Source organism: Streptomyces sp. NPDC101110, from assembly GCF_044759525.1.
GTDB lineage: Bacteria > Actinomycetota > Actinomycetes > Streptomycetales > Streptomycetaceae > Streptomyces.
In genome coordinates this window covers 173015-286532 of sequence record NZ_JBIVZM010000006.1, presented here as the reverse complement: position 1 = coordinate 286532, position 113518 = coordinate 173015, and the positions used below count along the sequence as shown (strand labels likewise).

105 protein-coding genes and 1 pseudogene (2 of these 106 cut by a window edge) are annotated in these 113518 nt (G+C 71.5%); 63 read left to right on the top strand and 43 right to left on the bottom strand.

Going from position 1 to position 113518, the window contains the following annotated elements; translation table 11 throughout:
* The 3 genes from ACIQU3_RS16535 to ACIQU3_RS16525 form a co-directional block, all read left to right on the top strand.
* Positions 1-1667, top strand: the final stretch of a protein-coding gene (locus ACIQU3_RS16535; protein ID WP_403925648.1) for an RHS repeat-associated core domain-containing protein. It extends 4888 nt beyond the left edge of the window; only the last 1667 of its 6555 coding nucleotides appear in the window; its start codon lies off the left edge, out of view; the stop codon is at positions 1665-1667.
* On the top strand, positions 1664-2089 hold the full coding sequence (locus tag ACIQU3_RS16530) for a hypothetical protein (protein WP_403733543.1): 426 nt from the start codon (positions 1664-1666) through the stop codon (positions 2087-2089). The genes ACIQU3_RS16535 and ACIQU3_RS16530 overlap by 4 nt, the downstream gene beginning before the upstream one ends.
* A 177-nt stretch (positions 2090-2266) precedes the next feature.
* A complete protein-coding gene (locus ACIQU3_RS16525) occupies positions 2267-2776 on the top strand; it encodes an SUKH-4 family immunity protein (RefSeq protein WP_403733545.1) in 510 nt (169 codons plus the stop codon).
* A gap of 122 nt (positions 2777-2898) precedes the next feature.
* Here the strand turns inward: ACIQU3_RS16525 and ACIQU3_RS16520 are convergent, their stop codons facing one another.
* Complete coding sequence (locus ACIQU3_RS16520; RefSeq protein WP_403925645.1) at positions 2899-3651, bottom strand: winged helix-turn-helix domain-containing protein; 753 nt, start codon at positions 3649-3651, stop codon at positions 2899-2901.
* Between the two features lie 360 nt (positions 3652-4011).
* Positions 4012-4269, bottom strand: coding sequence for a hypothetical protein (locus ACIQU3_RS16515; RefSeq protein ID WP_403733551.1), 258 nt, complete (start codon positions 4267-4269; stop codon positions 4012-4014).
* Positions 4270-4690: 421 nt separating this feature from the next.
* Here ACIQU3_RS16515 and ACIQU3_RS16510 point away from each other — a divergent pair, with 421 nt between their 5' ends.
* From ACIQU3_RS16510 to ACIQU3_RS16495, 4 genes are all read left to right on the top strand, one after another.
* Positions 4691-6604: a gamma-glutamyltransferase family protein gene (locus ACIQU3_RS16510; RefSeq protein ID WP_403925640.1), complete on the top strand. Its 1914-nt coding sequence runs from the start codon at positions 4691-4693 to the stop codon at positions 6602-6604.
* 144 nt (positions 6605-6748) lie between these two features.
* A complete protein-coding gene (locus ACIQU3_RS16505) occupies positions 6749-7594 on the top strand; it encodes an inositol monophosphatase family protein (RefSeq protein ID WP_403925633.1) in 846 nt (281 codons plus the stop codon).
* A gap of 179 nt (positions 7595-7773) precedes the next feature.
* Complete coding sequence (locus ACIQU3_RS16500) at positions 7774-9183, top strand: phytoene desaturase family protein (protein WP_403925630.1); 1410 nt, start codon at positions 7774-7776, stop codon at positions 9181-9183.
* A complete protein-coding gene (locus tag ACIQU3_RS16495) occupies positions 9180-9689 on the top strand; it encodes an O-acetyl-ADP-ribose deacetylase (RefSeq protein WP_403733567.1) in 510 nt (169 codons plus the stop codon). Before ACIQU3_RS16500 ends, ACIQU3_RS16495 begins: the two co-directional genes overlap by 4 nt.
* 13 nt (positions 9690-9702) lie before the next feature.
* Here ACIQU3_RS16495 and ACIQU3_RS16490 read toward each other — a convergent pair whose 3' ends face one another.
* From ACIQU3_RS16490 to ACIQU3_RS16480, 3 genes are all read right to left on the bottom strand, one after another.
* Positions 9703-10536: a class II glutamine amidotransferase gene (locus ACIQU3_RS16490; protein ID WP_403733570.1), complete on the bottom strand. Its 834-nt coding sequence runs from the start codon at positions 10534-10536 to the stop codon at positions 9703-9705.
* A gap of 252 nt (positions 10537-10788) precedes the next feature.
* Positions 10789-12198 carry a DUF2252 domain-containing protein gene (locus tag ACIQU3_RS16485; RefSeq protein ID WP_403733573.1) on the bottom strand — a complete coding sequence of 470 codons (1410 nt, stop codon included), beginning with the start codon at positions 12196-12198 and terminating at the stop codon, positions 10789-10791.
* A 3-nt stretch (positions 12199-12201) separates the two neighbouring features.
* Positions 12202-12780: a potassium channel family protein gene (locus ACIQU3_RS16480; RefSeq protein WP_403925627.1), complete on the bottom strand. Its 579-nt coding sequence runs from the start codon at positions 12778-12780 to the stop codon at positions 12202-12204.
* 313 nt (positions 12781-13093) lie between these two features.
* Here ACIQU3_RS16480 and ACIQU3_RS16475 point away from each other — a divergent pair, with 313 nt between their 5' ends.
* Positions 13094-13510, top strand: coding sequence for a hypothetical protein (locus tag ACIQU3_RS16475; RefSeq protein ID WP_403733581.1), 417 nt, complete (start codon positions 13094-13096; stop codon positions 13508-13510).
* A gap of 12 nt (positions 13511-13522) precedes the next feature.
* Here ACIQU3_RS16475 and ACIQU3_RS16470 read toward each other — a convergent pair whose 3' ends face one another.
* Positions 13523-15568, bottom strand: coding sequence for a SpoIIE family protein phosphatase (locus ACIQU3_RS16470; protein ID WP_403733584.1), 2046 nt, complete (start codon positions 15566-15568; stop codon positions 13523-13525).
* Between the two features lie 198 nt (positions 15569-15766).
* Here ACIQU3_RS16470 and ACIQU3_RS16465 point away from each other — a divergent pair, with 198 nt between their 5' ends.
* Both ACIQU3_RS16465 and ACIQU3_RS16460 read left to right on the top strand, forming a co-directional pair.
* Entirely contained in the window at positions 15767-16444 is a 678-nt protein-coding gene (locus tag ACIQU3_RS16465; RefSeq protein WP_403925624.1) for an alpha/beta fold hydrolase, read from the top strand.
* Positions 16445-16757: 313 nt separating this feature from the next.
* Entirely contained in the window at positions 16758-20651 is a 3894-nt protein-coding gene (locus tag ACIQU3_RS16460; RefSeq protein ID WP_403733587.1) for a glycoside hydrolase family 2 TIM barrel-domain containing protein, read from the top strand.
* Between the two features lie 28 nt (positions 20652-20679).
* Here the strand turns inward: ACIQU3_RS16460 and ACIQU3_RS16455 are convergent, their stop codons facing one another.
* Complete coding sequence (locus ACIQU3_RS16455; RefSeq protein ID WP_403733590.1) at positions 20680-21042, bottom strand: ArsR/SmtB family transcription factor; 363 nt, start codon at positions 21040-21042, stop codon at positions 20680-20682.
* A gap of 130 nt (positions 21043-21172) precedes the next feature.
* On the opposite strand from ACIQU3_RS16455, the gene ACIQU3_RS16450 reads away from it, so the two are divergent.
* Together ACIQU3_RS16450 and ACIQU3_RS16445 are read left to right on the top strand one after the other, a co-directional pair.
* Complete coding sequence (locus tag ACIQU3_RS16450) at positions 21173-22648, top strand: AlkA N-terminal domain-containing protein (protein ID WP_403925622.1); 1476 nt, start codon at positions 21173-21175, stop codon at positions 22646-22648.
* A gap of 9 nt (positions 22649-22657) precedes the next feature.
* Positions 22658-23140 carry a methylated-DNA--[protein]-cysteine S-methyltransferase gene (locus ACIQU3_RS16445; protein ID WP_403925619.1) on the top strand — a complete coding sequence of 161 codons (483 nt, stop codon included), beginning with the start codon at positions 22658-22660 and terminating at the stop codon, positions 23138-23140.
* Between the two features lie 530 nt (positions 23141-23670).
* Here ACIQU3_RS16445 and ACIQU3_RS16440 read toward each other — a convergent pair.
* Positions 23671-24402: an SIR2 family NAD-dependent protein deacylase gene (locus ACIQU3_RS16440; protein ID WP_403733594.1), complete on the bottom strand. Its 732-nt coding sequence runs from the start codon at positions 24400-24402 to the stop codon at positions 23671-23673.
* A 174-nt stretch (positions 24403-24576) separates the two neighbouring features.
* Here ACIQU3_RS16440 and ACIQU3_RS16435 point away from each other — a divergent pair, with 174 nt between their 5' ends.
* The gene (locus ACIQU3_RS16435) at positions 24577-25395 is read left to right on the top strand and encodes a GAF domain-containing protein (protein WP_403733599.1); all 819 of its coding nucleotides are present in this window, start codon (positions 24577-24579) and stop codon (positions 25393-25395) included.
* Positions 25396-25417: 22 nt separating this feature from the next.
* A complete protein-coding gene (locus ACIQU3_RS16430) occupies positions 25418-25798 on the top strand; it encodes a hypothetical protein (protein WP_403733602.1) in 381 nt (126 codons plus the stop codon).
* Between the two features lie 15 nt (positions 25799-25813).
* On the opposite strand, the gene ACIQU3_RS16425 is transcribed toward ACIQU3_RS16430, so the two are convergent.
* Together ACIQU3_RS16425 and ACIQU3_RS16420 are read right to left on the bottom strand one after the other, a co-directional pair.
* Positions 25814-26308 (bottom strand): NUDIX domain-containing protein, encoded by a 495-nt coding sequence (locus ACIQU3_RS16425; RefSeq protein WP_403733606.1) that lies wholly within the window; start codon positions 26306-26308, stop codon positions 25814-25816.
* Positions 26309-26352: 44 nt separating this feature from the next.
* Positions 26353-27426: an ADP-ribosylglycohydrolase family protein gene (locus ACIQU3_RS16420; RefSeq protein WP_403733610.1), complete on the bottom strand. Its 1074-nt coding sequence runs from the start codon at positions 27424-27426 to the stop codon at positions 26353-26355.
* A 284-nt stretch (positions 27427-27710) separates the two neighbouring features.
* On the opposite strand from ACIQU3_RS16420, the gene ACIQU3_RS16415 reads away from it, so the two are divergent.
* Positions 27711-28829 (top strand): glycerate kinase, encoded by a 1119-nt coding sequence (locus tag ACIQU3_RS16415; RefSeq protein WP_403734267.1) that lies wholly within the window; start codon positions 27711-27713, stop codon positions 28827-28829.
* A 76-nt stretch (positions 28830-28905) separates the two neighbouring features.
* On the opposite strand, the gene pssA is transcribed toward ACIQU3_RS16415, so the two are convergent.
* From pssA to ACIQU3_RS16370, 9 genes are all read right to left on the bottom strand, one after another.
* Positions 28906-29688 (bottom strand): CDP-diacylglycerol--serine O-phosphatidyltransferase, encoded by a 783-nt coding sequence (pssA, locus tag ACIQU3_RS16410; protein ID WP_403734270.1) that lies wholly within the window; start codon positions 29686-29688, stop codon positions 28906-28908.
* A gap of 58 nt (positions 29689-29746) precedes the next feature.
* On the bottom strand, positions 29747-30403 hold the full coding sequence (locus ACIQU3_RS16405; RefSeq protein ID WP_033309199.1) for a phosphatidylserine decarboxylase: 657 nt from the start codon (positions 30401-30403) through the stop codon (positions 29747-29749).
* A 170-nt stretch (positions 30404-30573) separates the two neighbouring features.
* A complete protein-coding gene (locus ACIQU3_RS16400; protein WP_103783615.1) occupies positions 30574-31779 on the bottom strand; it encodes an acyl-CoA dehydrogenase family protein in 1206 nt (401 codons plus the stop codon).
* A gap of 2 nt (positions 31780-31781) precedes the next feature.
* A complete protein-coding gene (locus ACIQU3_RS16395; protein ID WP_016431745.1) occupies positions 31782-32294 on the bottom strand; it encodes a MaoC family dehydratase in 513 nt (170 codons plus the stop codon).
* A gap of 5 nt (positions 32295-32299) precedes the next feature.
* Positions 32300-33262, bottom strand: a complete 963-nt coding sequence (locus tag ACIQU3_RS16390) for a CoA ester lyase (RefSeq protein WP_133930709.1) — start codon at positions 33260-33262, stop codon at positions 32300-32302.
* A complete protein-coding gene (locus ACIQU3_RS16385; protein WP_403733618.1) occupies positions 33259-35307 on the bottom strand; it encodes a protein meaA in 2049 nt (682 codons plus the stop codon). The genes ACIQU3_RS16390 and ACIQU3_RS16385 overlap by 4 nt, the downstream gene beginning before the upstream one ends.
* Before the next feature lie 17 nt (positions 35308-35324).
* Positions 35325-36668, bottom strand: coding sequence for a crotonyl-CoA carboxylase/reductase (ccrA, locus tag ACIQU3_RS16380; RefSeq protein ID WP_403925617.1), 1344 nt, complete (start codon positions 36666-36668; stop codon positions 35325-35327).
* Between the two features lie 381 nt (positions 36669-37049).
* The gene (locus ACIQU3_RS16375) at positions 37050-37877 is read right to left on the bottom strand and encodes a TetR family transcriptional regulator (protein WP_403733624.1); all 828 of its coding nucleotides are present in this window, start codon (positions 37875-37877) and stop codon (positions 37050-37052) included.
* A gap of 142 nt (positions 37878-38019) precedes the next feature.
* Entirely contained in the window at positions 38020-39825 is a 1806-nt protein-coding gene (locus tag ACIQU3_RS16370) for a 3-hydroxyacyl-CoA dehydrogenase family protein (RefSeq protein WP_403733627.1), read from the bottom strand.
* A 394-nt stretch (positions 39826-40219) separates the two neighbouring features.
* Here ACIQU3_RS16370 and ACIQU3_RS16365 point away from each other — a divergent pair, with 394 nt between their 5' ends.
* Complete coding sequence (locus ACIQU3_RS16365) at positions 40220-40795, top strand: adenylosuccinate lyase (RefSeq protein ID WP_403733630.1); 576 nt, start codon at positions 40220-40222, stop codon at positions 40793-40795.
* A 2-nt stretch (positions 40796-40797) separates the two neighbouring features.
* Here ACIQU3_RS16365 and ACIQU3_RS16360 read toward each other — a convergent pair whose 3' ends face one another.
* From ACIQU3_RS16360 to ACIQU3_RS16350, 3 genes are all read right to left on the bottom strand, one after another.
* Positions 40798-41322, bottom strand: coding sequence for a GNAT family N-acetyltransferase (locus ACIQU3_RS16360; RefSeq protein WP_403925614.1), 525 nt, complete (start codon positions 41320-41322; stop codon positions 40798-40800).
* A gap of 131 nt (positions 41323-41453) precedes the next feature.
* Complete coding sequence (locus tag ACIQU3_RS16355; RefSeq protein ID WP_403925611.1) at positions 41454-43037, bottom strand: alpha/beta hydrolase; 1584 nt, start codon at positions 43035-43037, stop codon at positions 41454-41456.
* A gap of 175 nt (positions 43038-43212) precedes the next feature.
* On the bottom strand, positions 43213-44253 hold the full coding sequence (locus tag ACIQU3_RS16350) for an Rv2578c family radical SAM protein (RefSeq protein WP_403925609.1): 1041 nt from the start codon (positions 44251-44253) through the stop codon (positions 43213-43215).
* Positions 44254-44424: 171 nt separating this feature from the next.
* On the opposite strand from ACIQU3_RS16350, the gene ACIQU3_RS16345 reads away from it, so the two are divergent.
* The 10 genes from ACIQU3_RS16345 (at position 44425) to ACIQU3_RS16300 (ending at position 57891) form a co-directional block, all read left to right on the top strand.
* The gene (locus ACIQU3_RS16345) at positions 44425-44868 is read left to right on the top strand and encodes an SRPBCC family protein (RefSeq protein ID WP_403925606.1); all 444 of its coding nucleotides are present in this window, start codon (positions 44425-44427) and stop codon (positions 44866-44868) included.
* 156 nt (positions 44869-45024) lie between these two features.
* Positions 45025-47415, top strand: a complete 2391-nt coding sequence (locus tag ACIQU3_RS16340; protein WP_403925604.1) for an MFS transporter — start codon at positions 45025-45027, stop codon at positions 47413-47415.
* Positions 47416-47580: 165 nt separating this feature from the next.
* Positions 47581-50067: a SpoIIE family protein phosphatase gene (locus ACIQU3_RS16335; protein WP_403925601.1), complete on the top strand. Its 2487-nt coding sequence runs from the start codon at positions 47581-47583 to the stop codon at positions 50065-50067.
* Positions 50068-50187: 120 nt separating this feature from the next.
* Positions 50188-50913 carry a class I SAM-dependent methyltransferase gene (locus ACIQU3_RS16330; RefSeq protein ID WP_403733653.1) on the top strand — a complete coding sequence of 242 codons (726 nt, stop codon included), beginning with the start codon at positions 50188-50190 and terminating at the stop codon, positions 50911-50913.
* A 117-nt stretch (positions 50914-51030) separates the two neighbouring features.
* Complete coding sequence (locus tag ACIQU3_RS16325; RefSeq protein WP_403733656.1) at positions 51031-52122, top strand: GDSL-type esterase/lipase family protein; 1092 nt, start codon at positions 51031-51033, stop codon at positions 52120-52122.
* Between the two features lie 74 nt (positions 52123-52196).
* Complete coding sequence (locus tag ACIQU3_RS16320) at positions 52197-53030, top strand: M55 family metallopeptidase (protein WP_403733659.1); 834 nt, start codon at positions 52197-52199, stop codon at positions 53028-53030.
* On the top strand, positions 53023-54336 hold the full coding sequence (locus ACIQU3_RS16315; protein ID WP_403733662.1) for a M20/M25/M40 family metallo-hydrolase: 1314 nt from the start codon (positions 53023-53025) through the stop codon (positions 54334-54336). The genes ACIQU3_RS16320 and ACIQU3_RS16315 overlap by 8 nt, the downstream gene beginning before the upstream one ends.
* A gap of 4 nt (positions 54337-54340) precedes the next feature.
* On the top strand, positions 54341-56305 hold the full coding sequence (locus ACIQU3_RS16310; protein WP_403925598.1) for a prolyl oligopeptidase family serine peptidase: 1965 nt from the start codon (positions 54341-54343) through the stop codon (positions 56303-56305).
* Positions 56302-57234, top strand: a complete 933-nt coding sequence (locus ACIQU3_RS16305) for an LD-carboxypeptidase (protein WP_403925596.1) — start codon at positions 56302-56304, stop codon at positions 57232-57234. The genes ACIQU3_RS16310 and ACIQU3_RS16305 overlap by 4 nt, the downstream gene beginning before the upstream one ends.
* Before the next feature lie 96 nt (positions 57235-57330).
* Positions 57331-57891, top strand: a complete 561-nt coding sequence (locus tag ACIQU3_RS16300) for a GNAT family N-acetyltransferase (RefSeq protein ID WP_403733670.1) — start codon at positions 57331-57333, stop codon at positions 57889-57891.
* A gap of 13 nt (positions 57892-57904) precedes the next feature.
* Here the strand turns inward: ACIQU3_RS16300 and ACIQU3_RS16295 are convergent, their stop codons facing one another.
* Positions 57905-58252 carry a VOC family protein gene (locus tag ACIQU3_RS16295; RefSeq protein ID WP_403733673.1) on the bottom strand — a complete coding sequence of 116 codons (348 nt, stop codon included), beginning with the start codon at positions 58250-58252 and terminating at the stop codon, positions 57905-57907.
* A 48-nt stretch (positions 58253-58300) separates the two neighbouring features.
* On the opposite strand from ACIQU3_RS16295, the gene ACIQU3_RS16290 reads away from it, so the two are divergent.
* The 4 genes from ACIQU3_RS16290 to ACIQU3_RS16275 all read left to right on the top strand — a co-directional run bounded on the left by ACIQU3_RS16290 (position 58301) and on the right by ACIQU3_RS16275 (position 61170).
* Complete coding sequence (locus ACIQU3_RS16290) at positions 58301-58780, top strand: phage holin family protein (RefSeq protein WP_403733676.1); 480 nt, start codon at positions 58301-58303, stop codon at positions 58778-58780.
* A 6-nt stretch (positions 58781-58786) separates the two neighbouring features.
* The gene (locus ACIQU3_RS16285) at positions 58787-59818 is read left to right on the top strand and encodes an SDR family oxidoreductase (protein WP_403925593.1); all 1032 of its coding nucleotides are present in this window, start codon (positions 58787-58789) and stop codon (positions 59816-59818) included.
* Between the two features lie 164 nt (positions 59819-59982).
* Entirely contained in the window at positions 59983-60306 is a 324-nt protein-coding gene (locus tag ACIQU3_RS16280; protein WP_403733683.1) for a WhiB family transcriptional regulator, read from the top strand.
* Between the two features lie 192 nt (positions 60307-60498).
* The gene (locus ACIQU3_RS16275; RefSeq protein WP_403734273.1) at positions 60499-61170 is read left to right on the top strand and encodes a hypothetical protein; all 672 of its coding nucleotides are present in this window, start codon (positions 60499-60501) and stop codon (positions 61168-61170) included.
* A 52-nt stretch (positions 61171-61222) separates the two neighbouring features.
* Here ACIQU3_RS16275 and ACIQU3_RS16270 read toward each other — a convergent pair whose 3' ends face one another.
* Positions 61223-62185, bottom strand: a complete 963-nt coding sequence (locus tag ACIQU3_RS16270) for a TIGR03557 family F420-dependent LLM class oxidoreductase (protein WP_403925591.1) — start codon at positions 62183-62185, stop codon at positions 61223-61225.
* 170 nt (positions 62186-62355) lie between these two features.
* Between ACIQU3_RS16270 and ACIQU3_RS16265 the strand changes: the two genes are divergently transcribed.
* The 13 genes from ACIQU3_RS16265 (at position 62356) to ACIQU3_RS16205 (ending at position 72297) form a co-directional block, all read left to right on the top strand.
* Complete coding sequence (locus ACIQU3_RS16265) at positions 62356-64134, top strand: FAD-dependent oxidoreductase (RefSeq protein WP_403925588.1); 1779 nt, start codon at positions 62356-62358, stop codon at positions 64132-64134.
* Positions 64131-65978, top strand: coding sequence for a transketolase (locus ACIQU3_RS16260; RefSeq protein ID WP_403925584.1), 1848 nt, complete (start codon positions 64131-64133; stop codon positions 65976-65978). Before ACIQU3_RS16265 ends, ACIQU3_RS16260 begins: the two co-directional genes overlap by 4 nt.
* Complete coding sequence (ligD, locus tag ACIQU3_RS16255) at positions 65975-66934, top strand: non-homologous end-joining DNA ligase (RefSeq protein ID WP_403925581.1); 960 nt, start codon at positions 65975-65977, stop codon at positions 66932-66934. Before ACIQU3_RS16260 ends, ligD begins: the two co-directional genes overlap by 4 nt.
* Before the next feature lie 92 nt (positions 66935-67026).
* Complete coding sequence (locus ACIQU3_RS16250) at positions 67027-67398, top strand: gas vesicle protein (RefSeq protein ID WP_403733702.1); 372 nt, start codon at positions 67027-67029, stop codon at positions 67396-67398.
* A 46-nt stretch (positions 67399-67444) separates the two neighbouring features.
* Complete coding sequence (locus ACIQU3_RS16245; protein ID WP_403733705.1) at positions 67445-67867, top strand: gas vesicle structural protein GvpA; 423 nt, start codon at positions 67445-67447, stop codon at positions 67865-67867.
* Positions 67864-68637 (top strand): GvpL/GvpF family gas vesicle protein, encoded by a 774-nt coding sequence (locus ACIQU3_RS16240; protein WP_403733709.1) that lies wholly within the window; start codon positions 67864-67866, stop codon positions 68635-68637. The genes ACIQU3_RS16245 and ACIQU3_RS16240 overlap by 4 nt, the downstream gene beginning before the upstream one ends.
* Positions 68638-68641: 4 nt before the next feature.
* Positions 68642-68905, top strand: coding sequence for a gas vesicle protein GvpG (locus ACIQU3_RS16235; protein ID WP_403733712.1), 264 nt, complete (start codon positions 68642-68644; stop codon positions 68903-68905).
* Complete coding sequence (locus ACIQU3_RS16230; protein ID WP_403733715.1) at positions 68902-69555, top strand: DNA primase; 654 nt, start codon at positions 68902-68904, stop codon at positions 69553-69555. The genes ACIQU3_RS16235 and ACIQU3_RS16230 overlap by 4 nt, the downstream gene beginning before the upstream one ends.
* Positions 69552-70706, top strand: coding sequence for an SRPBCC family protein (locus ACIQU3_RS16225; protein WP_403925578.1), 1155 nt, complete (start codon positions 69552-69554; stop codon positions 70704-70706). Before ACIQU3_RS16230 ends, ACIQU3_RS16225 begins: the two co-directional genes overlap by 4 nt.
* Positions 70703-71041, top strand: coding sequence for a gas vesicle protein (locus ACIQU3_RS16220; RefSeq protein ID WP_403733721.1), 339 nt, complete (start codon positions 70703-70705; stop codon positions 71039-71041). Before ACIQU3_RS16225 ends, ACIQU3_RS16220 begins: the two co-directional genes overlap by 4 nt.
* Positions 71038-71793 carry a GvpL/GvpF family gas vesicle protein gene (locus ACIQU3_RS16215; protein ID WP_403925575.1) on the top strand — a complete coding sequence of 252 codons (756 nt, stop codon included), beginning with the start codon at positions 71038-71040 and terminating at the stop codon, positions 71791-71793. Before ACIQU3_RS16220 ends, ACIQU3_RS16215 begins: the two co-directional genes overlap by 4 nt.
* A gap of 16 nt (positions 71794-71809) precedes the next feature.
* Positions 71810-71998 carry a gas vesicle protein gene (locus ACIQU3_RS16210; RefSeq protein ID WP_103813386.1) on the top strand — a complete coding sequence of 63 codons (189 nt, stop codon included), beginning with the start codon at positions 71810-71812 and terminating at the stop codon, positions 71996-71998.
* Between the two features lie 35 nt (positions 71999-72033).
* Entirely contained in the window at positions 72034-72297 is a 264-nt protein-coding gene (locus ACIQU3_RS16205; RefSeq protein WP_030843810.1) for a gas vesicle protein K, read from the top strand.
* 53 nt (positions 72298-72350) lie between these two features.
* Here the strand turns inward: ACIQU3_RS16205 and ACIQU3_RS16200 are convergent, their stop codons facing one another.
* Together ACIQU3_RS16200 and ACIQU3_RS16195 are read right to left on the bottom strand one after the other, a co-directional pair.
* On the bottom strand, positions 72351-72521 hold the full coding sequence (locus ACIQU3_RS16200; RefSeq protein ID WP_031136400.1) for a hypothetical protein: 171 nt from the start codon (positions 72519-72521) through the stop codon (positions 72351-72353).
* 42 nt (positions 72522-72563) lie between these two features.
* Positions 72564-73385, bottom strand: coding sequence for a methyltransferase domain-containing protein (locus tag ACIQU3_RS16195; protein WP_403925572.1), 822 nt, complete (start codon positions 73383-73385; stop codon positions 72564-72566).
* Between the two features lie 185 nt (positions 73386-73570).
* Here ACIQU3_RS16195 and ACIQU3_RS16190 point away from each other — a divergent pair, with 185 nt between their 5' ends.
* Positions 73571-75190: an ATP-binding cassette domain-containing protein gene (locus ACIQU3_RS16190; protein WP_403733734.1), complete on the top strand. Its 1620-nt coding sequence runs from the start codon at positions 73571-73573 to the stop codon at positions 75188-75190.
* Positions 75191-75299: 109 nt separating this feature from the next.
* Here ACIQU3_RS16190 and ACIQU3_RS16185 read toward each other — a convergent pair whose 3' ends face one another.
* On the bottom strand, positions 75300-76400 hold the full coding sequence (locus ACIQU3_RS16185) for a Vms1/Ankzf1 family peptidyl-tRNA hydrolase (RefSeq protein ID WP_403925569.1): 1101 nt from the start codon (positions 76398-76400) through the stop codon (positions 75300-75302).
* Positions 76401-76464: 64 nt separating this feature from the next.
* Between ACIQU3_RS16185 and ACIQU3_RS16180 the strand changes: the two genes are divergently transcribed.
* A complete protein-coding gene (locus ACIQU3_RS16180; RefSeq protein WP_031118201.1) occupies positions 76465-76752 on the top strand; it encodes a DUF6158 family protein in 288 nt (95 codons plus the stop codon).
* A gap of 65 nt (positions 76753-76817) precedes the next feature.
* Here the strand turns inward: ACIQU3_RS16180 and ACIQU3_RS16175 are convergent, their stop codons facing one another.
* The 4 genes and pseudogenes from ACIQU3_RS16175 to ACIQU3_RS16160 form a co-directional block, all read right to left on the bottom strand.
* Complete coding sequence (locus ACIQU3_RS16175) at positions 76818-77360, bottom strand: type 1 glutamine amidotransferase domain-containing protein (protein WP_403925566.1); 543 nt, start codon at positions 77358-77360, stop codon at positions 76818-76820.
* Between the two features lie 149 nt (positions 77361-77509).
* A pseudogene (locus tag ACIQU3_RS16170) lies at positions 77510-78130 on the bottom strand (diguanylate cyclase); the annotation flags it as partial.
* The gene (locus tag ACIQU3_RS16165; RefSeq protein ID WP_403925563.1) at positions 78127-78558 is read right to left on the bottom strand and encodes a CBS domain-containing protein; all 432 of its coding nucleotides are present in this window, start codon (positions 78556-78558) and stop codon (positions 78127-78129) included. The gene ACIQU3_RS16165 and the pseudogene ACIQU3_RS16170, both read right to left, overlap by 4 nt.
* Before the next feature lie 72 nt (positions 78559-78630).
* Positions 78631-79032 (bottom strand): DUF2795 domain-containing protein, encoded by a 402-nt coding sequence (locus ACIQU3_RS16160; protein ID WP_403925560.1) that lies wholly within the window; start codon positions 79030-79032, stop codon positions 78631-78633.
* A 160-nt stretch (positions 79033-79192) separates the two neighbouring features.
* Between ACIQU3_RS16160 and ACIQU3_RS16155 the strand changes: the two genes are divergently transcribed.
* The 5 genes from ACIQU3_RS16155 (at position 79193) to ACIQU3_RS16135 (ending at position 83992) form a co-directional block, all read left to right on the top strand.
* Positions 79193-79378, top strand: coding sequence for a hypothetical protein (locus ACIQU3_RS16155; RefSeq protein ID WP_403733758.1), 186 nt, complete (start codon positions 79193-79195; stop codon positions 79376-79378).
* Positions 79379-79626: 248 nt separating this feature from the next.
* Positions 79627-80421: an RNA polymerase sigma factor SigF gene (locus tag ACIQU3_RS16150; RefSeq protein ID WP_403925558.1), complete on the top strand. Its 795-nt coding sequence runs from the start codon at positions 79627-79629 to the stop codon at positions 80419-80421.
* A gap of 239 nt (positions 80422-80660) precedes the next feature.
* Positions 80661-81338 carry a hypothetical protein gene (locus tag ACIQU3_RS16145; protein ID WP_403925556.1) on the top strand — a complete coding sequence of 226 codons (678 nt, stop codon included), beginning with the start codon at positions 80661-80663 and terminating at the stop codon, positions 81336-81338.
* A gap of 357 nt (positions 81339-81695) precedes the next feature.
* On the top strand, positions 81696-82943 hold the full coding sequence (locus tag ACIQU3_RS16140; protein WP_403925554.1) for an aminotransferase class I/II-fold pyridoxal phosphate-dependent enzyme: 1248 nt from the start codon (positions 81696-81698) through the stop codon (positions 82941-82943).
* Positions 82940-83992 carry an MBL fold metallo-hydrolase gene (locus ACIQU3_RS16135; protein ID WP_403733769.1) on the top strand — a complete coding sequence of 351 codons (1053 nt, stop codon included), beginning with the start codon at positions 82940-82942 and terminating at the stop codon, positions 83990-83992. Before ACIQU3_RS16140 ends, ACIQU3_RS16135 begins: the two co-directional genes overlap by 4 nt.
* An 81-nt stretch (positions 83993-84073) precedes the next feature.
* Here the strand turns inward: ACIQU3_RS16135 and ACIQU3_RS16130 are convergent, their stop codons facing one another.
* Positions 84074-84685 carry a DedA family protein gene (locus ACIQU3_RS16130; protein ID WP_403926153.1) on the bottom strand — a complete coding sequence of 204 codons (612 nt, stop codon included), beginning with the start codon at positions 84683-84685 and terminating at the stop codon, positions 84074-84076.
* A 32-nt stretch (positions 84686-84717) separates the two neighbouring features.
* The gene (locus ACIQU3_RS16125) at positions 84718-85491 is read right to left on the bottom strand and encodes an MBL fold metallo-hydrolase (protein WP_403733774.1); all 774 of its coding nucleotides are present in this window, start codon (positions 85489-85491) and stop codon (positions 84718-84720) included.
* Positions 85492-85575: 84 nt separating this feature from the next.
* Here ACIQU3_RS16125 and ACIQU3_RS16120 point away from each other — a divergent pair, with 84 nt between their 5' ends.
* The 6 genes from ACIQU3_RS16120 to dnaK all read left to right on the top strand — a co-directional run bounded on the left by ACIQU3_RS16120 (position 85576) and on the right by dnaK (position 92972).
* A complete protein-coding gene (locus tag ACIQU3_RS16120) occupies positions 85576-85977 on the top strand; it encodes a hypothetical protein (RefSeq protein WP_403733777.1) in 402 nt (133 codons plus the stop codon).
* A 113-nt stretch (positions 85978-86090) separates the two neighbouring features.
* The gene (locus ACIQU3_RS16115; protein WP_403733780.1) at positions 86091-88166 is read left to right on the top strand and encodes a phage holin family protein; all 2076 of its coding nucleotides are present in this window, start codon (positions 86091-86093) and stop codon (positions 88164-88166) included.
* A gap of 193 nt (positions 88167-88359) precedes the next feature.
* Positions 88360-88788 (top strand): OsmC family peroxiredoxin, encoded by a 429-nt coding sequence (locus ACIQU3_RS16110; protein WP_062930137.1) that lies wholly within the window; start codon positions 88360-88362, stop codon positions 88786-88788.
* A gap of 122 nt (positions 88789-88910) precedes the next feature.
* Entirely contained in the window at positions 88911-90296 is a 1386-nt protein-coding gene (locus ACIQU3_RS16105; RefSeq protein WP_403733784.1) for a hypothetical protein, read from the top strand.
* Entirely contained in the window at positions 90293-91033 is a 741-nt protein-coding gene (locus ACIQU3_RS16100; protein WP_403733787.1) for a glycerophosphodiester phosphodiesterase family protein, read from the top strand. The genes ACIQU3_RS16105 and ACIQU3_RS16100 overlap by 4 nt, the downstream gene beginning before the upstream one ends.
* A 67-nt stretch (positions 91034-91100) precedes the next feature.
* Positions 91101-92972, top strand: a complete 1872-nt coding sequence (gene dnaK, locus ACIQU3_RS16095; RefSeq protein ID WP_403733789.1) for a molecular chaperone DnaK — start codon at positions 91101-91103, stop codon at positions 92970-92972.
* Positions 92973-93114: 142 nt separating this feature from the next.
* On the opposite strand, the gene ACIQU3_RS16090 is transcribed toward dnaK, so the two are convergent.
* Positions 93115-93960 (bottom strand): NAD(P)H-binding protein, encoded by an 846-nt coding sequence (locus ACIQU3_RS16090; protein WP_403733792.1) that lies wholly within the window; start codon positions 93958-93960, stop codon positions 93115-93117.
* A 104-nt stretch (positions 93961-94064) separates the two neighbouring features.
* Here ACIQU3_RS16090 and ACIQU3_RS16085 point away from each other — a divergent pair, with 104 nt between their 5' ends.
* On the top strand, positions 94065-94451 hold the full coding sequence (locus ACIQU3_RS16085; protein WP_403925551.1) for a winged helix-turn-helix transcriptional regulator: 387 nt from the start codon (positions 94065-94067) through the stop codon (positions 94449-94451).
* On the opposite strand, the gene ACIQU3_RS16080 is transcribed toward ACIQU3_RS16085, so the two are convergent.
* Together ACIQU3_RS16080 and ACIQU3_RS16075 are read right to left on the bottom strand one after the other, a co-directional pair.
* On the bottom strand, positions 94448-94915 hold the full coding sequence (locus ACIQU3_RS16080) for a molecular chaperone TorD family protein (protein ID WP_366714704.1): 468 nt from the start codon (positions 94913-94915) through the stop codon (positions 94448-94450). The genes ACIQU3_RS16085 and ACIQU3_RS16080 overlap by 4 nt on opposite strands.
* A gap of 134 nt (positions 94916-95049) precedes the next feature.
* Complete coding sequence (locus ACIQU3_RS16075) at positions 95050-95913, bottom strand: helix-turn-helix domain-containing protein (RefSeq protein ID WP_403733799.1); 864 nt, start codon at positions 95911-95913, stop codon at positions 95050-95052.
* Positions 95914-96153: 240 nt separating this feature from the next.
* On the opposite strand from ACIQU3_RS16075, the gene ACIQU3_RS16070 reads away from it, so the two are divergent.
* On the top strand, positions 96154-96579 hold the full coding sequence (locus tag ACIQU3_RS16070) for a hypothetical protein (protein ID WP_403733802.1): 426 nt from the start codon (positions 96154-96156) through the stop codon (positions 96577-96579).
* Here ACIQU3_RS16070 and ACIQU3_RS16065 read toward each other — a convergent pair.
* Positions 96561-97367 (bottom strand): helix-turn-helix domain-containing protein, encoded by an 807-nt coding sequence (locus ACIQU3_RS16065; RefSeq protein ID WP_403733805.1) that lies wholly within the window; start codon positions 97365-97367, stop codon positions 96561-96563. The genes ACIQU3_RS16070 and ACIQU3_RS16065 overlap by 19 nt on opposite strands.
* Positions 97368-97494: 127 nt before the next feature.
* Here ACIQU3_RS16065 and ACIQU3_RS16060 point away from each other — a divergent pair, with 127 nt between their 5' ends.
* The gene (locus ACIQU3_RS16060) at positions 97495-97800 is read left to right on the top strand and encodes a 4a-hydroxytetrahydrobiopterin dehydratase (RefSeq protein ID WP_403733808.1); all 306 of its coding nucleotides are present in this window, start codon (positions 97495-97497) and stop codon (positions 97798-97800) included.
* Between the two features lie 4 nt (positions 97801-97804).
* Positions 97805-98548 (top strand): class I SAM-dependent methyltransferase, encoded by a 744-nt coding sequence (locus tag ACIQU3_RS16055; protein WP_403733811.1) that lies wholly within the window; start codon positions 97805-97807, stop codon positions 98546-98548.
* On the opposite strand, the gene ACIQU3_RS16050 is transcribed toward ACIQU3_RS16055, so the two are convergent.
* Complete coding sequence (locus tag ACIQU3_RS16050) at positions 98517-101225, bottom strand: cellulose binding domain-containing protein (protein WP_403925548.1); 2709 nt, start codon at positions 101223-101225, stop codon at positions 98517-98519. The two genes, ACIQU3_RS16055 and ACIQU3_RS16050, sit on opposite strands and share 32 nt — an antisense overlap.
* Before the next feature lie 244 nt (positions 101226-101469).
* Positions 101470-104388, bottom strand: a complete 2919-nt coding sequence (locus ACIQU3_RS16045; protein WP_403925545.1) for a glycoside hydrolase family 48 protein — start codon at positions 104386-104388, stop codon at positions 101470-101472.
* Positions 104389-104842: 454 nt separating this feature from the next.
* On the opposite strand from ACIQU3_RS16045, the gene ACIQU3_RS16040 reads away from it, so the two are divergent.
* Positions 104843-106558, top strand: coding sequence for a glycoside hydrolase family 6 protein (locus ACIQU3_RS16040; protein ID WP_403925542.1), 1716 nt, complete (start codon positions 104843-104845; stop codon positions 106556-106558).
* A 130-nt stretch (positions 106559-106688) separates the two neighbouring features.
* Positions 106689-107588 (top strand): methyltransferase, encoded by a 900-nt coding sequence (locus tag ACIQU3_RS16035; RefSeq protein WP_403733821.1) that lies wholly within the window; start codon positions 106689-106691, stop codon positions 107586-107588.
* Between the two features lie 145 nt (positions 107589-107733).
* Here the strand turns inward: ACIQU3_RS16035 and ACIQU3_RS16030 are convergent, their stop codons facing one another.
* From ACIQU3_RS16030 to ACIQU3_RS16020, 3 genes are all read right to left on the bottom strand, one after another.
* The gene (locus ACIQU3_RS16030; protein WP_403734282.1) at positions 107734-108525 is read right to left on the bottom strand and encodes an aldo/keto reductase; all 792 of its coding nucleotides are present in this window, start codon (positions 108523-108525) and stop codon (positions 107734-107736) included.
* Between the two features lie 156 nt (positions 108526-108681).
* Positions 108682-110508 carry an AMP-dependent synthetase/ligase gene (locus ACIQU3_RS16025; protein WP_403925539.1) on the bottom strand — a complete coding sequence of 609 codons (1827 nt, stop codon included), beginning with the start codon at positions 110506-110508 and terminating at the stop codon, positions 108682-108684.
* Positions 110509-110808: 300 nt separating this feature from the next.
* Complete coding sequence (locus tag ACIQU3_RS16020; RefSeq protein WP_403925536.1) at positions 110809-111687, bottom strand: LysR substrate-binding domain-containing protein; 879 nt, start codon at positions 111685-111687, stop codon at positions 110809-110811.
* Between the two features lie 196 nt (positions 111688-111883).
* Between ACIQU3_RS16020 and ACIQU3_RS16015 the strand changes: the two genes are divergently transcribed.
* Entirely contained in the window at positions 111884-112897 is a 1014-nt protein-coding gene (locus ACIQU3_RS16015; protein WP_403734285.1) for a bile acid:sodium symporter family protein, read from the top strand.
* Here the strand turns inward: ACIQU3_RS16015 and ACIQU3_RS16010 are convergent.
* Positions 112833-113518: the 3' portion of a DUF4185 domain-containing protein gene (locus ACIQU3_RS16010; protein ID WP_403733830.1), read on the bottom strand. The gene runs 550 nt beyond the window's last position; only the last 686 of its 1236 coding nucleotides appear in the window; its start codon lies beyond the right edge, outside the window; it ends in the stop codon at positions 112833-112835. The two genes, ACIQU3_RS16015 and ACIQU3_RS16010, sit on opposite strands and share 65 nt — an antisense overlap.

The window sequence follows — 113518 nt, the reverse complement described above, 5'->3', positions numbered from 1 at the left end:
AGCACACCTCTTCGGGTGACCAGACCACTACCTACACCTACGACGACACGGCGAAGGACACCAAGCCGCACACCCTGGACAAGACCACCGGTGCCCGGACCGGCAACTACTCCTACGACAGCGCCGGCAACACCACCTCTCGCCCCGGTCCGACCGCCCAGCAGACGCTGACCTGGAACCCCGAGGGTGAACTGAGCAAGCTCACCGAGAGCGTTAAAGAGAGCACCTACCTCTACGACGCATCCGGCGAACTGCTGATCCGCCGAGCAAAGGGCGATGGAGACACCGTCCTCTACCTGCCCGGCGTCAACGAGATCCGCCTTACAACCAAGGGCACGACGAAGACCCTCTCTGGAACGCGCTACTACACCGCCAACGGCAAGACCATCGCGGTGCGCACGGCGGTGTCGGGCGTCTCTGGTACGAAGCTGAGTTTCCTGGCCGCTGACCACCATGGCACGTCGAGCGTCGCCCTGGACGCAACCTCCTACGCGGTCACCAAGCGCTACAGCACACCCTTCGGTGACCTGCGGGGGACAAAGGCGAACCTATGGCCCGATGACAAGGCCTTCCTTGGCAAGCCAGCAGATACGTCCACGGGCCTCACTCACGTCGGCGCCCGCGAGTACGACCCATCGATCGGCCAGTTCATCAGCGTCGACCCGCTACTCACACTGGACCAGCACCAGTCTCTCAACGGATATGCCTACGCCAACCAGCATCCAGCCACGAGCAGCGACCCGACCGGTCTGTGCGATGACCCAGTTGGGAACGGACATTGTCGGCCCGGAAAGATCGGCAAAGATGCCGTAGACCCCGCCTACCCGCCCAACCTCACCCCGTCTTACGGCGGCAGTGGGCGCGGCGGCGGCTCAAGTGTCGGCTCTGCCGGCGGGACCGCCAGTGCTGGAAGTTCGGGCAGTTCGGGAAGTGGTGTCGCAGTTGCGGAGGGGCCTGGAGACTCCGGGGGCTGTTCATCTTGGGGATTCGCCGCCAGTTTCTGCTCTGGTGTCGGAGAAGTCTTCTATGGGGTGGTCAGCAATGTTCCCCACACGGCCGAATACTTCGGTTGGCCCTTTGACGGCGACTGCCGCAACGGTGGCGGTCCAGGATCACCTGGGTGTGACTATGGCTCACAGTTCGACAACTGGATAGCCGGCCACGGTTATGACATTTCCAGTGACGCCTACCAAGTTCCTAGCGCCGCCGCAGCAATCTTCGGCAGCGGCAGGAGCGGAGTCTTCGCTGCGAAACCCAAAACCAAGTCGGGCAAGCCTACCTACGGTGATCGGAAGGCAAGGGATCGTGCGGGTACGCTCACTGGCAAGACCACCACGAAAACGCACTGGGCGAGAGCAGAGGTGACACGCGACGGGCAACTGGTCGTCACCTATTCCCTGCGAAGTGGCAGCATGGTTCCCGGGGAGAATCAGCTTTCGAGCCACACCGAAGCTCGCGTCATCCGGATGTCCGGGGCCACCAGCATGGACATCAACGGCGATCCCTACGCAAAGCTGGCACCCATCAACCGGGGTGACACGGTTACCATTCACGGACTGAACCCGCCTTGCCCTCCCTGTCAAGGCAAGATGGAGAAGGCGGCGCAGGAAATGGGAGTGACCTTTGTGTACAAGAACAGCGGTAGGGAATGGAGTTGGAGTGGATGACTAGCCTTTCTCCCTATTGGGAAATCGCGACACTGGTGGTCGGGGAAGAAGTTCCCGGTGTGACCTTCGGCGTCTTCATCGGTGACGGAGAAGATGCGGCGGCGAATGGCTACTACTTCGACCTCCAGCGTTTTCTATCCGAGCACCCGGACGAGCAGAACGTACGGAATGGTACGGATACCTACTGCGTCATGAATGAGAGTGGCGGCGTTCACTATGGCGGCCTTAAGGGGGTGTCTCTGCTGCCTGGTCTTCTGACTCTAAGCTTTGACGATGAAGCCGTTGAGGTGCTGGGTCTCCCTTCCAATGTAATTCCGCTGGAAATTGCATCTACGATTGACCTTGCAGAATTGCGGGCTGGACTCCATCGCGTCCTTACGTATGGAAATCCGCAGAAATTCCCGCGACTGAATCTGGAATGATCGGCTTTCGGGGCGAGGGGATCGATCGGTATCTCCCTCGCCCCTGGTTGCCCTCCGATGCACCTGCAGCGCTTCTGAACTTGAATGCGTGATGTCGGGTCCAGACGCCCAGCGCGAGTCGTCTGTCTTGCGGGCCTGTGGGTGTTGCGGGGCAGTTCGCCGGGAGAGGATCCTCCCGTGAGTCAGCCCCTGCCGCAGTTGCCGAAGCCCGAGTTCCTCTTGATCCCCATCGAGGCGCCACCCGAGGTACCTACCCAGATCGCTGTCGATCTCGGGGAAACGAGCATCCCAGGCGGGTTGATCGGCTACGAGTACGGGCCGCTGAGCGAGCCGGTGCACTTCGAGGGGATCGGTGAGCGGGGGCTGGTCGCCATCGCGACGACTGGCCTGTTCGGACGTATCGCCGTCGACGCGGTCCGTGGTCACGTGGTGCAGATTCATGAGATCGAGTCAGCGACGACCAGTCACGTGAACAGGGACCTCGACTTCTTCAACCGGTGCGTCGCGGCCGTGATCGAACGCTTCCCATTCTATGCGGAGGGCGAAGAGGAGAGGTGTGAGGAGGTCGCGGAAGAGCTGCGCCATCTCGTCTCCGGCATCGACGAGACCGCTCTAGTGCACAACGGGTTTTGGGAGACCTTCTGCGACGACGTGGCGATCGGGGATTATGCGGACTGGCGGGCGTGATCTCGGACCGATTCCGATTTCGGCCAGCCGTCCAGGCTCAGGCCGGTGGCAGCGATGCAGCCATCGACGAGGTGAGGGCGGTACTGGACCCCCTTGAGCCGACGTTTAGGGCTCTGGTGATTTCACCGAGGTCGGCGGTGGCCAAGGTTGCCCAGGTCGCGGAAGTCCTGCCCAGCCGAAGCCCTTCGGCTCGTCCTTGCGGCCCCGATACTCGCGGATTGCATAGACGAGCCGGGACCGCCGACCCGGCTTGAAGCAGGCAATGCCCTCCATCGGCACCCGCCCGGAGCCCCGGCCCCGCAGCCGCACGACCGGGGTCTGACCGATCCGACCCCAGGTCCTGGCACGCGGCGGAGTCGTCGACTGCCCGGCCTCGTCCTCGAAGGCGATCCAGGCATCGCACTCCGATGCGATGCTCTTACCCGCGGCCAGACCTCCTTCTTCCACACCCCGACCGCATTGTCGTCCTGCTCAATGGCCCGCTTAACCGGCTGTTGCCATCTCCACCCGTGCCGCTTCAGCAACCTCCACGTGCCCTCAACGGTGTCGGAAACGTGGAACAGCCGACCGAGTAACGTCTTGATCCGTGTCAGTGTCCACCGTTGGTCCGCCCAGCCGTGGACCAACGGCCCACGCTCCAACTCCCGCTTCAGCCTGGCGATCTGCGTTTCGCTGAGCCGGGACCGTCCTGGAGAGCCCCGCGACAGGACCTCGGCCTCGCCGCGCTCGCGCCAGGCCCTGCACCATCGCTCCACCGACGGCTCGATCACCCGCAGAGCAGTGGCGACCGCGCGGTTCGTCTCCCCGCCCTCAAAGTGAATGACAGCCTGTAACCTGATCCGCTCCCGCGGCTCTCTCGGCGTCGGTCGGCCCACCACCCTGCGCGTATTGCACTCCCCAGGAGCTACCGGAGCCAGCAGGCCGCTGTCAGGCGAACCGTCCCGACACCACCCAATCAAGTTCAGTAGTGGACTTGCTTGGGTGATGTCGGGAGTCTTGCCCGAAATGCATCCCAGGCGGGTTGATCGGATGCGAGTACCGGCCGCTGAGCCAGCCGGTGCACTTCGGGGGATCGATGAGCAGGGGCTGTTCGTCGTCCCCAAGACCCGCTACGGACGGATCGGAACCTTCGACGAAGCCCGCATCCCGAAGCTGGGCGTGTGACCGTCGTTGGCGACTAACGACCTCGTGCACGGTAGGCGGTGAGACGTCGCGACCTTCGGTACGGCCCGGATTTACGTCTGCCGTGGCGGCTTCAGGTCCACGGTCTGCTGGTGGGACAGCAAACCGGTGGCCGGGCGGCGAACCTGGATCTCGGTGCCGTCGACGATGCCGGTCGTTCCGCTCGAGCCGAGATGGTCGACGACCTCGGCCAGAGACTGCAGCCGCACGTCAAGGCTGATGGTGCATCCTTGCTCGGCGGGCAGGGGCCGCACCTCACCGACGGCCCGGGTGATGGTGGAGCGGTCCACCCCGAACCAGCAGGCCAGCACGTCATGGTGACCCGGTGACGAGCGAAGATCATTGCGGGACAGGTCTTAGGCTGATCACACCCAGGCAGGGTGACTGGATCGGCCGCCTGGTTGACGGTCAAGGTACGAGATCCTGGGTAACTTGGCGTCCGAGCTCCTCCGCCTGCGGTACCGGGTTCGACGTGTCCGCGTAACGGAGCGGCAGCGTGCAAGAGGAGATCTTGGTGCCCACCAAGGCACCCATTTCGCCAGGTGAGACGGGTTGCCGCTGATCCGCTGTGCACGTTACTCCGTGAGCGCAGCAGTTTCGGGCCTCAATAGCCAGCCAGGAAAGAGGGGGTAATGGGTCTACCTGGAGGAGATGGCCTCGCGTTCATTATCCCCAGATTCTCCCCACGGGCCAATCTTGGCCGAACGACACACGTAAACACCGAGGTCAGGTATGCAATTCACGACCCGCCCCACCCTGAGGGGCACCTTCGGCATGGTGTCCTCCACCCACTGGCTCGCCTCGCAGTCGGCGATGGCCGTCCTGGAGAGCGGCGGCAACGCCTACGACGCCGCCGTCGCGGGCGCCTTCGTGCTGCACGTCGTCGAGCCGCACCTCAACGGCCCGGCCGGCGAGGTGCCGATCCTGCTGGCCCCCGCCGGCGGCGAGGTACGGGTGCTGTGCGGGCAGGGCGTCGCACCGGCGGGCGCGACCGTCGCCCACTACGCGGGCCTCGGCCTGGACCTCGTCCCCGGCACCGGCCCGCTGGCCGCCGCCGTACCGGGCGCGTTCGACGCCTGGATGCTGTTGCTGCGCGACCACGGCACCAAGTCCCTGGACGACGTCCTCGCGTACGCCATCGGCTACGCCGAGCACGGGCACGCGCCCGTGGAGCGGGTCGGCGAGACCGTCGAGACCGTGCGCGAGCTGTTCGAGACGGAGTGGACCTCGTCGGCCGATGTCTACCTGCCCGGCGGCAAGGCGCCGCGCCCCGGCGAACTCTTCGCCAACCCGGCGCTCGCCGCCACCTGGAAGCGCCTGCTCGCCGAGACCGCCGGGGTGGGGGACAGGGAGGCGCGGATCGACGCCGCGCGGGAGGCGTGGCGCACCGGGTTCATCGCCGAGGCCCTCGTCCGCCAGGCCGCACGCCCCACGAAGGACACCAGCGGCGAACGCCACATCGGCACCCTCACGGCCGCCGACCTCGCCGCATGGTCCGCGACCTACGAGCCGGCGGCGACGCACGACTGGAACGGCTGGACCGTGTGCAAGCCGGGCCCCTGGAGCCAGGGCCCGGTGCTGCTCCAGCAACTCGCCCTGCTCCCGCCCGAACCGCCCCCGTACGGCTCGGCCGACTACGTCCACCTCCTGGTGGAGAACTGCAAGCTCGCCATGGCCGACCGGGAGGCCTGGTACGGGGACGCCGCCGACGTGCCGCTGGACGACCTGCTGTCCGGCGCGTACAACACCGCCCGCCGCGCCCTCGTCGGCGAGCGGGCCGAGAACGGTCTGCGGCCCGGCAGCCCCGGCGGACGCACCCCGCGGCTGTGCGCGCACGCGCGCGTGGCGGCCGCCGCACCGGAAGGCTCCGAGGCCCCGGGCGTCGGCGAACCGACCGTCGCCAGGAGCCCGGCGTTCCCCCTCCCTGGCGAACCGACCGTCACCGAGAGCCCGGTTTCCCCCGTGCCCGGCGAACCGACCGTCGCCGAGAGCCCGGTTTCCCCCGTGCCCGGTGAACCGGAGATCCTCGCCGACGGCACCACCCGCGGGGACACCTGCCACATCGACGTCGTCGACTGCTGGGGCAACATGATCTCGGCCACGCCCAGCGGCGGGTGGCTCCAGTCCAACCCGGTCGTGCCCGAACTCGGCTTCCCGCTCGGCACCCGGCTCCAGATGACCTGGCTGGAGGAGGGGTTGCCGAACTCCCTCACGCCCGGCCGACGCCCCCGCACCACCCTGACACCCTCGATCGCCCTGCGTGACGGCATGCCCGTCATGGCGTTCGGCACGCCCGGCGGGGACCAGCAGGACCAGTGGCAGCTGTACTTCCTCCTCGCGGTCGCCCTGCGCGGCCCCGTACGCGGCGGCCTCGACCTCCAGGGCGCGATCGACGCCCCGAACTGGCACAACGACAGCTTCCCCGGCTCCTTCTACCCGCGCGGCAGGCGCCCGGGCAGTGTGACCGTGGAGGCCCGCACCGACCCGTCCGTCGTCGCCGAACTGCGGCGTCGCGGCCATGACGTGACCGTGGGCGGTCCCTGGTCGGAGGGCCGGCTGTGCGTGGTCGCGCGGGACCCGGGAACGGGCGTGCTGTCGGCGGCGGCGAACCCGCGCGGGATGCAGGGGTACGCGGTGGGCCGGTGAGCCGGCGGTGACCGGTCGGCAGGCGCGTGGGCTGCGCGCGGCGCCGTCCGGCCGTGCCCGGGCGCGCCCGGCTGTTCACCGCGATGCCACCCGGAGTGCACCCGGCGGGCGGGTCCTGTCAGTGGCGCGTGGTGTCATGGAGGGGTGATCGACAGCAACGAAACCATCGAAGAGTTTCTCGCACAGCACTCCTCCGACGTCGAAGAGGCGGTCCGCAAGGCGGCCGCCGCCGAGATCCTGCCGCGCTGGCGCCGGCTCGCCGCGCACGAGGTCGACCAGAAGAGCGGCCCGCACGACCTGGTGACCGACGCCGACCGCAAGGCCGAGCTGTACCTCACCGAGGCCCTGGCAGCCCTGCTGCCCGGCTCGGTCGTGGTCGGCGAGGAGGCGGTGCACGCCCGCCCCGCGACGTACGAGGCGGTACGCGGCGACGCCCCGGTCTGGATCGTCGACCCGGTCGACGGGACACGCCAGTTCGTGCGCGGCGAGGCGGGGTTCTGCACCCTGGTCGCGCTCGCCCACCGCGGCACCGTGCTCGCGTCCTGGACGTACGCGCCCGCCCGCGACCGGTTCGCCACCGCCCGGCGCGGCAAGGGCGCCCACCTCGACGGGGAGCGGCTGTTCGCCGGAGTGCCGGAGCCCGGCCGGGACCTGCGCGTGGCCACCTCCCACCCCGACTACACCACGGACGAGCAGAAGGACGCCCTGCTCGGCCTGCGCGCCGACGGCGTGGCACCGCGCCCGTGCGGTTCGGCCGGGCTGGATTACCTCGCCATCGCCCGCGGCGAGTTGGACGCGGTGGCGTTCAGCTGGGAAGCGGCCTGGGACCACGCGGCCGGTCTGCTCCTGGTCGAGGAGGCGGGCGGCGCCCACCTCACCCTCGCGGGCGAGCCGTTCCGCATCGCGGGCGGCAACACCCTGCCCTTCACCGCCGCCCGCGACGCGGCCACCGCCCGCAGGGTGGTGGGCCTGCTGTCGGGCGGGTCCTGAGCACGGATCAGTCGCGTGCCGCACACGGCCGGCCACCCGGCGTGTGTGCACGGCGGTGCCAGCCGTCCCGAAGCGGCCTTCCTCGGCGGAAATCACCCGCGGCCGGTGACTGTCAGTCTCCGGGCATATCCTGATCCCCAGTGGCCGTCGGCTGACGAAGGGGTCCGAAGGTGCCGTCGATGCTCGATGCCGTCGTAGTGGGTGCGGGACCGAACGGACTGACCGCGGCCGTGGAGCTGGCCCGTCGCGGTTTCTCCGTCGCCGTCTTCGAGGCCCGGAGCACCGTGGGCGGCGGGGCCCGCACCGAGGAGCTCACCCTCCCCGGCTTCCGGCACGACCCGTGCTCAGCGGCCCACCCGCTCGCCGTCAACTCACCGGCGTTCCGCGCCCTGCCGCTCGAGCGGTACGGCCTGGAGTGGCTGCACGCCGAGCTGCCCATGGCGCATCCCTTCCCGGACGGCTCGGCGGCCGTCCTGGCCCGGACGGTCGGTGAGACGGCCGCCTCCTTCGGTCCGCGCGACGCCGGTGCCTACCGCAGGCTCATCGAGCCCTTCCTGCCCAAGTGGGACACCCTCGCCCGGGACTTCATGTCACTGCCGCTGACCGCGCTGCCGCGCGACCCGGTGACCCTCGCCCGCTTCGGCCTGACCGGACTGCCCCCGTCGACGCTGCTGATGCGCCGCTTCCGCGACGAGCCGGCCAAGGCCCTGTTCTCCGGGCTCGTCGCCCACGTCATGGCACCGCTCGGCGGCTTCGCCACCGGCGCCGTCGGCCTGGTCTTCGCCCTCGCGGCACACGCCCGCGGCTGGCCCCTCGCCCGCGGCGGCTCCCAGTCCCTCTCCGACGCCCTCGCCGCCTATCTGCGGGACCTCGGCGGCAGCGTCCACACCGACTACGAGGTCAAGCGCCTCGACGACCTGCCGCCGGCCCGTGCGTACGTCTTCGACACCTCACCCACCGCCCTGGCCCGCATCGCCGGCTTCGGCAACCACTACGCCGGATACCGCTACGGGCCGGGCGTCTTCAAGATCGACTACGCGCTGGACGGCCCGGTGCCCTGGACCGCGAAGGAGGCCCGTGCCGCCGGCACGGTGCAGGTCGGCGCGAGCAGCGCGGAGATCGGCACGGCCCTGCGCGCCGCCTCCCGCGAGGGCCGGGCCCCCGACAAGCCGTTCCTGATCACGGTCCAGCCGAGCGTCGTCGACCCCACCCGCGCTCCGGAGGGAAAGCACGTCTTCTGGGCCTACGGGCACGTCCCGCACGGCTGGACCGGTGATCTCACCGACACCATCGAGCGCCAACTGGAGCGTTTCGCCCCGGGGTTCCGCGACCGCGTCCTGGCCCGGGCCACGGCGGGCCCGCCCGAACTCGCCGCCCGCAACGCCAACTACATCGGCGGGGACATCGCCTCCGGCGCGGCCTCCGGCCTCCAGCTCCTGTTGCGCCCGAGGCCCACACTGTTCCCGTACCGCACCCCGCACCCGGCGGTCTTCATCTGCTCGTCGGCGACCCCGCCGGGCCCCGGGGTGCACGGCATGTCGGGACACAACGCGGCGAAGGCCGTCTGGAAGCGGCTGAGGCGGATATGACGGCCATCGAACTGGTCCGGGGCGACATCACCCGCGAGAGCGTCGACGTGATCGTCAACGCGGCCAACTCCTCCCTGCTGGGCGGGGGAGGGGTCGACGGAGCGATCCACCGCCGCGGCGGACCCGCGATCCTGGAGGACTGCCGCAGGCTGCGCGCGGGCCACCTCGGCAAGGGCCTGCCCACCGGCCGCGCGGTCGCCACCACCGCCGGTGAGCTGGACGCCCGCTGGGTCGTCCACACCGTCGGCCCGGTGTTCAGCACGAGCGAGGACCGCTCCGCTCTGCTCGCCTCCTGCTACCGCGAGTCGCTCCGTGTGGCCGGTGAACTGGGCGCCCGTACCGTGGCGTTCCCCGCGATCTCCACCGGCGTCTACGGCTGGCCGATGGACGACGGCGCCCGCATCGCGGTCGAGACCGTACGGGCGGCGGAGACCACGGTCGAGGAAGTCAGATTCGTCCTCTTCGACGAGCGGGCGTACGAGGCGTTCGCCGCGTGGCTGCGCTGAGCCCCGGCAGGGTTCAGACGGGCTCCGGCTCGAAGTGCTTCAGCAGGTCCCGGCCGGGCTGCACGACGCCGTAGGTGCTCTCCGGCACGGCGTTCCACACGCCCGGCAGGTCGCCCAGGGGCTCCGACACGACCAGCCGGGTCTCGTCGGAGACATGGTTCAGGAACCCGAGGTCGGGGTGGAGGGCACGCACGTCCTCCACCCGGCTGCTGTAGTACAGCGACCGTGACTTGCCCGCGCTGGAGTAGCGGAAGAACCACACCCGCTCCCCGTCGGTCACCGCGACCGTCATCTGCAGCGGCTGCGGCACCCCGTGCTCGCGGCCCAGCCGCTCGATCAGCCCCGTCATCCGGGCCACCGCACCCGGTGGATCGCCGTCCAGCCCGAGGGTGAGCGCCACGTGGAACATCACCTCGGAGTCCGTCGTGCCCTCCATCGACGGGAACAGCCCCGGGTCCACGGCCAGCATGAGGTCCCGGCGCAGTTCGCGGAAGCCGTCGATCGCCCCGTTGTGCATCCACATCCACCGCCCGTGGCGGAACGGATGGCAGTTCGTCTGCTGCACGGCCGACCCGGTGGAGGCACGCACATGGGCGAAGAACAGCGGCGAGCGCACATGGTCGGCGATCTCCCTCAGGTTGCGGTTGCTCCAGGCCGGTCCGGTGTCGCGGATGACCGCGGGGGTGCGCAGGTGCCACGCGTACCAGCCGACGCCGAAGCCGTCGCCGTTGGTGGTCTCGACGCCCATCCGCGCGTGCAGGCTCTGGTCGATCAGCGAGTGCTGCGGCCGGTAGAGGACGTCGTCGAGCAGTACGGGAGTGCCCGAGTAGGCGAGCCAGCGGCACATGGCCGTACCCCTGTTCCGAGCCGCCCGGGCCGGGCCCGCGGCTCCGTAGTGGTGTGCGTGAAACTCAGGGAACCCCGGGGAACGCCGAGGCCGCATCGCCCGCGGCGGGTGAGAGAGTGCCGCTGTGTCCGGGGCAGGCACCGGGACGTGTCCCGGTCCGCACCTGCGCGCACCGGTCCGGGTCCGGCAGTCGCGGTGCGCCGTCGTGGAGCCGTCCTGGGCTCCACCCTCGTGTCCCGCCGGGGCCGGTCGTCACTCCGCCGCCGCCTGCACGCGGCCCGAGCGGACCGCGGCGCCCAGCGCTTCGAAGTCCCGCTCGTTCCGGTCGGCGTACGCCTGGGCGAACACGGTGAGGGCCCGGTCGAAGCGGTCGCCACCGCCCAGATAGGCCGCGATGGCGATGGGGTCGCCGGAGCGGGCGTGGGCCCGTGCCAGGCTCGCCCCGCACAGCCGCCCGAACAGCCGCAGTAGATCGGGATCCATGGTCTCCGGCCGGGCGATGCCCTTCCAGTCCCGCAGTTGCCGCACGTAGAAGTCCCGCTCCTGCCCGTCGAGGCCCACCGCGTGCGTCCAGCCCAGCAGGATGTCGCTGGTCGTCTGGATCAGGCGCTGTCCCGCCACCACGCGCCGTCCCTGGTTGTCGTAGCGGTCGCCGCCGCTGTGCGCCGCGAGCACCGACTCCTGCGCCTCCTTGGCCTGGAGCAGCAGCGGATCGTCGTCGTCCCGGCCGAGCAGCAGCACGATCCAGCAGCGGGTGCCGACACTGCCGACCCCGACCACCTTGCGGGCGATGTCGACCAGGCGGTAGCGGCGCAGCAGGTGCCGGCGCTCGGACGACAGGCTCCTGGCGTAGCCCTCCAGGACCGCCATCAGCTCCTTCTCCCGCCCGTGCCCCGAGGAGTCGTCCACCAGGTCCCGCAACGGGGTGATCAGCGGCGGGTCCGGCGTGATCCGCCGCCCTTGTGCCGTGTCCCGGGTGAGCTTCTCGTAGGCCTGCATGTGGGTGCGGGTCCGGGCGCTGGCCGTGGCCTTCGCGGTGCGGCGCCGGGCTTCCTTGGACAGCGACGCGGCCATCAGCTCCCGCATGTGGTCGGCGTCGTCCTGGGCGTACCAGATGTCCAGGTTGCGCATTCCGGCGAAGTCCCGCATCCGCCGCCGGTAGGCCCGCACACACGTCTCGACCGCGCTGTTCTGCTCGGCCGTCCCGAAGCCGTTGGCGCGGCCCGCGATGACGAAGCTGGCGGCGAGCCGCTTGACGTCCCACTCGAACGGTCCGGCCAGCGTCTCGTCGAAGTCGTTGATGTCGAAGACGAGATGGCGCTCGGGCGACGCCAGCAGCCGGAAGTTCAGCAGGTGGGCGTCCCCGCACAGTTGCACCCGCAGCCCGGTGTCCGTGCCGGACCCCAGGTCCGCCGCCATGATCGCCGCCGCGCCGCGGTAGAAGCGGAACGGGGACTCCAGCATGCGGGCGTAGCGGATCGGCACCAACTCCGTTACACGGGTGGCCGACTGGCGCTCCAGCACATCGACCGGGTCGAACCGGTCCGGCCCCGCCTCGAACCCGGCATGGGACGACCGCGGTACCCGCCGCCGCGCCTCCCGGCCCGCGGTTGCCCGCTCGGCCGGGGACATGAAGGTCGTGAAGGGGCTCGGTACGGTCATCGTTCAGTCCTTCCGCCGCGTGGGGAAGTCGTCCGAGGGCTCCCGGCCCTGCCGGCGCAGTCCCTCCTGCACGGCGCCGGCGAGGATGCGTGCCGCCACGCCCACCAGCATCAGGCCGCCCACCATCTGAATCATCGTCAGCACCCGTCCGGTCTGGGAGCGGGCTGTGATGTCGCCGTATCCGACTGTGGTGAACGTCGTGAGCGTGAAGTACAAGGAGTCCGTCTTGGTCAGCGGCTCGCTGAACGAGCCCGGGGTGGTGTGCTCCAGCAGGTAATAGGAGCCCGCGAAAAGCAGCAGGAAGAGCGCCAGCGTGGTGGCCAGGGTCTCGACGGCCTTCAGCCTGGGGTGGGGCGAGGACATGATGGCCCGCACCTGCCACCAGAACACCACGACCACCAGCAGCAGACCGCAGGCCAGCAGCACGGAGTCGCCGGTCGTGCCACGTCCGTCCAGGGGGAGCAGGTAGTAGACCGTGACGAGTCCGGCCGCGACGAGCACGGCCCGTGCGAGGGCCGAGACCGCCGCACGCCGCCGCTGCCCCGGCCGGCGCCGGTGCGGCTGCTCCACTGGATCGTCCATCGCGTGACTCTCGGTCTCGGTCCTGCCTCCGGCACCGGGGCGCCCCGCGAGGCCTGTCCCACCACCTCAGCGCCCCGGCGCCGCACAGGGATCACCCGCCACGGGTGAGGCGACCCGGACGGGCCCCGGGCAGGCTGGGGTCGAAAGGGGGGCGGCTGCCCGGTGCACCCGGACGGCCGACCGCGATCGGCGCCCCTTCCCCGAGGGCGGGAGGGACCTGCGAAAACGGCACCGGGGCGGCGGGCTCTCCGTCCCCGGTATCCCCGACCTCCGGTCGCTGACCGCGCCGGACCCGGCAGAATCGAGGAGCAGGATGACCGCCACACACCCCCCGCACGGGCGCACGACGGCGAAGCACGGCTGGGCCACCGGCATGACGGCCTTCGCGGCGATCATGCTCATGATCGCCGGGATCCTCGCCGTGATGCGTGGCATCGCGGCCATCGCCGAGGACGAGGTCTTCGTTTCGACCCGCAACTACATCTTCGAGTTCGACCTCACCGGCTGGGGCTGGACCCACCTCGCCCTGGGCGTGGCCGCCGTGCTGGTCAGCATGGGCCTGTTCCAGGAGGCAGGCTGGGCGCGCGTCATCGGCGTGGGCATCGCCGCGCTCGTCATCATCGCCAACTTCCTGTCCCTGCCGGCCTACCCGGTCTGGTCCGTGATCATGATCGCGATGTCCGCGTTCGTCATCTGGGCCCTGTGCACGCCACGCAGGAGGGACGCCTGAGCCCCTCGCGGCTCAGGCTCGCGTGCGGACCAGCAGCAGGGCCACGTCGTCGTCCGGCTCGGGACTCAGCGCGCTGAGCAGACTGTCGCTCGCGCGCTGCAGGCTGGGCCCCGCGTGCTGGAGCAGCCGGGTCAGCGTGCCGAGGCCGGTGTCGATCGGCTCCCCACGGTTCTCGACCAGGCCGTCCGTGTACAGGGCGAGGAGGGACCCCGGGGCGAGTTCCACCTCGACGGTGCCGAACTCCACACCGCCGACCCCGAGCGGGACACCGCCCGGTACGTCGAGGAGTTCCGCGCCGCCGTCCGCCCCGGCGAGCACCGGCGGCAGATGCCCGGCGCTGGACAGCTCGCAGGTGCCGCGCCCCAGGTCGCACACCGCGTACACGCACGTGGCGATCGCGTCCCCGAGCGAGCCGGCGATGTCGTCGAGGTGCCGCAGCAGCTCGGCGGGCGGCAGGTCCAGCCGGGCCAGCGCCCGCGTTGCCGTGCTCAGCTGCCCCATGATCGCGGCGGCCTGGACACCCTTGCCCATGACGTCCCCGACCACCAGCCCGGTGCGCCCGGGGCCCAGCGGCAGGACGTCGTACCAGTCGCCGCCGACCTCGCTGAGGGCCGGGCGGTAGCGGGCGGCGATGTCCAGACCCTCCCGCTCGGCGGGCGTGCTCGGGAGCAGGCTGCGCTGCAGGGTCAGGGCGGTGCCGCGCTCGCGGCCGTAGAGGCGGGCGTTGTCTATGCAGATCGCGGCGCGTGCGGCCAGTTCCGAGGCGAGTACCCGGTCCCGGTCGTCGAAGGGGCGCTCGTTGACCGTGCGGTACAGCGAGAGCGTGCCGAGCACCTTGCCCCGGGCCATCAGCGGCAGCGCCAGGTAGGAGTGGGCCCCGGCCTCGTGCAGGGCCTGGGCGGCCCGCGCGTCCCGGGCGAGGCGTCGCAGCATCCGGCTGTCCACCCGCTCGACCAGGACCGGACGCGCGCTGCGCACGCACTGCGTGATGATCCGCGACGAGCCGTACGTGGCGAGCTCGCCGACCGGGTCGGCGGCGTGGATGGCGTCGGTGGGGTAACCCGCCGCCACGGCCAGCGCCCGGAACTCGGCCGGGGCGCCTCCCGAGACGGGCGTGATGGTGCCCCGGGACACGACCGACTCCAGGACGTCCACGGCGGCCAGGTCCGCCAGATGCGGCACGACCACGTCGGCCAGTTCCCGGGCGGTCTGCTGCAGGTCCAGGGTCGTGCCGATCCGCACCCCCGCGTCGGCGATCACCGACAGGTGCTGGCGTGCCTGCGCGACCTCGGCCGCGGCCTGCTGGCGCTCGGTGACGTCCAGCACGGCCATCGCCAGCCCGAGGACCCGGCCGTCGGTGTCCTCGATGCGATGGTACGACTCCGAGTAGGCGCGGTCCTGGGTGTCCGCCGCCGTACGCCCGACGGTCTGCTGGTCGAGCAGGGGTTTGCCGGTCTCCAGGACGTGCCGCATCCGGGCCTCGATGGCCGCCACGTCCAGATCCGGCAGCACCTCCCCGACCCGGCGCCCCAGCACCGCCTCCTCGGGCACGCCGTTGATCCGCTCCAGCGCGGGATTGACCCCGACCCAGCGCAGGTCGTTGTCGAAGACGGCGATGCCGAGCGGGGTCTGGTTGACGAGGCTGTGGGAGAGGGCGAGATCGCGCTCCACCTGCCGTACGGTCGTCGCGTCCGTGGCCAGTCCCAGCAGGTGCGGCTGCCCCTCGGCGTCGAGGAGGCGCATCGTACGGAACTCCACGGCTCGTTCCGTGCCGTCGCGGTGCCGCAGCGGGAAGACACCGGCCCACCGGGCGCCCGTGCTGACCTGGGCGAACAGCTCCCTGCCCCGGGGGCGGTTCTCGGGGGAGACCAGGAGGGTGTCGGCTCGCTGCCGCAGGGCCTCCTCGGCGGTCCAGCCCAGCAGCTGCTCGATCTCGGGGCTCCACAGCGCGATGTGCCCGCCCGCGTCGAGGACCACGGCCGCGACCTTCAGCAGGTCCAGCAGCCCGCCGGGCGCGGCCGTGACGGCGTCGCGGTCCGAGGTCGCGTAGCCGTTCATGCGGGCCGCTCCTTCCGGCGCGGCAAAGGTACCGCCATGATCTGTTGTGCGGGCTGTCCGATGAGGTCACATTACGGTCGGAGCAGTGGCACTGTCGCGCCGAAATGACAAAAAACCGCGGGTCACCACCGCACGAGGAGGAAGCGGCGTCGTGGAGGGCCGGAGGCTGCGGAGAGCCTGCCCACCCCGGCGGGGACGGTGCGCCGGGACCGGCTCGGCGAGCCCGGGGACGAGCCGGTCGTGCTGCTGCACGGGACGCCGTTCTCGTCGTACGTGTGGCACGAGATCGCACCCGCCCTCGCCGCCGTCGGCCACCACGTCCACGTCTGGGACATGGCGGGCTACGGCACCTCCGGCATGCACTCCGGCCAGGATGTCTCACTAGCCGCCCAGGGCCGTGTCTTCACCGAGCTGCTGGCCCACTGGGGCCTGCGGGAGCCGTCGGTGATCGCGCACGACTTCGGCGGCTGCGTGGCCCTGCGCGCCCACCTGCTGCACGGCGCCCACTGCCGGCGGCTCGCCCTGGTCGACCCGGTGGCCCTGGAGCCCTGCGGGTCCCCCTTCTTCCACCTGTCGGGGAGCACAGCCGGGTGTTCGAGCAGCTCCCGGCGGCGCTGCACGAGGCCCTGGTGCGCCAGTACGGCTCCTCCGCCAGCCACGTCGGCCTGCGCCCCGCCGCGCTCGACGCGCTGGTGCGGCCCTGGACGGGGGAGGTGGGGCAGGCGGCGTTCCACCGGCAGATCGCGCAGGCCGACCAGCGCTGCACCGACGAGATCCAGCCTCTCTACCCGACGATCGACCTGCCCGTCACCGTCTGCTGGGGCACCGAGGACACCTGGATCCCCTTCGCCAAGGGGGAGGAGCTCGCGGCCCTGATCCCGGGGGCGCGGCTGGTGCCCGTCCCGGAGGCGGGTCATCCGGTCCCGTTGGACGCGCCCGCCCGGCTGACGAGCGAGCTGTTCGCCTTTCTCACGGGCCTGAACCATCAGGACCGCACAAAGTCCGACGCAGTCATTGCTTCGTTTGTGTGCGGGTCCTAGGGTATGCCTGCTCAGAAGTTGCTTCCTTACCGTCAGTTGTCACGCGACTCAACAGAAACACCCATCCAGGGTGCGCAGTTGAAGATCGCATCTGACGTGCCCTCAGTCCGTGCAGCACCGCACCTGTCGAACCGAGGAAGGCCACGTTCATGCCGCACCCCCCGCACCCGTCCCCCGCCGACCGGCCCGTCGTCAGCCGCCGTCGTCTGCTGGAAGGGGGTGCCGCCGTGCTCGGCGCGCTCGCCCTTGCGGCGTCGCCCACCGCGTCGCACGCGGCCGCCCGGCGCCCGGCGGCCGACGGGCCCCCGGAGTGGAACGACTCCCTGGGTGTGTACCGGGTGGGGACCGAGCCGCCGCACAGCACCCTGATGCCCTACGCAGACCTCGGACAGGCCCTGAAGGGTGATCGCGAGCGCTCGCCCTACCGGCTGAGCCTCGACGGCACCTGGAAGTTCGCCTACGCGGACCGCCCCGAGGACCGGGACAAGGACTTCCACGGCACCGACGTCGACGACTCCGGCTGGGACACCGTCCCCGTGCCCTCGGCCTGGCAGATGCACGGCTACGACTTCCCGATCTACGTCAACATCACCTACCCCTGGTGGGGCCCCAACGGCGGCGGCGAGGACGCCCAGCCGCCCGCCGCGCCGACCCGCTACAACCCCGTCGGCCAGTACCGCCGCACCTTCACCGTGCCCCGCAACTGGCAGGGCCGGCGCACCTTCCTGCACTTCGAGGGCGTCAAGTCCGCCCACTACGTGTGGATCAACGGCGAACTGGTGGGCTACCACGAGGACTCCTACACCTCCGCCGAGTACGACATCACCCCCCACCTCAGGCCGGGCACCAACCAGATCGCCGTCGAGGTGTACCGCTACTCCGACGCGGAGTGGCTGGAGGACCAGGACATGATCCGGCTGAGCGGCATCTTCCGCTCGGTCCACCTGTTCTCCACGCCCAGCGTGCACCTGCGTGACTTCCGCCTGGACACCCCGCTGGGCGACGACTACACCTCCGCCGAGCTCAAGGTCACCGCACACGTCCGCGACTACGGCGGCACGGGCGCGGGCCGCTACACCGTCGAGACCCAGCTCTACGACGCGCGCGGCCACGCCGTCTGGTCCCGCCCCCTGAACGGGTCCGTCGACCTCCCCGACGGCCAGGAGGCCACCGCCGAGGCGGCCAGAGCCGTCCCCGCGCCGAAGCTGTGGTCGGCCGAGCACCCGAACCTCTACACCGCCGTGCTCCGCCTGCGCGACCCGGCCGGCAAGGTGATCGAGACCCTCTCGCACCGGGTGGGCTTCCGCGAGTTCGCGCTGAAGGACGGCCTGATGCGCATCAACGGCAAGCCGGTATCCTTCCGCGGCACCAACCGGCACGAGATGCACCCCGTCACCGGCTCGGCGCTCACCCGCGCGCAGATGGTCGAGGACATCCGGATCATCAAGCGCCTCAACATCAACAGCGTCCGCACCTCGCACTACCCCAACAATCCGCTGTGGCTCGAACTCGCCGACGAATACGGCCTGTACCTCGTCGACGAGACCAACCTGGAGACCCACGGCATCCGCGACAGGTTCCCCGGCGGCGGGCACCCGGAGTGGACCGAGGCGTGTGTGGTCCGCGCACAGAACATGGTCCACCGGGACAAGAACCACGCCTCGGTGGTCATCTGGTCCCTCGGCAACGAGGCCGGCGGCGGCACCACCTTCAACGCCATGCACGACTGGATCCGCTCCTACGACTCCACCCGCGTCATCCAGTACGAGGGCGACGACCGCCCGGGCATCAGCGACATCCGCTCCGAGATGTACGACAGCCCGCAGCGGGTCGAGCAGCGTGCCAAGGACACGGGCGACACCCGGCCGTACGTGATGATCGAGTACTCCCACGCGATGGGGAACTCCACCGGCAACCTCAAGAAGTACTGGGACATCGTGCGCCGCTACGACGTCCTCCAGGGCGGCTGGATCTGGGACTTCGCCGACCAGGCCCTGCGCTGGCCCACCCCGTCGCGCAAGCTGCTGACCGAGTCCGGCCCGGGCGCGCTGCGCGGCGAGATCATGGCGCCCGCCGGCACCTTCGACCGGGCCAAGGGTGTCTCCGGCGGCACCGTCTTCCCGCGCGACCCCCGTCTCGACCTCACCGGCTCCCTCACGCTGGAGGCCTGGATCACCCCGCACGTGACCGGCTTCCACCAGCCGATCATCGCCAAGGGCGACACCCAGTACGCCCTCAAGCAGACCGACGGGAACCTGGAGTTCTTCATCCACGGCGGCGGCCAGTGGATCACCGCGAGCTGGGCGCTGCCCGACGGCTGGACCGGCAAGGAGCACCACGTCGCCGGCGTCTTCGACGCGGAGGCGGGCACGCTGACCCTCTGGGTCGACGGTCAGGTGCGCGGCACCAGGACCACCACCCGGCGCCCCACGGACAACACCGCGTCCCTGTCGCTCGCCACCGACGTCGACAACCCGACCCGGGGGTTCAGCGGCACCATCCGCCGGGCTCGTGTGTACGCCCGTGCGCTGACCGCCACCGAGCTGGCCTCGGACGCCCGCAAGCCCGGCGACGAGGACGTGCGCTTCTGGTTCGACGCCGCCACCGCAGGCCTCACCGAGAAGCGCCCCCGCGCCAGGACGTTCTACGCCTACGGCGGTGACTGGGGGGACAACCCCAACGACGGCGCCTTCTCCGGCGACGGCATCGTCACCGCCGACCGCGGCCTCACCGGCAAGTCCGCGGAGGTCAAGCAGATCTACCAGGCCGTCAACGCCACGTCGGCCTCCGACGGCCCCGGCGCCGTCACGCTCACCAACGAGTACCTGTTCACCAACCTCCGTGAGTTCGAAGGCCGTTGGTCCCTCGTCGCCGACGGCGAAGTCGTCCAGCGCGGCCGGCTGACCCGCGACCAGCTGGACGTGGCACCACTGAGCAGCAAGGACGTCAAGGTCCCGGTGCGGCTCCCGGCCAGGCCCGAGCCCGGCACGGAGTACTTCCTCCAGCTCTCCTTCACCACCAGGGAAGCCACCCCCTGGGCGAAGGCCGGCTTCGAGGTGGCCAGCCGGCAACTCGCTCTCGACGCGGGCAGTCCGGCCGTGCGGCCCGCGCCGCTGCGGAGCGTGCCCGCCCTGAGCCACACCGACGGGGACAAGACCGTCACCGTCAAGGGCAAGGGCTTCGCCGTCACCCTCGACAAGGGCACCGGCACCATCACCTCCTACGAGGCGGGCGGCACCCGGCTGCTCACGTCCGGACCCGTCCCGAACTTCTGGCGGGCCCCCACCGACAACGACCGCGGCAACGGCCAGCACACCCGCAACCAGATCTGGCGCGACGCCGGAGCGCAGCGGAAGATCACCGACGTACGGGTACGGCCGCTGGACGACCGGGCCGTCGAGGTCACCGTCACCGGCACGCTGCCCACCGGCACGGAGTCCGCGTACAGCACGACGTACACGGTCTTCGGCAACGGCGAGATCAAGGTCGACAACACCCTGCACCCGGGCGCGGCGAGCCTGCCGTACATCCCGGAGGTCGGCACGCTGCTGTTCCTGCCGCGGAGCCTGGACCGGCTGCACTACTACGGCCGGGGCCCCGAGGAGAACATGTGGGACCGCAACAACGCCACCGACGTCGGCCTGTACTCCGGCACCGTCTCCGGGCAGTGGACCTCCTACCTGCGCCCCCAGGAGAACGGCAACAAGACCGACGTCCGCTGGGCCGCCCTGACCGACGGCCGGGGACGCGGCCTGCTCGTGAGCGGTGAGCCGCTGGTGGAGGTCAACGCCTCGCACTTCACGCCCGAGGACCTCTCGGTCGGGGCCCGCCACGACTACCAGCTCACGCCCCGGGACGCGGTGGTGCTGCGGATCAACCACCGCCAGATGGGCGTGGGCGGCGACAACAGCTGGGGCGCGCACACGCACGACGAGTTCAAGCTGCCGGCGAACCGCGACTACGCGTACACCTACCGGCTGCGTCCGCTGACGCGCGTGAGCGAGGCGATGGAGGCCTCGCGCCGGCCGACCGCCACGGCCTAAGGGCCGACCGTGGGGCAGCGGCGCCGCCTCAGTCGGCGGCGTCGCTGATGCCGAGCCGCAGATGCTCCACGTGGTACACCGCCTGGTCGAGCAGCTCGGCGACATGGTGGTCGTGCAGCGCGTAGACCACCGAACGGCCCTGCCGCTCACCCACGACCAGACCCAGATTGCGCAGCAGCCGCAGCTGGTGCGAGCAGGCCGACTGCTCCATGCCCACCTCGGCGGCCAACTCCGTGGCCGGCAGCGGGCCTTCGCGCAGCCGCGCCAGGATCATCAGCCGGGAGGGCGTGGACAGGGCCTGGAGCGTGGTGGCGACCTTCGCGACGTTGTCCGCGTCCAGGCGTACGCGCTCGGCGGTCTCCTGCGCGGGGGTGACGGCTCCATGACCCATGACGTCATCGTACCGGCCCCGGACGAACACATGAATGAACCTTCATCTGTCCCGCTGGGGCGGTGCCGCGCTGCACGTCGATGTCGGATTCTCGCCAGCCCCGGGCCGCCCGGTGCCGGATGCTGGACGCATGCAGATGGGGATGCACACCGACACCGAGCGCTGCGTGCGCGCCGTCCGGTCGAAGGACGCGCGGTTCGACGGCTGGTTCTTCACGGCCGTCCTGACCACCGGCATCTACTGCCGTCCCAGTTGCCCGGTGGTACCGCCCAAGCCGGAGAACATGGTCTTCCACCCCAGTGCGGCGGCCTGTCAGCAGGCCGGGTTCCGGGCCTGCAAGCGCTGCCGGCCCGACACCAGCCCCGGCTCCCCGGAGTGGAACCAGCGCGCCGACCTCGTGGCCCGAGCCATGCGGCTGATCGCGGACGGAGTCGTGGACCGCGAGGGCGTGCCAGGCCTCGCCGGCCGCCTCGGCTACAGCACCCGGCAGGTGGAACGCCAGCTCCTCGCCGAGCTGGGCGCGGGCCCTCTCGCGCTCGCCCGCGCCCAGCGCGCCCAGACGGCCCGGCTGCTCATCGAGACGACCGCCCTGCCCATGGCGCAGATCGCCTTCGCCGCCGGGTTCGCCTCGATCCGCACCTTCAACGACACGGTCCGCGAAGTCTTCGCCCTCCCGCCGGGCGAGCTGCGCGCCCCGAAGCGGCAGGGCGCGAGCACCCCGGGCGCCCTGTCCCTGCGGCTGCCGTTCCGCGCCCCGCTCAACCCCGACAACCTCTTCGGCCACCTGGCCGCGACGGCCGTACCCGGCGTGGAGGAGTGGCGCGACGGCTCCTACCGCCGCACCCTGCGCCTGCCCTACGGCCATGGCATCGTGGCCCTCACCCCGAACCCGGACCACATCGCCTGCCGCCTCACCCTCAGCGACCCGCGCGATCTGACCGTCGCCATCAGCCGCTGCCGCCGTCTGCTCGACCTGGACGCCGACCCGGTCGCGATCGACGACCAGCTGCGCGCCGACCCGGTCCTCGCGCCCCTGGTCGACAAGGCACCCGGACGGCGCGTGCCGCGCACGGTCGACGAGGCCGAGTTCGCCGTCCGGGCCGTGCTCGGGCAGCAGGTCTCCACCGCCGCCGCCCGCACCCACGCCGCCCGCCTGGTCACCGCGTACGGCGAACCGGTCGAGGACCCAGAGGGCGGCCTCACCCACCTCTTCCCGGCACCCGAGTCCCTCGCCGCGCTCGACCCCGAGACACTGGCGATGCCCCGCACCCGCCGCACGACCTTCACCACCCTGGTCCGCAGGCTCGCCGACGGCGACCTCCGCCTGGGCGTCGAGAGCGACTGGCCGCGAACCCGTGCCGAACTCCTCGCCCTGCCGGGATTCGGACCCTGGACGGTGGACGTCATCGCGATGCGCGCCCTCGGCGACCCGGACGCCTTCCTCCCCACCGACCTCGGCATCCGCCGCGCCGCCCGGGACCTGGGGCTGCCGTCCACCCCGGCCGCCCTCACCGCCCGCGCGGCGGCCTGGCGCCCCTGGCGGGCCTACGCGGTCCAGTACCTGTGGGCGACCGACAGCCACCCCATCAACTTCCTTCCGGTGTAAGGACCTCCGATGAAGCAGCACACCGTGACCGACAGCCCGTACGGCCCCCTCACCCTCGTCGCCGAGGACGGCGTCCTGTGCGGCCTCTACATGACCGACCAGCGCCACCGCCCCCAGCAGGAGACCTTCGGCACCCGCGACGACACCCTCTTCGCGGAGACGGAGGACCAGCTGAAGGCCTACTTCGCTGGCGAACTCAAGGAGTTCACCGTCCCGCTGCGCCTGAACGGCACCCCGTTCCAGCGCAGCGTCTGGGACGAGCTGCGCCGCATCCCCTACGGCGAGACCCGCACCTACGGCCGGCTCGCCGACACCCTCGGCACGCCCGCGGCCTCCCGCGCGGTCGGTCTCGCCAACGGCCGCAACCCCATCGGCATCATCGTCCCCTGCCACCGTGTCATCGGCGCGAACGGCAGCCTGACGGGATACGGCGGCGGCCTGGAACGCAAACAGCGCCTGCTGGACTTCGAACGCGGGGCGGCGCTGTTCTAGGGCCCGTTGCGCGGGTCCGCAGGGAGGTGTGCCTGCCCATGGGGGCCGGTTTCGGCGACACGCGGCGCCCGGTGCCGGAGGGCGTTCTGCACGAGCCGGTCGGCACGGCGTTTCCGACGGGCATCACACCGTCAGTGCCGCCGATCAGGTTCTCTCCGTTCGGCCCGACGGACGGGCCGGCCGACAGGGAGGACTCGTCGCAGTGAGCATCCACATGCACATGCGCGCCGTCGCGGTATCCGAGATCCGGGACGACCACACCTGGCTTGCGGCGTTCATGCGGGAGGCTTGGGAGAACCACCCCGACAAGTACGCGGTGGGCGTCGCGGAGTCGATCGACAAGGTATGGGGCTCCGTCAACGACCTCTGTGCCGCCGCCGAGGTCCTCGATGCGGATGCCGGCCATCCCTGGGAGCTGCCGGTCCACGGCGGGCGCCCCGTGGCACACAGCGCCGATGCCGACCCCTCCAACCCGCCCCTGGGGATTTCTGGAGCCGCCCGGGGTGTCACAGGCCGCAGTCTTCCTCGCATCAGAAGGTGTCCCCGAGGCGGCGCAGCAGCTCAGGCAGGGCCGTGCCGATGGGATCGCGGACGATCTCGTCGGCGCGGTCGTCGTACGGGGTCGGCTCGGCGTTGACGATGACCAGGCGGGCGCCGTGGTCGGCGGCGACACCGGCGAGGCCTGCGGCCGGCTGGACCTGAAGGCTCGTGCCGACGGCGACGAAGACCTGACAGGCCTTGCTGATGGCGGCCGCCTCGCCGAGGACGACGGGGTCCAGCCGCTCACCGAACATCACCGTCGCCGGTTTCAGAATCCCGCCGCACTCCCGGCACGAAGGATCGGCCTCACCGGCGTCGACCCGGGCGAGCGCGTCGGTCATCGGGCCGCGCGCGTGGCAGCCGGTGCAGACGACACCACGGGCCGACCCGTGCAGTTCGAGCACCTTGCGGGCGGGCATCCCCGCGAGCTGGTGCAGCCCGTCCACGTTCTGCGTGATCACCCGCACAGGCACCCCGGACCGCTCCAGTGCCGCCACCGCCCGGTGCGCGGCGTTGGGCTCGGCCCGCAGCGCCCCGCTCTCGCGCCGCATCAGCCAGGAGCGGCGGCGGATCCCGGCGTCGCCCATGTAGTACTCGTACGTGACGAGCTTCTCGGCGTCAGGATCGCGCCGCCACAGCCCGTTCGGCCCGCGGTAGTCCGGGATGCCGGAATCCGTGCTGATGCCGGCACCGGTGAGCAGGGCGACGAGGGGTTTGGCCATGGCGCCGAGGGTAGGACGCCTGCGCGCCCGGGGCGAACGACTTGGAGAGGCGTGGGTCCATGGCGACCGGTGGGAACCGATGCGCATCCGCGGGTCGTCTGTGCGGGTCGGGCACGGCTTCGGTCGCGCCGGAGCGCGGCGTTGGAAATCTCGGGATCGAGGTGATGGGGCGGGATGACATGGCTCCGCAAGTACTGGCTGAAGATCTTCCTCCTGACCTTGGCCAGCTTCCTGGCTGCGGGGGCCTTCGTCGCCTCGGTGGTCGCAGGCGACGACAACAGCAAGCACAGTGATACCGCGTTATGGACCGGCGCCGTGCTGGCCCTGATGGTCGTCCTGGTCACCGCCAGTGAGACCGCGCTCAACGAACGAGAGCGTGCCAAAGCGCGCGAGGAAGCCAGCCAGACGGCGGCGCAGATCCGCCTCTGGTACAACGACGTACTGCTCCAGCTGTCCAAACCGCTGGGCAAGCTCACCGAGGAACATGCGGCCGCGTACAAGGCGACCGGTGCGACGCCACCCAACGCCCTGGTCACCACCCGCTCCACGGAATCGACCACGATCCGCCGCTCCGCACTCGTCGGCGCCGCCACGCTCACCGCCCGGCTGGACCCGGCGGGACTCCCCACCGCCCGCAGCGCCTACTACCGCCTGGTCAACCGGGCACAGCACGAATTCGAGCTCGACGACTGGGCGGGGCGCCCCGTCGTCCCGCGCGCGAAGATCGACGGAGCTGCCGGGAGTCACTTCGTGCACGACATCCTCGACGCCAGGAGCGCCTACCACGCGGGCGCGGCGACCGGTCTCGTCAGCAAGGTGAATCAGGGCAGCACCGACTACCGGTCCGTCATCGCGGTGCCGGTGACGGCCGGCACCGAGGAGTTCGGCGTGCTGACGGTGGACGCGCCCGTGGACACCGACCTGACGGTGGATCACGTCCGGCTCGTACAGGGTCTGGCGGACGTGCTGGGTGCCGCCCTGGCACTGACGTAGGTGAGGGAAGGAGAACCCGACCATGGCCGCCCGACGCTTCAGCTTCACCCTGCGCACCGTCAGCCGTCGTCGTATCCGCGAGCCCCGGGTGCCCGAGGGGATGAACCATGTGCGCGAGACGCTCGAGATGGCTCGTGCCCGGCAGCGGTACGAGGAACAGGCACGCCAGGAGTTCGACGAACGGGTCGACCGGGAGAGCGGCACGTTCGGCTGGGAGACCTTCAGTCTCTTCGTCCTCACCGTCGGCGCCCTGGCCTGCGCCCTCCTGGGCACGCTGAGCGGCGTCAGCGGATCGCTGTCCTACCCCCTGGCCGGGGTGGGCGGGCTCTGCTTCGCGCTGATCCTCCTCAGGTGGGGCTGGGCGCGTCGTCGACGCGGGCGCCGGCCCGTGCTGCGCGACTGAGGAGCCCCAGCCGGTTCAGAACACCCGCCGGCCGTTCTCCAGCTCCGCCGTGCCCGAGCCGTCCGCCAGGACGTCGAGGGCGGCCAGGACGCGGCCGCCGAGGGGGCCCGGCAGATGGCCGGGCAGCTCCTCGCGCCGGACCAGCCGCCAGGACAGCAGCTCCTCCTCCTGAAGGCGGATCGCCTGCAACTCCTCCTCGCTCAGCACCCCGCCGTCGTACAGATACGCCACCAGGGGCGGACGGCCCCTGCCGTGCACCCAGTCCACCGCCAGCAGCCGGCCGGGCTCCCGGTCCAGGCCGATCTCCTCGGCCGTCTCACGCCGCGCGCCCTGCCGCGGGGTCTCGCCGTCGTCGGACTCGACGGTGCCGCCGGGCAGCGCCCAGCCCTCCCGGTAGTTGGGCTCGACGAGCAGCACCCGGCCCGAACCGTCCCGGAACAGCACGGCGGCGCCGGCCAGGACACGGGGCAGGGAGGCGATGTAGGCGGCGTAGTCAGCAGAGGTGGTCATCGGTGCAGGGTAACCAGGCGAGTCGCCGCCGCGTACCCGGGCGGTCAGGCCGCGGGCTCCGCCAGCCGCAGCGTCCGCTCCGCCAGCTCGCTGATCCGCACCCCGTCGAAGCCGAACACCGCGCTGCGGACCGTGTCCTCCAGCGGCTCCTTCCACTGGCCCGGGATGGCCGCGGCCCCGCCGAACACCCCGGCCACCGAACCCGCGGTCGCGCCGTTGGAGTCGGTGTCCAGGCCGCCGCGGACCGTGAGTGTGATGGTCCGGGTGAAGTCGCCGTCGCCGTAGAGCAGGCCGGCGGTGAGCACGGCGGCGTTCGGCACGGTGTGGATCCAGCCCATGCCGGAGGTCTCCTCGGCGACCGTGGTGAGCGTGTCCTCCCAGGACATCCGGGTGTCGTGCAGGGCGACCACCCGGCGCACCGCGCGGGCGAGGCGGCTGCTCGCCGGGATCACGGTGAGGGCCTCGTCGACGGCGTGCCGCACCGTGGGCGCGGTGAACGCCGCCGCGATCAGCGCCGCCGCCCACATCGCCCCGTAGACCCCGTTGCCGGTGTGCGACAGCACCGCGTCCCGCCGGGCAAGCAGGGCGGCGCGGCGCGGGGCGCCCGGGCAGGTCCAGCCGAAGACGTCGGCCCGGATGAGGGCGCCGATCCACTCCTGGTACGGGTTGTCGTACGTCGCCGTCAGCGGCGGCTTGAGCCCGCCCGCGAGGTTGCGGTAGGCGGCCCGCTCGGCGGTGAACGTCTGCAGGTACGGCAGCCGCAGCAGCCACAGGTCGCCGACCTGCTCGGTGGTGAAGCCGAAGCCGTGGGTCTCCAGCAGGTCGAGGCCGAGGATCGCGTAGTCGACGTCGTCGTCACGGCAGCTGCCGTGGATGCGGCCGCGGACGCAGCTGCGCCACTCGGGGCGCAGCGCGAACCCGTCGTGCTCGCTGATCGGCTCGGGCAGGTAGTCGGTGAGCGGCAGCGCCGCGGCCTGCCTCAGATAGCGGTCGATGCGGTCGCGGGTCCACACCTCGCCCTGTTCGACCGGCTTGCCGAGCATGTTTCCCGCGACGCGGCCGGTCCAGCCGCCGAGGATGCGGTCGGAGAGCGCCGTTCCGGTGCCAACGAGGGTCATGGTTGTGGTCTACCCGTTTCGGGGAGGGGGCTTGCGGCGCGTTCGGGTCTGCCGGTGCTCGGCGGTTGTTCGCGCCCCCGCGGCGGCAGCCGCCCCGGATGCGGCCCTGCGGCCCTTCGTCCCGGGGAGCCTCGGTCCACGAGCTGGGCAGATGCTGACGGACGGGGCGTCGGCCGGTTAAGGTCACAGCGGCGCGACTGGCCTTGACATGCGTGAGGGCCCGGAGAGCAAGGGGAGTGCAAGTGGCGGACGCTGCAGTGAGCGGCACCCGGACGGCACAGCGGGTGCTCGTCGCCGCGGACAAGTTCAAGGGGTCGCTGACGGCCGTGCAGGTCGCCGAGCGGGTCACGGCCGGGCTGCGCCGGGTCCTGCCCGACCTGGAGGTCGAGGCGCTGCCCGTGGCCGACGGCGGCGACGGGACCGTGGCCGCGGCGGTCGCGGCCGGGTTCGAGCGCCGGCAGGTACGGGTCGCCGGCCCCCTCGGTGCCGAGGTGACCGCGGCGTTCGCGCTGCGTGAGGGCACCGCCGTCGTGGAGATGGCCGAGGCGAGCGGGCTGCAACGGCTGCCCGCCGGGGTCTTCGCCCCGCTCACGGCGTCCACGTACGGCTCGGGCGAGCTGCTGCGGGCAGCGCTGGACGCCGGTGCCCGCACGATCGTCTTCGGGGTCGGCGGCAGCGCCACCACCGACGGGGGCGCCGGGATGCTGTCGGCGCTCGGTGCCCGGTTCCTGGACGCCGACGGGGAGCCGGTGCCCCCGGGTGGCGGCGGACTCGCCGAGCTGGCCACCGCCGACCTGTCCGGGCTCGACCCGCGCCTCGCCGAGGTCGAGCTGGTCCTCGCGAGCGACGTCGACAACCCGCTGACCGGCCCGAAGGGCGCGCCCGCGGTCTACGGCCCGCAGAAGGGCGCCTCGCCCGACGACGTGGCGGCCCTGGACGCGGCCCTCGCGCACTTCGCGGAGGTGCTCCGGGGCCCGGCCGGCCCGAGGGCCGCCGAGTACGCGGCGTCGCCGGGTGCGGGCGCGGCGGGTGGCATCGGCTACGGTGCCCTCCTGCTGGGCGCCCGGTTCCGTCCCGGCATCGAGGTGATGCTCGACGTCCTGGGCTTCGCGCCCGCCCTGGAGCGCGCCGATCTGGTCATCACCGGCGAGGGATCCCTCGACGAGCAGACCCTGCACGGCAAGGCGCCGGCGGGCGTGGCCGCGGCGGCCCGCGCCGCGGACAAGGACGTCGTGGCGGTCTGCGGCCGTCTGGCGCTGCCGCCGCAGACGCTGGGCCGCGCCGGTTTCCGCCGGGCCTACCCCCTGACGGACGCGGAACCGGACGTCGCGAAGTGCATCGCGGAGGCCGGGCCGATCCTGGAGCGGGTGGCGGAGCGGATCGCGCGGGACTTCCTGACCTGAGCCGGGCGACTCCCGCCGCCCGGGCACGAGGAAGGCCCCGAGCTCCGAGCTCGGGGCCTTCCTCGTCGTACGGTCGCTACGGCAGCTGCGCCGCCCGCGCCTCCCGGCGGTTGCCGCGGAAGTTGTTCACCCGCCGGGCCGTCGCGAACAGCGGGATCACCGCCCCCATGACCAGCTGGAGCGCACAGCCCGTCTGGAGCAGCAGCTGGCCGCTCGGTGCGTCGAACGCCCAGGCGGCCATCAGGCCCATGCCCAGCACGATCCACGACAGCATCGCCACGGCGAGCCGGCCTCGCGGCTTGGGGTACTCCACGCGGCTCACCATCAGCCACGCCGTCCCCAGGATCGCCAGCAGGGTCGCCACGAAGGGCAGCTCCAGCAGCACGATGGACACGACCGTCAGCGCGCCGAACGGTGACGGCATGCCCTGGAAGGTGCCGTCCTTGACCGTGACGCACGAGAACCGGGCAAGCCGCAGCACCACCGCCAGCAGCACCACGATCGCCCCGAGCGCCGCGACCCGCTGGTACGCGCCCTCGGCCACCATGCCGTAGACGAGGACGAAGTACGCCGGTGCGAGGCCGAAGCTGATCAGGTCGGACAGGTTGTCCAGCTCGGCGCCCATGGGGGAGGAGCGCAGCTTGCGCGCCACCAGGCCGTCGAACAGGTCGAAGACCGCCGCGCACAGCATCAGGATGACCGCCGTGGCCGCGCTGTTGCGCGCCATGCCGGACTCCTGGCTGCCCATGAGGTCCGGGATCAGGATGCCGGTGGTGGTGAAGTACACCGCCATGAAGCCGCACGTCGCGTTGCCGAGCGTCAGGGTGTCCGCTATCGACAGGCGAAGAGAGAGGGGCATCTCCTCTTCCTCGTCGACTTCGTCGGCCTCCGGGACCCAGCCGGCCTTGGTATCAGGATCAATCACGGTCAATGCGAGTCACCCCCGCCACGGTCTTCTGACCGACCTCGACCGCGACCTCCACGCCCTCGGGCAGGTAGAGATCCACGCGCGAGCCGAAGCGGATCAGGCCGATCCGCTCGCCCTGCTCGACCTTGGTGCCCTGCGGCAGGTACGGGACGATGCGGCGGGCGACCGCGCCGGCGATCTGGATCATCTCGATGTCACCGAGCTCGGTGTCGAAGTGCCAGACGACACGCTCGTTGTTCTCGCTCTCCTTGTTGAAGGCGGGAACGAAGCCACCGGGGATGTGCTCGACCGACGTCACCGTGCCGGCCAGCGGCGCGCGGTTGACGTGGACATTGAGCGGGCTCATGAAGATCGCGACACGGGTGCGGCCGTCCTTCCACGGCATGATGCTCTGCACCACACCGTCGGCGGGCGAGATGACCCGGCCCTGGGTGATCTCGCGCTCGGGGTCGCGGAAGAACCACAGCATGCCCGCCGCCAGCGCGGTGGCGGGAACGGCCACGGCCTTGGCGGCGCCGGAGCGGCGCGCGCGGGCGAGGCTGAGTGCTGCGGTGGCGACGGTCGGAAGGAGCCACGGCGATGCTCCGCGCGCGAGGCGTACGCCGGCCCGGCTGTCGCGAGGTGCAGAGGTTTGGCTGTGGGGCATGGATGACCTTCGTAGCGGATGATGCCGCACTCTGACGGGGGACGGCGGCTTTCCGGCGATCGTAGCGGCTCGGGGCCGTAACTGGGTAAGCCAGGCAGCCGAGTCGGCGGCAGAAGAGTGCTGACGGGGTGTGATCTTCTTCTCCAAGAAAACACCCCGTATCCGGACATCTAGCCCTGGAATCGATACTCTTCGAGCAGCCGCCTGCCGATGATCATTTTCTGGATCTCGGCGGTACCTTCACCGATGAGCAGCATCGGGGCCTCGCGGTAGAGGCGCTCGATCTCGTACTCCTTGGAGAAGCCGTAGCCGCCGTGGATCCGGAAGGCGTCTTCGACGACCTCCTTGCAGTACTCGGAGGCGAGGTACTTCGCCATCCCTGCTTCGAGGTCGTTTCGCTCCCCGGAGTCCTTTTTGCGAGCTGCGTTCACCATCATCGCATGGGCGGCCTCGACCTTGGTAGCCATCTCGGCCAGCTTGAACTGGATCGCCTGGTGCTGGGCGATCGGCTTCCCGAAGGTGTGGCGCTGCTGCGCGTACTGCACGCCCAGCTCGAACGCACGCTGAGCGACGCCGCAGCCACGCGCCGCCACGTTCACACGGCCGACCTCGACCCCGTCCATCATCTGGTAGAAACCGCGGCCGGTGACCCCGCCGAGCACGCGATCCGCAGGAATGCGCAGGCCATCCATGATGAGTTCGGTGGTGTCGACCCCCTTGTAACCCATCTTGTCGATCTTGCCCGGGATCGTGAGACCCGGACGCACCTCGCCGAAGCCGGGCTCCTTCTCGACCAGGAAGGTGGTCATCGACTTGTGGGGCGCCGTGCCCTCGGGGTGACCTTCGTCACTTCTGACCAGAACGGCCACCAGGGACGACGTTCCGCCGTTCGTCAGCCACATCTTCTGGCCGTTGAGGACGTACTCGTCGCCGTCCTTCACCGCCTTCGATGTGATCGCCGACACGTCCGAGCCGAGGCCCGGCTCCGACATCGAGAAGGCGCCCCGGATGTCGCCGGCCGCCATCCTCGGCAGGAAGTGGTCCTTCTGCTCCTGCGTGCCGTGCTGCTTGAGCATGTACGCCACGATGAAGTGGGTGTTGATGATGCCGGACACGGACATCCACCCGCGGGCGATCTCCTCCACGCACAGCGCGTAGGTCAGGAGCGACTCTCCCAGACCCCCGTACTCCTCGGGGATCATCAGGCCGAACAGGCCCAACTCCTTCAGCCCGTCGACGATCTGCTGGGGGTACTCGTCGCGGTGCTCCAGCTCGGTCGCGACCGGAATGATCTCCTTGTCCACGAAGTCCCGGACGGTGGACAGGATCTCCTGCTGGACGTCCGTCAGACCGGCGGTCTGGGCGAGTCGCGCCATGGCTACTTCTCCTGCTCCTTGAGCTCGGGGCGGCCGGGCTGCTCGCCGCCGCGCTCCTTGATGTACGTCTCGGTCGGCACCATCACCTTGCGGCGGAACACGCAGACCAGCGTGCCGTCCTGCTTGTAGCCCTTGGTCTCGACGTGCACGATGCCGCGGTCGTTCTTCGACTTCGACGGCCACTTGTCGAGCACGGTCGTCTGGCCGTAGATCGTGTCGCCGTGGAAGGTCGGCGCCACGTGCTTGAGCGACTCGATCTCCAGGTTGGCGATGGCCTTGCCGGAGATGTCCGGCACGGACATGCCGAGCAGCAGCGAGTAGATGTAGTTCCCGACGACGACGTTCTTTCCGAAGTCCGTCGTCTTCTCCGCATAGTTCGTGTCCATGTGGAGCGGGTGGTGGTTCATGGTGAGGAGACAGAACAGGTGGTCGTCGTACTCCGTGACCGTCTTTCCCGGCCAGTGCTTGTACGTCGCCCCGACCTCGAACTCCTCGTAGGTGCGTCCGAACTGCATCGGGTTCAGGCCTCCGGGATCTCGAACTTGCTGGTGCGCTGCATGCCCGCCGCGCGGCCCTTGCCGGAGATGACCAGCGCCATCTTGCGGCTGGCCTCGTCGATCATCTCGTCGCCGAGCATCGCCGAGCCCTTCTTGCCGCCCGCCTCGGACGTGTAGTAGTCGTACGCGTCCAGGATCAGCTCGGCGTGGTCGTAGTCCTCCTGCGACGGCGAGAAGATCTCGTTGGACGCCTCGACCTGGCCCGGGTGCAGCACCCACTTGCCGTCGAAGCCGAGCGCGGCGGCGCGCTGGGCGACCTCGCGATAGCCGTCGATGTTGCGGATCTGCAGGTAGGGACCGTCGATCGCCTGGAGGTTGTTGGCGCGGGCGGCCATCAGGATCTTCATCAGGATGTAGTGGTAGGCGTCCGCCGGGTAGCCGGGCGGCTGCTCGCCCACCACCAGAGACTTCATGTTGATGGACGCCATGAAGTCGGCCGGGCCGAAGATGATGGTCTCGACGCGCTGGGACGCCGTCGCGATCTCGTTGACGTTGTTCAGGCCCTGCGCGTTCTCGATCTGCGCCTCGATGCCGATCTTGCCGACCTCGAAGCCCATCGTCTTCTCGATCTGCGTCAGCAGCAGGTCGAGCGCGACGATCTGCTGGGCGTCCTGGACCTTCGGCAGCATGATGCAGTCGAGGTTCTGGCCGGCGCCCTCCACGACCGTGACGACGTCACGGTAGGTCCACTCGGTCGTCCAGTCGTTGACGCGCACGACCCGCGTCTTGCCCGTCCAGTCGCCCTCGTTGAGGAACTTGACGATGGTGTGCCGCGCCTCGGGCTTGGCGAGCGGGGCGCAGGCGTCCTCCAGGTCGAGGAAGACCTGGTCCGCGGGGAGGCCCTGGGCCTTCTCCAGGAAGCGCGGGTTCGAGCCCGGTACCGCCAGGCAGGAACGCCGGGGGCGAAGGCGGTTGACCGTGGTCATGCGGGGACCTCCAGGGGGTCGAGCTTGTTCGCTTTCCGGATCTCGTCGACGATGCGGCCGATGATTCCGGTGATGTCGAAGTCCTTCGGGGTGAAGACCGCGGCCACTCCGGCTTCCCTGAGCTGCTCGGCGTCACCATTCGGGATGATGCCACCGGCGATCACGGGTATATCTGTGGCACCGGCCACACGCAGCCGTTCGAGGACGTCCGGCACCAGCTGGGCGTGGGAGCCGGACAGGATGGACAGCCCCACCGCGTGCACGTCCTCGGCGAGGGCCGCGTCCACGATCTGCTCGGGCGTCAGCCGGATGCCCTGGTAGACCACCTCGAAGCCGGCGTCGCGCGCACGGACCGCGATCTGCTCGGCGCCGTTGGAGTGGCCGTCCAGGCCCGGCTTGCCCACCAGGAAGCGCAGCTTGCCCACGCCCAGGTCCTTGGCCGTCAGATCCACCTTGCGGCGGACCAGGCCGAGCGCACTGCCCTCCTCGACGGGCACGGCCACAGGCGCCGAGGAGACACCCGTGGGCGCCCGGAACTCGCCGAACACCTCGCGCAGCGCCCCGGCCCACTCACCGGTCGTCGCGCCGGCGCGGGCACACTCCAGGGTGGCCTCCATGAGGTTCTCGTCGCCGCGTGCGGCCTCCTTCAGCCGCTCCAGGGCCTTGCAGGGCCGCGGGTGGTTGAAGGGCGGCTGGTAGCGGCTGTCGCGCCACTGCTCCAGCCCGGCGATGACCCGGGCCTCGACCGCCGGGTCCACCGTCTGGATCGCGGTGTCCAGGTCGGCGGTCAGCGGGTTCGGCTCGGTGCCCTCGAAAGCGTTGACGCCGATGATCTTCTCCTCGCCGGATTCGATCCGGCCCCGGCGCTCGGCGTGCGAGGCGACGAGCTGCGACTTGAGGTAGCCGGACTCGACGGCCGCCATCGCGCCGCCCATCTCCTGGATGCGCTCGATCTCGGCGAACGCGTCCTCGACCAGCTGCTCCACCTTCGCCTCGATCACCTTCGAGCCCTCGAAGATGTCCTCGTACTCCAGCAGATCGCTCTCGTACGCCAGCACCTGCTGGATGCGCAGCGACCACTGCTGGTCCCAGGGGCGGGGCAGGCCCAGCGCCTCGTTCCAGGCGGGCAGCTGCACGGCACGCGCGCGGGCGTCCTTGGAGAGGGTGACGGCCAGCATCTCCAGCACGATCCGCTGGACGTTGTTCTCCGGCTGCGCCTCCGTCAGACCCAGGGAGTTGACCTGGACGCCGTAGCGGAAGCGGCGCTGCTTGGGGTTCTCGATGCCGTACCGCTCACGGGTGATGCGGTCCCAGATGCGGCCGAACGCCCGCATCTTGCACATCTCCTCGATGAAGCGGACGCCCGCGTTCACGAAGAAGGAGATGCGCGCCACCACATCGCCCATGCGCTCCTGCGGCACCTGGCCGGAGTCGCGCACGGCGTCCAGGACGGCGATCGCGGTGGACATCGCGTACGCGATCTCCTGGACCGGCGTGGCGCCCGCCTCCTGCAGGTGGTAGCTGCAGATGTTGATCGGGTTCCACTTCGGGATGTGCGAGACCGTGTACGCGATCATGTCCGTCGTCAGGCGGAGGCTCGGCCCCGGCGGGAAGACGTGCGTCCCGCGGGACAGGTACTCCTTGACGATGTCGTTCTGGGTCGTGCCCTGGAGCTTGGTGATGTCCGCGCCCTGCTCCTCGGCGACGACCTGGTAGAGCGCCAGCAGCCACATGGCGGTGGCGTTGATCGTCATCGAGGTGTTCATCTGCTCCAGGGGGATGTCCTGGAACAGCCGGCGCATGTCACCGACGTGCGCGATCGGCACGCCGACCCGGCCGACCTCGCCACGGGCGAGGACGTGGTCGGAGTCGTAGCCGGTCTGCGTCGGCAGGTCGAACGCCACCGACAGACCTGTCTGGCCCTTGGCGAGGTTGCGCCGGTACAGCTCGTTGGACGCCTCGGCCGTGGAGTGACCAGCGTACGTGCGCATGAGCCACGGCCGGTCCTTCTCCCGCCTGCCTTCGGCGGGCTGACGCTCAGTCATCTGTGCCCCCGTATGTCTCAGATGTTGCGGAAGCGGTTGATGGCCTCGATGTGCTGGGCGCGCTTCTCCTGGTCGCGCACGCCCAGGCCCTCCTCGGGGGACATGCAGAGCACGCCGACCTTGCCCTGGTGGAGGTTGCGGTGCACGTCGAACGCGGCCTGGCCGGTGTCCTGAAGCGAGTACACCTTCGACAGGGTGGGGTGGATCTTGCCCTTCGCGATGAGCCGGTTGGCCTCCCAGGCCTCGCGGTAGTTGGCGAAGTGCGAACCGATGATCCGCTTCAGCGACATCCACAGGTAGCGGTTGTCGTACTCGTGCATGTAGCCCGAGGTCGAGGCGCAGGTGGTGATGGTGCCGCCCTTGCGCGTGACGAAGACGCTCGCGCCGAAGGTCTCACGGCCGGGGTGCTCGAAGACGATGTCGATGTCCTCGCCGCCGGTGAGCTCGCGGATGCGCTTGCCGAAGCGCTTCCACTCCTTGGGGTCCTGGGTGTTCTCGTCCTTCCAGAACTTGTAGCCCTCGGCGTTGCGGTCGATGATCGCCTCGGCGCCCATCGAGCGGCAGATGTCCGCCTTCTGGTCGCTGGAGACGACACAGATCGGGTTGGCGCCGCCGGCCAGCGCGAACTGGGTGGCGTAGGAGCCGAGTCCGCCGCTCGCGCCCCAGATCAGGACGTTGTCGCCCTGCTTCATACCGGCGCCGTTGCGGGAGACCAGCTGCCGGTAGGCGGTGGAGTTGACCAGACCGGGGGCGGCAGCCTCCTCCCACGACAGGTGGTCGGGCTTCGGCATCAGCTGGTTGGACTTGACCAGCGCGATCTCGGCGAGGCCGCCGAAGTTGGTCTCGAAGCCCCAGATGCGCTGCTCGGGGTCGAGCATCGTGTCGTTGTGGCCGTCGCTGGACTCCAGCTCGACGGACAGGCAGTGCGCGACGACCTCGTCACCGGGCTGCCAGGCGTTGACGCCCGGGCCGGTGCGCAGCACGACGCCCGCGAGGTCGGAGCCGATGATGTGGTACGGCAGGTCGTGGCGCTTGGCCAGCTCGCTGGTGCGGCCGTAGCGCTCCAGGAACCCGAAGGTGGAGAGCGGCTCGAAGATCGAGGTCCACACCGAGTTGTAGTTCACCGACGAGGCCATGACGGCCACCAGGGCCTCACCCGGGCCGAGCTCGGGCAGCGGCACCTCGTCCAGGTGGATCGACTTGCGCGGGTCCTTCTCGCGGGTCGTCATACCCGCGAACATCTCCGTCTCGTCCTTGTGCACGGTGATCGCGCGGTACGACTCGGGGAGCGGGAGGGCGGCGAAGTCCTCCGACGTGGAGTCGGGCGACTGGATCGCGGCCAGGATGTCCTTAACGGTCACGGTGTTGCCTCCGGCGGTGAGCGCCCTGAGGGAGGGGCGCCGATGGGTTCGTCGGTGCTGCTGAGGGTTGAGGGTGTGCCGTCGGTTCGGCGGTGGTGCTGTTCGGCAGCGCATGGTGGCGCGGGAGGTTGCCTGTGACGCAGGCGTCCGGGCGTGCAGGCGGGTTCGGCCTGCCGGGACGTCGTCCGGACTCCCTCAACGTATGACACCGCGTGTCACCCCGCAAGGCACTGAGTGCCAGAACTTGGCCTCAGATGAAATCTTTACGTAACAAATGAGCGATGATCGATCGAACGGGCTCGGCAAGGCCCTGCAAAACGGCCTCTGACATGCCAAAACGGCCACCCCGAAGGGTGGCCGTCATCACAGGGCTGAGGAGGCTCAGCGCTCCTTGAGCGCCTGCTCGATGGTTCGCATGACCTCGTCCAGCGGCGCGTCGGTACGGGCGACGGTCACGAGCACCTCGCCCTGCGTCGAGGCGGTGGCCACGGCCGGCTGCGGTTCCGTGGAGCGCCCGGCCCCGATGCCCGTGCCGAACGTCTTGCGCACGATCGCGAAGGCGTGGTCCAGCTGCGCCTCCACGTCGCCCTGGCCGCCCGCCCGCAGCCAGCGCCGCAGGACGTGGTTGTGGGCCGTGACGACCGCGGACGCGGCGACCTCCGCCAGCAGCGGATCGTCGTTGGCGTCGTCGGCGTGTGCCCGCTCGTCGAAGTGACCGAGGAGGTAGCGGGTGAACAGGCGCTCGTAGCGGGCCACCGACGCGATCTCCGCCTCGCGCAGGGTGGGCACCTCGCGCGTCAGCTTGTAGCGGGCGACCGAGATCTCCGGCCGGGCCGCGTACATCCGCATGACCTCTTTGATGCCGCGGCACACCGTGTCGAGCGGATGCTCGTGCGCGGGCGCGGCGTTGAGCACCGCCTCGGCCCGGATCAGAGTGTCGTCGTGGTCGGGGAAGATCGCCTCTTCCTTGGAGCGGAAGTGGCGGAAGAAGGTGCGGCGGGCGACGCCGGCCTGGGCCGCGATCTCGTCGACGGTGGTCGCCTCGTACCCCTTGCTCGCGAACAGCTCCATCGCGGCGGCCGCCAGTTCCCGGCGCATCTTGAGCCGCTGGGCGGCGGCGCGAGAGCCGGCGGCACTCTCCGGCGCGTCGGTCGTAGCTGGTGTACGTGAGGACTTGGCGGGCTGGGGCATGCCCTGAACGTACTGCATGTGTGCAGCTCGCCGCGCATGGCCCGGTTCTTCCCCGGTGCCCGGGGGCGGGGGAGGGGCGGACCGGCCGGCCGGGTGGAACCGGTCCGGGCCGAGCAGGCCGCCCCACTCCGCGCCGGACCGGAACCAGTCGCCGGGTCGCTCAGCGCTTGGCATATTCGCGGAAGCCACGGCCGGTCTTGCGGCCGAGGCAGCCCGCGGCCACCAGATGCTCCAGCAGCGGCGCGGGAGCGAGCCCGGGGTCGCGGAACTCGCGGTGCAGGACCTTCTCGATGGCGAGCGAGACGTCCAGCCCGACCACGTCCAGCAGCTCGAACGGGCCCATCGGGTAGCCGCCGCCCAGCTTCATCGCCGCGTCGATGTCGTCGAGCGAGGCGTAGTGCTCCTCGACCATCTTGATCGCGTTGTTCAGGTACGGGAAGAGCAGCGCGTTCACGATGAAGCCGGCCCGGTCACCGCAGTCGACCGGGTGCTTCCTGATCCGGCCGCACACCTCGCGGACCGTGGCGTGCACGTCGTCTGCGGTGAGCACCGTGCGGACGATCTCGACCAGCTTCATGGCCGGCGCCGGGTTGAAGAAGTGCATCCCGATCACGTCCTGCGGGCGCGAGGTGGCCCGGGCGCAGGCGACGACCGGCAGCGACGAGGTCGTGGTGGCCAGGATCGCGCCCGGCTTGCAGACCTTGTCCAGGGCCGCGAACAGCTGCCGCTTGACCTCCAGGTCCTCCGCGACCGCCTCCACGGCCAGGTCGACACCGGCGAAGTCCTCGTAGGTGCCCGTGGCCGTGATGCGGTCCAGGGTCTCGGCGGCCGCCTCGGCGGTCATCCGGCCCTTGTCGACCGAGCGGGACAGGGACTTGCCGATCCGGGCCTTCGCGGTCTGCGCCTTCTCCGCGCTGCGGGCGGCGAGGACCACCTCGTACCCGGCCTTCGCGAAGACCTCGGCGATGCCGGAGGCCATGGTGCCCGAACCCGCGACACCGACCGAGCGGACCTCCCGGCCGGGGACCGGGTCGCCGCCCTCCAGAGGGGTCTGCGCGTCCCGCACCACGACCGCGCTGCCCGGCGCCTCGTACGTGTAGAAGCCGCGCCCCGCCTTGCGGCCCGTCAGGCCCGCCTCGCTGAGCTGCTTGAGGATCGGGGCCGGGGCGTGCAGCCGGTCGCGGGAGGCGGTGTACATGGCCTCCAGGACCGTGCGCGCGGTGTCGACGCCGATCAGGTCGAGCAGCGCCAGCGGCCCCATGGGCAGCCCGCAGCCCAGCCGCATCGCGGCGTCGATGTCCTCGCGGGAGGCGTACTTCGCCTCGTACATCGCGGCCGCCTGGTTGAGGTAGCCGAACAGCAGGCCGTCCGCGACGAAACCGGGGCGGTCGCCGACCGCGACGGGCTCCTTACCGAGGTCGAGCGCCAGATCGGTGACCGCCGTGACGGCCGCCGGCGCGGTCAGCACCGAGGAGACGACCTCGACCAGCTTCATGGCCGGGGCGGGGTTGAAGAAGTGCAGGCCCAGCACCCGCTCGGGGCGGGAGGAGTCCGCGGCCAGCCGGGTCACGGACAGGGCGTTGGTGCCGGTCGCCAGGATCGTCTCGGGGCGCACGATCCCGTCGAGTTCCCGGAAGATCTGCTGCTTGATCTCGTACGACTCCGGGGCCACCTCGATGACCAGGTCGGCGTCGGCCGCGGAACGCAGGTCGGCGGAGGTGCGGACGCGGCCGAGGACCTCGGCGCGCTCCTGTTCGGTCAGCCGGCCGCGCTCGACGCCGCGGGCGGTGGAGGCCTCCAGCGCGGCGACGCACTTCGCGGCCTGGGCCTCGCTGATGTCGATGCCGACGACCGTACGGCCGGCCTGGGCGAGGACCTCGGCGATGCCGGTGCCCATCGTGCCGAGGCCGACGACGGCGACAGTCCGCAACGGGGACAGGGACGGGTCGGAAAGGGGAGTGGCCATCGCGGGACTCCAGGATGAGGGTGACGACGGGGAACGCGCTCCGGGTGCGCCGGAGGCGGCCCGGCAGGAGCCGGACCACGGGCGCACCGGGTGCGTGGTGAAGTGCGGGTGCTGGCCGGGCTGCGAAGCGCACACGCCCGGTGCCGTGCCACGGGCGTGCACACGCCCGGGGTGAACGGCGGATCCGACCGGCCCTGTCCCGGGGCCGAGTCGTACTGCGGTACCTGAGGCACCGAACCGACTGCTCCCGCGACAGCCGCGTCACCAGACCGCCGCGAGGAAATGCGAGTGGGTAACTCGCTCGTCTGAGCTTAACTGGCGGGTAACGAGCGCGCCAGCCCTCGTCTTTGTGATGTACGTCCCGCGCGGCTCGCCACGCCCTAACCTCTGATTCATGGACGAAGAGTTGCGATCACTCACGGAGCGCTTACGGCGGGAGTCGGGAGCCTCGCCCGCGTTCGAGCGGCTCGTGGCGACCGACGACACCGACGCCCTGGCGGCGGTGCTGACCGAACCCGGGCAGCCCCTGTGGGCGCGGGAGCTGGCCGCGTTCCGGCTGGGGCTCGCCCAGGACCGGCGGGCGTTCGAGGCACTGGTGCTGCTGCTCAACCACCGCGACCCCCCGCGCTGCGCCTCCGCCGCCCACGCGCTGTCCCGGCTCGGCGACCCGCGCACCGCCCGCGCGGCCGCCGCCCTCGCCACCAACGAACTGCGCGTCGCCTACGCCCTGCATCCGGTGCGGCTCCTGGTCGAGCTGCGGGCCCCCGAGGCGGTGCCCGCGCTCATCACCACGCTCCGGCGGCGGCTGCGTCCGCACGACCCCCACCGCCGCGTGGCCCTCGCCTGTGTGGACGGGCTCGGCGCGCTGGGCGACGTCCGGGCCGGGCCCGTGCTGAACGAGGCGCTCGCGCATCCGGCGCTGGCCGAGGCGGCGGTGCGGGCGCTGGGCCGGATCCCGAGGCAGAGGTGAGGTCAGCGGGGGAGTGACCTGGCGTACCGCACCTCGGGGACCGCGACCCCGTCCACCTCGAACGGCTCCTCGGCGCCGTCCGCCCGGAACCCGGCCCGCTCGTAGAAGCGGCGGGCCCGGTCGTTCTCCTTGAGCACCCAGAGCAGGAGACGTCCGTGGCCCACGGCGGTGCAGCGGGCCACGGACTCCGTGAGCAGAGCCCGCCCCACACCCCGCCCCACCTGATCCGGGTGCACGTAGACGGCGTACAACTCGGCATCCCCGGTGAGGGTTGCGCCCTCCCGGTACGGGCCGTGGCACGCCCCGCCGACGAGTTCGCCGCCGGCGTCCTCGGCGACCAGGTTCACCACGTCACCGCCGGCCTGCGCGAGGTACGCACGACGCCGCTCGGCGTCCGCCTCGACGCTGAGCCCGTCCAGGTGGGACTGCGGGATCAGGCCCCGGTAGGCGCTGCGCCAGCCGCCGACACGGATCTCCGCGACGCGGTCGCAGTCGGCGAGCGCCATCTCCCGTATCCGCAGGCTCATGACGCGACCGGGAGGCAGCGCCGGGCGGGTGGGGCGGCTCCGGCGGGGGCGGGGGTCCACATGAGTTCACTCATGGCCCCATGGTGAACCATGGGGGCGGACGGCACCGCCCCCGACGGGGCGTCAGCCGCTCAGCGGCCGAAGCCCAGCAGGCCGTGCAGCGTCGCGCCGTTCGAGGAGGCCGGCGTCGCCTTCGCGGTCGCCGCCGCGGGTTCCGGATCCGGCAGCGCCTCGCACACCGCGTCCGCCTCGCCGTGCCCGCGCGGCAGGGTGCCGTCGGTCAGGTACCCCGTCAGATGCTCGTCCAGGCAGGCGTTGCCGCTCAGCGTGACGCCGTGGTTGCCGCCACCCTCCTCCACGACCAGGCTGGAACCCGCCAGCAGGCGGTGCACGGTGACGCCGCCCTCGTACGGAGTGGCAGCGTCGCCGGTCGCCTGGAACAGCAGCACCGGCGGCAGTTTTCCGTTCGCGACGTTCAGCGGGCGCAGCGAGCGCGCCGGCCAGAACGCACACGGTGCGTTGTACCAGGCGTTGTTCCAGGTCATGAACGGCGCCTTCTCGTACACCGCCCAGTTGTCCTCGCGCCACCGCCGCCAGTCGCGCGGCCAGCCGGCGTCCCGGCACTGCACGGAGGTGTAGACGCTGTAGCCGTTGTCGCCCGAGGCGCCGACCGCGCCGAAGTCCTCGTACGCCTCGACGAGCGGCTCGGAGTCCTCGTCGTTCACGTACGCCGCGAACGCCTCCGCGAGGCTCGGCCAGTAGCCGTTGTAGTAGCCGCCCGGGATGAAGGTGTCCTCAAGTTCCGAGGCGCCCACCGTGCCGCCCGCCGGCTTCTCGGCCAGGGCCGCGCGCATCGCGTACCACCTGGCCTCGACCTTATCCGGATCGGTGCCGAGCCGGTAGGTCGCGTCGTTCCGGGCGACCCAGGCCAGGAAGGCGCGATGGCGGTCGTTGAAGGCCAGGTCCTGGTTGAGGTTGGCCTCGTACCAGACCTCGGTCGGGTCGACCACGGAGTCCAGCACCATGCGCCGGACCCGCTCCGGGAAGAGCTTGGCGTAGACCGCCCCCAGGTAAGTGCCGTACGAGTAGCCGAAGTAGGTGATCCGCTTCGCGCCCAGGGCCCGCCGGATCGCGTCGATGTCGCGCGCGGCGGCGGTGGTTTCGAGGTACGGCAGGAGATGGGAGTACTTCTTGCCGCAGGCGGCGGCGAAGGACCTGGCGCGGGCGAGGTTGGCCCGCTCGATCGCGGGTGTCGTCGGCAGTGAGTCCGGGCGGACGGGGTCGAAGTGGCCCGGCCCGCAGTCCAGTGCGGGCCTGCTCGCCCCGACGCCGCGCGGGTCGAAGCCGATGACGTCGTACCGGGCCGCGACCTTCGCCGGCAGCGAGGAGGCCACGAACCCGGCGAGCGTCAGCCCGCTGCCGCCCGGGCCGCCGGGGTTGACCAGGAGCGGGCCCTGGTAGGTCCGGGCGGTGTGCGGGACGCGGGACAGGGCGAGGGTGATCTTCTCGCCCAGCGGTCTGCGGTGGTCGAGCGGCACGTTCAGCGAGGTGCACTGGAGCGTCGGGTGATCCTTGGTCGCGCAGCTCTTCCAGGAGAGCTCGGCGTACCGGGCGGTGGTCGCGGTGCCGGCTGCGCTCGCCCCGGCGGGGGCGGCCGTGAAGGTGCCGGCCATGACGGCGGCGGCGCCGCACAGCGCGGCTGCCCGTTTTCTCATGGAGTCCTCCCGGGACGGCGGGATGTAGGACCGCTGGGGTCGCCGTCCTCGCGGCATCGTCCCGGAAAGCGGTTCCGGAAGAACTCATTGCGTACAGCTCATGACCCGATCGGATCTTCGGATTGCCTCGAATGCTCGTCACGGGGCAGCCGGCAAGTCCTCCCGGCCGATCCTCCTAGAGGAGAGAGAGCTGGGTCGGGCCCGCGACCGGCGGCTCCGGCGCCGGCTCGGGAGGGCTGATCCGTCCCGGCGCCCCCGCGCGGGTCGGTCCGATGCCGTACTCCTCGGCCAGTTCGTGCACCTGACGGGTGATCCGCCGCTGGTACCACTTCGGGGCGTACGAGCCCTCCGCGTACAACCGCTCGTAGCGGGCCACCAGGTGCGGATGGTGCTGCCCAAGCCAGGCCATGAACCACTCGCGGGCACCGGGCCGCAGATGCAGGACCAGCGGCGTCACGGACGTGGCGCCGGACGCCGCGATCTCCCTTACGGTGGCGCGGAGTCGGGCGGGGGCGTCGCTCAGGAACGGGAGCACCGGCGCCATCAGCACTCCGCAGCCGATGCCGTGATCGCCGAAGGTGCGCACGATCTCCAGGCGCCGGTCGGGGGCGGGCGTGCCCGGTTCCACGGTGCGCCAGAGCTCCTGCTCGGTGAAGCCGACCGACACGGAGATGCCGACGTCGGTCACCCGCGCCGCCTGCTTGATCAGCTCCAGGTCGCGCAGGATGAGCGTGCCCTTGGTGAGGATGGAGAAGGGGTTCGCGTGGTCGCGCAGCGCCGCGATGATGCCCGGCATCAGGCGGTAGCGGCCCTCGGCGCGCTGGTAGCAGTCGACATTCGTGCCCATGGCGATGTGCTCGCCCTGCCAGCGGCGCGAGCCGAGCTGCCGGCGCAGCAGCTCCGGCGCGTTGGTCTTGACCACGATCTGGCTGTCGAAGTCGAGGCCTGTGTCGAGGTCCAGATAGCTGTGCGTCTTGCGGGCGAAGCAGTACACGCACGCGTGCGAGCAGCCTCGATAGGGGTTGACCGTCCACTGGAACGACATCCGCGACACCGCCGGCACCCGGTTGATGATCGAGCGGGCCCGGATCTCGTGGAAGGTGATCCCGCGGAACTCCGGCGTGTCGAAGGTACGCGTGACCACCGCGTCCGCGCCGAACAGCGCGGCATCGGCCCGGCTGTGTTCGGAGTCCACGGTGAGGTTCTCCCAGCGCATGACGCCTCCCTCGGTAGCACTGACCACAGAATAGAACACATGTTCCCTTGATCGTGCGAGGGTGTTTTCCGAACGCGTTCGACCAGGTTGCGCCACCCCGATTTGGGGGGCCGGGCGGCGGGGTGGTTGGCTTGCCCCGACCCCCGAGCAACCAGGTCCTGGAGGAAAGCGATGGCGCAGGTCGAGGCCACTACGGAGCGGATCGTCGCGGCGGACGCGGAGACGGTGTTCGACGCCCTCGCCGACTACAGCGGCACCCGCGCGAAGCTGCTGCCCGAGCAGTTCAGCGAGTACGAGGTCAGGGAGGGCGGCGACGGCGAGGGCACTCTCGTCCACTGGAAGCTCCAGGCCACCAGCAAGCGCGTGCGCGACTGCCTCCTGGAGGTCACCGAGCCCACCGACGGTGAGCTGGTCGAGAAGGACCGCAACTCCTCCATGGTCACCACCTGGCGGGTCACCCCGGCCGGTGAGGGCAAGTCCCGGGTCGTCGTGACCACCACCTGGACCGGCGCCGGCGGCATCGGCGGCTTCTTCGAGAGGACCTTCGCCCCCAAGGGGCTCGGCCGGATCTACGACGCGATGCTCGCGAAGCTCGCCACCGAGGTCGAGAAGTGACCCGCCTCAAAACCCGCAATCGCAGGGGCTGTTGCGCCCCTCACCGGTTCGAGTGATCTCCCCACGGCCGGCTCCTGTGCCGTAACTCGTCGCGCTTGCTCGTAGTTGTCGCTTTTACGCGGGAATTGGGTGGCGGCGCGACGAGGGGAGCGGTGAGTGGGCGGGATCACTCTGGCGCAGGACGAACCGGCGGTGGCGCCTCCCGACGCCCTCGTACCGCCACCGGATCCGGACGGCGGCCCGAGCCCGCGACGGGCGCGGCTGGTCTTCCTCGCGCTGCTGCCGACGCTGCTCCTGGCGGCCCTGGAGCAGATGATCGTCGCCACCGCGCTCCCGAAGATCGTGGGAGAGCTGCACGGACTTGACCGGATGTCGTGGGCGATCACCGCCTACCTGCTCACCGCCACCGTAGGCCTTCCGATCTACGGCAAGCTGGGCGATCTCCTCGGCCGCAAGGGCGTCTTCCAGTTCGCGGTCGCCGTCTTCGTCATCGGCTCCGCGCTCGCGGGCCGGGCCCTGACCATGGACCAGCTGATCGCCTTCCGCGCCCTCCAGGGCGTCGGCGCGGGCGGCCTCATGGTCGGAGTCCAGGCCATCACCGCGGACATCGTGCCGCCCCGGCGGCGCGGCCGCTACATGGGCCTGATCGGCGCCGCGTTCGGCCTGGCCTCCGTGGCCGGACCGCTGCTCGGCGGCTACTTCACGGACCACCTCTCCTGGCGCTGGTGCTTCTACGTCAACGTCCCGTTCGGCCTGGTCACCCTCGCCGTCGTCGCCGTCACGCTGAAGCTCCCCAAGCCGGCCACGCGGGCCCGGCTGGACGTCCTCGGCGCGCTGCTGCTCACCACCGCCTCCATCTGCCTGGTCCTGCTGACCAGTTGGGGCGGCACCGAGCACGCCTGGGACTCGCGCACGATCCTCGGACTCGCCGCCGGAGCGCTGATGGCGACCGTCCTCTTCCTTGTCACCGAACGCTTCGCCGTCGAACCCCTCGTCCCGCTGCGGCTGTTCAGGGACTCCGTCTTCAACGTCACCGGCCTGGTCGGCCTGGTGGTCGGCATGGGTCTGTACGGCGCCGCGGGCTATCTGCCGACGTACCTGCAGATGGTCGACGGGGCGACCGCCACCGAGTCGGGCCTGCTCATGCTGCCCATGACGGCCGGGATCGTGGGCGCCTCCGTCGTCGTCGGCCGGCTCATCGGCAGCACCGGCCGCTACAAGGCCTACCCGGTCCTCGGCGGCGCCCTCGCCGCCGTCGGCATGTGGCTGCTGTCGCGGCTGGAGGCCGGCACGCCCCGGCTGCACTACAGCATCTGGACGGCCGTCCTCGGCGCCGGCATCGGCATGGTGATGCCGGTGCTGATCCTCGCCGTGCAGAACTCCGTACGCCCCGCCGACCTCGGCACCGCCACCAGCGCCAACAACTACTTCCGCCAGATCGGCGGCAGCGTCGGAGCCGCCGCCTTCGGCACCCTTCTCGCGGACCGCCTCGCCGACGCCCTCCACGAGAGCCTCCCCGCGCGCGGGGCAGCCGGGCTCCCGGACCCGGAGTCCATCACCCCGCAGCTCGTGCACGCACTGCCCCCGGCCCTGCGCGACGACTACGTCCGGGCATACGCCGACGCCATGCCGCGGATCTTCCTCTACCTGGTGCCGGTGCTCGCCCTCGGACTGGTCGTCGCCCTCTTCCTCAAGGAGAAACCCCTGGTGTCCCACAACGTCTCCGTCACCGACCCGGACACGGTGCCCTGGAACGCCCCGGTGCCGCCGGCCCGGACCGCGTACGGCGCCGGTGTGCCCGTGTGCGGCTCGGTACAGCACCACGATGGAACCGTCGTACCCCGCGCCGCGCTCACCCTCATCGACGTCACCGGGCAGCAGACCGGGCGTGTCGCGAGCGGCGAGGACGGGCGCTACGCCCTGGCCACCCCGGGCCCGGGCTCGTACGTGCTGATCGCCGCGGCCGGCGGTCACCAGCCGCAGGCGGTCACGGTGACCGTCGGCGAACGGCCCGTCGAACTCGACATCGTCCTCGGCGGCGCCGGAAACCTGATCGGTACCGTCGTCACCGCCGACGGCACGCCCGTACGGGACGCCACCGTCACGCTCACCAACGTGCACGGCGAGGTCGTCGCCACCACCCGCAGCGGCCGGGAGGGCGGCTACGTCATCACCGAGCTCGTCGCCGGCGAGTACACCCTCGCCGCAGGCGCACCCGCCTTCCGCCCCGCCGCGCTTCCCGTCACCGTCCAGGCCGCCCGCGAGACCCGCCGGGACATCGAGCTGGCCGGCGGTGCCGTGCTGCGCGGCACGGTCCGGGCGGGCGGCGGGCGGCCCGTGGAGGACGCGCGCGTGACACTGCTCGACGTGGCGGGCAACGTGGTCGACACCCTCACCACAGGGGCCGACGGCACCTTCCGCTTCGTCGACCTGTCCTCCGGCGAGTACACCGTCATCGCCGCCGGCTACCCACCCGTCGCGACCGTGCTCCAGGTCGCCGGAGGAGGCCGTACCGAGCGGGATCTCCAGCTGAGCCACGAGGACTGAACGGGCACCGGCCGAGCACCGGACGGCAGCGGCGCGCGGGGTCGCACGCCGGTGCGAACCCCGCGGCGGGCAATTCCCGCGTTGCCTCACATCGCCGCCTCTCCTGGCCGTACGGTGGTGATGCCTGGACAGATCTTGCGTCCGTGGGGAGAGAGGGCCTGGGCCATGGACCGTGGCACCGACGAGGCTGAACAGCGCACGGGGACGGAACCAGCCGAGCCCGGCCGCGTCCCGCTGGCCGTCGTCGTGGTCGACCGCGACGGCCTCGTCTCCCACTGGAGCCGCGGCGCCCGGCGTCTGTTCGGGCTCTCCAAGGAAGAGGCGATCGGCCGCACCGCACTCGACCTGCTTCCCGTCTCCGGCGCCCTGCCCGAGGAATCGGCCCCCGGCGCGTACGCGGCGCCCGGCGGGCAGGACGACAGCGCCCGCACCGCCTTGGGTGGGCACGACACCACCGCGTACGCCGCCTCCGAGGGGCCCGGTCCGGACCTGGAGGCCTCCCTCGACGGCGGGCTCTCCTACCCGGCGGCCGGCCGGGCCCGGCTCAGCGCGTCCGGGGACGGCCGGGTCGACGTCCTGTGGTGGGCCTATCCGCTGGTGGGCCCCGGCCCCGAGCGGCTGCTCGTGCTGGCGGCCGACGCGGACGGACTGCGCGCGGACGACGGGCCGTTCGAGCGGATCGCGCCCGGCTTCGCGCTGCACACCGACTTCCCCGGCGCGGAGGACCTCGCCCGCCGGCTCCCCGAGATCCTGCCGAGCATGAGCGTCGGCGACAGCGCCCGGATCGTCACACAGGTCCTCGAACTCGGCTATCCGGTACTGGAGTTCAGCCAGAACGACCGGGTGCCCGTCACCCCCGACTGGGGCGTGGCCCGGCGCGCCGAGCGCAGGGCGCGCCGGGAACGGGCCGCGCGGGCCCTGGCCGCCGGTGAAGCCGTGCCCGAGGACCTGCGGGACGAGGGCGAGGACCTCGAGTACGCCGCCGTCCGTGAGCGCCTGGAGTTCCTCAACGAGGTCAGCGGACGCATCGGCACCTCCCTCGACCTGGCGCGGACCATCACCGAGGTCAGCAGGGCCGTCGTGCCCCGCTTCACCGACGTCGCGGGGACCTATCTGCGCGAACAGGTCGTCGCCGGGGAGGGGTTCGAGGACGGAGCACCCGACACGACCACGATGTGGCACCGGGTCGCCGTCGAGCACACCGACGAGCCGGGCCGCTGGGACGACGTCGTCCCCGTCGGAGAGGCCATGCCGTTCCCGGCGCACACACCGTTCTTCCAGTGCATGACCAGCGGTGAACCCGTACTCGTGCCGCGCATCAGCGAGGAGATGGGGCACGCTGTCGCCGCGCAGTTCGAAAAGCGCGACATCCGGCCGCTCATCACCGGCCGCTCGATGCTCGTCGTGCCCCTCAAGGCACGCAACGTCGTCCTCGGCTTCATGATCCTGCTGCGGCACCCCGAGCGTCCCGTCTTCAACGACATGGACCGCGTCACCGGGGCCGAACTCGCCGCCCGGGCGGGCCTGGTGCTCGACAACGCCCGCATGTACACCTTCCAGGAGAACGTCGCCGAGACGCTCCAGGACAGCATGCTGCCGCACATCCCGCCCCGGATGGCCGGCTGCGACATCGCCACCCGCTATCTGCCGGGCACGCTGCTCGGGCGGGTCGGCGGCGACTGGTTCGACGCGGTGAAACTGCACGGCGGACGCACGGCGTTCGTGGTCGGCGACGTCATGGGCCACGGCCTGAACTCGGCCGCGATGATGGGCCAGTTGCGGACGGCCGTACAGACCATGGCCGGGCTCGACCTGCCGCCCGCCCAGTTGCTGCGCAACCTCGACGACCTCGCCCAGCGCCTGGGCGACAGCTATCTGGCGACCTGTCTGTACGCCGTCTACGACCCGATCGCGGGCGAGCTGCACCTCGCCAACGCCGGGCACATCCCGCCCGTCCTGGTCCGGGCCGACGACGGCCGCAGCGAACTGCTGGACCTGCCCACGGGCGCGCCCATCGGCGTCGGGGGCGTGCCCTTCCAGGCCGTACGCGTGCGCGTCGAACCCGGGGACCGGCTGGTGATGTGCACCGACGGGCTGGTGGAGGTGCGCGGCGAGGACATCGGGGTCGGCCTCGCGACGCTCTGCGAGTCGGCCGCGCATCCGGCCGCGTCCATGGACGACGCCTGCGACACCATCATCCGGGCGCTCAACACGCGCGGTGGCCGCAAGGACGACGTCGCCCTGCTGATGGCACGCCTCAACGGCATCGAGCCGGACGACGTGGCGGAATGGCGCCTCGCCCTCGACCCGGCCGAGGTGGGCCGGGTCCGCGCGGCGGTCCGCGAGCAGCTGCACGACTGGGGCCTCGCGAAGCTCGTCGCACCGGCCGAGCTGATGACCGGTGAACTCGTGACCAACGCCGTACGGCACTCCCACACCCGCCCCGTAGCCCTGCGGCTGGTCCGGGGCGACACCCTGCTGTGCGAAGTGGACGACGACGACCACGAGTTGCCGACGCTGCTGCACGCGGGCCCGCTCGACGAGGCCGGGCGCGGTCTGCGCGTGGTCAGCACGCTGGCCCGCGAGTGGGGGACCAGCCGTACCCGGACCGGCAAGACGGTCTGGTTCGAACTGACGCTGCCGCGGCGCTGAACACCACCGGCCGGACCCGAAGGGCCGTCGCGCCCGTGTTCTTGTCGCCGCCGCCCGGGCGCGGTACACCGTACTCGCCCGTCGTGTGGCGGGATTCGTTCGCACCCCGGGGAGTGGGCCATGAGCGTGACGAGCAGGTACCGGGAAGCCTGGGAGGGGTTCTGGCGCGAGGCGTCCGCCGAGCCCGGGGCGGTGTTCTGGGACGCGGAACCGGTCCTGACGGTGGGCCCGCACCTCGCCCTGTTCGAACCGTATCTAGCCGATCCGGCGCTGCCGTTGGTCGATCTCGGCTGCGGCAACGGTACGCAGACCCGCTATCTCGCCGACCGCTTCCCGCACGTCCTGGGCGTCGACCTGTCCGCCGCCGCCCTCGACCACGCGCGGCGCGCCGACCCGGCGGGGCAGGCCGCCTACCGGCAGCTGGACGCCACGGCGAAGGAGGAGACGCAGGCGCTGCACGCGGAGATCGGTGACGCCAACGTCTATCTGCGCGGTGTCCTGCACCAGTGCGAGCCCGACGACCGGCAGTCCCTGGTCGACGGGATCGCCACGCTGGTCGGAGACCGCGGCCGCGCCTGTCTGGTGGAGCTCTCGGGTGCCGCCAAGCCGGTGCTGGCGGGCCTGGCCGGCGATCCCGACGGCCCGCCGCCCAAGCTCGCGCCGGTCTTCCGGCACGGCATCGCGCCGGGAGAGGTGTCGGACGAGGCCGTGCCCGAGTATCTGGGCTCGGCCGGTCTGACGGTGCTGGCGAGCGGTCGGCTGCCCCTGAAGACCACGGAGTACCGCCCCGACGGCACCCGCATCGAGCTGCCGTCCACCTGGCTTGTGGCGGGGCGTACGGCCTGAACCGGCCGGGCCGGCCGGGCCGGGGCGTGGGTCTGGTGAGCGACGAATTTGTCGGTGTACGGTCACCCTGCCCCGGTCCGTGCACCTGCCTCGTCCCCACGGAGGACCGTCATGCCGATGCCCTGGTTACGGATGCCTGCCGCGTCGGCGGTGTCGGCGTTGCTGGTCGCGGCCTCCGCCGTCACGACGACCACCGCACCCGATCCCCGGCCGGTACGGGACAGCGTGCACACCGCCGGGCGGGTCGAGGACGGCGGCGACGTGCTCCGGTACAGCTGGCCCGGCGTCTACTTCGAGGGCCGGATCCGGGGCACCGGTGTGGGCGTCGTGCTCGACGACCCGGCCGCCGACTACGACGTCCAGGTCGACGGGGCCACCGTCGCGACCCTCGTGACCCCGGGCCGGACCACGCACTGGATCAAGGGCCTGCGCGACGCCGTGCACACCGTCCGGCTCGTCAAGCGCAACGACACCCCGTGGAGCACCAGCTCCTTCGGCGGATTCCTCGCCGCACCGGGCGGCGCCGTCCTGGCCCGGCCGGCCGCGCGCAGCCGCCAGATCGAGTTCATCGGCGACTCCCTCACGGCCGGTTACGGCAACCTCTCGGCCTCCCGCGTATGCGACGGCGAGCAGCTCAAACGCACCACCGACGCCGATGTGAGCTACGGCGCCCTCACCGCCCGCGGGCTGCGCGCCGACTACCAGATCAACGCGTACTCGGGCCAGGGCATGGTGCGCAACTACAACGGAAGCTCACCGGAGGTGAACTACCGCAGCTTCTACGACCGTGCGCTGCTGAACGTGCCGGGAGACGTGTGGAAGAACCCGGGCACCTGGCGGCCGCAGCTCGTGGTGGTGCACCTCGGCACGAACGACTTCTCGACCCCGCCCCACCCGGGCGAGCCGTGGACCGACGAGAGCCTCGCCGCCGCCTACCGCAGTGCCTACAGCGGCTTCCTCACGAAACTGCGGCAGCGCTACGGGAGCGCCACCACCCTCCTCGCCGTCGGCACCGGCCCCTTCGCCGGCCATGTCGAACAGGTCGTCCGCGAACGCAACAGCGCGGGCGACCGCCGGGTCCGCCTCTGGGCCCCCGACACCGCAGACCTGGACTTCACCGGCTGCCACTGGCACTACTCGGCCCGTGACCATCGCCTCCTGGCCGACCGCCTGACCGCGTTTCTCGCCGACCTGCCGATCGGTTGGTGAGAGGTTCGTAGCCCGTCACGCCCGCAGCGCGTAACGTGACGAGCCATGAACATCTCCGCCCTGGACGGCTCGTCATGAGAATCCTCATCAGCGCCGACATGGAGGGCGCCACCGGCGTCACCTGGCCCGACGACGTGGTGCCGGGCGCCTCCCAGTGGGAGCGCTGCCGGTCGCTGTTCACCTCCGACGTCAACGCAGCCGTCCTCGGCTTCTACGACGGCGGCGCCGACGAGGTGATCATCAACGAGGCGCACTCCACGATGCGCAACCTGCTGCTGGAGCAGCTCGACGACCGCGCCCAGATGCTGACCGGCCGGCACAAGGCGCTGTCCATGGTCGAGGGCGTGCAGCACGGCGACGTCGACGGCGTCGCATTCGTCGGCTACCACGCGGGCGCCGGCATGGAGGGCGTCCTCGCGCACACCTATCTCGCCAACTCCATCACGGGCGTGTGGCTGAACGACGTACGGGCGAGCGAGGGGCTGCTCAACGCCCATGTCGTCGCCGAGTACGGCGTGCCGGTCGTGCTGGTCACCGGGGACGACGTCGCCTGCGAGGACGCGCTCGGGTACGCGCCCGAGGCGCTGAAGGTCGCGGTCAAGGACCATGTGTCGCGCTACGCGGCGGTGTGCCGGACACCCGCGAGGACGGCGGCGGACATCCGGGCCGCCGCCAAGGAGGCCGCCGCGCTGGCGGTGCGTCACGAACCCGTACGGACAGGCCCGTTCACCGTGGCCGTGGAGTTCGACGCCGAGCACCTGGCGATGGCCGCCACCGTCGTCCCGGGTGTGGACCGGATCGGGGAGCGCAAGGTGGCGTACACGAGCGGGACCATGTACGAGGGCATCCGCGCCTTCAAGGCGGTCACCACGATCGTCTCGGCCGCGGTGGAGGAGCAGTATGGCTGAGCAGGTGGACGAGCAGGCACTGGACGAGGTCGTGACGTACACGTCCGACCTCATCCGGATCGACACCACCAACCGTGGCGGGGGCGACTGCCGGGAACGGCCCGCCGCCGAGTACGCCGCCGCGCGGCTCGCCGACGCCGGGATCGAGCCGACCCTGCTGGAGCGCACCGAGGGCCGCACCAACGTCGTCGCCCGCATCGAGGGCAGCGACCCCTCGGCCGGTGCCCTGCTGCTCCACGGCCATCTGGACGTCGTGCCCGCGGCGGCCGCCGACTGGAGCGTGCACCCGTTCTCCGGGGAGATCCGCGACGGGGTCGTCTGGGGGCGCGGAGCGGTCGACATGAAGAACATGGACGCGATGATCCTGGCGGTGGTGCGCGGGTGGGCCAGGCAGGGCGTCCGGCCCCGCCGGGACGTCGTCGTCGCTTTCACCGCCGACGAGGAGGCCAGCGCCGAGGACGGCTCCGGATTCCTCGCCGACCGGCACCCCGGCCTGTTCGAGGGCTGCACCGAGGGCATCAGCGAGTCGGGGGCCTTCACCTTCCACGACGGCAACGGGCGGCAGATCTACCCGATCGCGGCCGGGGAACGCGGCACGGCCTGGCTGAAGCTCACCGCCCGCGGACGCGCCGGGCACGGCTCCAAGGTCAACCGGGACAACGCCGTGACGCGTCTCGCCGGCGCGATCGCGCGGATCGGCGCGCACGAGTGGCCGCTCAGGCTGACCCCGACCGTACGCGCCGCCCTCACCGAACTCGCCGCGCTGTACGGCATCGAGACCGACCTCACCGATGTGGACGCGCTGCTGGAGAAGCTCGGGCCGGCCGCGAAGCTCGTCGAGCCGACCCTGCGCAACAGCGCCAACCCGACCATGCTGGACGCCGGTTACAAGGTCAACGTCATTCCCGGCGAGGCCGTGGCCCACGTGGACGGCCGGTACATGCCCGGCGGCGAGGAGGAGTTCCGCACCACCCTCGACCGGCTCACCGGGCCGGGCGTGGACTGGGAGTTCCACCACCGCGAGGTCGCCCTCGAGTCGCCGGTGGACTCGGCGACCTTCGCGGGCATGCGGGCCGCCATCGAGGAGTTCGCGCCCGAGGGGCACGTGGTGCCGTTCTGCATGTCCGGCGGCACCGACGCCAAGCAGTTCTCCCGCCTCGGCATCACCGGCTACGGCTTCACCCCGCTGAAGCTGCCGGACGGCTACGACTACGCGGCCATGTTCCACGGGGTCGACGAGCGGGTACCGGTCGAGGCGCTGCACTTCGGTGTCCGCGTACTCGACCGGTTCCTGCGGACGGCCTAGGAGAGTGGGGGAGACGGTGCGGACGCTGGCCTACGGGGCGTGGCCCTCGCCCATCGACGCGGCCCTGACCGCCGCGCACGACGGGCACCCGGAATACGTGGGCTTCGTCGGCGACGAGGTGTGGTGGACCGAGCCGCGCCCCGCCGAGGGCGGCCGGCGCACCCTGGTGCGGCGGCACGCCGACGGGCGGGAGGAGCCACTGCTGCCCGCGCCGTGGAACGTGCGCAGCCGGGTCATCGAGTACGGCGGGCATCCGTGGGCCGCCCTCGACGGCGACACCGGACCGCTGGTGGTGTTCGTGAACTTCGCCGACCAGCGGCTGTACCGCTGTGAGCCCGGCGGTGAGCCCTGCCCCCTCACCCCCGAGTCACCGGTGGGCGAGGGCCTGCGCTGGGCCGAGCCGCTGCTCCTGCCCGAGCGGGGTGAAGTGTGGTGCGTACTGGAGGAGTTCACCGGGGACGGGCCCACCGACGTGCGCCGCGTCCTGGCCGCCGTCCCGCTGGACGGATCCGCTGCCGAGGACCGGGACGCGGTACGCGAACTCACCGACGGGCGGCACCGGTTCGTGACCGGGCCGAGGCTCTCGCCCGACGGGCGCCGGGCCGTCTGGCTCGCCTGGGACCATCCGCGCATGCCCTGGGACGGCACCGAACTGCTCCTCGCCGACGTCACCCCCGAGGGCGCCCTGAGCGGCGCCAGGACCGTGGCCGGCGGCCCCGGTGAGTCGATCGCCCAGGCCGACTGGACCTGCGACGGACGCCTGCTGCACGCGAGCGACCGCACCGGCTGGTGGAACCTCTACCTCGACGGGCAGCCGCTGTGCCCGCGCGAGGAGGAGTTCGGCGGCGCGCTGTGGAAGCTGGGATCGAGATGGTTCACCCCGCTGGACAGCGGACTGATCGCCGTCGTGCACGGCCGCGGCGCCACCGCCCTCGGCGTACTGGACCCCGAGACCGGCGAGGTCGTCGACGCGGCCGGGCCGTGGACCGAGTTCGCCCCCACCCTCGCCGCCCACGGCGAACGGGTCGTCGCCGTCGGTGCCAGCCCGCGCAGTGCCTACGAGGTCGTCGAGCTGGACGCCCGCACCGGCCGGGCCCGGATCGTCGGCGCCGAGCACGACGACGCCGTCGATCCCGCCTACTACCCCGAGCCGCAGATCCGCACCTTCACCGGCCCCGACGGGCGCGACATACACGCCCACATCTACCCGCCGCACCACCCCGGCTGCGTCGCGCCCGGCGACGAACTGCCGCCCTACGTGGTCTGGGCGCACGGCGGGCCCACCGGACGCGCGCCGCTCGTGCTCGACCTGGAGATCGCCTACTTCACCTCGCGCGGCATCGGCGTCGCCGAAGTCAACTACGGCGGCTCCACGGGGTACGGCCGCTCCTACCGTGAGCGGCTGCGCGAGCAGTGGGGCGTGGTGGACGTCGAGGACTGCGCCGCCGTGGCCCTGGCCCTCGCCGACGAGGGCACCGCCGACCGGGCCCGGCTCGCCGTCCGGGGCGGCAGCGCGGGCGGCTGGACCGCCGCCGCCTCGCTCACCACCACCGACGTCTACGCCTGCGGCACCATCAAGTACCCCATCCTCGACCTGGCCGGCTGGGGCACGGGGGAGACCCACGACTTCGAGTCGCGGTACCTGGAGAGCCTGATCGGGCCGCTCGCCGAGGTACCCGCCCGGTACGAGGAGCGCTCGCCCGCCGCCCACGCCGCCCGCCTCACCGCGCCGTTTCTGCTGCTCCAGGGCCTGGACGACGTGATCTGTCCCCCCGTCCAGTGCGAGCGGTTCCTGGCCCGGCTGGACGGCAGGCGGGTGCCGCACGCGTACCTCGCCTTCGAGGGGGAGGGCCACGGGTTCCGCAAGGCGGAGACCATGGTGCGCGCCCTGGAGGCCGAACTCTCCCTGTACGCGCAGGTGTTCCGCCTGGACCCGCCCGGCATTCCCACCCTGGAGCTCACCGAGTGAAACAGCTCGTCCGGCCGCCCCGGCTCGCCCCCGGCGCCCGCGTCGCCGTCGTCGCGCCGAGTGGGCCCGTGCCCGAGGAGCGGCTCCAGGCCGGGCTGGACATCCTGCGCGGCTGGGACCTCGAACCCGTGGCGGCGCCCCATGTGCTCGCCCGGGACAGGGAGTTGCCCTACCTGGCCGGCACGGACGCCGAGCGGGCCGCCGACCTCCAGCGTGCCTGGTGCGATCCGTCCGTCACGGCCGTGCTGTGCGCCCGGGGCGGGTACGGCGCTCAGCGCATGGTCGACCTGCTCGACTGGGAGGCGATGCGGGCGGCGGGCCCGAAGGTGTTCGCCGGGTTCAGCGACGTCACCGTCCTGCACCAGGCGTTCGCCACCCGCCTGGGCCTGGTCACCCTGTACGGGCCCGGGGCCGCGGGCGTCGACTTCCTCAAGCACGCCAGGGCCCAGGAGCACCTGCGGGCCACCCTCTTCGAACCCGAGACCGTGCGGACTCTCACGGCCCCGTCCCCGGGCGGCACCGCACTGGTCCCGGGCCGTGCCCGGGGCGTCACGCTCGGCGGCTGTCTGAGCCTGCTCGCGAGCGACCTCGCCACCCCGCACGCCCACCCGGGGGCGCGGGGCGCACTGCTGCTGATCGAGGACGTCGGCGAGAGCCCGTACCGCCTGGACCGCTGTCTGACCCAACTGCTCCGCTCCGGCTGGCTCGACGGGGTCGCCGGGATCGTGCTCGGGTCCTGGGAGGGGTGCGGCCCGTACGAGGCGGTGCGCGCGGTCTGGGCCGACCGGCTCGGCGGCCTGGGCGTCCCGGTCGTGGAGGAGTTCGGATTCGGACACGGTGCGGGCGCGCTGACCATGCCCCTCGGGATGCGGGCCGTACTGGACGCCTCGACGGGCACGTTGACGCTGGACGAGCCGGCCCTCGGCTGACGCGCGAGGGCCGGAGGACCGTCAAGGATCCGCGTCATGGTGATCGACGGCTTCCGACGACTGGGGGCGCACGGCCGACGCGGTTACTGTGGCGGGGTGCCGCATCACGCATCCCGCCACCTCGCCGAGGGCCCCCGGGTGGGCATCCGCCACTTCACCCACGAGGACGGAGCCGAGTTCACCGCCCGCGCCCGGGAGAGCAAGGACCTGCACCACCCGTGGCTCTTCCCGCCCACCACGGCACAGGCGTACACCGCCTACGCGAGCCGCCTGATCGAGGACCCCGCCAAGGCCGGCTTCCTGGTCTGCGAGAAGGACGACGGGGCCATCGGCGGATTCATCAACATCAACAACATCGTGGAGGGCGGCTTCCAGTCCGGGGCGCTGGGCTACGGCGCCTTCGCGCACGCCGCCGGCCGGGGGCTGATGCGCGAAGGGCTGGAACTCGTCGTGCGGTACGCCTTCGGCCCGATGCGGCTGCACCGGCTGGAGATCAACGTCCAGCCGGGGAACGCCGCGTCGATCGCCCTGGCCCGAAGCTGCGGGTTCCGCCTTGAGGGCTTCTCGCCGAAGATGCTCTTCGTCGACGGGGCCTGGCGTGACCACGAACGCTGGGCGATCACCACCGAGATGATCACCGGGCCGCGGCGACACTGAGCCCCGGCGCCGCCTACGCCTGGCGGTCCACGTACTCGTAGACCGAGCCGTCCGGATGCAGGGCGATCAGATTGCGGCCCGCGGGTGAGGCGATCGGGCCCGCGACGATGTGGGCGCCCAGCCCGGTCAGCACCTTGTGTGTCTCCTCGACGTCCGTCACCGCGATCGTGGCGGCGACCTTGCGCAGCACCTCCAGTTCGGCCGGGGGACCGCTCATCAGCAGGAAGCAGCCGATCGCCGCCACCTGGACACCTCCCCGCTCGAAGCGCTGGGCGCTGCCGCCCGCCAGTCGCTCGTAGAAGGGGATCGCGGTCTCGAGGTCGTCGACGCAGACGCGCAGTGTGGCACCCAGAATCTCCATGCCGCCGAGCCTAGTTACGCGCGGGGGGCCGAGGGTACCCGGCCGGGCATGAAGCCGTTGGATCACCTGGAGCATCTGGACAAGCACCTCGTCGACGAGCTGGCACAGGTGGCGCGCGAGACCGTACGGGACGAGCTGCGCGAGCAGACACGCAAGCAGCGCCGCAAGGCCGCCCTGTACGCCGCGTCCGGCGCGCTCGCCCTGTACGCGGGCGCGGCCCTCGCCCTCGCCGTAGGGCTGGCCCTCGCCCTAGGCCTACCCGACTGGGCCGCCGCTCTGATCACCGCCGTGATCCTGGGCGCCCTGGCCTACGTGCTGCGCGGCATGGCCCGCCCGCACCGGCCCGGCCCGGAGCACGCGGCCGGCATGGCGCCGGGCGGGGACGGCGCACGGCAGACCGCGGCCGGGGCGGTCGGCGGCGCGCCGTATCCGCCGGTCCCGCCGGCCCCGCCCGGCGGGACGACCGCTCCGGGCGCCGTGCCCCCGCCGCCCGCGGAGGCCCCGCACGTACCCCGCCGCGGGGTGTGATGCCGGGTGCGCACGGCAGGAACCAGGCGCGGCCGCGTGGTGGTCGTGACCGGAGCCAGCGGCGGTGTCGGCCGGGCCACGGCCCGGGCCTTCGCCGCTCGCGGCGACAGGGTCGCCCTGCTCGCCCGCGGGCGTGAGGGACTCGCCGCCGCGGCGGACGACGTGGAACGCGCCGGCGGAGAGGCGCTCGTCGTCCCCGTCGACGTCTCCGACGCCAAAGCCGTCGAGGACGCCGCCCAGCAGGTCGTCGACGCCTACGGCCGGATCGACGTCTGGGTCAACAACGCCTTCACCGGAGTCTTCGCCTCCTTCACGGACATCGCCCCGGACGAGTTCCGGCGGGTGACCGAAGTGACCTACCTGGGCTACGTGTTCGGCACCCGGGCCGCCCTGCGGCACATGCTGCCTCGCGACCGGGGCACGATCGTGCAGGTCGGCTCGGCGCTGGCCTACCGGGGCATCCCGCTGCAGTCGGCGTACTGCGGGGCCAAGCACGCGATCCAGGGGTTCAACGAGTCGCTGCGCTGCGAGCTGCTGCACGCGCGCAGCGGGGTGCGGACCACGATGGTGCAGCTGCCGGGCCTGAACACCCCGCAGTTCGACTGGGTGCTGAACCGGATGCCCGGGCGGGCCCGGCCCGTGGCGCCCGTGTACCAGCCGGAGGTCGCGGCCCGGGCCGTCGTGCACGCCTCGTCGCACGCCCGGCGCCGGGAGTACTGGGTGGGCGGCTCCACCGCCGCCACGCTCCTCGCCAACGCGGTGGTCCCCGGGCTGCTCGACCGCTACCTGGCCCGCACCAACATCGACGCGCAGCAGGAGGACGGGCCGCCCGAGGGTCCCGCGAACCTGTGGTCCCCGGCGGACGGTCCGCACGGGCGGGATTTCGGCGCGCACGGGCGGTTCGACGCCGAGTCCACGGACGACAGCCCACAGCAGTGGCTGTCCCGCAACCGGGGGCGGATGGGCGCGGCCCTCACCACGGCGGCCGCCGCCCTGACCGTACGCAGGCTGGCCGGCCGGGCTCGGCGCCAGGCCTGACAGGCCCCGTTCGGCGGCCAAACCCTTCCGTGAAAGACCGGGAACCGCGGGTTCCGGATACGGACATCGTCCCTTTAGCATGGGTTTCGCGACCTCTGCCGGGCCTGCGGCAGCGTCATGCCGCAGCCACCTGCCGGCTCAGCCGGCACACGCGGAGGTGTGCCATGCCCGACGACCGCAAGATCAGTCACCGCACCGTCGGCGCCGAGATCGCCGAGACCCTGGCCACCGCTCGCGAATGGCTACGGGATGCCGCCTGCCTGGACGAGGATCCGGAGCTCTTCTTCCCGCTGGTGGAGCGGGAGACCGACGCCCAGGTCGCCCGGGCCCGTGCGGTGTGCCGTCGGTGCCGCGTCCTGCTCGCCTGCCGTTCCTGGGCCGTCGAGCAGGGTGAGGACGCCGGTATCTGGGGCGCGACCACAGCGCGGCAGCGGCGCGCCATCAGCCGAGAGAAGCGCGGCGGCGTCGGCAGACGATCGGCATCGTAGGGCGCGTTTCAGACGGGCGCCGCGGGTCTGCGCCGGGCTCATCGAGGAGGACCGTGCGGGAGCTGCACACGGTCACCGATTCGCAACAGACGGCGCAGAGCCCAATGCAAACAGGCAACCGTGGCTGAATATGGTCTCTCATGCGGACGCGGTGTCATGACCGCTGCCACCACAAACGGGGGACTTGTCGTGATGATCGAACGTTGCCACAGACCGATCGCGTTCCGGACGCTCGCCCTGGTCGCCTGCGTGGCCGGGCTCGTGGCACTCACCGGCTGCTCCCCTGACGCCCGGAGCTCGGGCGGCTCGGCGACGTCGGCCGTCACTTCCTCGCCGGCCAAGGGCGCGCAGGATACTGACGGAACCGCCTCCCCAAAGGCGCTGCCCGCCCAGAAGGTCTCGCCTTCGGCGGACAAGGCAGGCAACACGGTGTCCCCTCCGGTAGCGGCCGCGACACCCGCTGCCCCGGCCTCCGGTCCGACGGCATCCGCGGGCACCGGTGGCGCGGACGACGGCTGCGATCACAAGATGCCGATCTCGCCCGACGAGATCGCCGTGTACCGCTACACACCCGAAGGCGGGTCCCTGAGTCTGATCATCCGACACGGCAACTGGGGTTGCGGCAGCCCGGATTCCGACGGAGCACCGTTCGAGACGGTCGGCAAGGAGATCTACCTGCCCATGGACCAGGCCGCGTACGTCACGGTCACCGACCCCATCGTGACAAGCACCGAGAATCAGCCCATCGGCGTGCAGGAGTTCCTCAACTGGCTGGAAGCGCACCCCGACAGCGGCCTGGTCTTCCGCTACCACCTGGGAGCGGACGGAGCCATCGACCGTCTCGAGCAGGTCTTCACCCCCTGAAGCCGCTCGCGCCGGCTGCTCGGGGGCGTGGTGCTCCGGCCACCAAGTCGCGTCAGACGGCCTGCTGGAGCTGCGGCAGCACCTTGGTGCGGTAGAAGTCGAAGAAGCCGCGCAGGTCCGGACCGATCTGGTTCACGTAGATCCGGTCGTAGCCGGCGTCGGCGAACTGCTTCAGCTCCGCCACGTGCTCGTCCACGTTGTCGCCGCACACCCGGTTCTCCCGCACCATGTCCTCGGTGACCAGCTGCTGCGCCTGCTCGAAGTGCTTGGGTGAGGGCAGCACCTGACCCAGTTCGCCCGGCAGCTGCTCGTTCGCCCAGAGCCGGTGGACGGTGCGGACGGCCTCCTCCCTTTCCGTGCCGTAGCAGACCTTCGTGCCGCCGCTGACCGGCTTTCCGCCACCCCCGCCCTTGCGGTACTGCTCCACCATCGCCTCGTCCGGCATGACCGAGATGTAGCCGTCGCCGACGCGGGACGCGAGCTGGGTCGCGGCGGACCCGAAGCCGGAGATGTCGATCGGGATCGGCTCGTCCGGGACGGTGTACAGACGGGCGTTCTCGACCGTGTAGTGCGGCCCGTGGTGATTGACCTCCTCGCCGCTGAACAGCCGCCGCATGACCTGGATGGCCTCCTCCAGCATGTCCAGCCGGACGTGCGCCGGGGGCCAGTGGTCGCCCAGGATGTGCTCGTTGAGCGCCTCACCGGAGCCGACACCCAGCCGGAAGCGGTTGTTCGTCATCACCGCGCTGGTCGCCGCGGCGTGCGCCACCACCGCAGGGTGCATGCGCACGGTCGGGCAGGTCACCGCCGTCTGGATCGGCAGCGACACCGCCTCCGACAGCGCGCCGATCACCGACCACACAAACGGGCTCTGGCCCTGCTCGTCGTTCCACGGGTGGTAGTGGTCGGAGATCCACAGCGCCTGGAACCCTGCCTGTTCGGCCATCCGTGCCTGCTCGATCAGCTCGGCGGGCCCGTACTGCTCGCACGAGAGGAAATATCCGTACTCGGGCATGGAAGAGTGCCTCCGCGACGTCGGCGGTCCGTATCCGGCACCGGGTACCCGTGGCGAGGGCCGGAAACCGGCCCGTCCCGTGTGTGCGGGCCGGGCCGACGTTTGGGTGCCCTGGCCAGGGGGACGCGGAAGGCTCCCGAGCTACGCGACAGCGCCGGAGGCGAGCGACCGTGAGTCGACCCCGCATCCTGATCGTCGGTGCCGGCTTCGCCGGGTACCGCACGGCCCGCACCCTGTCCCGGCTCACCCGGGGCCGGGCCCACATCACCCTGCTCAACCCGACCGACTACTTCCTGTACCTGCCCCTGCTGCCGCAGGTCGCCGCCGGCGTGCTGGAACCGCGCCGGGTCACGGTCTCCCTGTCGGACACGCTGCCGGACGTACGGCTGGTGCTGGGCGAGGCCGAGCGCATCGACCTCGACGACCGCACCCTGCACTACACCGGCCCCGAGGGGGAGGGTGGCACCCTCGCGTACGACCGGCTGGTGCTCGCCGCGGGCAGTGTCAACAAGCTGCTGCCCATCCCCGGTGTCGCCGAGCACGCGCACGGCTTCCGTGGGCTGCCCGAGGCGCTGTACCTGCGCGACCACGTCACCCGGCAGGTGGAGCTCGCGGCGTCCTCCGACGACCCGAAGACGTGCGCCGCGCGATGCACCTTCGTCGTGGTCGGGGCGGGGTACACCGGCACCGAGGTCGCCGCGCACGGGCAGATGTTCACCGACGCGCAGGTGCGCAAGCACCCGCTGCGGCAGGGCATGCGACCGCGCTGGATGCTGCTGGACGTGGCGCCGCGAGTGCTGCCCGAGATGGACGAGAGGCTCTCCGCCACCGCCGACCGGGTACTGCGGCAGCGGGGCGTGGACGTGCGGATGGGCACCTCCGTGCAGGAGGCCATGCACGAAGGGGTCGTGCTGTCCGACGGCGAGTTCGTCGAGACCCGGACGCTGGTGTGGTGCGTGGGCGTGCGTCCCGACCCGCTGGTCGAGTCCCTCGGGCTGCCCATGGAGAAGGGACGGCTGCTCGTCGACCCGCACCTCCAGGTGCCCGGGCGGCCGGAGTTGTTCGCGTGCGGTGACGTGGCCGCGGTCCCCGATCTGGAGAACCCGGGGAGCTACACGCCGATGACCGCGCAGCACGCCTGGCGGCACGGCAGGATCGCGGCGGAGAACGTCGCCGCGTCGCTCGGCCTCGGCGGGGCGCGCAAGCCCTACCGCCACCGCGACCTCGGCTTCGTCGTCGACCTGGGCGGGGCGAAGGCCGCCGCCAACCCGCTCGGCGTGCCCCTGTCCGGCGTACCGGCGGGCGCGGTGACGCGGGGCTACCACCTCGCCGCGATGCCCGGAAACCGCGTCCGGGTCGCGGCCGACTGGCTGCTGGACGCCGTACTGCCGCGCCAGGCCGTGCAGTTGGGGCTCGTACGGTCCTGGTCGGTGCCGTTGGACACGTCGTCGCCCGAGGTGGCCCGGGTGGCGGGCGGGCCCGGGCAGCGGCAGGGAGCGGGCGCCCGGTCCGGGCCGGGTGCGGCGCTCGCGGCCGACACGGACGACGGGGGCGGACCGGGCCGGTACCGGCCCCCCGATGAGCCCGCGAAGGGGCGGCCCGGATCCGGGGCGACGCAGGTGCGGCCCGGATCCGGGGCCGCGCGATCGCACGCACAACTGCGCTCCGAGTCCGAGACGGCGAAGGGCCGCCCGACGGCGGACCGCCCCGGCTCCGGGCACGCGCGGCCGCTCACCGAATCCGAGACGGCGAAGGGCCGCCCGGCTGCGGGCGCCCGGCGAACGGCCGACGAGCCCGCGAGGAGCCGGCCGGGTGGTGAGCCCGCGAGGAACCAGCCCGGTCCCGGGGACCCGCCCCCGGAGCTCCACCCCGCGCCCGGCCCCGTCAAACGAACCGACGCCCCTGACGGCCCCGACGACTGCGACGACTCCGCGAAAGGAGACTCATGAACACCGGTGAACTCACCGACCTCGGACAGCAGCTGCGGGTGGACAGTGTCCGCGCCGCCGCCGCGGCGGGCTCCGGGCACCCGACGTCCTCGATGTCCGCGGCCGACCTGATGGCCGTCCTGCTCGCGCACCACCTCCGCTACGACTTCGACCGCCCCGCCCACCCCGGCAACGACCGCTTCGTCCTCTCCAAGGGCCACGCCTCCCCGCTGCTGTACTCGGCGTACAAGGCGGCCGGAGCCATCGACGACGACGAGCTGCTCACCTTCCGCAAGCTGGGCAGCCGCCTCGAAGGGCACCCCACCCCGCAGCGTCTGCCCTGGGTCGAGACGGCCACCGGCTCGCTCGGGCAGGGCCTGCCCGTCGGGGTCGGCATCGCGCTGGCCGGCAAGCGGCTCGACCGCACCGGCTACCGCACGTGGGTGCTGTGCGGCGACAGCGAACTGGCCGAGGGATCCGTGTGGGAGGCCGCCGAGCACGCCGGTTACGAGCACCTGGACAACCTCACGGTGATTGTCGACGTCAACCGGCTCGGCCAGCGCGGCCCCACCCGGCACGGCCACGACCTCGATGCCTACGCCCGGCGGTTCCAGGCCTTCGACTGGCACACCATCGAGGTCGACGGCCACGACGTGGACGCCGTCGACCGCGCCTACGCCGAGGCCGCATCCACCAAGGGTCAGCCCACCGCGATCCTCGCCCGCACCCTCAAGGGCAAGGGCGTCGAGGGCGTCCAGGACCGCGAGGGCCTGCACGGCAAGCCCCTCCCGGAGGCCGAGGACGCGATCACCGAACTCGGCGGCCCGCGCGACATCCGCGTACAGGTGCAGGAGCCGCCCGCTGCCCGCATGCTGCACTCCGTGCACACCGGCGACTTCGAACTCCCGAGGTGGGACAAGGGCGAGGAGGTCGCCACCCGCAACGCCTTCGGTGAGGCGCTCGCGGCCCTCGGCACCGGCCGCGGCGACATCGTCGCCCTGGACGGCGAGGTCGGCGACTCCACCCGCGCCGAGTTCTTCGCCAAGGAGCACCCCGACCGCTACTTCGAGTGCTACATCGCCGAGCAGCAGCTCGTCGCCTCGGCCGTCGGCCTCGCCTCCCGCGGCTGGGTGCCGTACGCCGCCACCTTCGCGGCGTTCCTGACCCGGGCCTACGACTTCGTGCGGATGGCGTCCGTCAGCGGCTCCGGCATCAACCTCGTCGGCTCCCACGCGGGCGTCGCCATCGGCCAGGACGGGCCCAGCCAGATGGGCCTGGAGGACCTGGCGATGATGCGGGCGGTGCACGACTCGACCGTGCTGTACCCGTGTGACGCCAACCAGACCGCTCGGCTGGTCGGCGCGATGGCCGGCCTGGAGGGCGTCCGCTATCTGCGTACCTCGCGCGGCGAGAGCCCGGTGATCTACGGCCCGGACGAGGAGTTCCCGGTCGGCGGCAGCAAGGTGCTGCGCTCCTCAGAGCGGGACCGCCTGACCCTCGTCGCGGCGGGCGTCACCGTGCACGAGGCGCTGGCGGCCGCCGAGGCCCTGCAGCAGGAGGACATCGCCGTGCGGGTCATCGACCTGTACTCGGTGAAGCCCGTCGACCGGGCCACCCTGCGCCGGGCCGCCGAGGAGACCGGCTGCCTGGTGACCGTGGAGGACCACCACCCCGAGGGCGGCATCGGGGACGCGGTCCTCGACGCCTTCACCGACGGGCGGCCCGTGCCGCGCCTGGTCCGGCTCGGCGTACGGACCATGCCGGGTTCGGCGTCCCCGGAGGAGCAGCTGCGTGCCTCGGGCATCGACGCGGAGTCCATCGCGGCGGCCGGACGGCTGCTGGTCGAGGAGGCGGTCGTGCGGTGAGCGGCGGCGACGGCACCCGCAGGGTGCGGGCGGGCCGCCGCACGGTGGAGGTGCACCGGCCGGACAAGGTGCTGTTCCCGGGCGGCGGCGACGCCAAGGAGTACACCAAGGGCGACCTGGTGGACTACCACCGGGCCGTCGCGCCCTTCATGCTGCCGCACCTGCGCGGCCGCCCGCTGATGCTGGAGCGGCACCCGGACGGCATCGACGGCCCGACGTTCATGCAGAAGAACACCCCGGAGCACTACCCGGAGTGGATCCCCCGGGTCGAGGTGGCCAAGGAGGGCGGCACGGTCCGGCACGCCGTCTGTGACGACACGGCCACCCTGCTGTACCTGGCCGACCAGGCGAGCATCACCCTGCACCGCTGGCTGTCCCGCGCCGACGCCGTGGACCACCCCGACCGACTGGTCTTCGACCTCGACCCCTCCCCGGTGCCTGAGGGGCCTGGGGGGACCCCCAGGGAGGAATTCGAGGCCGTGCGCGAGGCCGCCCGGCTGCTCGGGGAGCTGCTCGACGAGCTGGAACTGCCCTCGGCGCTGATGACGACCGGCTCGCGCGGGCTGCATGTGATCGTGCTGCTGAACGGACGGCACGACTTCGACGACGTGCGGGCGTTCGCCCGGGACGTCGCCGGCACCCTCGCCCGAGCGCACCCCGACCGGCTCACGACGGCGGCGCGCAAGAAGGAGCGCGGTGCGCGGCTCTACCTGGACATCCAGCGCAACGCCTACGCCCAGACGGCCGTCGTGCCCTATACGGTCCGGCCCCGCCCGGGCGCCCCGGTGGCCACCCCCATCACCTGGGACCAGCTGGACGATCCGGAGCTGCACGCACGCCGTTGGACCGTCGCCGATGCCGTCGAGCAGGCCCGCACCAACCCCTGGTCGGGCGTGCCGGGCCGCGGCCGGGCGCTGGGACCGGCCCGGCGGCGGCTGAACGCCCTGGGCGGCTGACGCGACCCCTCTTCGGCCGGTCGGGTGGCAGATGCACGCGTCCGTAGAGGTTTGGCTGACACTCTTGCGGCCACACGGAGGGGGAGGTGGCCATGTCGAACACAAAAAACACGCAAGAGTCACAGGGTTCACAGAAGCCCCAGAGCTCACGGAATTCGAGCAGAACGAACGACAACCAGAAGAGCCAGAGCCGACCGAGCCCGATGGAGGTGCTGCGCCAGGCGCGTGGCCAGCTCGCGGAGCTCACCGGCATGGAAGCCGAGTCCGTGTCGTCCTTCGAGCAGACGGAGGAGGGCTGGGCGCTGGAGGTCGAAGTCCTCGAACTCGAGCGCGTGCCCGACACGATGAGCCTCATGGCGAGCTACCAGGTAGAGCTCGACGCGGAGGGGCAGCTCACGGGGTACCGGCGCGTCCGCCGCTATGAACGCGGTCGGTCCGACGCGCGCAGGCCCGGCGGCCGCTAGGCCGCCGGAACGGACCCGCACCCACACACGAGGAGGAACATCCGGCATGACTGTCGTACCGGCACAGCAGACCGGCGGCGGAGGCGGCAGCAGCGGTCTCTACGACGTGCTCGAACTTGTCCTTGACAGGGGGCTCGTGATCGACGCATTCGTCCGAGTGTCCCTGGTCGGCATCGAGATACTCAAGATCGACGTTCGCGTCGTCGTCGCCAGCGTGGACACGTATCTGCGCTTCGCCGAGGCGTGCAACCGGCTCGACCTGGAGGCCGGGCCGCGCAAGGACCCGGGCCTGCCCGACCTGGTCGGAGAGATCACCGAGTCCGGTGCCCGCGGCAAGTCCAAGGGGGCGTTGTCCGGCGCCGCCGAGACCATCTCCGACGCCTTCAAGCAGGCGCGCAGCGAGGGCGAGACCGAGTCGCGCCCGCGGGCCCGCAAGAGCACGTCCCGCCGTAAGGAGGAGCAGGAGTGAGCACCTACGTCTACGGCATCGCGGCGAGCTCCCACCCGTCTCTGCCGGAGGGCATGGGCGGCGTCGGCGACCCGCCCCGCGAGGTGCGCATCCTGCGGGAGGGTGACCTTGCGGCCATCGTCAGTGAGGCGCCCGAGGGGCTGCGGCCCAAGCGCAAGGACCTGCTCGCCCACCAGAACGTCCTCAGCGAGGCCGGTGCGGCCGGGTGCGTGCTGCCCATGCGGTTCGGCAGTGTCGCCCCGGACGACAACTCCATCACGGCGGTGCTCGCCGAGCGCGCCGAGCACTACAAGGAGCGGCTCGCGGCCCTGGACAACCGGGTCGAGTACAACGTCAAGGCCAACCACGTCGAAGAGGCCGTACTGCACCAGGTGATGGCCGAGAGCCCGGACATCCGCGGGCTCGCGGAGGCCAACCGGCAGGCCGGCGGCGGTAGTTACGACGACAAGATCCGGCTCGGCGAGCTGGTCGCGGCCGCGGTCAAGGCCAGGGAGGCCGACGACGGCGCCGCGGTGCAGCGTGCGCTGGAGACGGCCGCCGACGACGTGAGCGTGGGCCCCGAGTCGACCGGCTGGCTGGCGAACGTGTCGTTCCTGGTGGACCGGGAGTCGGCCGACACGTTCCTGGCCACGGTCGAGCAGCTCCGCAAGGACATGCCGCACCTGGAGGTGCGGGTCAACGGACCGCTGCCGCCGTACAGCTTCGTCGAGCCCGGCCCGGCCGAGCCCGCGGGCACCGCGGTGAGCGGCACGGACGCCGGAGTGGGGTGACGACGTGGGCCTGATCTCTGAGGTGCTGCTGCTGCCGTTCGCACCGGCACGCGGCAGCGCCTGGGCCATCAAGCAGGTCGTCCAGGAAGCCGAGCGGATCTACTACGACCCCGCCACGGTACGGGCCGAACTGGGCCGGCTGGAAGAACAGCTGGAGGCCGGAGAGATCACGGAAGAGGAGTTCGACCGCATCGAGGACGAACTCCTCGACCGGCTGGAGATCGCTTCGCGCAGGAGCGCGGGAACAGGCAACGGGACGACACAATGAACCGAATGGGACTGGGCCTCGCGGTGGGGGCCGGATATCTCCTGGGACGCACCAAAAAGCTCAAGATGGCGGTCGCTGTCGGAGGCCTGGTCGCCGGGAAGAAGCTGAATCTGAGTCCGCGCATGGTCGCGGAGCTTCTCCAGCAGCAACTGCGGAACAACCCGCAGTTCAAGGAGATCGGGGACCAGTTGCGCGAGGACCTGCGCGGCGTGGGCAAGGCGGCCTCCGGGGCCATGGTCGAGCGGCAGCTCGACGCCCTGTCCGACCGGCTGCACGGCCGCACCGCCCAGATGCGCGACCAGCTGACGGGCGCGGTGCCCGGCGGCCGGGAGGACGACGAGGCGGACGACGAGTACGAGGACGAGGAACCGGAGGACGAAGAGCCCCGGGACGACGAGTCCGAGGACTCCGGGCCGCAGCAGGACGAGGAAGAGGAGCCGGAGGCGAAGAAGGCCCCGGCCAAGAGGCCGTCCGCGAAGAAGACGGCGAAGAAGGCGGCCAAGAAGGCCCCTGCCAAGAAGGCCGCCGCCAAGAAGGCTCCCGCGAAGAAGACGGCGGCGAAGAAGACCACGGCCGCCAAGAAGGCGACCTCCAGGAGCAGGGGCGGCAGCGCCCGCTCCCGGCTGCCGAAGGGAGGCGGTGAGGGATGAGCGAGGCACTCGGCTCGGCGAAGTCCGCCGCCAACGGAGCGGCGAAGAACCCGCTCACCGACCTGGCCCACAGCGAGGCCGCAGACCGGCTCAAGGCCGAGTTGCAGGAGTACCTCGCCGCCCAGGCCACCCGCATGCTGACCGGAGTCGGCCGCAAGCTCGGCGAAACCACCGGCAAGCTGAACGACATCGCCGAGGGCAACAGCCCCGGCTTCGCCAAACTCGCCCTCGACGGCGGTCGCAAGATAGCCGAGGGCAAGGGCCCGCTGCGCTCGGCGGTCGAGCTGGGCGGCTCGCGCCTGAAGGACAAGGTCACCGGCGCCTTCAAGAGCCTGGGCGGCGGCAAGGGCAAGAAGGGCAAGGGCCGTTCGGGCAACAAGCCCACCGTCATCATCGAGCACATCGACGTCGGTGTGCCGTTGCGCACGGCGTACGACCAGTGGACCAAGTACCAGGACTTCAGCACCTTCGCGAAGGGCGTCAAGAGCGCGAGCCGCGACGACGACACCCACTCCGACTGGCAGGCGAAGATCTGGTGGTCCAACCGCAGCTGGAAGGCGAAGACGACCGAGCAGATCCCCGACGATCGCATCGCCTGGACCTCCGAGGGGGCCAAGGGAACCACGAAGGGCGTCGTCTCCTTCCACCGGCTCACCGACAACCTCACTCGGGTCCTGCTCGTCATCGAGTACTACCCCTCCGGATTTTTCGAGAAGACCGGCAACATCTGGCGTGCCCAGGGCCGCCGGGCCCGGCTCGACCTGAAGAACTTCGTCCGCTTCATCACCATCAAGGGCGAGGCGGAGGACGGCTGGCGCGGCGAGATCCGCGACGGCGAGGTCGTCCGCAGCCACGAGGACGCACTCGCCGAGGAGGAGTCCGAGGAGAGCTCCGAGGAGGAGCGCCCCGACGACGAGGACGCCGAGGACGAGTACGAGGACGACGAAGAGCCGGAGGAGGACGAGGAAGAGCCCGAGGGCGAGTACGAGGACGAGTACGACGAGGAGCGCCCCGAGGGCGAGGACGCCGAGGACGAGTACGAAGACGAGGAGGAGCCCGAGGACGATCAGGAGCCTGAAGCGGAGTACGAGGACGACGAGTACGAGGACGAAGACGAGGACGAGGAAGTCGAGGCGGGGAGCCGGCGATGACGACGCCCAGCAGGATGCCCGAGCCCTACGGTCAGGGAAGCAGCGCCAACCTCGCCGACATCCTCGAAAGGGTGCTGGACAAGGGCATCGTCATTGCGGGCGACATCCGGATCAATCTGCTCGACATAGAACTCCTCACGATCAAACTGCGGTTGATCGTCGCCTCGGTCGACAAGGCGAAGGAGATGGGCATCGACTGGTGGGAGACCGACCCGGCCCTGAGCTCACGGGCCCGCCGGGACGAACTGACCCGTGAGAACGCCGAGTTGCGCGAGAGGCTGGCCCGGCTCGAGGAACTGGAGCCCGGCCGCGCGGAGAAGAGGGAGGCACAGTGACCGGACTGCGGTACGTCTACGCCGTCTGCCGCCCCTTCGGCACACCGCTCCAGGCCCAGCTGACGGGGGTCGCGGGTGATCCGCCCAGAGCACTGACTCACCACGGCCTGGTGGCCGTGGTGAGCCACGTGCCGGAGCGGGACTTCGCCGAGGAGCCGCTCCGGCGCCATCTGGAGGACCTGGACTGGCTCACCGAGACCGCCCGCGCCCACCAGGGTGTCATCGACGCGCTCACCACCGTCACCACCCCGCTGCCGCTGCGGCTCGGCACCGTCTTCCACGACGACAGCGGTGTGCGGATGATGATCGAGGCCCGGGAGGAGGACTTCCACCGCACTCTCGACCGGCTGGAAGGCCGGGTGGAGTGGGGCGTCAAGGTCTACGCCGAGTCCGAACCCCAGGAGAGTCCCCGGCCCGCGCAGAAGCCCGCGTCGGGCCGGGACTACCTGAGGCAACGGCGTATGCAGACCAGGTCCCACGAAGAAATGTGGCAGAAAGCCGAAGCTTTCTCGACCAGCCTGCACGAAAAACTCTCCGCATTCGCGGAGGATTCCCGCATGCATCCCCCGCAGAATCCCGCGCTTTCCAAAGCGGCCGGGCGGAACGTGTTGAACGCCGCCTATCTCGTGCCGCGTGTGAATTCTGAGGAATTCGTGGAACTGGTGGACCGCACCAAGGGTGAGGTCCCCGGAATGCGCATCGAACTCACCGGCCCCTGGGCGGCCTATTCCTTCGCCGGGGAGGCCACATGAACAAGGGGGAGAATCCGTGACCGTAGTGGAACGCCGTGAGATCGCCCTCGTGGACCTGCTCGACCGGCTGCTCGCCGGCGGGGTGGTGATCACGGGGGACATCACCCTGCGCATCGCCGACGTCGACCTGGTCCGTATCGACCTCAACGCGCTCATCAGCTCGGTGAACGCCCAGGTGCCCTCACCGTTCGAGGAGCTGCTGTGACCGCCCACGACAACTCCCGGCCGGGCTCCAAGCGGATGGACCTGGAGCCCGACACCGTCGAGCGCGACCTGGTCAAGCTCGTGCTCACGGTGGTGGAGCTGCTGCGCCAGCTCATGGAGCGCCAGGCGCTGCGCCGGTTCGACGTGGGTGACCTGAGCGAGGAGCAGGAGGAGCGGATCGGACTCACGCTCATGCTGCTCGACGAGCGGATGACGGAACTGCGCGACCGCTACGGGCTGCGGCCCGAGGACCTCAACCTGGACCTCGGGCCGCTGGGACCGCTGCTTCCGCGGGACTGACGCTCACGCGTCTCCCCGGGCCCTGACGAAGGCCCGGGGAGAGGCGTGTTCCTTCACCACCTGTACCAGCGGCCCCTTCCGCCGGCTGCGGACGTACCACGGACGAAGAATCCCAGCAGCCACAGGACGAGAACCGCGAGCGCGATCCACCAGAGAATCTTCACTGCAAATCCGGCGCCGAACAGAACAAGAGCCAGAAGCAGCACCAGCAGGATGGGAACCATAATTCGAACCTCCTGCTTTCAGGGTGTCCCCGAAACGGTGTTTCAGGCTTCCTTGCGGCCGAGAATTTCTCCGTGCAGCACGCTGAACCAGCCCTCCTCCCGCGCGCCCCACTCCCTCCAGGCCTCGGCCACCGCCCGCAGTTCCCGCTCGCCGGCGTGCCCGCCCAGCCGGGCCCTGTCCGCGTACGCCGACGCCAGCGTGCGGTCCGCCCACAGCCCGCTCCACCAGGCCCGCTCCTCGGGCGTGGCGAAGGTCCAGGTCCCTGAGGTCGCCGTGATGTCCGTGAAGCCGGCCCGCTGCGCCCAGGCCTTCAGCCGGCGTCCGGCGTCCGGTTCGCCGCCGTTGGCCCGGGCGACCCGGCGGTAGAGGTCCAGCCAGGCGTCCAGCCCCCGGACCTCCGGATACCAGGTCATGGCCGCGTAGTCCGCGTCCCGTACGGCGACGATTCCCCCGGGCCTGACGACCCGCTTCATCTCGCGCAGTGCCTGCACCGGATCGCCCACGTGCTGGAGCACCTGGTGGGCGTGGACCACGCAGAAGGTGGCGTCCGGGTAGTCCAGGCCGTGCACGTCGGCGACCGCGAAGTCGACGTTGGTCAGTCCCCGGCCGGCCGCCGTGGCGCGCGCCTGCTCCAGGATCTCCGGCGCGCGGTCGACTCCGGTGACCCGCCCGTCGGGCACGAGCGCCGCCAGGTCGGCGGTGATCGTGCCCGGCCCGCAGCCGATATCCAGGATCTTCATGTGGGGCTTGAGCGAAGGCACCAGGTACGCGGCCGAGTTGGCCGCGGTCCGCCAGGTGTGCGAGCGGAGCACGGACTCGTGGTGCCCATGGGTGTAGACGGCGGTCTCGCGGGGTTCCGGCATGGCGGATCCCACCCCTTCCGGTCGGGTCGGCAGGAGATCACCGTATGCCTGTCCGCCACATATTGAGACCTGGATCCTGCCATATGGACTGACGATGTGTCAGTTGCGGATGGGCGTGCCCTGCGTGCGCCCCGCCGCCGAAACCCGTTTGCCCCGGGCCGCCGGGCCCCCACAGAATCGCGCCCATGGGACACCTCGAAGCCGCACACCTGGAGTACTACCTGCCCGACGGAAGGGCGCTGCTGGGTGATGTCTCGTTCCGGGTGGGGGAGGGGGCCGTCGTGGCCCTCGTGGGACCCAACGGCGCCGGCAAGACCACCCTGCTCCGGATGCTCGCCGGCGAGCTCAAACCGCACGGCGGGTCCGTCGTCGTCGGGGGCGGGCTCGGGGTCATGCGGCAGTTCGTGGGATCCGTACGCGACGAGACGACCGTGCGGGACCTGCTCGTGTCCGTCGCCGCGCCCCGCATCCGCGAGGCGGCCCGGGCCGTCGACAAGGCCGAGCACGCCATCATGACCGTCGACGACGAGGCCGCCCAGCTGCAATACGCGCAGGCGCTCGCCGACTGGGCCGAGGCCCGTGGCTACGAGGCGGAGACGCTGTGGGACATGTGCACCACGGCCGCGCTCGGGGTGCCGTACGACAAGGCGCAGTTCCGGGAGGTCCGCACCCTCTCCGGCGGCGAGCAGAAGCGGCTCGTCCTCGAGGCGCTGCTGCGGGGCACCGACGAGGTGCTGCTGCTCGACGAGCCCGACAACTACCTCGACGTCCCCGGCAAGCGGTGGCTGGAGGAGCGGCTGAAGGAGACCCGCAAGACGGTCCTGTTCGTCTCCCACGACCGCGAACTCCTCGCCCGGGCCGCCGAGAAGATCGTCTCCCTGGAACCCGGGCCCGCCGGCGCCGACGCCTGGGTGCACGGCGGCGGCTTCGCCACCTTCCACGAGGCCCGGCGTGAGCGCTTCGCCCGCTTCGAGGAGCTGCGCAGGCGCTGGGACGAGAAGCACGCGCAGCTGAAGAAGCTGGTGCTGACCCTGCGTCAGGCCGCCGCCGTCAGCCATGAGATGGCCTCCCGCTACGCGGCCGCGCAGACCCGGCTGCGCAAGTTCGAGGAGGCCGGCCCGCCCCCGGAGCCGCCGCGCGAGCAGGACATCACGATGCGCATCAAGGGCGGCCGCACCGGCGTCCGGGCGGTCACCTGCGCCAACCTGGAGCTCACCGGCCTGATGAAGCCCTTCGACCTGGAGGTCTTCTATGGTGAACGCGTCGCCGTCCTCGGCTCCAACGGCTCCGGCAAGTCGCACTTCCTGCGCCTGCTCGCCGGCGACGACGTCGCGCACACGGGGGAGTGGAAACTGGGCGCCCGGGTCGTGCCCGGCCACTTCGCGCAGACGCACGCCCATCCGGAACTGGAGGGCCGTACCCTCCTCGACATCCTGTGGAAGGAACACGCACAGGACCGCGGTGCCGCGATGTCCCGCCTGCGCCGCTACGAGCTCACCCAGCAGGCGGAGCAGACGTTCGAGCGTCTCTCCGGAGGCCAGCAGGCCCGCTTCCAGATCCTCCTGCTGGAGCTGCAGGGCGTGACCGCGCTGCTGCTGGACGAGCCGACCGACAACCTGGACCTGGAGTCCGCCGAGGCCCTCCAGGAGGGCCTGGAGGCCTTCGACGGCACGGTCCTCGCGGTCACCCACGACCGCTGGTTCGCCCGCTCCTTCGACCGCTTCCTGGTCTTCGGCAGTGACGGCCGGGTCCGGGAGACCCCGGACCCGGTCTGGGACGAACGACGGGTGGAACGGGCCCGCTAGGGGCGCGCCGCGTCCTAGGGGCGCGGGGAACTGCGCGGCCGGCCGCGACGTACCCGCACACGCGGCATGCGAGACGCCACCACGGAGGCCGGGCGCACGGAAACCCCGCTCACTTCCAGCGCAGCAGTGCGCCCAGGCCGCCCACCGGCACCTCCTCCTGGGAAACCGCCAGCGCGGGCGCATCCGTGGCCACCGCGGAGCGGATCAGCGCGTCGTCGGCCCGGGCAGGCCAGGAGTGCTGCTCGCCCAGGATTTTCAGGTCCGTACGGCGCACCGCGAGCTGGTCGGGGTCCTCCCCGATCCACACCTCACGGTGTGCGTCGGGCCCGTCCACCCTGATCAGCAGCTCGTCGATGCGGTGCTCGCGCGCCGCGTCGACCAGGGCGGGCACGCCCTCGACGGCCGCGGTCCGGCCCTCGTCGTCGGGGTTCCGGGCGGCGCGGAACCGCTCCAGTTCCGCCTCCGCCTGCCGCCCCACGTGCTCGGCCCTCGCCCGCTCCACGTCATCGTCGAGCAGCCGACTGCCGGTGCCGTGCGGTGCCTCCACCACCAGGTCGTGCAGCCGCTTGGGCAGACGCTCGTGCACGGACCGCCGCTCCCGGTCGTCGCCGACGAGGATCAGCAGGTCGGCCTTGGTCTCCTCCTGGCACACGGCGAGCGCGTCGGCGATCTCCGCCGCGTTGTGCTCCCAGGTGTTCTCCACCCTCAGCTGGAAATGCCGCTCGGACCAGTCCACGGAGCTCGTGCGGTGCACCGGCCACTGCCGCCCGGTGACGCTCCCGGCTTCCTGACGGCCCAGCGCGCTGCGCAGCTCGAAGTCCGCCCCCTTGCGGTCGACGTACGCCACCACGCACACCGGGTCCTCCCCGGCCAGCTCCAGCAGCGGCGCGACCCGCGGCAGCGGCGCCCATTCGGCCCAGTCACCGCCCTGCGGGGGACGGACCAGCGGCGGGTCCAGGACGACCTCGCCGGCCCGCGCGAACAGGGCCCGGCCGTGCGGTTCGGAGGAGTGCCGCAGATCCTCGATCGCGCTCCGCACGGCCTGGCACGTCGCCTCGTCCGCCCCCTGATCGGCCAGTGACCTGGCCATCGCCTGGGCCGTCAGCTCCCGCTCGTGCGGAGTGCCCTCCGTGTGCCGTGAGGTGTCGACGTACACGGAGGCCCAAGGCCCGGGGTGTTCGTACAGTGGGTGCAGAAAGGCGAGATCCATGGTTCCTCCCGGATGCCGCTCGGGGGTAGTGCTCAGTTGCTCCGGGGGCGGGTACCCGGGCCGCATGAACGAACACGACGAACGGGGCGACACAATGACCGGAGTGGACCCTGACCGGCTGGACGACCAGCAGCTCATGAAAGAGCTCGAGACCATCCACCGCACGCGCCACGACACACTGCTCTACGGCTCGAACGACGCGCTGCGCGCCCACAACGAGCGCATGGCGCAGCTCGAGGGCGAGTACCTGCGCCGCAACCCCCGCCGCCCGGTCGCCGCGGGCCGCACACGGGAAGGGGCCCGGGAGCGGGGGAGCGGGGAGTCGGCGACCCCCACCACCCCCGGCACCTGAGCCCCTCGAAGGGAACACCGGCCCTCCCACGCCCGAAGGCGCGGCAGGAGCCTGCCGGGATCCGGTCAGGCGTTTTCCTGCGCGAACACCTCCAGGAAGGTCTCGCAGAACGCCTTCAGATCGTCCGGCTTGCGGCTGGTGACCAGCTTGTTCGCCCCGTGGTCACAGACCTGCACCTGCTGGTCGACCCAGGTGCCGCCCGCGTTGCGGATGTCCGTCCGCAGGCTCGGCCACGAGGTGAGGACCCGGCCGCGTACGACGTCCGCCTCGACCAGCGTCCACGGTGCGTGGCAGATCGCCGCCACGGGCCGGCCGTGCTCGAAGAAGTCCCGGACGAAGGCGACGGCCTTGTCGTCCATCCGCAGGAAGTCCGGGTTGGCGACGCCGCCCGGCAGCACGAGCGCACCGAAGGAGTCCGGTGCGGTGTCGCCCACGACCTCGTCCACCGGGAAGGTGTCCGCCTTGTCGAGGTGGTTGAAGGCCTGGATCTCGCCCTGCTGCGTCGACAACAGCACGGGCTCGTGACCGGCGTCCTTCGCCGCCTGCCACGGATCGGTCAGTTCGATCTGCTCGACGCCCTCGGGTGCGACCAGAAACGCGATGCGCATGATGTTCAACGTCCTTTCCCGGAGCGAGCGGCGCCTTGATGCGCCGCGTCGCCCCACGTGCCGTTCTCGTGGTCCTCGTGATGTGCGGGGTTCTCGTGGTTCTCGCGGTCTTCGTTGCCGCCGTGGGCGGCGTGGTCCTCGTGGGTCTCGTTCCGCGTGTTCTTCCTGCGCCTGCGGCCCGCCCGCACGCAGCGCAGCAGTTCCTCGCCGTACGGCAGCAGTACGCACGTGCCGATGGCAGCCGCGATGCCGGCCAGGTAGCCGCGCGACAGCGGCCGCCTGCGGGGCACCAGCCGCCATGCGTCGGGATCGCCCCTGCCGCCGCGCAGCAGCGACTTGACCTGATCGGCATGCAGACACATCAGGGCGGCCAGCGCCCCGAACGGCAGGGACTCCAGGAAGCTGTGGATGTGCTGCTCGACCGGCTTGACCTCGCGCTCGCTGTCGACGGCCGTACGGACGTCCCACAGCGCCGTCGCCTCGTGCACCGCGGCCCCGCCCAGCTGCACGCTCAGCAACAGCGGATTGACCTCGTAGCGCAGCGTCAGCGCGATCGGGAGGCCCACCTCGGCCATCATCAGCGAGTGGATCAGGGACTCCTTGGTGCCCGCGGTGTCCTCGATGCGGGTCCGCCGGTGCATCACCCAGTCGGCCACACCCGGCACGAACCAGCCGGGCAGCAGTCCGTAGAGCAGATACCGGGTCGTGGCGTCACCGACGTCGACGGTGACGCCGGAGGCGCTGATCTGCCGGGCCCGGTCCGTGCTCATGCGTCCCCCCGGGTGTCCGGCTCGGCCCTGCTGATGTCCGCGAGCGCCGACGCGGGATCCTCGGCCTCGGCCACATCACCCAGGCTGACGATCCCGACGGGCAGCCCGTTCTCCACCACCGGCAGCCGTCGGACCGCGTGCTCGCGCATCAGCGTCACCGCGGTCGCCACCCGGTCGTCGGGCGTCACCGTCACCGGATCACTCGTGCACACGGTCCGGACGCTGACCGTCATCGGGTCGGCGCCGTCCGCGACGGCCCGTACGGCGATGTCACGGTCGGTGAGTACACCCATCACGTCCTGGCCCTCGGCCACCACCACGTCGCCGATGTTCTGCGAACGCATGAGCTGCGCCGCCTCGACGAGTGAGGCATCCGGGCGCACGGCGACCACACCCGCCGTCATCACGTCCTTGACGAACTCGGCCAACACTCGGCCCTCCCCTCCGTTTCCAGGCCGGCGGGGGCGCCACGGCATCGCGCGGCGCCCCCGCCGCGGTCCCTACGCGTACTCCTCCGGCCCGGTCTCGCGAGCCCGGATCAGGGCCTGGGCCAGCTCTTGGACATTGCTGTAGCGCTCCTGGCGCGGCAGGCCCTCCATTGCCTCGACGAGAACGTCGGGCGCCTGGTGCCCACGCAGCTCGCGGGTCAGTTCCCGCGGACTCGCCGGGAACGCCTTGCGGCCCAGGATCCGGGCCAGTTCCAGCCGGACCGACTCCAGTGACGTCGGCGCACGGCTCGGCGTCACCGGCCCGTGGGCGACCGCGGGGTCGTCCTCGGCGGCCGGCTCCGGGTCGTGCCACTCCTCACTGCGGGTGGGGTGCCCGGACCTGAGCAGCCCCTGCAGTTCGTGCTTCATCTCGTCGTCCCGGTGGACGCTCAGCCGGTCGCTTCCTCGCTGCATGTCTCCCTCCAGACGTTCGGGGGCCCGCACCGCGTACCCGAACACCGCGGGGCGACACGGGTTGCGTCAGCCCGATCCCCACCGCACGCACTGGTTTGCGCCATGTCCTGCGGGAGACCCGGATCACACCCCCCCACACCTCTCTGGGGAAGGACACGTCATGGCGTTGCTCGCTGTGCTCATACCGCTGCTCATGCTCGGAGTGGTGCTGGTGCTGGGCCGCTACGAAGACCTGCTGCTGCCACACGAGGACGCCGACCGGAGTCAGCCGGCCGCCGCACCGTCCGCGGGCACGGTGGCCGCCTCCTCGCCCGCTCCGGCAGGGACTCCCGCCCCTGCGCCCTGAGGACTCCCGCGCGTGCGGTCCGGCAGGCCGATCGAGCCGCTGCCGCACGGCAGTTCGTCGCGCAGGACGGAGTTCCTCCCCGGGTTTGCGGGTGAGGGCCGGGGGCAGGCGCCCCTCAGTGCTTCGGACAGGAGGCACGCCCGTGGAAGCGGCGTCGCGCGCCGCCACCGAGGCCCCTGTCCCACAGCGGATGCGCTTCCACGGTGACCGTCCAGCCCCGAGCACTCCCAAGGGAATTGCGACGCATCATGCCGACCCGAATCAGCGCGAAGCAGCACCCCCACGACGACGCCCCCGACACCGCCGAGGCCTTCCGCAGGCTCACCTCGATGCCCGCCGGCCCGGAGCGCGACGCGCTCCGCGACGAGATCGTCGAGGCCTGGCTGCCCATGGCGGACCGCCTCGCCGGGCGCTTCCGCAGCCGCGGCGAGAGCTTCGAGGACCTGCGCCAGGTCGCCGCCCTCGGCCTCGTCAAGGCCGTCAGCCGGTACGACCCCGAGCGCGGCCACGCCTTCGAGAGCTACGCCGTGCCGACCGTCACCGGTGAGATCAAGCGGCACTTCCGGGACCACATGTGGACCCTGCACGTACCCCGCCGCGTCCAGGACCTGCGCAACCGCGTCCGCGTCGCCGGCCAGGAGCTGTCCCAGAACGTCTCCGGCCGGCAGCCCACCGTGGCCGAACTCGCCGAGCACGCGAAAATGAGCGAGGAGGACGTCCGGGCCGGCCTGGAGGCGCTGGAGAGCTTCACCGCGCTGTCCCTGGACGCGGAGCTGCCCGGCAGCGAGGACGGGTACTCCCTGAACGACGCGCTCGGATCCACCGACCCGGCCCTGGACATGGTCGTCGACCGCGAGTCCGTGAAGGCCCGGCTGGCCGCCCTGCCCGAGCGGGAACGGGCCATTCTCTACATGCGGTTCTTCGGGGACATGACGCAGAGCCGGATCGCCGAGGAACTGGGGATCTCGCAGATGCACGTCTCCCGGCTGATCAGCCGGTGCTGCGGGCAGGTGCGGGAGCAGGTGATGCGGGACGTCGCCTGAGCCGCGGTGTTGACGCGGCCGTACGGATGACGGCCTCGTGTGGCTTGTCGCGCCTGTCGCGCCTGTCGCGCCTGTCGCGCCGGTCCCCGCGCCCCGGGCGCTCGGTCCCCGCGCTCCCGGTGCGCCCCGATTCACTCGGTTGAGTGGCACTGTCCCGCCAATGGGGCCGCGCCGCGCGCGACGCCATGGCGGCCTGGCTGTCATGGCAGAGGGGTATGACCACCGAAGGAGTCCCCTCGATGCGCCGCAGCCTGTACGCCCTGTCCGTCACCGTCCTGGCCGGCTCGGCCCTGGTGGGATTCGCGCCGGCCGAGTTCTCCGAACCGGCCGCCGAGGTCAGTCCCGCCACCGTCCGGCCCGGGGACACACTCACCGTCTCGGTCAGCTGCGACCCGACCGGGGGACCGCCGCCCGACAGCATCGACGCCACCTCGCAGGCCTTCGACGAGGGCACGGTCCCCCTGCAACGGGTCACCGGCAACGACGACGAGGTCTCCGGCCCGGCCTACCGGGGCACGGCCCTCATCGCCCCCGCGGAGAACTTCGAGGGTGACCCGGACGCCACGGGGGAGGACTCGGCGTGGACCGTCGACGGCGTCTGCCCGGCCGCCCCCGGCGGCGAGGGCAAGGAGTGGAGCGCGACGTTCACCGTGACCCACGGCTCCGGTCCCGACAAGCCGTCGCACAAGCCCACGCACCCACCCACCCGCACACCCTGTCCCGAGACCTCGCACCACCGCGAGACGTGGCACACCGAGTGCGGCGAGGCACCGGTGCAACGTGGAGTGCGGGCCGGTGACGGTGGAGCCTTCACCGACTCCGTACCGGCCCTCGTCGCGGGCGGGGTGATGATCGCCGGCGCGTTCGGAGCCGCCGTGCACCGGCTGCGCAACCGGCGGAGCGACCCCCACCGCTGACCACCGGGCCCGGTCCACCGCCCCCTCGGCCAGGCCTCAGTCCAGCGGCATGCTCCGGTCCACCGCCCCGGAGGACCGGCCACACCCCCCGGAGGGTCGGGCCCCATCCCCCGGGATGGCCCGGTCCACCAACCCCGGGATGGCCCGGTCCACCGCCACGGAAGGCCACGCTTCCCCGGCAGGGCCCGCTCATGCTGTGACCGTCACAACCCGCCGGGCGCCCATGGGGCGGCGGCGCCCTGGGTACTCAGTGGCCGAGGGCACGCGCCGCCCCGAACGGACCGCGGACCACGGGCGGCGCGCGTACCGGGGCGGCACGACAGGGCGGCACCAGGCACTGGCACTGCGGAGGTACGGATGCGGCGCACGGCCCCGGAAGGTCACGGCCCCGTCCGGTTCGGGCCGCCGCTCCCCGGCGACGGGCTGCCCGTCCTGCCGGAACTGTCCGCGGTGCTGGCCGCCGCGGCGTCCCGTGGCGGCCATGAGCCGGTCGGCGGCGGCCGGGCACTGCGCGAGGCCGCTTGCGGCTACTGGGACCGGCGCGGACTGCACTGCGACTCCGACCGGGTGGCCGCCGCCCCCGGCTCGCCCGCCCTGCTGCTCGCCCTCACCGCGGCCCTCGACGGGGACGTCCTCGTGCCGAGACCCTGCGCCGCCTGGTGGGCACCGTACGCACGGCTGCTGGGCCGCCCCGCCTTCCACGTGCCGACCCCGCCGGAGAGCGGCGGTGTGCCCGACCCCTACGCCCTGCTGGAGACCGTGGGCCGGGTGCGCGACGAGGGCGGCGACCCGCGGCTGCTGGTGCTGTCCGTCGCAGACGACCCCACCGCGACCGTCGCCCCTCCGGAACTGCTTCACGAGACCGTCGAAGCCGCCCAGGGGGCCGGCCTGCACCTGGTCAGCGACGAGACCTGGCGCGACACCCTGCACGACCCGCACGAGACGGTGCTGCTCAGCCCCGCCGAGATGGTGCCCGACCGGGTCACCGTCGTCACCGACCTGGCAGGGGCCCTGCTCCCGCCCGGCTGGCCGGCCGCCGTGGCCCGCTTCCCCGCCGGGGAGGACGGCGACGGTCTGCACGCGCGCGTCCTCGACATCCTCACCGCACTCGACGCCCGGGTCGCCGCGCCCGTCGCCGCGGCGGCCGGGTACGCCCTGGGGGAGCCCGAGCCCGTCACCGCGCGCTTGGCGGCCGCCGTGCGCCTGCACGCGCTCCTGGCCACCGAGGCACATTCCGCTGTCGTCGCCGCGGGCGCCCTCGCCCGGCCCCCGCAGTCCGGCCGTCATCTGTACGTGGACCTGGCGCCGCTGCGCCCCGCGCTGACCTCGCACGGCGTGGGTGACGCCCAGGAACTGGAGGACTTCCTCACCGCACGCCTCGGCATGCCCGCCCCGGGCGGGCACCGCTTCGGCGACGACCTCGAAGCCCCGCGCGTGCGGCTCTCCACCGGCGCGCTGGTGGCCGGCTCCGACACCGAACGCGCGGAATGCCTCACCTCACCCGCACCGTTGGAACTGCCGCACGTGCACCACGCGTTGATGCGGCTGAAGTCGGTCTTCGACGATCTCCGCGACGACGCACGGCGATGGGAGCCTCCTCGATGACGCAGCAGTCCGAGTCGACCACCGGCGCGACCGCCCGGGCAGCCGACGGGCCCCCGCTCCCGTCACCCGTCGCACCCCCGTATCCGCCCCTGGCCGAACCCCGCCCCCTGGCCGAGCGGCGGGTGTGGCCGCGCACCTTCCACGACCGGCTGACGGCACCGCTCCCCGGCCTGAAGGCCATGGCCCGCTTCGCCCGCGAAGGCGCGGTCAGACCCGGCCCGCAGGGTCTTGCCGACATCCCCCGGCTGCCCTACGCCCCGGCCCCGCTGCCCCACGTCGACGCCCGCACCGTCGCCGTCACCTGGGCGGGGCACGCCAGTTGGGTGCTCCAAATCGGCGGACTGACGGTCCTCACCGACCCGGTGTGGTCCCGCCGCATCCTCGGCACCCCCGCCCGCATCACCCCCGTCGGCGTCCCCTGGGAAGACCTGCCGCGCGTCGACGCCGTCGTCATCAGCCACAACCACTACGACCACCTGGACGCCCCCACGCTGCGCCGACTCCCGCGCGACACACCGGTGTTCGTCCCGGCCGGGCTCGCCCGCTGGTTCCACCGCCGCAGGTTCACACGCGTGACCGAGCTCGACTGGTGGGAGGCGGCCGAACTGGACGGCGTGCGCTTCGACTTCGTCCCCTCCCACCACTGGTCCAAGCGCACCCTCACCGACACCTGCCACAGTCTGTGGGGCGGCTGGGTCCTCACCGACCGGGACGGCCGGCGCGTCTACTTCGCGGGGGACACGGGCTACGGCCACTGGTTCTCCCGCATCGGCCGCCGCTACCCCGGCATCGACCTGGCCCTGCTGCCCATCGGCGCCTACGACCCCCGCTGGTGGCTCCGTGACGTGCACTGCGACCCGGAGGAAGCCGTCCGCGCGGCGCGGGACCTGGGCGCGACCAGGATGGCCCCCATGCACTGGGCCACGTTCGTCCTCTCGGCCGAGCCGGTCCTGGAACCCCTCACGCGCGTGCGCGCGGCCTGGGAGAAGGCGGGGCTGCCCCGGGAAGACCTCTGGGACATGCCGGTCGGCGCGTCAAAGGTGCTCTAGGCATCCGAGGAGCGCGGGGAACCACGCGAAGAACCACGACGCACCACCCGCGCCCCGAGAACAACCACGACCCCGCCGGTGCTACCGCACCCGCCGCACCACAGCCGGCACCGCACTGATCAGCAACGTCAGCCCGATGGCCGCCACCACTCCCTCCCAGGGCTCATCGAACAGCGACCCCCCGAGAACGCCGATCAGCTGATACGTCACGGCCCACGCCAGACACGCCGGAAAATTCCCCCGGGCGAACCTCCGCATCGGCCACTCGGCCAGCAGACACGCCAGCATGACCGGAATCCGCCCGGCCGGCACCAGCCGGGACAGCACCAGCACGGCGACGCCGTGCCCGGCGAGCTTCTCCTGTGCCTGCTCCAGCCGGTCCTCCGGTGCCCGCGACCGGATCGCCGTCAGCCACCGCGACCCGTTCTTCGACTTCAGCCCCCGCCGCCCCAGCCAGTACAGCGCCGCATCCCCCAGGAACGCCGCCAGCGAAGCCGTCAGGAATACCATCGCCAGCGAGAACGGCGCCGTCCGGTGCATCGCCACCACCGCCGCCGAGCTCACCAGCGCACCCGTCGGAATCACCGGTATCAGTGCCCCGGCCAGCACCAGCAGGAACAACGTCGGATAGCCGATCGCCTGCTGCGTGGACGCCGGAACCACGGACGCCGGTGTGACGGCCGATGCCGCGATCAGGGGAGCGAGCGCCAAGGGCGCGGAATCGCTCACCGCGCGGTCTCCAGGCGCACACTCTCCCCGTGCCCGAGCCGGTGCACCGACACCGCCGGCGCGTGCCGGGCCGCCAGCCGGACGAACTCGTCCCCCGGCGCGTGGAACTCGTGGGGGCGCACGGCGTCCATGCCGATCGGCCAGTACGTGCCGTAGTGCACCGGCACCGCGCTGCGCGGTGCCAGCCGTGCCAGCGCCTGTGCCGCCCTGCCCGCGTCCAGGTGCCCCTCGCCCAGGTACGGCCCCCAGCCGCCCACCGGCAGCAACGCCACCTCGACCGGACCGACCTGCTCGGCCATGTCGTCGAACAGGCCCGTGTCCCCGGCGAAGTACGTCCGGGCCTCGCCGGATATGACATAGCCGAGCGCGGGGGAGCGGTGCGGCCCGAACGGCAGCCGCCGCCCGTCGTGCCGCGCGGGCACGGCCCGTACGACGACGTCGCCGACCGGGACCTCGTCCCCGGGAGCCATCTCGCTCACCCGCAGGTGCGTGAGCCGGCGCAGGCCCGGCACCGCCCGGCGCGCGCCCCGGGGCACGAGCAGGCGCGTGCCCTCGGCGAGCCGCATCAGCGACGGCACGTGCAGATGGTCGGCGTGCAGATGCGACACCAGCGCCACATGCGCGCGCGGGGCGCCCGGAGGCGGCAGGGCCCCACGCCGGCGGCGCAGGTGTGCGAGCCGGCGTGCGAACAGGGGATCCGTGAGCACGCGTACGTTCGAGTCCTCCACGGTGCAAGTGGCGTGACCCCACCAGGTGATCTCCACCGGCACTTCTTTGCCTCCTTCGCGCGACTCCCCCGAAGCCTACGTGCAGGAGTAGGGTCGGCGGCGAAACCGGAGGTGAGGGGGGACGCCATGGTGCCGGTGCGGGTCACGGCGATCGCGAGTCTGACGCCGCTGGAGGAACTGGACGACGACCCGTTCCTCGTCGACTCCCGCAGTCAGCACGCGATGTGCGCCCGCTGGGCCGCCGAGCGGGGCTACGTGGTCAGCCGGGAGTTACTGGTCCGGGGGCTGCGACCCGACCACGGTGCCCTGTGGGACGGAGTCCGGCCCGGCCTCGACCTGTTCGTCGCGCCCAGCCTGCGGGTCCTGGAGAGCGCGCTCGCCTCCGTCGAGGAGTTCACCGCGGAATGCGCCCGGCGCGGTGTACGCGTGGAGACGGCGGGGCATGCGGAGCCTGCGTACGACGCGGCGATGAAGGCGTGCGTGCACCGGCGGCTGTCGATGCCGACGGCCGGCTACGACGGGCGCTGACGCCGTCCCCTCACCGGTGTGCGGCCCGGGGACGAAACGGCGCGACCGGGCGTTGAGACACTGTGGGGGAGGACCCGCGGCTTCCGCGGGCCAGGGACGTGAGGTGGCGGGGCGTGCGGGGCGTGCGGTGGCGGCGGGTCGCCAGTCAGGTGGGGCGGAGCGTCGCCGTGTGGGCGGTCTCCACCGTCACCATGCTCGTGCTCGCCGGGATCCTCCCGGACTTCCGGCTCCGCTCGGAGAACGGCGACAGTGCGACGGACATAGCCGTCACGGCGGCCTTCGGGGCCGGCGCCTTCGGTCTGCTGTCGGCCCTGGTGTGGCCGCTGCTCGTGCGGCTGCTGCTCCTCGTGCCCGCGCTGGTGCTGGGGCTGCTGGTGTTCTTCCTCAACGGCGCCCTGCTGCTGCTCGCCCTGCACCTCAACCCCGCCGAGCGCGGCGCCGCCGCACCGGAGACCGCCGTCGTGGTCGCCGCCGTGATGTCCGCCGTGGCATCCGCGACCGGCGCGGCCCTGGCCGTGCGCGACGACGACGCCTACCGCCGCAGGCTGTACCGCCTCTCCGACCGCCGCCGCCGCTCGGCACCGCCCTCACCCGCCGGCCCCGGCACGGTCTTCGTGCAGCTCGACGGCGTCGGCCACGACACCCTGCTCGACGCGGTCGACAAGGGCCTGATGCCCACCGTCGCCCGCTGGCTCGACATCGGCGACGGCGGCCGCCCCACGCACCGGCTCACCCCCTGGCGCACCGACTGGTCAAGCCAGACCGGCGCCAGCCAGCTCGGCATCCTGCACGGCAGCAACCACGACGTCCCCGCCTTCCGCTGGTACGAGAAGGACACCCGCGAGGTGGTCGTCTGCAACCGCCCGACCAGCGCCGCCGCACTGCAGCGCCGCGCCGTCGAGCAGGCGGGGCACGGCGGGCTGCTCGCCGTCGACGGCGCGAGCCGCGGCAACCTGTTCAGCGGCGGCGCCGAACAGCAGGCCCTCGTGCTGTCCATCGCGGCCCGCAGACGCAGCCGCGAGAACCGCTCCCGCGCGGGCTACTTCGCCTACTTCTCCGACCCGGCCAACGCCGTGCGCACGGCCCTCTCCTTCATCGCCGAGGTCGGCCGCGAGATCGGCCAGTCCGCCCGGGCGCGCCTGCGCAAACAGCGCCCGCGCGTCTCCCGCGGCGGCCTCTACCCCCTCGTCCGGGCCTTCGCGACGGTCGTCGAGCGTGACGTCGTCGTCGCCGCCGTCACGGGCGACATGCTCGTCGGCCGCACGGCCGTCTTCGCCGACCTGGTGGCCTACGACGAGGTCGCCCACCACTCCGGACCGGCCGGCCGCGACGCGCAGAAGGTCCTCCAGCGCCTCGACCGCTCGCTCGCCCTCATCGAGAACGTCGCCGAGCACGCCCCGCGCCCGTACCGGATCGTCGTGCTGTCCGACCACGGCCAGAGCCCCGGCGAGACCTTCCGCTCCCGCTACGGCCTCACGCTCGGCGACCTGGTGCGGGCCGGCTGCGGCATGCCCGTGCCGCGCAAGGCGGAGCGCACCCGCAGCGGCGCCGAGGCGCGCGCCGCCGTGCGCGCCGCGCTGCGCTTCCCCGTCGCGGAGGCCGGCGAGCAGCACCGCCCCGCGCGCGGCTCCGAGCCGATCGTGCTGGCCTCCGGAAACCTCGGCCTGGTGTCCTTCCCGGACGTCCCGCACCGGATGAGCAAGGAGGAGATCGACGCCCGTCACCCCGCGCTGCTGCCGACCCTCGCCAACCACCCCGGGGTCGGCTTCCTGCTGGTCCGCAGCGACGCGCACGGCGGTGTCGTCCTCGGCGCGTACGGCGCCGAGATCCCGCTGGCCGACCTCGACGACAACCCCGGCCCGCTCGCCCCCTTCGGCCCGGGTGCCGCCGACGCCATACGCCGGACGCACTCCTTCCCGCACACCGCCGACATCATGGTCAACTCCTTCCACGACCCGGCCGACGGCGAAGTCCTCGCCTTCGAGGAGCAGATCGGCTCCCACGGCGGCCTCGGCGGTGCTCAGGGCAGACCCTTCCTGCTGTCCCCGCTCGGCGTCTCCGCACCGGTCGGCGAGGGCGAGGAACTCGTCGGCGCCGAGCACGTGCACCGGGTCCTGAGGCGCTGGCTGCGCGAAGCGAACGGACCGCAGGTTCCGCTGCCGGCCACCGAGGAGGAGCACGCCGCCTGACACCCGGCAGCGCCCCGCCCACGGAGCCGTACGCACACCGTCCGTCATCCGGCACCCCCCGCCCACCGAGCCGTACGCACGCCGTCCCAGAGGGCAGGTCTTCCGCGTGAGTTGAGCCGTAGTGTGATCGGATGGGGGACACGGGGCCCGGAGACGGGCCCGCACGCGAGTCCGCACGCGAAAGGAAGAACTCGTGGCTACCACGCGCTCCGCACACACGGTCTGGGAAGGCAACCTGCTCGAGGGCAACGGTGTCGTCACCTTCGACTCCTCCGGCGCCATCGGCGAGCAGCCGGTCACGTGGGCCTCGCGCGCCCAGGAGGCGAACGGCAAGACCAGCCCCGAGGAGCTGATCGCGGCCGCCCACTCCAGCTGCTTCTCCATGGCCTTCTCCAACATCCTGAACAAGGCCGGGACGCCGCCCACCAAGCTGATCACCTCGGCCGACGTCTCCTTCCAGCCCGGCGAGGGCATCACCGGCATCCACCTCACCGTCGAGGGCACCGTCCCCGGCATCGACGAGGCGGCCTTCCAGGCCGCCGCCGACGAGGCCAAGGTCGGCTGCCCGGTCAGCCAGGCCCTCAAGGCCACGCCCATCACGCTGACCGCCAAGCTCGCCTGACCCGACGCACCACCCGTCGCGCGGGCCGGCCCACCGGGGCCGGCCCGCGCGCCCTCGTCGGTTCGCCACCACCGGCAGGGGTATGAACCAGACGCCTCGAACGCCGGGCCGGAAGGAACGGGATGCTGCCGGGAACGTCCACGAACGCGACGGTGCTCGACTCCGCCACCCGGGACCGGACCCGCGTCCTGTTGCTGTTCAGCCTCTCCGGACGGCTCCGCCCCCGGAACACCGCCCTCGGCGCCCTCGTCGACCGCTACGACTACGGCCGCTTCGCCTCCCACCTCATGACCAGCCAGGAGGTGCTGCCCGTCCCGGTCCTCGACGAACAGGTCGCGCCCCGGCGGCTGCGGCTGCCGCACGGCGACCAGGGCCTCGGCCTCGCGTCCTTGCGCATCCTCGTCGTCACCACCCCGCGCGGCGACGCCACCCTCGTCGTGGACTGCGCCTTCGCGGGCGAGACCACCGCCGGCGACCTCGCCGTCTGGCTGGCCGCCACCTGCTTCGACCGGGAGCGGATCGAACTCGACGACCGTCCGCTCCTGCAGAGCCTGGCCCCGCAGCTCGGCGGCCGGCCGCTCGTCCTCGGCCAGAACGTGCACCAACTCGTCTTCCCCGGCGGCCGGTTACAGCGGGAACTGCTCAACGCCGACGAAGCCCGCAGGGCGATCCTGCTGAACGAGATCGTCTACCGCGGCCGCATGCCGTGGAACCCCGCCGCGCCCTACGACACGAGCCTCGCGACCCACCTCAGGAACCACGGCCTCACCCTGTCCGCCCTCGGCCGGGGCGTCTCCGTCCAGGCCGGCTGGGCCCCGCACGTGGAGAACGGCCTGGTCCTCGTCGCCGTCGGCATGATCTCCGCCCTGGCGGTGCTTCAGCGGACCCGGCTCGCGGCCTTCGCCATGATGAAGGCCAACGAGCAGGTCCTGACCGACTCGCCCACCGAGATCCGCTCCCTGATCTCCCGGCTGTCCGCCGGTGTCAACGAACTCCAGCTGGACCTGGCCTTCGGGGTGGAGGCCTACGTCGACAGCCTGCTGATCCCCGAGATGGTCATCGAGGCCTTCCAGTCCTCGCTGGGCGGCGCCCTCGGTATCCGCGACAGCCTGGACAACTCGGCCCGCATGGTCGAGCGGCTCACCTCGGTGATCAGTGCCCGCTCCGCCGCCCTGGACGCCGAACTCGCCGAGCGCGACGACCGCCGCGACCGCACCGTCTCCGGCCTCGTCGCCGCCGCCACCCTGATCGCTCTGCCGCCGACCCTGCTGCTGGCCTTCTTCGGCGTGAACGGCACGAACGTCGACGAGCACCGCTCGATCCTCGACCTGCGCGCCTACGGCACGGCCTACGCCCTGGCCTGGCTTCCCTTCGTCGTCCTCGTCGTGGTCGGATACGTCCTGCTCAGACGGGTCCGCACCCGCTCCGGCTCCCTGCTGCCCGCACCCGCCGACGACTTCGCGCCCGTACCCCCGCCCCGCTCGCCCTCCGGGAACCGACGACCATGACGCCCCGCCCCGCCGTCTCCGCCCACCGGGGCGGCTCCGAACGAGCCGGCCCCGCCACCTGGGAGGCCTACGAGGACGCGATCGAGTCCGGCGCGGAGTACGTCGAGTTCGACATCCGCCGCACCGGGGACGGGGTCCTCGTCGTCTACCACGATCCCCGGGTCGGCCCCGCCGGACCGCCGCTGGCCCGGCTCACACACGCCGAACTGTGCGACCGGGCCGGATACGCCGTGCCCGTGGTGGACGACGTCATGGCACTGATCGCCGGGAAACTCGTGGCCCACCTCGACCTCAAGGAGACCGGTTACGAGCGGGAGGTGATCGACCGGGCCGTCGCCCTGCTGGGCGCGGACGGTCTGGTCGTGACGACGCTGGAGGACTGCTCCGTCGCGGCCGTCACCCGGGGCTTCCCCGAGGTGCGCACAGCCCTGTCCCTCGGACGCGACCGCAGGGAACTCGCCCTGGCCCGGCTGCCGGGGACCCGGCTGAGCGAGCTGTTCCCGGCCCGTCGCATCCGGGCCTGCGGGGCGCACGGCGTCGCCGTGCACCAGCGGCTGGCCAGGACCAACGTGCTGCGCGAGGCGACCCGGCAGGGCCTGTTCACCATGGTCTGGACCGTCAACGACGACACCCTCATGCGGTCCTTCCTCACCCACCCGCGCGTCGACGTGCTCGTCACCGACCGGCCCCGGCGCGCCGTCGCGCTGCGCGGACCGATCACCCCCTCGCGGCATTGACAACGGCGCACTCAAGTTTTGTGCTGGAGTGTGGGACGGGTCGTCGCCCTGGCGGAAGGGGACAGCGATGGGACGAGCGGTCGGGATCGACCTCGGAACCACGAACTCGGTGGTCGCGGTGCTGGAGGGCGGTGAGCCCACCGTCATCGCCAACGCGGAGGGGGCCAGGACCACACCCTCGGTCGTGGCGTTCGCCAAGAACGGCGAGGTTCTCGTCGGAGAGGTGGCCAAGCGGCAGGCTGTGACGAACGTGGAGCGCACCGCCCGTTCGGTCAAGCGGTACATGGGCGACGCGCACTGGCGTTTCCCCGGCGAGGGCGACGTGGACGGCACCCGCTACCGGGCCCAGGAGCTGTCCGCGCGGGTGCTGCAGAAACTCAAGCGGGACGCCGAGTCCTACCTCGGCGAGGACGTCACCGACGCGGTGATCACCGTCCCCGCCTACTTCGACGACACCCAGCGGCAGGCCACCAAGGAGGCCGGTGAGATCGCGGGCCTGAAGGTCCTGCGCATCATCAACGAGCCGACGGCCGCGGCCCTCGCGTACGGCCTGGACAAGGAGAACGACCAGACGGTCCTCGTCTTCGACCTCGGCGGCGGCACCTTCGACGTGTCGCTGCTGGAGATGGGTGAGGGCGTCATCGAGGTGAAGGCCACCAACGGCGACACACACCTCGGCGGTGACGACTGGGACCAGCGGATCGTCGAGTACCTGATCAAGCGTTTCAAGGGCCAGTACGGCGTCGACCTCGCGGGCGACAAGATGGCGGTGCAGCGGCTGCGTGAGGGCGCCGAGCGGGCCAAGATCGAACTGTCCAGCTCGACGGAGACGACGATCAACCTGCCCTACATCACGGCCTCCGCCGAAGGGCCCCTGCATCTCGACGAGAAGCTGACCCGGGCCCAGTTCCAGGAGCTCACCGCGGATCTGCTGGACCGCTGCAAGGCGCCCTTCCACCAGGCGGTGAAGGACGCCGGTGTGCAGCTCTCGGCGATCGACCACGTCATCCTCGTCGGCGGTTCGACCCGGATGCCCGCGGTGACCGACCTGGTGAAGGAACTCACCGGCAAGGAGCCGCACAAGGGCGTCAACCCCGACGAGGTCGTGGCCGTCGGCGCGGCGCTCCAGGCGGGTGTCATCCGCGGCGACGTCAAGGACGTGCTGCTGCTCGACGTCACCCCGCTGTCCCTGGGCATCGAGACCAAGGGCGGCATCATGACGAAGCTCATCGAGCGCAACACGACCATCCCGACCCGGCGTTCGGAGATCTTCACGACGGCCGCCGACAACCAGCCCTCGGTCGGCATCCAGGTCTACCAGGGCGAGAGGGAGATCGCCGCGTACAACAAGAAGCTCGGTGTCTTCGATCTGACGGGCCTGCCGCCGGCACCGCGCGGTGTGCCGCAGATCGAGGTGGCGTTCGACATCGACGCCAACGGGATCATGCACGTCTCCGCGAAGGACATGGCGACCGGGCGCGAGCAGAAGATGACCGTGACCGGCGGTTCTGCCCTGCCCAAGGACGACATCGACCGCATGATGCGCGAGGCCGAGCAGTACGCCGAGGAGGACCGCACCCGCCGCGAGGCCGCCGAGACCCGCAACCAGGCCGAGCAACTCGTCTACCAGACCGAGAACTTCCTCCGCGAGAACGGCGACCGGGTCCCGGCCGACACGAAATCCGAGGTCGACTCGGCCGTCGCCGAGGTGAAGGAGCGACTGGAGCAGCAGGCGGACACCGCGGCCCTGCGTGCCGCCGCAGAGAAGCTCGCCTCCGTCAGCCAGAAGATGGGCCAGGCGATGTACGCCCAGGCGCAGCAGCCCCCCACGGAGGAGCCCTCCGCCACCTCACACGACGAGGAGGGCGTGGTGGACGCGGAGATCGTGGACGAGGAGAAGAACCCGCGAGACGAGAAGGGCGGCACCGCGCAGGGCTGAGCTGCTCATGGCGGCGGCCCTGGTGGAGCGCGGTGGTGTGGGTGGCACCGCGCGCGGCTGAGCTGCTCATGGCGGCGGCCCCCGGTGGGGTGCGGTGGTGTGGGTGGCACCGCGCGAGGCTGGTCCGCTCGCGGCGGGGGCCCTAGCGGAACGCGGCGGCGTTGCGGTGGGCCCAGTCCGTGAAGGTGCGGGGCGGGCGGCCCAGCACTCGCTCCACGTCGGGGCTGACGCGCTGCTCCGCGGGTGTGGGCTCGCCGAGGATGGCCAGGGTCGTCTCCACCACGGGCTCGGGCATGAACTGCAGCAGCTGCGCACGGGCCTCGTCACGGGTCTGCTCGACGAAGCGGACCGGTTCGCCGAGGGCCTCCGCCAGCGCCTCGGCGCGTTGCCGCGGAGTGCTCAGGACGGGCCCGGTCAGCTCGTGGACCTGCCCGGCGTGCCCCTCCTCCCGCAGTGCCGCCGCGGCGACCCCGGCGATGTCGTCGGGGTCGATCACGGGCAGGCCGATGTCACCGAAAGGCGCGGCGACGGTCCGCCGGGTGCGGACCGAGTCGGCCCAGGCGTAGGCGTTGGAGGCGAAACCGCCGGGGCGCAGGATCACCCAGTCCAGGCCCGACCGCCGCACGGCGTCCTCGATGGCCCGTCCGAAGCCCCCGTGGGAGACCGACTCCGGCCGGGTCGCCACCCCCTGGGAGGAGAGCAGTACGACGCGCCGCACTCCGCCGGCCCGGGCGGCGTCGAGGATCTGCCCGGGGTCGAGCAGGTGTGCGTCGGCCCCGCCGTTCTGCAGGAACAGCGCGTCGGCGCCGTCCAGCACGGGGCGGAGGCTGCCGACATCGGTCAGGTCGGCCGTGCGCGCCTGGACACCTTCCGGGACATCCGCGTCCGAGACCCTCCGCGAGGTCGCGGTCACCTTCTCGCCGGCCCCGGCGAGGGCCTGTACGAGGGATCGGCCCACGTTTCCGGTCGCACCGGTCACCACGATCATGAGCAACTCCTTTGCTATGCGGCCTGGTTGCCGATGTCGTGGACGCTAACACCGCCGGTATAGTAGGTACCTAGAGGAAAGTGACTATCCCCCAGGGGGTGCGCATGGCCGCAGACCCGACCGGGGCGGCGTCCGCCGCGACCGTGCCGGAACTCGCCTGCCCGATCAGCTCGGTCGTGGACATCGTGTTCAGCCGGTGGACCACACCCGTCCTGTGGACGCTCCACACCTACGGCCGCCAGCGCTTCGTCGAGCTGGAACGGCGCATCGGCACCATCACACCGAAGGTGCTGACCCAGCGCTTGAGGCAACTGGAGCGGGACGGCCTGGTCGTGCGCACGTACCACCCGGAGGTCCCGCCCAGGGTCGAGTACGAGATCAGCGAGCTCGGCCGCAGCCTCGCCCCGCTCTTCGCGCACCTCGCCGACTGGTCGGCCGCCCATCTGGAGCAGGTCGAGCAGGCCCGCCAGGCCTACGACGGCGAGAACTAGCGCCCCGTGGCCACCGGCGGCAGCGTCGCGCACACCGCGTCCAGGACCGTCGCGTACGGCGTGCCGAAGTCGGTGAGCTTCGACCGGAGCCGGTCCAGACCGTCCCGGTGCTCCGCCAGCAGCTCGGTGTCGCCCGTACGGGCCGCACACTCCAGGACCGCCGGCAGGAAGTCCGGCGGCTCCTCGCCGGTCGTCTCCAGCCCGTGTGCCCGGTACAGCTCCTCGGACGGCGCCGGGGCCGCCTCGCGCCAGGCGCTCAGATACAGGCTGTGGTCCTGCCCGGCCTCGAACACCTCCACGTAGTGCGCGGCCAGCTCCCGCGGCGGGGTGACGGCCGCGTGGTCGGCGAACTCCCGCAGCTGGGGGGCCGCTTCGCGCAACAGCGGCAGCCTCGCGCGGAAGTCGTCGTCGGGGTACATCAGGCACAGCGCGGCTGCCTGGTACAGCAGCTCGAATCCGGGCATCGGACCTCCTTCATGTGCGCTCGCCCGCCCGTCCCGTCATCCCGACGCTAGGGGCGGGCCGGGGAGCACACCTGCCGACGGCGCCCGTACGGGTCAGAACCCGTCCCGTGACGTCGAGCGCGGGGCCGTGGGGCTCAGTAGCGCTCGCGGTACTCCCGCAGCAGTTCCTCCGTGCGCTGCGCGGAGCCCGCCCGGGCCGTCATGTGGTCCAGCACCTCCAGATGCGCGGAGACCTCCTTGCGGGAGTCCAGGTACAGCGCGCCGGTCAGGTACTCGGTGAAGACCATGTCGGGCAGCTCCGGCTCGGCGAAGCGGAACAGCGAGAACGGCGCGTACGTCCCCGGGTGGGGGCCGTCCGCGAATTCCGCGATCTGCAGGGTGACCCGGTCGCGCTCGGCGTACTCCAGCAGCTTGTCCAGCTGGTCGCGCATCACCCTGCCGTCGACGCTCACCGGGCGGCACAGCACCGTCTCGTCCATGATGACCCACAGGTGCGGGGGGTTCGGCCGGTCCAGGAGCCGCTGCCGCTCCATGCGCAGCGAGACGTGCCGGTCCACGGCCGCGGGTCCGGCGTTCGCGATGGTGCCTGACTGGAGCACGGCCCGGGCGTACCCCTCGGTCTGCAGCAGCCCCGGCACGAAGTGCGGCTCGTACGACCGGATGATCCGGGCCGCACCCTCCAGGCTCACGTACAGGCTGAACCATTCCGGCAGCACGTCGTGGAACCGCTGCCACCAGCCCGGCCGGTTCGCCTCCTCGGCGAGGTCGACGAAGGCGGTGACCTCGTCCGCCGCCACCCCGTACGCCGTCAGCAGGATCTGCACGTACGGGATCTTCAGCGCGACGTCGGCGGTCTCCATGCGCCGGACCGTCGCCGGGGCGACCCGCAGCACCTTCGCGGCCTCGTCCCGACTGAGGCCCGCGGCCTCCCGCAGCTCCTGCAACCGCTTGCCCAGGACCACCTGGCCCACGGTGGGTGCGGCCCGCCGTTCACTCACGCCACGCCTCCCCAACGTGCCCAAGCCTGCGATCAGTCTGTCACGGCCGGTCGGCGGCGTGACAGGGCCCGGAGCGAGAAGATCGCCGGAGGTTTCAGGCGCGGGGCGGGCATGACCTCGCGGGTAATCGACCGGACGCCACCCGAAAGGGATCGTGGACGCACCGGGTCCCGGGGCGGCGCACTCCGCCCCGGCACCCGGCCCCAGCCGCCACCACGACCCGACGGAGGGTGATTCCCCATGTCCGCGATCCAGCTCGCCGCACTCGCCCGGACCTGTGAGCCGCAGTCGATGCTGCGCCGCTTCCTCGCCCTGGACGCCGTCGTGACCGGCGGCAACGCACTCGCCTACCTCGCGTTCCCCGGCCCGCTCGGACGATTCCTCGGCGTCGACGCCACGCTGCTCCTCGCCCTGGGCGCGTTTCTCGCGCTCTACGCGGCGGGCGTGGGCGTGCTGGCCGCCCGCAGGCAGCCGCCGGCAGTCGGCGTGCGGGCCGTCGTCGAGGGCAACCTCGCCTGGGCTGCGGTGAGCCTCGTGGTCCTGGCGCTGTGGCTCTCGCCCAGCACGCCGGGAGCGGTGTGGACGGTACTGCAGGCCCTGGCCGTGGCCGGCTTCGCCGTCCTCCAGCACGCCTCTTTGAAGGCCCGTCAGGAAAGCAGCGTCTGAAGGTACTTGGCCGTCGCCGGGTCCGCCGGGAGCAGCGTCTCGACGGCCAGCTCGGCGACCGTCACGTCCATCGGCGTGTTGAACGTGGAGATCGAGGAGATGAACGACAACGTCCGCCCGTCGTGCTCGATCCGCAGCGGCAGCGCGAAGTACGGAACCGGCTCCGAGGGCTCGTCCGCCGCATCCGCGTCGGGCACGGGGTACGCCGCCACCTCCTCGTACAGCGCCCGCAGCGGCTGCGAGCGGTGCAGCGCGATCTGCCGCTCCATCTGCTCCAGCAGATGCCCCCGCCAGGCGCGCAGATTGCGGATCCGCGGCGCGAGGCCCTCCGGGTGCAGGGCCAGCCGCATCGCGTTCAGCGGCGGCTCCAGCAGCGACTCGGCGACACCGTCGACCAGCGTCATGATCCCCCGGTTGGCCGCCACCACGTCGTACAGGGCGTCCACCACCAGGGCCGGGTACGGCTCGTAGCCGCCGATCAGCCGCTCGATGCCCTCCCGCAGCGCGCCCAGCGCCGGGTCGTCCAGCGGGGTCTCCGGGTAACGGGGGGCGTAACCGGCCGCCAGCAGCAGCGCGTTGCGCTCCCGCACCGGCACGTCCAGATGCTCGGCCAGCCGCAGCACCATCTCCTCGCTGGGCCGGGAGCGGCCGGTTTCGACGAAGCTGATGTGCCGGGCCGAGGAGTCCGCGCGCAGAGCCAGCTCCAGCTGGCTGACCCGCCGCTGCTCCCGCCAGGCCCGCAGCAGCGGGCCCACGCCCTGCTCGGCGGTGGACGGGTGAGTGGTCATGCCGGGACCGTAGTCGAGAACCGGTCGTCCCGGACAGGCACACCCTTCTGACCAGGGCTTCGGCGGCTCTGGTGTGGCAGGCTGAGAGGACACCGCAGACACCGCAGTCCGGGAAGGAGCGCAGTCCATGCCCGTCGAACCGCTGTCGCAGAAGGAGGTCGAGGACCGGCTGGCCGAGCTGCCGGGCTGGTCGCTCGACCAGGACCGCCTCGTCCGCTCGTACCGGCTCGGCTCGCACTTCTCGGCGACGGCGATGGTCGTGCACATCGCCCAGGTCCAGGAGGAACTGAACCACCACTCCGACCTCACGCTCGGCTACAACACCGTCTCCCTGGCCGTGCACACGCACAGCGCGGGCGGCGCCGTCACCGAGAAGGACTTCGAGCTCGCCCGCAAGGTGGAGGACCTCGCCCCCGGGCACGGGGCACACTGACCGGGTGCTCGACTACGACAAGGAAGCGGAGCGGTACGACGCCTCGCGCGGCGGCGAGCCCCGGGCGGCCGCCGCCGCACGGGCCGTGCTGGGCCTCGTGCCGCCGGACACGCGCAGTCTGCTCGACGTCGCCTGCGGCACCGGCATCGTGACCCGCCGGCTCGCCGCCGCCCGCGACCACATGAAGGTGACCGGCGTCGACCTCGCCGCGGCGATGGCCCGGCAGGCCTCCACCCGGCTCCCCGGTGCCGTCGTACGCGCCGACAGCCGCCGGCTGCCCTTCCGGGACGGGCAGTTCGACGCCGTGTGCAGCGTGTGGCTGCTGCACCTGGCCGCCGGGCCCGCCGAGGTGCGGGCCATCGTCGGCGAGTGCGCCCGGGTCCTGCGTCCCGGCGGCGTCTACGTCACCACGGTCGACAAGGCCGCCTCGCACAACGTGGGCAGTGACATCGATGTCGTCCTGTCCTCCCGGCCGCCCGGCCCGGTCCGGGACGCGGCGGCGGACGTCGAGTCCTGTGCCGCCGCCCACGGTCTGGTCCCGGCCGGGCAGGCTCGTTTCACCGGTCACGGCCAGGGGCGCAGCCCCCGCCGCACGATCGCCGACCTGCGCAGGGGCTGGTTCGTCACGCTGCCGCCGGGCCACCCGCTCGCCGACGCGTTCGCCGCCCGCCTCGCCCTGCTCCCCGACCAGGACCGGCCACGCCCCGACCCGGTGTTCAGCCTGCGGGCGTTCCGGAAGGCCGGGTGACCTCCATGATCCAGTTCGTGACGGCCCGCTGGGCGATCGCGCAGGTCTGCTCACCCAGCTTGAACGCGGCTGGTTTCGGGTTCGTGTCCGACCGGCTCGCGGTGAACCCGAAGCTCACCAACGACCCCGCCGCCACGTTCGCGTTCCAGGTGACGTTCTTCGCCGTCACCGTCGAGCCCGCCTGTGCCGCCTCGGCGTTCCAGGCCTGGGTCAGCTTCTGGCCGTCGGTGAAGGTCCAGCCGAGGGACCAGCCGTTCCAGGCGCTCGTACCGGTGTTGGTGAGCTGGACGTCCGCCTGGAAGCCGTCCTGCCACTGGCTGGTGACCTTGTACGTCACCTTGCAGGTGCCGGTCGGCGTCGGGTCCGGACCCGGATCCGACGGGCCGCCGCCCGCGCTGTCGCCGTAGACGACGCCCCGGCCGTTCGTGGAGACGTAGACACGGCCGTACACCCGCGGGTCGCCGGTGATCGCCGCGCCCGTCCAGCCCCACTGATGGGCGTCGTCGTTGATACGCGTCCAGCTCGCGCCCTTGTCCGTGGAGCGGAAGAGGCCCCGCACTCCGCCGATCTTCGCGCTGGTGTAGAGGGTCTGGTAGGAGGCGCCGGGGGCGGACTTGCCGAAGCCGATGGTGTCGGCCTGCTCGACGTTCGGGAGCTTGGTGAAGGTGGTCCCGCCGTCCGTGGAGTGCCACAGCCCGTACGCGCCGTCCGTGGCGCCGCCCGCCAGCCACACGTCGCCCTTTCCGCCGGGCAGTGCCTTGAAGCGGACGCTGTCGCCGCTCGGCAGCCCCGTGGCGGGGGAGGCCCTGAAGGTCGCTCCGCCGTCCGTACTCACATAGAACCTCCCGGACTTGAAGCCGTAGAAGGTCTTCGCATCGACGCGGTCCGATTCGACGACCGCCCCGGCCGGGATCCCCGCGGAGGCCTGCCACGACGTACCGAAACCCGTCGCGTGGTGGACACCGGCGCCCTCGGGGCTCCACACGAACCGGCTGCCGTCGGCCGCCGCCGCGACGGTGCCGCCGCCGCTCACGCCCGAAGGGTCGCTCCCTGCGAACCAGTTGGCCCCGTTGTCCGTCGAGAACGCGATGTGCGGGCCCGAGTCCAGATTTCCCGCCCGCACCACCGTGTTCGGGTTCGACTCGGCGAAGTCGAGGCTCGTGGTCGTCGTGAAGTTCGGCTGGGTGAACATCATCGACGGCACCTTCGTCAGGTCCGTGTGCCGGAAGCCGCCGATGTCACCGAGCGCGCTGAGCAGCGGGGCGCCGGACGGGGGCGAGGCGAGGTCGTTGACCGCGGTCTCCTCCAGGCCCCGCACCATCGGCCTGATGGCGAACTTGCCTCCGCCGTCCCAGGTCGTGAGGTTCTCCGTGCCGTAGATCGTGGCGCCGGTGCCGTACATCATGCGGTCGGAGTCGAACGGGTCGATCTCCATTGCCTCGGTCATCCAGCCCAGCTTCGGCGTCTGCTCGGGCGGTTGCGGGTTCGCGCCCCAGGTCAGCCACGGCGAGGACGAGACGTCCATCGTGTAGCGGTTCTCGCGGTTCGGGTACGACGTGTAGTCCCACGCCTTGCTCCAGGTCCCGCCGCTGTCCGTGGAGCGGAAGATCTGCGTGTCCGGCCACCAAGCGCTGTACGCGGTCGCCATGACCGTGCCCGGCTTCTGCCGGTCCACGGTCAGGCCGCTGAAACCGTAGAAGGTGTCCGCCTCCGCCACCGGGCTGATGTCCTTCCAGGTCCCCGTGCCCGTCGCGTACCGCCACAGCCGTCCCTTGCCACCGTCGTACGGCCCGCCCTTGTCGCTGTAGGCGAGGTAGAGGTAGCCGTTCTTCGCGTCCAGGACACCCTTGTGGGCCAGGTGGCCGGTGGGCTGCCCGGCCAGCCGCTGCCAGGTCGCGCCCGCGTCCGTCGACCGGTACACCGCGTTGTCCTTGTCGGCGACCCCGACGTAGATCGTCTTCGTGGCACTCCCGGCCGTGCCCGTGGACTCGTCGAAGGTCACCCAGACGATGCCCTGGTTGTCGGAGGCGTAGCCGCTGGTGTCGCTCGGGTCCTGGGCGTAGTTGCCGACGTTCGGGAAGTTCGCGACCTGCGACCAGCCGGCGCCCGAGTCCGTCGACCGCCACAGCCCCTTGCCGCTGGGCGCGCCCAGGTACAGCACGCTGTTGCGGTTCGGGTCGATCGCCAGCCGCTCGCCCATGCCCCGCCCCGGCATGTTGCCGCCGAGCTTGAACGGCAGGTCGGCCTTCCGCCAGCTCGCGCCCCGGTCGGAGGAGCGCATGACCGCGCCGTTCCTCGGGTCCCAGCCGTTCGTGTACGTCCCGACCGCCGCGTACACCCGGTCCGGGTCGACGGAGTCGGACGCGATGCTGACCACGCCCGTGTGTCCCCAGCCGTCCCACCCGACCGAGTCCAGCAGCGGCGCCCAGGTCTTGGAGGACTCCTGCCAGCGGTAGGCACCGCCGATGTCCGTACGGGCGTAGGCCAGGTTCTGCTCGGAACGGTTGAAGACGATGCCGGGAACGAATCCGCCCCCGTCGATCCGGGCGTTCTTCCAGGTGTAGGTGTCGGCGGCGAGCTTCGTGGAGGGTGGATCGGCGGCCAGGGCGGTGGGGGCGCCCGACAGCAGCCCGGCAGCCAGCGCCAGCACGGCCGTGAGGATACGGGTTCTTCGCACGGTGGGGGTCCTTCCGAGAGGGGGAACATGCGACGACCGGGCGGCCCCCAGTGCGAGTGGGGACCGCCCGGCCGTGGATGGCCCCGCGTCAGGTGCAGGGCCAGGCACGCGGAGCTTCGGACGCACCTGTTTGTGTCGTGGGGGCGCGGTGCCGCATCGATATGCGGCTCCGCCGCGTGAGCGCGACCAGCCACATACGGCCCGCAGATCACAACCGCTCCACCCGCGGAGCGCCCGGCGGGGACTACTCGAGAAGCTCCGCGTACGAGCCCATGGCCAGGGCGATGTCCGCCTGGGCCCAGAACCGGTGGTACGTGAACGACGGCACCGCACCGCCCGCGAGATAGCTCTCGATCTTCGACCAGGCCGGGTCGTCCTCGTAGAAGGACCGGATCGACTCGAACGTCGACGACGAGTTGATCGCGTCACCGTTCGGCATCGTCCCCGTCCAGCCGCCCGGGATGTACACCCGGTCGTCGAACCGGTTGTAGTCGGCCCGGCTCTCCGGAACCGCGACGCCGAGGGCGTCCTGGTGGTTGGCCCACATGCCGTCCAGCAGCTTCTTCGCCGCCGCCGCGGCTTCCGTGTCGCCGGAGCGGTCCGCGTAGTAGGTCAGGGTCTTGGCGTACGCGGCCGCGACGCCGACGTCATCGGTGTAGTCGGCGACGGTGACGTGCAGGCCACTGTTGGAGCCCGGACTTGAGGCGTTCCAGGTGTCGGGCTGGCCCGACCACTGCAGCGTCGACGGGATGCGGAAGGTGCCGTCCGGGTTGAACGTGGTCTTGGACAGCGCCCAGTCGACCCACTTGTCGAGGACCGTCTTGGCCCGCGCGTTACCCGTCTGCTGGTACAGCTCGGCGACGCGCTCCATGGACCACGCCTGGAAGCCGAACCACTGGTTGGACGGCGGGTCGTGGTACACGGGCTTCTCGTCGTAGTACATGCCGTAGAACGTCGACTTGCCCGAAGGCGGGGTCGCGTACCGGCCCGCCCAGCTGTTGGTCGCGCCGCCCGCGATGGCGCCCTCGTCCGACTGGAGCCAGCGGTAGAACTCCAGCTGCCGGTCCATGGACTTGGCCCAGTCCGCCGCGCCCGTCGCCGACTTCGGCTTCAGCGGTGCGTAGTTGGCGAGCGCGTAGGCGGCCAGGGGGTTCTGGTAGCCGCCGTGGGCGTGGCTGGAGCCGATGCGCCAGGACCACCCGGCGCTCGTGTCGGTGGCGCCGCCCCAGGCGTAGTACCAGGACATCAGGTAGAACGAGGCGTCCTTGCCGGTGCCCGCAGGACAGGCCGCGGGACCGACGCAGTTGCCGACCTTCTTGAAGTACTTGTCGTACATGGAGTAGCGCAGGTAGTCGCCCATCTTGGCGGCCTTGCCGACCGTCGCGGAGACGGCGGAGCCCTTGCCCTGCTCCTTCGCCCACAGGTCGGCCCAGTAAGCGGCCTGCACGGCCCGCGCGTCGGCGTCCGGCGCGTTGGTGAACTTCCACTGCTTGGCGTAGGAGGCGTCACCGGTGAACAGGTCCAGATAGCCGTTCCTGCCGCCGTACTTGAAGGCGTCGCAGGTCGGCTGCGGCACCGTCTCCCACACCGACTCCTGCGGGCCGCGCTGGAAGGTGTTGATGTACGACGGGCCGGTGTCCGACGGACCCGCCTCGCACTTGCCGGGCGCGTTGCCGTAGCCGTAGACGTTGTCGACGTCCTGGAGCCAGTGCATGCCGTAGACGTCGTCCGTGCCGTACGCGCTCTTCAGCTCGGCGGCGATCGGGTCGCGGCCGACCGAGACACCGGTGTCGAGCTTGGCCGGGTACTCGTTCGGCGTGTCCAGCTCGGGCGCGTAGGTGGCCGGCTTGGCGGAGTTGTAGAAGGAGGTGGTCGGCTGGTCGGCGTGGGTGGGGATCATGTACTTCTCCATGAGGTCCCACGCGCCGTTGAACTTCGACCAGTCTCCCGTCACCTTGCCGTACATGGCCTGGAGCCACAGGAGGTAGCTGTACGCCTCCGAAGTGGTCTCGTGGCCGTGGTCCGGCGCCTCGACGATCAGCGTCTCGACCGAGTGGTAGGGGATGCCCTCGGGGGAGAAGTAGCCGTTCGCCGGGTTGGTGATCTTCCCGTAGAGCTCCAGGAAACGGGCGTCGTAGACCTTTGCCGCGGCCAGCTGGGTGACGGTGACCGAGGCCTTGGCGTGGCCCGCCGCCGTCGACTCGAACACGGCCGTTCCGGTACCCGAGCTCGCCGCGGTGACGGTCACCTTCTGCGCGGTGTTCCAGTTCTGCGGCGTGAAGGTGAGCGAGGCGCCGGCCGAGACCGACAGGCCCGAGTTGCCGCTCGCGCGAGCCGACGCCACCGTCACGTCGGAGGTGGGCTGCTTGGACAGCTTCACCTCGTAGGTGCCCGACTTGCCGGACTGGACGCCCAGTTGGAGCGGTGAGGCGACGACGGCCGGGCCGGAGGAGACGGTGATGCCGACCGGAGTGGAGTCGGCGGCGGCGCCCATGCTGTCGTACGCCTTCGCCACCAGCGAGTGACCGCCCACGGCCAGGTCGGAGACGGACAGCGCGTAGGGCGCGCTCGTGTCCGTGCCGAGCAGCTTGGTGTCGTCGTAGAACTCCACCTTGCTGATCGTGGCGTTGTCCGCGGCGGCGGCGGTGGCCGCCAGCGGTACCGCCTGTCCCTGGGTGTAGACGGCGCCGGCGCTCGGGCTGGTCAGCACGGTGATCGGCGGCTGGTGTGCGCCGGTGCAGGGCGTGCCGTTGACCGAGAAGGACGTGGGCGCGGTGTTGGAGCCACTGTAGGAGAACTGGGCACCGGTGGAGACGGCGGCGCCCGCGGCGACCCGCGCGTTGTGGGAGGCGTTCTTCACGGTGATGTTCTGGCCGGACTGCGACCAGGTGCCGTTCCAGCCGTTACCCAGCTTCTGGTTGCCGGAGTAGGCGTAGGCCAGCGTCCATCCGTCGATGACGTCCGTGCCGCGGTTGGTGAGGGTCAGGTCCACCGTGAAACCGGAGCCCCAGTCGTTCGTCTTGTAGTCGACACTGCACTGAAGTGCCGCCGCCTGCGCGGGAGTCGATCCTGAGGAGAGCATCGTCAACGGAAGAGTGAGAGCGGCGAGCGCGGCGGTCCACAGACGCCGCGCGGCTCTCCGCCTCCGGGGTGGGGGATGCATGGTGCTGGTTCCTCCTTGCGGCTCGGAGAAGTCAAGGCTTGAACCAGTGGGAGCGCTCCCATAGTGCGGATACGTCAGGTACCGGTCAAGGTCTTCGAAGAGTCGAAAAGATTCGACCCGCCGCCTTGAGCAAAAGTCAGCAACTCCCCTGTTCTTTAACGTCACTTGCCGCTACCTTCCTTGACACCAGTGGGAGCGGTTCCATCAGTCGACGCGTCCGTTACGGCGCGCCCGACCTGCAAGGAGTCGCTCATGCGACACCCCCCGCGTTCAGTACTTTGAGCCGCCGCCGGCGTGTGAGTCAGCCGCGCGCGGCGGACGGTCGCCGCCCTCAGCAGGCCGCATACGGCGCCGCATCGGCCCCGGCATGCCTGTGAAGACCTCACCGCACCTCTGAACCCCCCACGGAACCGCGGACATCGCAAGGAACCCAACGGAAGAGGGACCCCCACTCATGAGCCGTACGAGAACCGCGTTACTGGCCGCCATGGCTCTGGTCGCAGGCGCGACCGGCACCGCCTTCGCCGTCGACCCGGGCGGCACCGGCACCACCGCCGTCCCCTGCACCGTCGACTACAAGATCCAGAACCAGTGGAGCACCGGCTTCACCGCCGCCGTGACCCTCACCAACAACAGCGCGGCCAAGTCGTCGTGGTCGCTGAAGTGGTCGTACGCCGGGAACCAGAAGGTGACCAGCGGCTGGAACGCCAAGATCAGCCAGAGCGGTGCCGCCGTCACCGCCGCCAACGAGACGTACAACGGGCAGCTGGCGACCGGCGGCTCGGTCAGCTTCGGCTTCCAGGGCAGCTACAGCGGCGGCAACGAGATCCCGGCAACCTTCACCCTCGACGGCGTGACCTGCAACGTGGACGGCGGCGGCGGCCCCACGGACCCGCCGGACCCGGGCGGACCGTCCACCCGCGTGAACAACCCCTACGAGGGCGCGAAGGTCTACGTGAACCCTGAGTGGTCCGCGAACGCCGCGGCCGAGCCGGGCGGCAGCCGGGTCGCCGATCAGCCGACCGGTGTGTGGCTGGACCGCATCGCCGCGATCAACGGCGCCGGCGGAAAGATGGGCCTGCGCGATCATCTCGACGAGGCGCTGCGCCAGAAGGGCTCCGGCGAGCTCGTCGTCCAGTTCGTCATCTACAACCTGCCCGGCCGGGACTGCTCCGCCCTCGCCTCCAACGGCGAGCTGAAGGCCGACGAGATCGGCCGCTACAAGACGGAGTACATCGACCCGATCAAGGCGATCCTCGCCGACCCGAAGTACGCCTCGCTGCGGATCGTCACCACGGTCGAGATCGACTCGCTGCCGAACCTCGTCACCAACACCGGAAGCCGCCCGACGGCCGTCCCGCAGTGCGACGTGATGAAGGCCAACGGCAACTACGTCAAGGGCGTCGGCTACGCGCTCAACAAGCTCGGCGACGTGCCCAACGTCTACAACTACGTCGACGCCGGCCACCACGGCTGGATCGGCTGGGACGACAACTTCGGTGCTTCCGCCACCATCATGAAGGAGGCGGCGACCGCCGAGGGCGCCACCGTCGGCGACGTCCACGGCTTCATCACCAACACGGCGAACTACAGCGCCCTGAAGGAGAACAACTTCACCATCTCCGACAACGTGGCCGGCAAGTCCGTCCGTGAGTCGAAGTGGGTCGACTGGAACCGTTACACCGACGAGCTGTCCTTCGCCCAGGCCTTCCGCAACCAGCTCGTCTCGATCGGCTTCCCCTCCGGGATCGGCATGCTGATCGACACCTCCCGCAACGGCTGGGGCGGCACCGCCCGGCCCGCCGGACCGGGCCCGCAGACCTCCGTGGACGCCTATGTCGACGGCGGCCGTTACGACCGCCGCATCCACCTGGGCAACTGGTGCAACCAGTCCGGAGCCGGTCTCGGCGAGCGCCCGAAGGCCGCCCCGGCCGCGGGGATCGACGCATACGTGTGGATGAAGCCGCCGGGCGAGTCCGACGGGTCGAGCAAGGCCGTCCCGAACGACGAGGGCAAGGGCTTCGACCGCATGTGCGACCCGACCTACACGGGCAACCCGCGGAACAACAACAACATGTCCGGCGCCCTGGCGGACGCGCCGGTGTCCGGGCACTGGTTCTCCGCGCAGTTCCGGCAACTGATGCAGAACGCGTACCCGCCGCTGTCCTGACCGGTGGGCGGTGAACCGCTGATCCGCCGGGGCCGCGGCCCCGGCGGATTTTGCGGGACCGGCAACAGCACTGGCCCGCGTCCGGTGCGTCGGCGCACGCTGACCGCATCCGAGCGAGAGGCTGACCACCATGACGCACGACCACGACCACGACCACCGGCAGGGCCATGCCCACCACCACGACCACACCGACATCGACTGGGCGGCGATGGCCCCGATGCTGGAGTCCGAGGCGGAGCTGTTCACGTCGATGTATGAGCGGGTCCTGGCCTGGCTGGCGAAGGAGGTGACCGAACCAGGCCTGATCGTCGACGCGGGCAGTGGGCCCGGCGTCGTGTCGTGCCTGTTCGCCGAGACGTTCCCGGGCGCCCGGATCGTGGCCGTGGACGGCTCGGAGCCGCTGCTGGAGCGGGCCCGGGCACGGGCGGAGCGTCAGGGGGTGGCGGACCGCTTCGGCACGGTCGCCGGAGAACTGCCGGACGTACTCGACGAGTTGGACTATCCGGCCGATCTGCTGTGGGCGAGCCGCACCCTGCACCATCTCGGTGACCAGCGGGCCGGGCTCGCCGCGTTCGCGGCGCGGCTCGCGCCCGGCGGCACCCTGGCCCTCATGGAGGGCGGGCTGCCCGCACGGTTCCTGCCCCGCGACATCGGCATCGGCCGCCCCGGCCTCCAGGCGCGCATGGACGCGCTGGAGGAGGAGTGGTTCACGAAGATGCGGCAGGACCTCCAGGGCCATGTCGCCGAGCCGGAGAACTGGCCCGCCCTGCTGTCCGCGGCGGGCCTGAAGCACACCCGGACGCACAGCTTCCTGCTGGACCTTCCCGCCCCTGCCCCGGACCGCGCCCGCGCGCACGTCGTCGACCGCCTGACCCGCTTCCGCGACACCCTCGCGGAGGGCCTCGACCAGGACGACCGCGCCACCCTGGACCGTCTCCTCGACCCCGGCGACGCGGCGAGCCTGCACCGCCGCCAGGACGTGTTCGTGCTGGCGGCCCACACCGTGCACACGGCGGTCCGGCCCGCGTAGCCCCGCGATCGTCGACTTCGAGGCCGGTCTGAGACGGGAGAACGGCAGCGCCCCGGCCCGGGCCCCGCGAAGGGGCTCCGGGCCGGGGCGCTGCCGGTGGTCCGGCCCGGTGCGAGGTTCCGGACCCGGGCGCCGCCGGTACGGCTCAGGCGCCGTTGAACTCCGCCGGGTCCGGGCCGATGCGCCGGTCCTCGTTCAGGGCGCTGATGGCCGCCAGGTCCTCGTCGTCGAGGCTGAAGTCGAAGACGTCGATGTTCTCCTTGATCCGCGACGGCGTCACGGACTTAGGGATCACCACGTTGCCCAGCTGGATGTGCCAGCGCAGCACGACCTGTGCGGGGGTGCGGTCGTGCTTGCGGGCGATGGCGACGATCGCCGGGACCTCCAGCAGGCCCTTGCCCTGGCCCAGCGGCGACCAGGCCTCCGTGGCGATGCCCTGCGCCGCGTGGTACTCGCGTGAGGTGCCCTGCTGCAGGTGCGGGTGCAGCTCGATCTGGTTCACCGCCGGGACGACCGACGTCTCGCCGATCAGCTTCTCCAGGTGCTCGGGAAGGAAGTTGGAGACACCGATGGCCCGGATCCGGCCGTCGGCGTGCAGCTTCTCGAACGCCTTGTACGTGTCGACGAACAGACCCCGCTCCGGGGTGGGCCAGTGGATCAGGTAAAGATCGACGAAGTCCAGGCCGAGCTTCTCCAGCGACGTGTCGAAGGCGCGCAGCGTGGAGTCGTACCCCTGGTCGGCGTTCCAGAGCTTCGTGGTGACGAAGAGCTCCTCGCGGGGCAGGCCGGAGGCGGCGATGGCCTTGCCGGTGCCCTCCTCGTTGCCGTAGATCGCCGCGGTGTCGATGCTGCGGTACCCGGCCTCCAGTGCCGTCGCGACGGCCGTCTCGGCCTCGTCGTCCGGCACCTGCCAGACGCCGAAGCCCAGCTGGGGCATCTCGACGCCGTTGTTCAGGATGATCGGGGGGACCTTGCTCACGAGCTCTCGATCCTTAGGTAAGTGGTCAGTGTGCTCCCATCGTCAACGATCACGGGCGGTGATGCATTCCTGACGGGAGAAATCCGAAGCCACACCTGCCCCGCGGAGCGGAGGTCACGCCCGGTAGAGCGCCTCGACCTCGTTCTCGTACGCCTTCTCGATCGCCTTGCGCTTCAGCTTCAGCGACGGGGTCAGCAGCCCGTGCTCCTCGGTGAACGGCTGGGCGAGTATGCGGAAGGTGCGGATCGACTCGGCCTGCGAGACGAGGGTGTTGGCGGCGACCACCGCGCGGCGCACCTCCGTCTCCAGATCCGCGTCGCGCACCAGCTCCGCCGGGGACATCTGCGGCTTGGCCCGCATGGCCAGCCAGTGCTCCACAGCCTCCTGGTCGAGGGTGACCAGGGCGGCGATGTACGGGCGGTCGTTGCCGACGACGATGCACTGGTTGACCAGCGGATGGTCCCGGACGCGTTCCTCCAGCACACCGGGTGAAACGCTCTTGCCGCCGGACGTGACCAGGATCTCCTTCTTGCGGCCGGTGATGGTGAGGAAGCCGTCCTCGTCGAGTGTGCCGAGGTCGCCGGTGGCGAGCCAGCCGTCGTGCAGGGTCGCGTCGGTGGCCTTCTGGTTGTTGAGGTACCCCTGGAAGACGTTCTCCCCGTGCAGCCAGATCTCGCCGTCGTCCGCGATGTGCACGGTCATGCCGGGGATGGGCTGCCCCACCGTGCCGAAGCGGGTGCGCCCGGGCGGGTTGGCGGTCGCGGCCGCCGTGGACTCCGTCAGGCCGTAACCCTCGTAGATGTGCACGCCTGCCCCGGCGAAGAACAGCCCGAGTCGGCGGTCCATCGCCGAGCCGCCGGACATGGCGTGCTTGATGCGGCCGCCCATCGCGGCGCGGATCTTGGTGTAGACGAGCTTGTCGAACAGCTGGTGCTGCATGCGCAGGCCCGCCGTCGGGCCGGGGCCGATGCCCCAGGCCTTGGCCTCCATCGCGTCGGCGTACTTGATCGCGATGTCGACGGCCTTCTCGAAGGGACCGGAGCGGCCCTCCTTCTCGGCCTTGCGGCGGGCCGCGTTGAACACCTTCTCGAAGATGTAGGGCACGGCCAGGAAGAACGTCGGCTTGAACGCGGCCAGGTCCGGCAGCAGGGCCGCCGCGTTCAGCTGCGGCTGATGGCCGAACTTCACCTTGCCGCGGATCCCGGCGACCTGGACCATCCGCCCGAAGACGTGCGCGAGCGGCAGGAACAGCAGGGTCGCCGCCTCGTCGCCGCGCCGGGAGTGGAAGACCGGCTCCCAGCGCTCGATGACGGTGTCCGCCTCGTACATGAAGTTGCCGTGCGTGATGACGCAGCCCTTGGGGCGTCCGGTGGTGCCCGAGGTGTAGATGATCGTGGCGACCGAGTCGGGTGTGACGGCCTGCCGGTGGCGGTGCACCACCTCGTCGTCGAGGTGCGCGCCCGCGTCGTACAGCTCGTGCACGGCGCCGGAGTCCAGCTGCCAGAGCCGGCGCAGCTGAGGGAGCCGGTCGATGACGGTGGCGATGGTCATCGCGTGGTCCTCGTGCTCCACGACCGCGGCCGTCACCTCGGCGTCGTAGAGCATCCAGAAGCACTGCTCGGCCGAGGACGTCGGGTAGACCGGCACCACCTGGGCACCGATCGTCCACAGCGCGTAGTCGAAGAGGGTCCACTCGTAGCGGGTACGGGACATGATCGCGACCCGGTCGCCGAACCGGATACCGCTCGCGAGCAGGCCCTTGGCCAGCGCGAGCACCTCGTCACGGAACTCGGCGCTGGTGACGTCCCGCCACTGACCGGAGTCGTCCTTGCGACCCAGCGCGATGTGCAGAGGGTCTTCCTGGGCATGCTCGAAGACCACGTCGGCCAGACCACCCACCGGAGGTGCCAACGCCAACGGAGGGTTGGTGAACTCGCGCAAACCCCGCTCCCCGCTCCTCAGCGCTTCAGTCGAGTGACGCCCCGCACAGCGCCGTGAAAGCTACCCCACCCGGGCAGGGGGCGGGAGGGGGTGCGAAGAGGAGCAGCGCTTTTGTATGCGCTGGTCAGCCAGGGAAAAAGCGCTCACATGGGGAAGGGTCGGACACAAAACTGACGGTTGAGTAAGTTTCGGTGCCGTAATCTCCACCGAATCTGTACGAGTCCGGCCGTGGTAGGGCGCGCCTTGCGGCAGGGTCTCTTCTGCCAGCGGAGCGGCGGCGGATTCTGTCACTCCGATTCGTCACAGCCCCTTGCGCTCGCTGCGGTGCAGCCGGTCCCCGCCCGCCAGGATCGCCGCCGCCAGTGCGTCCGCCGCGCCCTGCGCGGAGGGCCGGCGCCGGCCGTGGACCAGGACGAAGTCGACCTGCCCGAGTTCCGGCAGCCCCGCCCGGTCGGGGACCCGGACCAAACCCGGCGGGATCAGGCCGCGGGAGTGCGCCATCACGCCGAGACCGGCCCGGGCCGCCGCGACGAGACCGTTCAGGCTGCCGCTGGTGCACACGACCCGCCATTCCCGGCCCTGCCGTTCCAGGGCCTCCAGGGCGAGCGCCCGGGTGATGCCCGGCGGCGGGTACACGATGAGCGGCACCGGGCGGTCCGGGTCGAGCCGGAGGCGTTCCGCGCCGATCCACACCAGCCGGTCGTGCCGGACCAGCTCGCCCCGCGGGTCCTCGGGCCGCCGCTTGGCGAGGACGAGGTCCAGCTTCCCGGCGGCCAGTTGCTCGTGCAGCGTGCCCGACAGCTCGACCGTCAGCTCCAGGTCGACCTCGGGGTGCTCGTGCCGGAAGCCCTCGAGGATCTCGGGCAGCCGCGTCAGCACGAAGTCCTCCGAGGCTCCGAAGCGCAGCCGGCCGCGCAGCCGGGTGCCGGTGAAGAACGCCGCGGCCTGCTCGTGCACCTCCAGGATCCGGCGCGCGAAGCCCAGCATGGCCTCGCCGTCCTCCGTCAGCTCCACCGAGTGCGTGTCCCGGTTGAACAGTGTCCGGCCGGTGGCGTCCTCCAGCCGCCTCACGTGCTGGCTGACCGTGGACTGCCGCAGCCCGAGCCGCCGCGCGGCCTGCGTGAAGCTCAGCGTCTGCGCCACCGACAGGAACGTGCGCAGATGGGACGGGTCGTACACAGCTCCGCATGCTATCGCGTAACGCGATGACAGTGAGAGCGGTATACGGGATTCCCGATCGCCGGTCGGGGGAGCAGGATGGGACGGGGCCGCCGCGGCCCCGGACCGACCGCAGCACGAAGCAGACCGAAGCACCAAGCAAACCGAAGCACCAAGCAAGTGGAGCACCGTGAAACGCCTGCGCTGGCCGAACTGGATGCCGATCGACCCCTACATCCTGCTGCTGCTCGGGACGGTCGGCCTCGCCGCACTCCTTCCGGCGCGCGGGCCGGCCGCCGATGTCGCCTCGGGTGCCTCCACGGCCGCGGTCGCCCTGCTCTTCTTCCTGTACGGCGCGCGGCTCTCCACGCGTGAGGCGCTCGACGGCCTGCGGCACTGGCGGCTGCACGTGACGGTCCTGGCCTGCACCTTCCTGGTCTTCCCACTGCTCGGGCTCGCGGCCCGCGGGCTGGTGCCGGTGATCCTGACGCACCCGCTCCACCAGGGCCTGCTCTTCCTCACACTGGTCCCGTCGACCGTCCAGTCGTCGATCGCCTTCACGTCCATGGCGCGCGGCAACGTGCCCGCGGCGATCTGCGCGGGCTCCTTCTCCTCGCTCGTCGGCATCGTCGCCACCCCGCTGCTCGCGGCCTCGCTGCTCGGCGGCAGCGGCGGCGGGTTCTCCGCCGAGTCACTACTGAAGATCGTGCTGCAACTGCTGGTGCCGTTCCTCGCCGGGCAACTGCTGCGCCGCTGGGTCGGCGGTTTCGTCACCCGCCACAAGCCGGTCCTCGGTCTGGTGGACCGCGGCTCGATCCTGCTCGTCGTCTACACCGCCTTCAGCGCGGGCATGGTCCAGGGCATCTGGCACCAGGTCAGCCCCGCGCGGCTCGGCGGCCTGGCCGTCGTCGAGGCCGTGATCCTCGCCGTGATGCTGATGCTCACCTGGTACGGCGCCAAGGCGCTGCGGTTCGGCCGGGCGGACCGGATCGCGATCCAGTTCGCCGGCTCGAAGAAGTCCCTGGCCGCCGGACTGCCCATGGCGAGCGTCCTGTTCGGCGCGCAGGCGGCGCTCGCCGTGCTGCCCCTGATGCTCTTCCACCAGATGCAGCTCGTCGTGTGCGCGGTGATCGCCAAGCGGCGCGCGCGGGAGGCGGCGGCGGAGGTCACCGCACCGCGGCCAGCCGCAACGACACGAACCGTGGTCGGTACAGGGACACGTTCCGGCTGAGCTGGGCGTCCGCGCCCGTCGTCTCCAGGCAGTTGACGTCGTAGCTCAGCACGAGCCGTCCGCCGCCGCTCAGCACGGGATGCGCCTGCGGGTTGTAGGCGGCGACCTGCCCCCGGGGCAGCGGCGGGCTGAACTCCTTCGCCGGTCCGTGCCACGGCCCGGCGGGCGAACAGGCCCAGTAGGACGCGACGGTGGTCAGCCCCTTCGGGCCGGCGGCCATCGTGAACAGCACGTACGTACCGCCCTTCCGGACCACCGAGAACGCGCTGCCCACCCCTTTGTGCCGCCCGTCCCCGAGAACCGGCCGGGGACGGGCCCGGGGCACCCACGCCGAGCCGCTCCAGTACTGCCAGGCCGACGGGTCCGCGAGCCGGCCCTCCGGTACCCGGGCCGCGTACGCGTGCGAGGCGGGACGGGAGGCGGCCCGGCCGTCGTCGCCGCCGAACACGTAGGTCCAGCCGTCCTCCTCGACCAGAGTGGTACCGAACAGCACCCGACGGGACGGGTCGGGGACCGGACGCTGGTCCAGCACCTCGGTGATCGACTCCAGGCGCAGCCCGGGCAGGGACAGTGTGGCGACCTCGGTCGCGGTCGGCACCCCGTAGATCCAGGGGGGCGTGC

Excerpts from the sequence above, each read along its gene's own strand:
- ACIQU3_RS16295 (WP_403733673.1), bottom strand. The coding sequence starts at position 58,252 with ATGGAGATTCTGGGTGCCACACTGCGCGTCTGCGTCGACGACCTCGAG.
- ACIQU3_RS16385 (WP_403733618.1), bottom strand. The coding sequence starts at position 35,307 with ATGACTGAGCGTCAGCCCGCCGAAGGCAGGCGGGAGAAGGACCGGCCG.
- ACIQU3_RS16335 (WP_403925601.1), top strand. The coding sequence starts at position 47,581 with ATGGACCGTGGCACCGACGAGGCTGAACAGCGCACGGGGACGGAACCA.
- ACIQU3_RS16395 (WP_016431745.1), bottom strand. The coding sequence starts at position 32,294 with ATGCAGTTCGGACGCACCTACGAGGAGTTCGAGGTCGGGGCGACGTAC.
- ACIQU3_RS16230 (WP_403733715.1), top strand. The coding sequence starts at position 68,902 with ATGAACCGAATGGGACTGGGCCTCGCGGTGGGGGCCGGATATCTCCTG.
- ACIQU3_RS16180 (WP_031118201.1), top strand. The coding sequence starts at position 76,465 with ATGAACGAACACGACGAACGGGGCGACACAATGACCGGAGTGGACCCT.
- ACIQU3_RS16345 (WP_403925606.1), top strand. The coding sequence starts at position 44,425 with ATGGCGCAGGTCGAGGCCACTACGGAGCGGATCGTCGCGGCGGACGCG.
- ACIQU3_RS16085 (WP_403925551.1), top strand. The coding sequence starts at position 94,065 with ATGGCCGCAGACCCGACCGGGGCGGCGTCCGCCGCGACCGTGCCGGAA.
- ACIQU3_RS16045 (WP_403925545.1), bottom strand. The coding sequence starts at position 104,388 with ATGCATCCCCCACCCCGGAGGCGGAGAGCCGCGCGGCGTCTGTGGACC.
- ACIQU3_RS16205 (WP_030843810.1), top strand. The coding sequence starts at position 72,034 with ATGGACCTGGAGCCCGACACCGTCGAGCGCGACCTGGTCAAGCTCGTG.
- ACIQU3_RS16120 (WP_403733777.1), top strand. The coding sequence starts at position 85,576 with ATGGTGCCGGTGCGGGTCACGGCGATCGCGAGTCTGACGCCGCTGGAG.
- ACIQU3_RS16480 (WP_403925627.1), bottom strand. The coding sequence starts at position 12,780 with ATGGACGATCCAGTGGAGCAGCCGCACCGGCGCCGGCCGGGGCAGCGG.
- ACIQU3_RS16135 (WP_403733769.1), top strand. The coding sequence starts at position 82,940 with ATGACGCAGCAGTCCGAGTCGACCACCGGCGCGACCGCCCGGGCAGCC.
- ACIQU3_RS16225 (WP_403925578.1), top strand. The coding sequence starts at position 69,552 with ATGAGCGAGGCACTCGGCTCGGCGAAGTCCGCCGCCAACGGAGCGGCG.
- ACIQU3_RS16370 (WP_403733627.1), bottom strand. The coding sequence starts at position 39,825 with ATGGCCACTCCCCTTTCCGACCCGTCCCTGTCCCCGTTGCGGACTGTC.
- ACIQU3_RS16155 (WP_403733758.1), top strand. The coding sequence starts at position 79,193 with ATGGCGTTGCTCGCTGTGCTCATACCGCTGCTCATGCTCGGAGTGGTG.
- ACIQU3_RS16470 (WP_403733584.1), bottom strand. The coding sequence starts at position 15,568 with ATGAACGGCTACGCGACCTCGGACCGCGACGCCGTCACGGCCGCGCCC.
- ACIQU3_RS16405 (WP_033309199.1), bottom strand. The coding sequence starts at position 30,403 with ATGCCCCACAGCCAAACCTCTGCACCTCGCGACAGCCGGGCCGGCGTA.
- ACIQU3_RS16455 (WP_403733590.1), bottom strand. The coding sequence starts at position 21,042 with ATGGGTCATGGAGCCGTCACCCCCGCGCAGGAGACCGCCGAGCGCGTA.
- ACIQU3_RS16100 (WP_403733787.1), top strand. The coding sequence starts at position 90,293 with ATGACGCCCCGCCCCGCCGTCTCCGCCCACCGGGGCGGCTCCGAACGA.
- ACIQU3_RS16430 (WP_403733602.1), top strand. The coding sequence starts at position 25,418 with ATGGCCGCCCGACGCTTCAGCTTCACCCTGCGCACCGTCAGCCGTCGT.
- ACIQU3_RS16435 (WP_403733599.1), top strand. The coding sequence starts at position 24,577 with ATGACATGGCTCCGCAAGTACTGGCTGAAGATCTTCCTCCTGACCTTG.
- ACIQU3_RS16035 (WP_403733821.1), top strand. The coding sequence starts at position 106,689 with ATGACGCACGACCACGACCACGACCACCGGCAGGGCCATGCCCACCAC.
- ACIQU3_RS16400 (WP_103783615.1), bottom strand. The coding sequence starts at position 31,779 with ATGGCGCGACTCGCCCAGACCGCCGGTCTGACGGACGTCCAGCAGGAG.
- ACIQU3_RS16185 (WP_403925569.1), bottom strand. The coding sequence starts at position 76,400 with ATGGATCTCGCCTTTCTGCACCCACTGTACGAACACCCCGGGCCTTGG.
- ACIQU3_RS16200 (WP_031136400.1), bottom strand. The coding sequence starts at position 72,521 with ATGGTTCCCATCCTGCTGGTGCTGCTTCTGGCTCTTGTTCTGTTCGGC.
- ACIQU3_RS16175 (WP_403925566.1), bottom strand. The coding sequence starts at position 77,360 with ATGCGCATCGCGTTTCTGGTCGCACCCGAGGGCGTCGAGCAGATCGAA.
- ACIQU3_RS16475 (WP_403733581.1), top strand. The coding sequence starts at position 13,094 with ATGACCGCCACACACCCCCCGCACGGGCGCACGACGGCGAAGCACGGC.
- ACIQU3_RS16145 (WP_403925556.1), top strand. The coding sequence starts at position 80,661 with ATGCGCCGCAGCCTGTACGCCCTGTCCGTCACCGTCCTGGCCGGCTCG.
- ACIQU3_RS16390 (WP_133930709.1), bottom strand. The coding sequence starts at position 33,262 with ATGACCACGGTCAACCGCCTTCGCCCCCGGCGTTCCTGCCTGGCGGTA.
- ACIQU3_RS16065 (WP_403733805.1), bottom strand. The coding sequence starts at position 97,367 with ATGACCACTCACCCGTCCACCGCCGAGCAGGGCGTGGGCCCGCTGCTG.
- ACIQU3_RS16495 (WP_403733567.1), top strand. The coding sequence starts at position 9,180 with ATGACGGCCATCGAACTGGTCCGGGGCGACATCACCCGCGAGAGCGTC.
- ACIQU3_RS16140 (WP_403925554.1), top strand. The coding sequence starts at position 81,696 with ATGCGGCGCACGGCCCCGGAAGGTCACGGCCCCGTCCGGTTCGGGCCG.
- ACIQU3_RS16105 (WP_403733784.1), top strand. The coding sequence starts at position 88,911 with ATGCTGCCGGGAACGTCCACGAACGCGACGGTGCTCGACTCCGCCACC.
- ACIQU3_RS16460 (WP_403733587.1), top strand. The coding sequence starts at position 16,758 with ATGCCGCACCCCCCGCACCCGTCCCCCGCCGACCGGCCCGTCGTCAGC.
- ACIQU3_RS16040 (WP_403925542.1), top strand. The coding sequence starts at position 104,843 with ATGAGCCGTACGAGAACCGCGTTACTGGCCGCCATGGCTCTGGTCGCA.
- ACIQU3_RS16530 (WP_403733543.1), top strand. The coding sequence starts at position 1,664 with ATGACTAGCCTTTCTCCCTATTGGGAAATCGCGACACTGGTGGTCGGG.
- ACIQU3_RS16360 (WP_403925614.1), bottom strand. The coding sequence starts at position 41,322 with ATGAGCCTGCGGATACGGGAGATGGCGCTCGCCGACTGCGACCGCGTC.
- ACIQU3_RS16330 (WP_403733653.1), top strand. The coding sequence starts at position 50,188 with ATGAGCGTGACGAGCAGGTACCGGGAAGCCTGGGAGGGGTTCTGGCGC.
- ACIQU3_RS16420 (WP_403733610.1), bottom strand. The coding sequence starts at position 27,426 with ATGACCCTCGTTGGCACCGGAACGGCGCTCTCCGACCGCATCCTCGGC.
- ACIQU3_RS16270 (WP_403925591.1), bottom strand. The coding sequence starts at position 62,185 with ATGCCCGAGTACGGATATTTCCTCTCGTGCGAGCAGTACGGGCCCGCC.
- ACIQU3_RS16290 (WP_403733676.1), top strand. The coding sequence starts at position 58,301 with ATGAAGCCGTTGGATCACCTGGAGCATCTGGACAAGCACCTCGTCGAC.
- ACIQU3_RS16030 (WP_403734282.1), bottom strand. The coding sequence starts at position 108,525 with ATGCCCCAGCTGGGCTTCGGCGTCTGGCAGGTGCCGGACGACGAGGCC.
- dnaK (WP_403733789.1), top strand. The coding sequence starts at position 91,101 with ATGGGACGAGCGGTCGGGATCGACCTCGGAACCACGAACTCGGTGGTC.
- ACIQU3_RS16260 (WP_403925584.1), top strand. The coding sequence starts at position 64,131 with ATGAACACCGGTGAACTCACCGACCTCGGACAGCAGCTGCGGGTGGAC.
- ACIQU3_RS16355 (WP_403925611.1), bottom strand. The coding sequence starts at position 43,037 with ATGAGAAAACGGGCAGCCGCGCTGTGCGGCGCCGCCGCCGTCATGGCC.
- ACIQU3_RS16080 (WP_366714704.1), bottom strand. The coding sequence starts at position 94,915 with ATGCCCGGATTCGAGCTGCTGTACCAGGCAGCCGCGCTGTGCCTGATG.
- ACIQU3_RS16490 (WP_403733570.1), bottom strand. The coding sequence starts at position 10,536 with ATGTGCCGCTGGCTCGCCTACTCGGGCACTCCCGTACTGCTCGACGAC.
- ACIQU3_RS16060 (WP_403733808.1), top strand. The coding sequence starts at position 97,495 with ATGCCCGTCGAACCGCTGTCGCAGAAGGAGGTCGAGGACCGGCTGGCC.
- ACIQU3_RS16375 (WP_403733624.1), bottom strand. The coding sequence starts at position 37,877 with ATGCAGTACGTTCAGGGCATGCCCCAGCCCGCCAAGTCCTCACGTACA.
- ACIQU3_RS16500 (WP_403925630.1), top strand. The coding sequence starts at position 7,774 with ATGCTCGATGCCGTCGTAGTGGGTGCGGGACCGAACGGACTGACCGCG.
- ACIQU3_RS16220 (WP_403733721.1), top strand. The coding sequence starts at position 70,703 with ATGACGACGCCCAGCAGGATGCCCGAGCCCTACGGTCAGGGAAGCAGC.
- ACIQU3_RS16510 (WP_403925640.1), top strand. The coding sequence starts at position 4,691 with ATGCAATTCACGACCCGCCCCACCCTGAGGGGCACCTTCGGCATGGTG.
- ACIQU3_RS16450 (WP_403925622.1), top strand. The coding sequence starts at position 21,173 with ATGCAGATGGGGATGCACACCGACACCGAGCGCTGCGTGCGCGCCGTC.
- ACIQU3_RS16190 (WP_403733734.1), top strand. The coding sequence starts at position 73,571 with ATGGGACACCTCGAAGCCGCACACCTGGAGTACTACCTGCCCGACGGA.
- ACIQU3_RS16315 (WP_403733662.1), top strand. The coding sequence starts at position 53,023 with ATGGCTGAGCAGGTGGACGAGCAGGCACTGGACGAGGTCGTGACGTAC.
- ACIQU3_RS16250 (WP_403733702.1), top strand. The coding sequence starts at position 67,027 with ATGTCGAACACAAAAAACACGCAAGAGTCACAGGGTTCACAGAAGCCC.
- ACIQU3_RS16160 (WP_403925560.1), bottom strand. The coding sequence starts at position 79,032 with ATGCAGCGAGGAAGCGACCGGCTGAGCGTCCACCGGGACGACGAGATG.
- ACIQU3_RS16090 (WP_403733792.1), bottom strand. The coding sequence starts at position 93,960 with ATGATCGTGGTGACCGGTGCGACCGGAAACGTGGGCCGATCCCTCGTA.
- ACIQU3_RS16425 (WP_403733606.1), bottom strand. The coding sequence starts at position 26,308 with ATGACCACCTCTGCTGACTACGCCGCCTACATCGCCTCCCTGCCCCGT.
- ACIQU3_RS16445 (WP_403925619.1), top strand. The coding sequence starts at position 22,658 with ATGAAGCAGCACACCGTGACCGACAGCCCGTACGGCCCCCTCACCCTC.
- ACIQU3_RS16365 (WP_403733630.1), top strand. The coding sequence starts at position 40,220 with ATGGACGAAGAGTTGCGATCACTCACGGAGCGCTTACGGCGGGAGTCG.
- ACIQU3_RS16070 (WP_403733802.1), top strand. The coding sequence starts at position 96,154 with ATGTCCGCGATCCAGCTCGCCGCACTCGCCCGGACCTGTGAGCCGCAG.
- ACIQU3_RS16150 (WP_403925558.1), top strand. The coding sequence starts at position 79,627 with ATGCCGACCCGAATCAGCGCGAAGCAGCACCCCCACGACGACGCCCCC.
- ACIQU3_RS16015 (WP_403734285.1), top strand. The coding sequence starts at position 111,884 with ATGCCGATCGACCCCTACATCCTGCTGCTGCTCGGGACGGTCGGCCTC.
- pssA (WP_403734270.1), bottom strand. The coding sequence starts at position 29,688 with ATGCCCCTCTCTCTTCGCCTGTCGATAGCGGACACCCTGACGCTCGGC.
- ACIQU3_RS16280 (WP_403733683.1), top strand. The coding sequence starts at position 59,983 with ATGCCCGACGACCGCAAGATCAGTCACCGCACCGTCGGCGCCGAGATC.
- ACIQU3_RS16440 (WP_403733594.1), bottom strand. The coding sequence starts at position 24,402 with ATGGCCAAACCCCTCGTCGCCCTGCTCACCGGTGCCGGCATCAGCACG.
- ACIQU3_RS16350 (WP_403925609.1), bottom strand. The coding sequence starts at position 44,253 with ATGCGCTGGGAGAACCTCACCGTGGACTCCGAACACAGCCGGGCCGAT.
- ACIQU3_RS16320 (WP_403733659.1), top strand. The coding sequence starts at position 52,197 with ATGAGAATCCTCATCAGCGCCGACATGGAGGGCGCCACCGGCGTCACC.
- ACIQU3_RS16485 (WP_403733573.1), bottom strand. The coding sequence starts at position 12,198 with ATGACCGTACCGAGCCCCTTCACGACCTTCATGTCCCCGGCCGAGCGG.
- ACIQU3_RS16325 (WP_403733656.1), top strand. The coding sequence starts at position 51,031 with ATGCCCTGGTTACGGATGCCTGCCGCGTCGGCGGTGTCGGCGTTGCTG.
- ACIQU3_RS16195 (WP_403925572.1), bottom strand. The coding sequence starts at position 73,385 with ATGCCGGAACCCCGCGAGACCGCCGTCTACACCCATGGGCACCACGAG.
- ACIQU3_RS16245 (WP_403733705.1), top strand. The coding sequence starts at position 67,445 with ATGACTGTCGTACCGGCACAGCAGACCGGCGGCGGAGGCGGCAGCAGC.
- ACIQU3_RS16275 (WP_403734273.1), top strand. The coding sequence starts at position 60,499 with ATGATCGAACGTTGCCACAGACCGATCGCGTTCCGGACGCTCGCCCTG.